At 54.4% G+C, this 115,343-nt stretch carries 97 protein-coding genes, 1 tRNA gene, 3 rRNA genes, 1 pseudogene and 1 other annotated feature (2 of these 103 only partly in view); of the genes and pseudogenes, 34 read left to right on the forward strand and 68 right to left on the reverse strand.

Annotated features, from left to right (window positions below):
- On the reverse strand, positions 1 to 260 hold the beginning of the coding sequence (locus tag KI228_RS16165; protein ID WP_212807504.1) for a bifunctional diguanylate cyclase/phosphodiesterase. Its footprint begins 1,981 nt before the window's first position; the window shows 260 of its 2,241 coding nt (coding positions 1-260); the start codon lies at positions 258 to 260; its stop codon lies off the left edge, out of view.
- 348 nt (positions 261 to 608) lie between these two features.
- On the opposite strand from KI228_RS16165, the gene KI228_RS16170 reads away from it, so the two are divergent.
- Entirely contained in the window at positions 609 to 800 is a 192-nt protein-coding gene (locus KI228_RS16170) for a YfgG family protein (RefSeq protein WP_042999844.1), read from the forward strand.
- Between the two features lie 112 nt (positions 801 to 912).
- Here the strand turns inward: KI228_RS16170 and guaA are convergent, their stop codons facing one another.
- Both guaA and guaB read right to left on the reverse strand, forming a co-directional pair.
- A complete protein-coding gene (gene guaA / locus KI228_RS16175; protein ID WP_044264876.1) occupies positions 913 to 2,490 on the reverse strand; it encodes a glutamine-hydrolyzing GMP synthase in 1,578 nt (525 codons plus the stop codon).
- 67 nt (positions 2,491 to 2,557) lie between these two features.
- Positions 2,558 to 4,024, reverse strand: a complete 1,467-nt coding sequence (gene guaB / locus KI228_RS16180) for an IMP dehydrogenase (protein WP_042999842.1) — start codon at positions 4,022 to 4,024, stop codon at positions 2,558 to 2,560.
- Positions 4,025 to 4,185: 161 nt separating this feature from the next.
- Here guaB and xseA point away from each other — a divergent pair, with 161 nt between their 5' ends.
- Positions 4,186 to 5,556 (forward strand): exodeoxyribonuclease VII large subunit, encoded by a 1,371-nt coding sequence (gene xseA, locus KI228_RS16185; protein WP_061069782.1) that lies wholly within the window; start codon positions 4,186 to 4,188, stop codon positions 5,554 to 5,556.
- Between the two features lie 7 nt (positions 5,557 to 5,563).
- On the opposite strand, the gene KI228_RS16190 is transcribed toward xseA, so the two are convergent.
- Positions 5,564 to 6,697: an MFS transporter gene (locus KI228_RS16190; protein WP_141227623.1), complete on the reverse strand. Its 1,134-nt coding sequence runs from the start codon at positions 6,695 to 6,697 to the stop codon at positions 5,564 to 5,566.
- 159 nt (positions 6,698 to 6,856) lie between these two features.
- Between KI228_RS16190 and KI228_RS16195 the strand changes: the two genes are divergently transcribed.
- Together KI228_RS16195 and KI228_RS16200 are read left to right on the forward strand one after the other, a co-directional pair.
- On the forward strand, positions 6,857 to 7,876 hold the full coding sequence (locus KI228_RS16195; protein WP_044253068.1) for a M4 family metallopeptidase: 1,020 nt from the start codon (positions 6,857 to 6,859) through the stop codon (positions 7,874 to 7,876).
- Positions 7,877 to 8,227, forward strand: coding sequence for a protealysin inhibitor emfourin (locus tag KI228_RS16200; RefSeq protein ID WP_042999838.1), 351 nt, complete (start codon positions 7,877 to 7,879; stop codon positions 8,225 to 8,227).
- On the opposite strand, the gene KI228_RS16205 is transcribed toward KI228_RS16200, so the two are convergent.
- The 11 genes from KI228_RS16205 to KI228_RS16255 all read right to left on the reverse strand — a co-directional run bounded on the left by KI228_RS16205 (position 8,224) and on the right by KI228_RS16255 (position 24,877).
- On the reverse strand, positions 8,224 to 8,445 hold the full coding sequence (locus KI228_RS16205; protein ID WP_042999837.1) for a zinc ribbon domain-containing protein: 222 nt from the start codon (positions 8,443 to 8,445) through the stop codon (positions 8,224 to 8,226). The two genes, KI228_RS16200 and KI228_RS16205, sit on opposite strands and share 4 nt — an antisense overlap.
- 58 nt (positions 8,446 to 8,503) lie before the next feature.
- Positions 8,504 to 9,976, reverse strand: a complete 1,473-nt coding sequence (gene der, locus KI228_RS16210) for a ribosome biogenesis GTPase Der (protein WP_042999836.1) — start codon at positions 9,974 to 9,976, stop codon at positions 8,504 to 8,506.
- A 118-nt stretch (positions 9,977 to 10,094) separates the two neighbouring features.
- On the reverse strand, positions 10,095 to 11,273 hold the full coding sequence (gene bamB / locus KI228_RS16215; protein ID WP_061069780.1) for an outer membrane protein assembly factor BamB: 1,179 nt from the start codon (positions 11,271 to 11,273) through the stop codon (positions 10,095 to 10,097).
- Between the two features lie 10 nt (positions 11,274 to 11,283).
- Positions 11,284 to 11,904, reverse strand: a complete 621-nt coding sequence (locus KI228_RS16220) for a YfgM family protein (protein ID WP_042999834.1) — start codon at positions 11,902 to 11,904, stop codon at positions 11,284 to 11,286.
- A 13-nt stretch (positions 11,905 to 11,917) separates the two neighbouring features.
- Entirely contained in the window at positions 11,918 to 13,192 is a 1,275-nt protein-coding gene (gene hisS / locus KI228_RS16225) for a histidine--tRNA ligase (RefSeq protein ID WP_042999833.1), read from the reverse strand.
- Between the two features lie 110 nt (positions 13,193 to 13,302).
- Positions 13,303 to 14,421 carry a flavodoxin-dependent (E)-4-hydroxy-3-methylbut-2-enyl-diphosphate synthase gene (ispG, locus tag KI228_RS16230; protein ID WP_042999832.1) on the reverse strand — a complete coding sequence of 373 codons (1,119 nt, stop codon included), beginning with the start codon at positions 14,419 to 14,421 and terminating at the stop codon, positions 13,303 to 13,305.
- Between the two features lie 26 nt (positions 14,422 to 14,447).
- On the reverse strand, positions 14,448 to 15,440 hold the full coding sequence (gene rodZ / locus KI228_RS16235; RefSeq protein ID WP_044327914.1) for a cytoskeleton protein RodZ: 993 nt from the start codon (positions 15,438 to 15,440) through the stop codon (positions 14,448 to 14,450).
- 287 nt (positions 15,441 to 15,727) lie between these two features.
- Positions 15,728 to 16,894 (reverse strand): dual-specificity RNA methyltransferase RlmN, encoded by a 1,167-nt coding sequence (gene rlmN, locus KI228_RS16240; RefSeq protein ID WP_042999830.1) that lies wholly within the window; start codon positions 16,892 to 16,894, stop codon positions 15,728 to 15,730.
- A 159-nt stretch (positions 16,895 to 17,053) separates the two neighbouring features.
- Positions 17,054 to 17,485 (reverse strand): nucleoside-diphosphate kinase, encoded by a 432-nt coding sequence (ndk, locus tag KI228_RS16245; protein WP_042999829.1) that lies wholly within the window; start codon positions 17,483 to 17,485, stop codon positions 17,054 to 17,056.
- Between the two features lie 135 nt (positions 17,486 to 17,620).
- A complete protein-coding gene (gene pbpC, locus KI228_RS16250; RefSeq protein ID WP_061069779.1) occupies positions 17,621 to 19,933 on the reverse strand; it encodes a peptidoglycan glycosyltransferase PbpC in 2,313 nt (770 codons plus the stop codon).
- Positions 19,934 to 24,877 carry an alpha-2-macroglobulin family protein gene (locus KI228_RS16255; protein WP_141227624.1) on the reverse strand — a complete coding sequence of 1,648 codons (4,944 nt, stop codon included), beginning with the start codon at positions 24,875 to 24,877 and terminating at the stop codon, positions 19,934 to 19,936. It lies immediately after the preceding gene.
- 208 nt (positions 24,878 to 25,085) lie between these two features.
- On the opposite strand from KI228_RS16255, the gene sseA reads away from it, so the two are divergent.
- Together sseA and timP are read left to right on the forward strand one after the other, a co-directional pair.
- A complete protein-coding gene (sseA, locus tag KI228_RS16260; protein WP_044264898.1) occupies positions 25,086 to 25,937 on the forward strand; it encodes a 3-mercaptopyruvate sulfurtransferase in 852 nt (283 codons plus the stop codon).
- A 355-nt stretch (positions 25,938 to 26,292) separates the two neighbouring features.
- Complete coding sequence (gene timP, locus KI228_RS24630) at positions 26,293 to 26,409, forward strand: small toxic inner membrane protein TimP (protein ID WP_371320518.1); 117 nt, start codon at positions 26,293 to 26,295, stop codon at positions 26,407 to 26,409.
- Positions 26,410 to 26,445: 36 nt separating this feature from the next.
- Here the strand turns inward: timP and sseB are convergent, their stop codons facing one another.
- From sseB to trmJ, 11 genes are all read right to left on the reverse strand, one after another.
- The gene (sseB, locus tag KI228_RS16265) at positions 26,446 to 27,222 is read right to left on the reverse strand and encodes an enhanced serine sensitivity protein SseB (protein WP_141227625.1); all 777 of its coding nucleotides are present in this window, start codon (positions 27,220 to 27,222) and stop codon (positions 26,446 to 26,448) included.
- Between the two features lie 107 nt (positions 27,223 to 27,329).
- Positions 27,330 to 28,613 (reverse strand): aminopeptidase PepB, encoded by a 1,284-nt coding sequence (gene pepB / locus KI228_RS16270; protein WP_044253083.1) that lies wholly within the window; start codon positions 28,611 to 28,613, stop codon positions 27,330 to 27,332.
- A gap of 53 nt (positions 28,614 to 28,666) precedes the next feature.
- Positions 28,667 to 28,867: a Fe-S cluster assembly protein IscX gene (gene iscX / locus KI228_RS16275; protein WP_042999823.1), complete on the reverse strand. Its 201-nt coding sequence runs from the start codon at positions 28,865 to 28,867 to the stop codon at positions 28,667 to 28,669.
- Positions 28,868 to 28,878: 11 nt separating this feature from the next.
- Positions 28,879 to 29,214 carry an ISC system 2Fe-2S type ferredoxin gene (gene fdx / locus KI228_RS16280; protein ID WP_042999822.1) on the reverse strand — a complete coding sequence of 112 codons (336 nt, stop codon included), beginning with the start codon at positions 29,212 to 29,214 and terminating at the stop codon, positions 28,879 to 28,881.
- A 1-nt stretch (position 29,215) separates the two neighbouring features.
- Positions 29,216 to 31,066: a Fe-S protein assembly chaperone HscA gene (gene hscA, locus KI228_RS16285; protein ID WP_044253086.1), complete on the reverse strand. Its 1,851-nt coding sequence runs from the start codon at positions 31,064 to 31,066 to the stop codon at positions 29,216 to 29,218.
- A gap of 15 nt (positions 31,067 to 31,081) precedes the next feature.
- The gene (hscB, locus tag KI228_RS16290; RefSeq protein ID WP_042999820.1) at positions 31,082 to 31,597 is read right to left on the reverse strand and encodes a co-chaperone HscB; all 516 of its coding nucleotides are present in this window, start codon (positions 31,595 to 31,597) and stop codon (positions 31,082 to 31,084) included.
- A 76-nt stretch (positions 31,598 to 31,673) separates the two neighbouring features.
- Entirely contained in the window at positions 31,674 to 31,997 is a 324-nt protein-coding gene (gene iscA, locus KI228_RS16295) for an iron-sulfur cluster assembly protein IscA (protein WP_003037681.1), read from the reverse strand.
- Between the two features lie 19 nt (positions 31,998 to 32,016).
- A complete protein-coding gene (gene iscU, locus KI228_RS16300; RefSeq protein WP_002913991.1) occupies positions 32,017 to 32,403 on the reverse strand; it encodes a Fe-S cluster assembly scaffold IscU in 387 nt (128 codons plus the stop codon).
- Positions 32,404 to 32,428: 25 nt separating this feature from the next.
- Positions 32,429 to 33,643, reverse strand: a complete 1,215-nt coding sequence (gene iscS / locus KI228_RS16305) for a cysteine desulfurase (RefSeq protein WP_042999818.1) — start codon at positions 33,641 to 33,643, stop codon at positions 32,429 to 32,431.
- A gap of 236 nt (positions 33,644 to 33,879) precedes the next feature.
- The gene (gene iscR, locus KI228_RS16310) at positions 33,880 to 34,371 is read right to left on the reverse strand and encodes a Fe-S cluster assembly transcriptional regulator IscR (protein WP_042317591.1); all 492 of its coding nucleotides are present in this window, start codon (positions 34,369 to 34,371) and stop codon (positions 33,880 to 33,882) included.
- 173 nt (positions 34,372 to 34,544) lie between these two features.
- Entirely contained in the window at positions 34,545 to 35,276 is a 732-nt protein-coding gene (trmJ, locus tag KI228_RS16315) for a tRNA (cytosine(32)/uridine(32)-2'-O)-methyltransferase TrmJ (RefSeq protein WP_042999817.1), read from the reverse strand.
- Between the two features lie 118 nt (positions 35,277 to 35,394).
- Between trmJ and suhB the strand changes: the two genes are divergently transcribed.
- The gene (suhB, locus tag KI228_RS16320; RefSeq protein ID WP_042999816.1) at positions 35,395 to 36,198 is read left to right on the forward strand and encodes an inositol-1-monophosphatase; all 804 of its coding nucleotides are present in this window, start codon (positions 35,395 to 35,397) and stop codon (positions 36,196 to 36,198) included.
- An 83-nt stretch (positions 36,199 to 36,281) separates the two neighbouring features.
- Here the strand turns inward: suhB and KI228_RS16325 are convergent, their stop codons facing one another.
- Together KI228_RS16325 and KI228_RS16330 are read right to left on the reverse strand one after the other, a co-directional pair.
- Positions 36,282 to 37,262 carry a nickel/cobalt transporter gene (locus KI228_RS16325; protein ID WP_061069776.1) on the reverse strand — a complete coding sequence of 327 codons (981 nt, stop codon included), beginning with the start codon at positions 37,260 to 37,262 and terminating at the stop codon, positions 36,282 to 36,284.
- Positions 37,253 to 37,882, reverse strand: a complete 630-nt coding sequence (locus KI228_RS16330; protein ID WP_054176540.1) for a DUF1007 family protein — start codon at positions 37,880 to 37,882, stop codon at positions 37,253 to 37,255. The genes KI228_RS16325 and KI228_RS16330 overlap by 10 nt, the downstream gene beginning before the upstream one ends.
- A 428-nt stretch (positions 37,883 to 38,310) precedes the next feature.
- On the opposite strand from KI228_RS16330, the gene KI228_RS16335 reads away from it, so the two are divergent.
- The 7 genes from KI228_RS16335 (at position 38,311) to csiE (ending at position 46,608) form a co-directional block, all read left to right on the forward strand.
- On the forward strand, positions 38,311 to 39,294 hold the full coding sequence (locus KI228_RS16335) for an autoinducer 2 ABC transporter substrate-binding protein (protein WP_042999813.1): 984 nt from the start codon (positions 38,311 to 38,313) through the stop codon (positions 39,292 to 39,294).
- A gap of 103 nt (positions 39,295 to 39,397) precedes the next feature.
- Entirely contained in the window at positions 39,398 to 40,906 is a 1,509-nt protein-coding gene (locus KI228_RS16340) for a sugar ABC transporter ATP-binding protein (protein WP_044264914.1), read from the forward strand.
- Positions 40,899 to 41,888 (forward strand): ABC transporter permease, encoded by a 990-nt coding sequence (locus KI228_RS16345; protein ID WP_044253103.1) that lies wholly within the window; start codon positions 40,899 to 40,901, stop codon positions 41,886 to 41,888. Before KI228_RS16340 ends, KI228_RS16345 begins: the two co-directional genes overlap by 8 nt.
- Position 41,889: 1 nt before the next feature.
- Positions 41,890 to 42,843, forward strand: coding sequence for an ABC transporter permease (locus KI228_RS16350; RefSeq protein WP_042999810.1), 954 nt, complete (start codon positions 41,890 to 41,892; stop codon positions 42,841 to 42,843).
- A 16-nt stretch (positions 42,844 to 42,859) separates the two neighbouring features.
- Positions 42,860 to 44,497: an FGGY-family carbohydrate kinase gene (locus KI228_RS16355; protein WP_042999809.1), complete on the forward strand. Its 1,638-nt coding sequence runs from the start codon at positions 42,860 to 42,862 to the stop codon at positions 44,495 to 44,497.
- A complete protein-coding gene (locus KI228_RS16360; RefSeq protein WP_044264916.1) occupies positions 44,494 to 45,093 on the forward strand; it encodes a KpsF/GutQ family sugar-phosphate isomerase in 600 nt (199 codons plus the stop codon). The genes KI228_RS16355 and KI228_RS16360 overlap by 4 nt, the downstream gene beginning before the upstream one ends.
- A gap of 234 nt (positions 45,094 to 45,327) precedes the next feature.
- Positions 45,328 to 46,608, forward strand: coding sequence for a stationary phase inducible protein CsiE (gene csiE / locus KI228_RS16365; RefSeq protein WP_042999807.1), 1,281 nt, complete (start codon positions 45,328 to 45,330; stop codon positions 46,606 to 46,608).
- On the opposite strand, the gene KI228_RS16370 is transcribed toward csiE, so the two are convergent.
- The 4 genes from KI228_RS16370 to KI228_RS16385 all read right to left on the reverse strand — a co-directional run bounded on the left by KI228_RS16370 (position 46,600) and on the right by KI228_RS16385 (position 53,446).
- Positions 46,600 to 47,739 (reverse strand): 3-phenylpropionate MFS transporter, encoded by a 1,140-nt coding sequence (locus KI228_RS16370; RefSeq protein WP_061069774.1) that lies wholly within the window; start codon positions 47,737 to 47,739, stop codon positions 46,600 to 46,602. The two genes, csiE and KI228_RS16370, sit on opposite strands and share 9 nt — an antisense overlap.
- 88 nt (positions 47,740 to 47,827) lie before the next feature.
- Positions 47,828 to 48,670 (reverse strand): aldose 1-epimerase, encoded by an 843-nt coding sequence (locus tag KI228_RS16375; RefSeq protein ID WP_042999805.1) that lies wholly within the window; start codon positions 48,668 to 48,670, stop codon positions 47,828 to 47,830.
- Positions 48,670 to 50,109 (reverse strand): sugar porter family MFS transporter, encoded by a 1,440-nt coding sequence (locus tag KI228_RS16380; protein WP_061069773.1) that lies wholly within the window; start codon positions 50,107 to 50,109, stop codon positions 48,670 to 48,672. Before KI228_RS16380 ends, KI228_RS16375 begins: the two co-directional genes overlap by 1 nt.
- Before the next feature lie 70 nt (positions 50,110 to 50,179).
- Positions 50,180 to 53,446 carry a DUF5107 domain-containing protein gene (locus tag KI228_RS16385; RefSeq protein ID WP_061069772.1) on the reverse strand — a complete coding sequence of 1,089 codons (3,267 nt, stop codon included), beginning with the start codon at positions 53,444 to 53,446 and terminating at the stop codon, positions 50,180 to 50,182.
- 113 nt (positions 53,447 to 53,559) lie between these two features.
- Here KI228_RS16385 and KI228_RS16390 point away from each other — a divergent pair, with 113 nt between their 5' ends.
- Both KI228_RS16390 and KI228_RS16395 read left to right on the forward strand, forming a co-directional pair.
- Positions 53,560 to 54,753, forward strand: a complete 1,194-nt coding sequence (locus KI228_RS16390) for an ROK family transcriptional regulator (RefSeq protein ID WP_044253121.1) — start codon at positions 53,560 to 53,562, stop codon at positions 54,751 to 54,753.
- Between the two features lie 75 nt (positions 54,754 to 54,828).
- Entirely contained in the window at positions 54,829 to 55,251 is a 423-nt protein-coding gene (locus tag KI228_RS16395; protein ID WP_042999801.1) for a DoxX family protein, read from the forward strand.
- A gap of 48 nt (positions 55,252 to 55,299) precedes the next feature.
- On the opposite strand, the gene glyA is transcribed toward KI228_RS16395, so the two are convergent.
- Positions 55,300 to 56,553 (reverse strand): serine hydroxymethyltransferase, encoded by a 1,254-nt coding sequence (glyA, locus tag KI228_RS16400; protein ID WP_042999800.1) that lies wholly within the window; start codon positions 56,551 to 56,553, stop codon positions 55,300 to 55,302.
- A 327-nt stretch (positions 56,554 to 56,880) separates the two neighbouring features.
- Here glyA and hmpA point away from each other — a divergent pair, with 327 nt between their 5' ends.
- Complete coding sequence (gene hmpA / locus KI228_RS16405) at positions 56,881 to 58,071, forward strand: NO-inducible flavohemoprotein (RefSeq protein WP_061069771.1); 1,191 nt, start codon at positions 56,881 to 56,883, stop codon at positions 58,069 to 58,071.
- A 96-nt stretch (positions 58,072 to 58,167) separates the two neighbouring features.
- Here hmpA and glnB read toward each other — a convergent pair whose 3' ends face one another.
- From glnB to KI228_RS16430, 5 genes are all read right to left on the reverse strand, one after another.
- The gene (glnB, locus tag KI228_RS16410) at positions 58,168 to 58,506 is read right to left on the reverse strand and encodes a nitrogen regulatory protein P-II (protein ID WP_012906673.1); all 339 of its coding nucleotides are present in this window, start codon (positions 58,504 to 58,506) and stop codon (positions 58,168 to 58,170) included.
- Between the two features lie 60 nt (positions 58,507 to 58,566).
- Entirely contained in the window at positions 58,567 to 59,901 is a 1,335-nt protein-coding gene (gene glrR, locus KI228_RS16415; RefSeq protein ID WP_086512879.1) for a two-component system response regulator GlrR, read from the reverse strand.
- On the reverse strand, positions 59,901 to 60,632 hold the full coding sequence (gene qseG / locus KI228_RS16420) for a two-component system QseEF-associated lipoprotein QseG (protein ID WP_044264932.1): 732 nt from the start codon (positions 60,630 to 60,632) through the stop codon (positions 59,901 to 59,903). The genes glrR and qseG overlap by 1 nt, the downstream gene beginning before the upstream one ends.
- A gap of 21 nt (positions 60,633 to 60,653) precedes the next feature.
- Positions 60,654 to 62,084 (reverse strand): two component system sensor histidine kinase QseE/GlrK, encoded by a 1,431-nt coding sequence (gene qseE / locus KI228_RS16425; protein ID WP_042999796.1) that lies wholly within the window; start codon positions 62,082 to 62,084, stop codon positions 60,654 to 60,656.
- Between the two features lie 479 nt (positions 62,085 to 62,563).
- The gene (locus KI228_RS16430; protein WP_061069770.1) at positions 62,564 to 63,811 is read right to left on the reverse strand and encodes an IS1 family transposase; all 1,248 of its coding nucleotides are present in this window, start codon (positions 63,809 to 63,811) and stop codon (positions 62,564 to 62,566) included.
- Between the two features lie 133 nt (positions 63,812 to 63,944).
- Between KI228_RS16430 and KI228_RS16435 the strand changes: the two genes are divergently transcribed.
- Both KI228_RS16435 and KI228_RS16440 read left to right on the forward strand, forming a co-directional pair.
- The gene (locus tag KI228_RS16435) at positions 63,945 to 65,498 is read left to right on the forward strand and encodes a bifunctional metallophosphatase/5'-nucleotidase (RefSeq protein ID WP_054176534.1); all 1,554 of its coding nucleotides are present in this window, start codon (positions 63,945 to 63,947) and stop codon (positions 65,496 to 65,498) included.
- A gap of 23 nt (positions 65,499 to 65,521) precedes the next feature.
- Positions 65,522 to 67,057, forward strand: a complete 1,536-nt coding sequence (locus KI228_RS16440; RefSeq protein ID WP_061069769.1) for an aryl-sulfate sulfotransferase N-terminal domain-containing protein — start codon at positions 65,522 to 65,524, stop codon at positions 67,055 to 67,057.
- Between the two features lie 59 nt (positions 67,058 to 67,116).
- Here KI228_RS16440 and purL read toward each other — a convergent pair whose 3' ends face one another.
- Positions 67,117 to 71,004 (reverse strand): phosphoribosylformylglycinamidine synthase, encoded by a 3,888-nt coding sequence (purL, locus tag KI228_RS16445; protein ID WP_044253138.1) that lies wholly within the window; start codon positions 71,002 to 71,004, stop codon positions 67,117 to 67,119.
- Positions 71,005 to 71,265: 261 nt separating this feature from the next.
- Here purL and mltF point away from each other — a divergent pair, with 261 nt between their 5' ends.
- The gene (gene mltF / locus KI228_RS16450) at positions 71,266 to 72,816 is read left to right on the forward strand and encodes a membrane-bound lytic murein transglycosylase MltF (RefSeq protein WP_061069768.1); all 1,551 of its coding nucleotides are present in this window, start codon (positions 71,266 to 71,268) and stop codon (positions 72,814 to 72,816) included.
- Positions 72,817 to 72,831: 15 nt separating this feature from the next.
- On the opposite strand, the gene tadA is transcribed toward mltF, so the two are convergent.
- The 4 genes from tadA to murQ are packed head-to-tail and all read right to left on the reverse strand — an operon-like array spanning position 72,832 to position 76,302.
- Positions 72,832 to 73,350, reverse strand: a complete 519-nt coding sequence (tadA, locus tag KI228_RS16455) for a tRNA adenosine(34) deaminase TadA (protein WP_071888373.1) — start codon at positions 73,348 to 73,350, stop codon at positions 72,832 to 72,834.
- 43 nt (positions 73,351 to 73,393) lie between these two features.
- Positions 73,394 to 74,029, reverse strand: coding sequence for a phosphatidylglycerophosphatase C (yfhb, locus tag KI228_RS16460; protein WP_044326601.1), 636 nt, complete (start codon positions 74,027 to 74,029; stop codon positions 73,394 to 73,396).
- 3 nt (positions 74,030 to 74,032) lie between these two features.
- Positions 74,033 to 75,397, reverse strand: a complete 1,365-nt coding sequence (locus KI228_RS16465; RefSeq protein WP_061069766.1) for a PTS transporter subunit EIIC — start codon at positions 75,395 to 75,397, stop codon at positions 74,033 to 74,035.
- 2 nt (positions 75,398 to 75,399) lie between these two features.
- A complete protein-coding gene (murQ, locus tag KI228_RS16470) occupies positions 75,400 to 76,302 on the reverse strand; it encodes an N-acetylmuramic acid 6-phosphate etherase (RefSeq protein WP_042999787.1) in 903 nt (300 codons plus the stop codon).
- 116 nt (positions 76,303 to 76,418) lie between these two features.
- Between murQ and KI228_RS16475 the strand changes: the two genes are divergently transcribed.
- Together KI228_RS16475 and KI228_RS16480 are read left to right on the forward strand one after the other, a co-directional pair.
- Positions 76,419 to 77,267 (forward strand): MurR/RpiR family transcriptional regulator, encoded by an 849-nt coding sequence (locus KI228_RS16475; RefSeq protein ID WP_042999786.1) that lies wholly within the window; start codon positions 76,419 to 76,421, stop codon positions 77,265 to 77,267.
- Positions 77,268 to 77,322: 55 nt separating this feature from the next.
- Positions 77,323 to 77,583: a YfhL family 4Fe-4S dicluster ferredoxin gene (locus KI228_RS16480; protein ID WP_141227629.1), complete on the forward strand. Its 261-nt coding sequence runs from the start codon at positions 77,323 to 77,325 to the stop codon at positions 77,581 to 77,583.
- On the opposite strand, the gene acpS is transcribed toward KI228_RS16480, so the two are convergent.
- The 12 genes and pseudogenes from acpS to rseD all read right to left on the reverse strand — a co-directional run bounded on the left by acpS (position 77,580) and on the right by rseD (position 87,227).
- Complete coding sequence (gene acpS / locus KI228_RS16485) at positions 77,580 to 77,960, reverse strand: holo-ACP synthase (RefSeq protein WP_042999784.1); 381 nt, start codon at positions 77,958 to 77,960, stop codon at positions 77,580 to 77,582. The two genes, KI228_RS16480 and acpS, sit on opposite strands and share 4 nt — an antisense overlap.
- Positions 77,960 to 78,691 (reverse strand): pyridoxine 5'-phosphate synthase, encoded by a 732-nt coding sequence (gene pdxJ / locus KI228_RS16490; RefSeq protein WP_042999783.1) that lies wholly within the window; start codon positions 78,689 to 78,691, stop codon positions 77,960 to 77,962. Before pdxJ ends, acpS begins: the two co-directional genes overlap by 1 nt.
- Positions 78,692 to 78,707: 16 nt before the next feature.
- On the reverse strand, positions 78,708 to 79,418 hold the full coding sequence (recO, locus tag KI228_RS16495) for a DNA repair protein RecO (protein ID WP_043001853.1): 711 nt from the start codon (positions 79,416 to 79,418) through the stop codon (positions 78,708 to 78,710).
- 29 nt (positions 79,419 to 79,447) lie between these two features.
- Positions 79,448 to 80,353, reverse strand: a complete 906-nt coding sequence (gene era / locus KI228_RS16500) for a GTPase Era (protein WP_042999782.1) — start codon at positions 80,351 to 80,353, stop codon at positions 79,448 to 79,450.
- Entirely contained in the window at positions 80,350 to 81,030 is a 681-nt protein-coding gene (gene rnc / locus KI228_RS16505; protein ID WP_042291512.1) for a ribonuclease III, read from the reverse strand. Before rnc ends, era begins: the two co-directional genes overlap by 4 nt.
- A 273-nt stretch (positions 81,031 to 81,303) precedes the next feature.
- Positions 81,304 to 82,278 carry a signal peptidase I gene (lepB, locus tag KI228_RS16510; protein ID WP_044253147.1) on the reverse strand — a complete coding sequence of 325 codons (975 nt, stop codon included), beginning with the start codon at positions 82,276 to 82,278 and terminating at the stop codon, positions 81,304 to 81,306.
- Positions 82,279 to 82,294: 16 nt separating this feature from the next.
- Complete coding sequence (lepA, locus tag KI228_RS16515; RefSeq protein ID WP_042999780.1) at positions 82,295 to 84,094, reverse strand: translation elongation factor 4; 1,800 nt, start codon at positions 84,092 to 84,094, stop codon at positions 82,295 to 82,297.
- Between the two features lie 282 nt (positions 84,095 to 84,376).
- Positions 84,377 to 84,856 (reverse strand): SoxR-reducing system protein RseC, encoded by a 480-nt coding sequence (gene rseC, locus KI228_RS16520; RefSeq protein WP_042999716.1) that lies wholly within the window; start codon positions 84,854 to 84,856, stop codon positions 84,377 to 84,379.
- Entirely contained in the window at positions 84,853 to 85,809 is a 957-nt protein-coding gene (rseB, locus tag KI228_RS16525; RefSeq protein ID WP_044326603.1) for a sigma-E factor regulatory protein RseB, read from the reverse strand. Before rseB ends, rseC begins: the two co-directional genes overlap by 4 nt.
- Positions 85,809 to 86,459 carry an anti-sigma-E factor RseA gene (gene rseA / locus KI228_RS16530; RefSeq protein ID WP_042999714.1) on the reverse strand — a complete coding sequence of 217 codons (651 nt, stop codon included), beginning with the start codon at positions 86,457 to 86,459 and terminating at the stop codon, positions 85,809 to 85,811. Before rseA ends, rseB begins: the two co-directional genes overlap by 1 nt.
- Positions 86,460 to 86,489: 30 nt before the next feature.
- Positions 86,490 to 87,065, reverse strand: a complete 576-nt coding sequence (rpoE, locus tag KI228_RS16535) for an RNA polymerase sigma factor RpoE (RefSeq protein WP_061069715.1) — start codon at positions 87,063 to 87,065, stop codon at positions 86,490 to 86,492.
- Positions 87,062 to 87,227: pseudogene (gene rseD / locus KI228_RS16540) on the reverse strand (rpoE leader peptide RseD). The gene rpoE and the pseudogene rseD overlap by 4 nt, the downstream one beginning before the upstream one ends.
- Before the next feature lie 261 nt (positions 87,228 to 87,488).
- Here rseD and nadB point away from each other — a divergent pair.
- Positions 87,489 to 89,111, forward strand: a complete 1,623-nt coding sequence (gene nadB / locus KI228_RS16545; RefSeq protein ID WP_141227630.1) for an L-aspartate oxidase — start codon at positions 87,489 to 87,491, stop codon at positions 89,109 to 89,111.
- Here nadB and trmN read toward each other — a convergent pair.
- Positions 89,096 to 89,833 (reverse strand): tRNA(1)(Val) (adenine(37)-N(6))-methyltransferase TrmN, encoded by a 738-nt coding sequence (gene trmN, locus KI228_RS16550; RefSeq protein ID WP_044253159.1) that lies wholly within the window; start codon positions 89,831 to 89,833, stop codon positions 89,096 to 89,098. The two genes, nadB and trmN, sit on opposite strands and share 16 nt — an antisense overlap.
- Positions 89,834 to 89,964: 131 nt before the next feature.
- Here trmN and srmB point away from each other — a divergent pair, with 131 nt between their 5' ends.
- A complete protein-coding gene (srmB, locus tag KI228_RS16555) occupies positions 89,965 to 91,299 on the forward strand; it encodes an ATP-dependent RNA helicase SrmB (protein ID WP_042999711.1) in 1,335 nt (444 codons plus the stop codon).
- 44 nt (positions 91,300 to 91,343) lie between these two features.
- On the opposite strand, the gene grcA is transcribed toward srmB, so the two are convergent.
- Positions 91,344 to 91,727 carry an autonomous glycyl radical cofactor GrcA gene (gene grcA / locus KI228_RS16560; RefSeq protein WP_044253162.1) on the reverse strand — a complete coding sequence of 128 codons (384 nt, stop codon included), beginning with the start codon at positions 91,725 to 91,727 and terminating at the stop codon, positions 91,344 to 91,346.
- 317 nt (positions 91,728 to 92,044) lie between these two features.
- Between grcA and ung the strand changes: the two genes are divergently transcribed.
- On the forward strand, positions 92,045 to 92,734 hold the full coding sequence (ung, locus tag KI228_RS16565) for a uracil-DNA glycosylase (RefSeq protein ID WP_042999709.1): 690 nt from the start codon (positions 92,045 to 92,047) through the stop codon (positions 92,732 to 92,734).
- 32 nt (positions 92,735 to 92,766) lie between these two features.
- Here the strand turns inward: ung and KI228_RS16570 are convergent, their stop codons facing one another.
- On the reverse strand, positions 92,767 to 93,804 hold the full coding sequence (locus KI228_RS16570; protein ID WP_044268999.1) for a tRNA/rRNA methyltransferase: 1,038 nt from the start codon (positions 93,802 to 93,804) through the stop codon (positions 92,767 to 92,769).
- 206 nt (positions 93,805 to 94,010) lie between these two features.
- Between KI228_RS16570 and trxC the strand changes: the two genes are divergently transcribed.
- From trxC to KI228_RS16600, 5 genes are all read left to right on the forward strand, one after another.
- On the forward strand, positions 94,011 to 94,430 hold the full coding sequence (gene trxC, locus KI228_RS16575; protein ID WP_042999707.1) for a thioredoxin TrxC: 420 nt from the start codon (positions 94,011 to 94,013) through the stop codon (positions 94,428 to 94,430).
- 68 nt (positions 94,431 to 94,498) lie between these two features.
- Positions 94,499 to 95,197 (forward strand): tRNA-uridine aminocarboxypropyltransferase, encoded by a 699-nt coding sequence (gene tapT, locus KI228_RS16580; RefSeq protein ID WP_042999706.1) that lies wholly within the window; start codon positions 94,499 to 94,501, stop codon positions 95,195 to 95,197.
- Positions 95,198 to 95,232: 35 nt separating this feature from the next.
- Complete coding sequence (locus KI228_RS16585) at positions 95,233 to 97,893, forward strand: bifunctional acetate--CoA ligase family protein/GNAT family N-acetyltransferase (protein ID WP_044253168.1); 2,661 nt, start codon at positions 95,233 to 95,235, stop codon at positions 97,891 to 97,893.
- 113 nt (positions 97,894 to 98,006) lie between these two features.
- Positions 98,007 to 99,362: a CDP-diacylglycerol--serine O-phosphatidyltransferase gene (gene pssA, locus KI228_RS16595; RefSeq protein WP_044253171.1), complete on the forward strand. Its 1,356-nt coding sequence runs from the start codon at positions 98,007 to 98,009 to the stop codon at positions 99,360 to 99,362.
- 41 nt (positions 99,363 to 99,403) lie between these two features.
- Entirely contained in the window at positions 99,404 to 99,730 is a 327-nt protein-coding gene (locus KI228_RS16600) for a YfiM family lipoprotein (RefSeq protein ID WP_061069714.1), read from the forward strand.
- Here the strand turns inward: KI228_RS16600 and KI228_RS16605 are convergent.
- From KI228_RS16605 to rluD, 9 genes are all read right to left on the reverse strand, one after another.
- Positions 99,727 to 101,025 carry an MFS transporter gene (locus tag KI228_RS16605; protein WP_061069713.1) on the reverse strand — a complete coding sequence of 433 codons (1,299 nt, stop codon included), beginning with the start codon at positions 101,023 to 101,025 and terminating at the stop codon, positions 99,727 to 99,729. The genes KI228_RS16600 and KI228_RS16605 overlap by 4 nt on opposite strands.
- 324 nt (positions 101,026 to 101,349) lie before the next feature.
- Positions 101,350 to 101,465 (reverse strand): 5S ribosomal RNA (rrf, locus tag KI228_RS16610).
- Between the two features lie 96 nt (positions 101,466 to 101,561).
- Positions 101,562 to 104,468: ribosomal RNA gene (locus KI228_RS16615) — 23S ribosomal RNA — on the reverse strand.
- Between the two features lie 186 nt (positions 104,469 to 104,654).
- Positions 104,655 to 104,730 (reverse strand) — tRNA-Glu (locus tag KI228_RS16620).
- A gap of 171 nt (positions 104,731 to 104,901) precedes the next feature.
- Positions 104,902 to 106,443, reverse strand: a 16S ribosomal RNA gene (locus tag KI228_RS16625).
- Together the 16S, 23S and 5S rRNA genes with 1 tRNA gene alongside form the textbook arrangement of a ribosomal RNA operon.
- A 498-nt stretch (positions 106,444 to 106,941) precedes the next feature.
- Positions 106,942 to 107,376, reverse strand: a complete 435-nt coding sequence (gene tnpA, locus KI228_RS16630; RefSeq protein WP_061069712.1) for an IS200/IS605 family transposase — start codon at positions 107,374 to 107,376, stop codon at positions 106,942 to 106,944.
- A gap of 164 nt (positions 107,377 to 107,540) precedes the next feature.
- Positions 107,541 to 110,114: an ATP-dependent chaperone ClpB gene (clpB, locus tag KI228_RS16635; RefSeq protein ID WP_044255236.1), complete on the reverse strand. Its 2,574-nt coding sequence runs from the start codon at positions 110,112 to 110,114 to the stop codon at positions 107,541 to 107,543.
- Positions 110,115 to 110,243: 129 nt separating this feature from the next.
- Positions 110,244 to 110,975 (reverse strand): purine nucleoside phosphorylase YfiH, encoded by a 732-nt coding sequence (yfiH, locus tag KI228_RS16640; RefSeq protein ID WP_141227631.1) that lies wholly within the window; start codon positions 110,973 to 110,975, stop codon positions 110,244 to 110,246.
- On the reverse strand, positions 110,972 to 111,952 hold the full coding sequence (gene rluD, locus KI228_RS16645; RefSeq protein ID WP_061069710.1) for a 23S rRNA pseudouridine(1911/1915/1917) synthase RluD: 981 nt from the start codon (positions 111,950 to 111,952) through the stop codon (positions 110,972 to 110,974). Before rluD ends, yfiH begins: the two co-directional genes overlap by 4 nt.
- Positions 111,953 to 112,083: 131 nt before the next feature.
- Here rluD and bamD point away from each other — a divergent pair, with 131 nt between their 5' ends.
- From bamD to pheA, 4 genes are all read left to right on the forward strand, one after another.
- The gene (bamD, locus tag KI228_RS16650) at positions 112,084 to 112,821 is read left to right on the forward strand and encodes an outer membrane protein assembly factor BamD (RefSeq protein ID WP_044255229.1); all 738 of its coding nucleotides are present in this window, start codon (positions 112,084 to 112,086) and stop codon (positions 112,819 to 112,821) included.
- 269 nt (positions 112,822 to 113,090) lie between these two features.
- The gene (gene raiA, locus KI228_RS16655) at positions 113,091 to 113,429 is read left to right on the forward strand and encodes a ribosome-associated translation inhibitor RaiA (protein ID WP_003031244.1); all 339 of its coding nucleotides are present in this window, start codon (positions 113,091 to 113,093) and stop codon (positions 113,427 to 113,429) included.
- A 102-nt stretch (positions 113,430 to 113,531) separates the two neighbouring features.
- Positions 113,532 to 113,656, forward strand: a sequence feature (Phe leader region).
- Positions 113,533 to 113,580, forward strand: a complete 48-nt coding sequence (gene pheL / locus KI228_RS16660) for a pheA operon leader peptide PheL (RefSeq protein WP_001386991.1) — start codon at positions 113,533 to 113,535, stop codon at positions 113,578 to 113,580. Its footprint overlaps the feature before it by 48 nt.
- Before the next feature lie 22 nt (positions 113,657 to 113,678).
- Complete coding sequence (pheA, locus tag KI228_RS16665) at positions 113,679 to 114,839, forward strand: bifunctional chorismate mutase/prephenate dehydratase (protein WP_042999698.1); 1,161 nt, start codon at positions 113,679 to 113,681, stop codon at positions 114,837 to 114,839.
- Between the two features lie 101 nt (positions 114,840 to 114,940).
- On the opposite strand, the gene tyrA is transcribed toward pheA, so the two are convergent.
- On the reverse strand, positions 114,941 to 115,343 hold the 3' end of the coding sequence (gene tyrA / locus KI228_RS16670; protein ID WP_061069709.1) for a bifunctional chorismate mutase/prephenate dehydrogenase. The gene runs 719 nt beyond the window's last position; 403 of the gene's 1,122 nt are visible here — the last part of the coding sequence; its start codon lies beyond the right edge, outside the window — the gene reads right to left on this strand; it ends in the stop codon at positions 114,941 to 114,943.

Consider the following 115,343-nt stretch of genomic DNA (forward strand, 5'->3'; position numbering starts at 1 on the left):
GGCAATGTTTCCGCCAGACCTACCTGCGGATATTTGCGAATAAAAACCGCCAGAACAATACCGGGTAAGGCCGCCCAACCGAAAAAAATCATCAGGCTCATCATGAGTGATAACGGTAAGTAGAAAAGGATGACATCCCCGGTGGCCACATGCGCATAGGTATTCGTATGGCTCACGAGCGGTAAAAACAGGGAAGGCAAAATCAGAGGCAGTCCCCACCACTTATCTCTGATTGCAATATAAGTTTTATTCAGTCGCATAGACGCTCAGCGGAACCCCTGGATCCTTAAGGGGTGAATCAGACAGGCATCCCACCTGACGTCAAAATTAAGATGAAAAACTCACCATACATGTCGCACAGATTTTAGTTATCAACGGGAAGTTATTTTTGACGTATATCAAATAATTCCGTCCCCATTAACCAATTATTACCTTTATTTCACGGTGTTATCATTCTCATATTATTAATGTAAATAATATCATTATTCTTCATAACAACGAGATATGATTCAACTGACGCAATTTTACATAATCAAGAATTGACCCGCCTGACACAGTGTGCCTTAATGTATCTATCGCCCGTATGGGCATCCCTTAAGGAACCTTTTGTGAGTCAGGCAACCAGTATGCGAAAACGACATCGATTTAACAGTCGCATGACCCGTATCGTATTGCTTATCAGCTTTATCTTCTTTTTTGGACGTTTTGTCTACTCTTCTATCGGCGCCTGGCATCATCATCAGGACAAAAAAGACGCGCAACAGTCTACTCTTTCTGTCGAAACGCCTGCTCAACGTTAATCCTGTTATTTCAGACAGACGCCATTTGGTCTTTTATACGCCCAAATAAAGCAAAAACCCCCTGTCTAAACAGAGGGTTTTGTCGATTATACGTCAGTGACGTGTGGGGATATTATTCCCACTCGATCGTAGCTGGCGGCTTACCGCTGATGTCATACACGACGCGGGAAATGCCGTTCACTTCGTTGATGATGCGGTTAGACACACGGCCCAGGAAGTCATACGGCAGGTGTGCCCAATGCGCGGTCATGAAGTCGATGGTTTCAACCGCACGCAGAGAAACCACCCAGTCGTATTTACGGCCATCGCCCATCACGCCAACAGAGCGAACCGGCAGGAACACGGTGAACGCCTGACTCACTTTGTTGTACAGGTCGGCTTTGTGCAGTTCTTCAATGAAGATAGCGTCCGCACGACGCAGCAGGTCGCAATATTCTTTCTTCACTTCACCCAGCACGCGCACGCCCAGACCTGGTCCCGGGAACGGGTGACGGTAGAGCATATCGTACGGCAGGCCCAGTTCCAGACCAATTTTACGCACTTCGTCTTTGAACAGCTCTTTCAGCGGCTCAACCAGGCCCATCTTCATCTCTTTAGGCAGACCACCTACGTTATGGTGAGATTTGATGACATGCGCTTTACCGGTCGCAGAAGCGGCAGATTCGATAACGTCAGGATAGATGGTGCCCTGCGCCAGCCATTTCACATCTTCCAGCTTCAGCGCTTCTTCGTCGAAGACTTCAACAAAAACGCGGCCAATGATCTTACGTTTCGCTTCCGGATCGTTCTCGCCTTTCAGCGCGGTCAGGAAACGATCTTCAGCCGGAACATGAACAATGTTCAGACCAAAGTGATCACCGAACATATCCATCACCTGCCCGGCTTCATTCAGACGCAGCAGACCATTATCGACGAAGACACAGGTCAGGTTTTTACCAATCGCACGGTGCAGCAGCATCGCCGTGACGGAAGAGTCCACGCCACCGGAAAGGCCGAGGATCACTTTGTCATCGCCAACCTGCTGGCGGATACGCTCAACGGCGTCGTCGATGATTTTTGCCGGCGTCCACAACGCTTCACACTGGCAGATATCGCGGACAAAACGCTCCAGCATACGCATCCCCTGACGGGTATGGGTCACTTCCGGGTGGAACTGAACGCCGTAGAAGCGTTTTTCTTCGTTCGCCATAATGGCAAACGGGCAGCTTTCGGTGCTGGCAACGGTGACGAAGTCGGACGGGATTGCCGTCACTTTATCGCCGTGGCTCATCCACACATCCAACAGCGGTTTGCCGTCAGCGGTCAGGGAGTCTTCGATACCGCGAACCAGCGCGCTATCGGTTACAACTTCAACCTGCGCGTAGCCGAATTCACGCTCAGTCGACCCTTCAACATGACCGCCCAACTGCATCGCCATCGTCTGCATGCCGTAGCACACGCCGAAGACCGGAACGCCGGCTTCGAAAACGTATTGCGGTGCACGTGGGCTGTTGTCTTCCGTGGTGCTTTCCGGGCCACCGGAAAGAATGATGCCGCTAGGATTAAACTCGCGAATCTGTGCTTCAGTTACATCCCACGCCCACAGTTCACAGTAAACGCCCAGTTCACGTACGCGACGTGCAACCAGTTGTGTGTACTGCGATCCGAAATCAAGGATGAGAATGCGATGCTTGTGAATATTGTCTGTCATTGACGCTAATTCCGAGGCAAGTGAAACAATAACAAAACGCCCGGTTAAAACCGGGCGCGGAAACTTATCAGGAGCCCATACGGTAATTCGGGGACTCTTTGGTGATGGTCACGTCGTGAACGTGGCTTTCCTGAATACCCGCACCACTGATACGTACGAATTCCGCTTTAGTACGCAATTCGTCGATAGTACCACAGCCGGTCAGCCCCATACAGGAGCGCAGGCCGCCCATCTGCTGGTGAATAATCTCTTTCAGGCGGCCTTTATAGGCAACGCGGCCTTCGATACCTTCCGGCACCAGTTTGTCTGCGGCGTTATCGCTCTGGAAGTAACGGTCAGAAGAACCTTTGGACATTGCGCCCAGAGAGCCCATACCGCGGTAGGATTTGTAGGAACGGCCCTGGTAAAGTTCGATTTCACCCGGGGATTCTTCCGTGCCCGCCAGCATGGAACCCACCATCACCGCGCTTGCACCAGCCGCGATAGCTTTGGCGATATCGCCAGAGAAACGGATACCGCCGTCAGCGATAACGGGAATCCCCATCCCTTCCAGCGCTTCAACAGCATCAGACACTGCGGTGATCTGCGGAACACCCACGCCAGTCACGATACGAGTGGTACAGATGGAACCAGGGCCAATACCCACTTTCACCGCGCTCACGCCCGCTTCCGCCAGGGCACGAGCCCCCGCGCCGGTCGCCACGTTACCGCCAATGATTTGCAGATCCGGGTATTTCGCACGGGTTTCACGAATGCGCTGTAAAACACCTTCAGAATGGCCGTGAGAAGAATCAATCAGCAGCACGTCAACACCTGCCGCGACCAGCGCATCAACACGCTCTTCGTTGCCAGCGCCTGCGCCAACCGCAGCGCCAACGCGCAGACGGCCATGCTCATCTTTACAGGAGTTCGGCTTACGTTCCGCTTTCTGGAAATCTTTTACGGTGATCATGCCGAGCAGATGGAAGCTGTCATCAACAACCAGCGCTTTCTCGACGCGTTTCTCGTGCATTTTTGCCAGCACGACGTCACGCGCTTCGCCTTCGCGAACGGTGACCAGACGCTCTTTCGGCGTCATGTAAACGCTGACCGGTTGGCTCAAATCGGTGACAAAACGCACGTCACGACCGGTGATGATCCCAACCAGCTCATTGTCTTCGGTCACGACAGGATAACCTGCAAAGCCATTGCGTTCAGTCAGTTCTTTCACTTCACGCAGGGTAGTCGTCGGCAGAACGGTTTGCGGGTCAGTTACTACGCCAGATTCATGTTTTTTCACGCGGCGGACTTCTTCTGCCTGACGCTCAATCGACATGTTTTTGTGGATAAAACCAATGCCACCTTCCTGTGCCAGTGCAATCGCGAGGCGCGCTTCAGTCACGGTATCCATCGCTGCGGAGAGCATAGGAATGTTCAGACGAATCGTTTTCGTCAACTGCGTGCTGAGGTCAGCAGTATTCGGCAGAACGGTGGAATGAGCGGGAACGAGGAGGACGTCGTCAAACGTCAAAGCTTCTTTAGCAATACGTAGCATGGGCAATATCTCTAACCTGGGGGTGGATAAATATTGCCGTGGCATTATACAGAGCGTAATCGGTTGCATCCACACTTTTTTGCAAATAATGCTTGCGCTCCTGCTCAGGCGGGTTACTATCGATTGAATAACCTGCTGATTTAGAATTTGATCCCGCTCACATGTTATCCTCTCAGACCTCCGCAATTTTTACTGTTAGCCGCCTTAATCAGACGGTTCGTCTGCTGTTAGAACAGGAAATGGGACAGGTCTGGATCAGCGGCGAGATTTCCAATTTCTCACAGCCGTCATCGGGGCACTGGTACTTCACGCTAAAAGATGACACGGCACAGGTTCGCTGTGCCATGTTCCGCAACAGCAATCGTCGGGTGACCTTTCGCCCCCAGCACGGCCAGCAGGTTTTGGTTCGCGCCAATATCACCCTGTACGAGCCGCGCGGCGACTATCAGATTATCGTCGAAAGCATGCAGCCTGCCGGTGAAGGTCTGCTCCAGCAAAAGTATGAACAGTTAAAAGCTAAACTGCAGGCTGAAGGGCTTTTTGATCAGCAGCATAAGCAGTCACTTCCCTCTCCCGCCCACTGCGTGGGGGTGATTACCTCGAAAACCGGGGCCGCACTGCACGATATTCTCCATGTTCTGAAACGTCGCGATCCCTCTTTACCGGTTATCATCTATCCGACCGCCGTCCAGGGTGACGACGCACCGGGGCAGATTGTCCGTGCAATCGAACTGGCGAATGCGCGCCAGGAGTGTGATGTCCTGATCGTCGGTCGCGGCGGCGGTTCGCTGGAAGATTTATGGAGTTTTAACGACGAGCGTGTCGCACGGGCTATTTTTGCCAGCGCGATTCCGGTAGTCAGCGCCGTCGGCCATGAAACGGACGTCACCATTGCCGATTTTATTGCCGACCTGCGTGCGCCGACGCCTTCGGCCGCCGCTGAAATGGTCAGCCGCAATCAGCAGGAGTTGCTGCGTCAGATCCTGTCTGCACAGCAGCGTCTCGGCATGGCGATGGATTACTTTCTGGCGAACCGCAGTCGTCGATTCACTCAGATTTATCATCGCCTGCAACAGCAACATCCGCAGTTGCGTCTCGCTCGTCAGCAGACGGCACTGGAGAGGTTGCATCAGCGTATGAACGTGGCCATCGACGGCCAGTTGAAGCGCACCAGCCAGCGGCAATCCCGTCTGCTGCAACGCCTGAACCAGCAAAGTCCGCAGCCACGCATTCATCGTGCGCAAACCCGCATTCAGCAACTGGAATATCGTCTGGTGGAGAATGTGCGTTCCCGTCTGAGCGCCACGCGGGAACGCTTTGGCAACGCAGTTACCCACCTGGAAGCGGTCAGCCCACTCTCGACCCTGGCGCGTGGTTACAGCGTCTCTACGGCCACCGACGGCAAAGTGCTGAAAAAAGTGACACAAGTGAAAGCCGGTGATGTGATGACGACCCGGCTGGAAGACGGCTGGGTAGAAAGTGAAGTCAAAAGCATAACGCCGGTGAAAAAACGCGCGCGAAAAAAAGCCTGACATCAGGCTAGCGTTCGCCTTCAGGTGAAATGAACAGCAATGCCCCCGACAGCCCAGAAAAAACAACCAGTGCCTCCGCCGCGCCAATCGCGCCATAAAGCTGACCAAATGTCACAGAGCCAACAATTTGCCCAACGGCCAGCATCAGGAAAGCCAGACTGACACCCGCCGCCGGTGAAGGCTCCGCCAGCGCGGCGCCCCGCACCAACAGCACACCGGATAAAATGACATATCCCGCCCCGTTTAGCGCCGCGACCGGAAACAACCACCAGGCGAAACCGTGGCTTAGCGCCAGGGACACTAGCGAAACCGCCATAAACACCAGCGAGCAACAGTAAACCCCGCGCATACCGATACGCTTTGCCGCACTTCCGGTAAATACAGCGGCAATTCCTGCACCACCGCTGACCAGCCACAGCATATGGGTGATGGCACTGTCCAGCCCGGTATGGCGCTGCAGCAATTCGGGGCCAAAACTCCACCATGCCGCGCTGGCGACACCGCTAACAAAGGCTATCACCAGCAGGCGAAACATCCCCGATTTCGCAAGGACAACGCGCCAGCGCGGCGGCGCTCGGAGTTGTTCCGCGTGTTCCCCAGGCAACGTACGCAGAGCGGCAAACAGACAGAGTAGCGCCATGACTGCAAAGACGATGCATGCCATGCGCCAGTTACCCGACATAACCCGTAACACCAGAACCGACAGGATGATCCCCCCACTCGTTCCGGCGTTGATAAGGGTATTTACCTGGGTTTGCCGTTCCGCAGAGATTCGCTTACTCACCGCTGCGGCAAGGGACGGTGAGGCCAGCCCGGAGCTGAGCCCGGCGATAAAAAGACCTGTCGCCAGAATAAGAGGGGAATACGCCAACGCCAGGATAACTAATCCAATTGCTGCGGAGATTCCCGCCAGAACGGCCGGGAGTCGTGGACCAAAGCGATCCGTCAGAAAGGAGGCCAAAAAAACGGATAAACAGTAGGCAACATAGCTGCAGGCCGCAATAATCCCGGCAACTTCTGGCGTGAAGGGAATCGCCTGACGGATATCAGGCAGCATGATTCCCCATGAAAATCGCGCCATTCCGTAAGTCACAGCAATCAGTGAGAAACCCGTCATCCCCAACGCGACATGTTTATTCATTGTTCCCCTCACCTTATGCGTCGTTAAAAACGTAAACCCTGATAGTCAGTTGCGCCACTTTCAGCAGCGCTGATTTGTCCGACTTTCCTGCAGGTTTGCTTCTATGATTTACACTTAACATGCTTACTTTTTCGGCATTGCCAGACTCAGGAGAGCCTTATGTCCCATGCTTACAGTGTGATCCCGCCCTATATCCTGCGACGCATTATTGAAAGCGGTTCGGCGATGCAGCAACAGTGCGCACGCCAGACGCTGACTCATGTACAAACCCTGATGGCGCACATGCCCGGAAAACCAGCGGCGCCGCATGTGAATCAACCCGGTCAACTTGAACGTGATATCTACGATGCGAAAAACAGGCAGGAATTACCCGGCACGCAGGTGCGCTATGAAGGCCATCCCTCAAACGGGGATGTTGCAGTGGACGAAGCCTATGATTACCTCGGTGTCACGCATGACTTTTTCTGGAAAAACTGGCGCCGCGACTCGCTGGATAACAAAGGCTTAATTCTCACCGGGACCGTGCATTACGGGCATGAATACCAGAATGCGTTCTGGAACGGTCAGCAGATGGTCTTTGGCGACGGCGATGGTGAGATATTTAATCGATTTACGATTGCCATTGATGTCGTGGCTCATGAGCTGGCACACGGGATTACCGAATCAGAAGCAGGGTTGATTTACTTTGAACAGGCCGGGGCGCTCAACGAATCGGTTTCCGATGTATTTGGTGCGTTGGTTAAACAGTATCATCTCAAACAAACCGCCGATCAGGCTGACTGGCTTATCGGGCAAGGATTGCTGGCGGACAGCATTAATGGCAAGGGATTGCGCTCCATGTCAGCACCGGGCACAGCCTATGACGACCCGTTGCTTGGGAAAGACCCACAACCTGCGCATATGCGGGACTTTATTAAGACACGCGAAGACAATGGCGGTGTTCATCTTAACTCTGGCATCCCGAACCGGGCGTTTTATCTGGCAGCCACCGCGCTCGGCGGCTACGCATGGGAAAAAGCAGGTTATGCCTGGTATGATACGGTTTGCGATCGACAACTGGCGCAGGATGCAGACTTCATTGATTTTGCCCGCTTAACCGTTTATCACGGCGACAAGCGCAGCGGCGCGGAAACGGCGAAGGCGATAGAAGCGGCCTGGAAAGCCACAGGAGTGATGTGAATGGAGATCCCAGAATTAACTGATGACGCCGTGGTAGAACTGGCCCGGGAAGGTGGCGTCGCGTTTATGCCCAAACTGGCACGGCAGCGCAAAATTGCGCTGTCGACCTTATCGACTGTTCAGCGTCAGCGCGTGGCCGACATTCTCCGGCAGAGCCTGACCGTCGGTATGCCTCCGGGACAGACGGGATCGCCGGGTCGCGGCGACCAGCGCTACTTTCGCATACAGATCATCTGGACACAGCATAATCAGGCAGGCGTTACCGACATCATCGTACTGGTACCGGAAAACGATGCGCCAGCCTCACTGGTCGATCTTTGGCAAAAGGGCGAAGCCTGTATCTGCGATTAATCCTGCGACAGCACAAACTCAACGCGTTTTTTCGAAATCAGTCCGTGACCGTTGTGACAGAAATAATCGACTGCGCCGCAGGCTTTTAAAACCTGGAGCGGCTGATGACAGTCCGGGCAACGCGCTTCTACGCTAAAGTCTGTCTGACAGGTTTCACAATGTGCGTTATCGCCATGACGATCGAGCGGATGCTGACAAACGGGACAAATGAGTTCCACACTTTCTCCTCATATTCCTGTTGATGGCGCCCTCCCCGCCGGGAGAGGGCGTAATGAATTATTTGCTTTTTTTGATGTGCTTAATCAGACGTTTACGCTTGCGCATCTGAGTCGGGGTCAGCGTATTGCGCTTGTTGGCATACGGGTTCTCGCCCTCTTTAAACTGAATACGGATCGGCGTCCCCATCACTTCCAGCGATTTACGGAAGTAGTTCATCAGGTAGCGCTTATAGGAATCCGGCAGGTCTTTGACCTGGTTACCGTGAATCACCACAATCGGCGGGTTATAGCCCCCCGCATGAGCATATTTCAGTTTCACGCGACGACCACGGACCAGCGGTGGCTGATGATCTTCAACCGCCATCGTCATGATTCGGGTCAACATCGCCGTGCTAACGCGACGGGTGGAGCTGTCATAGGCTTCGCGGACGGATTCAAACAGGTTGCCGACACCGCTGCCATGCAACGCAGAGATAAAATGCACACGCGCAAAATCGATAAAGCCCAGACGGAAGTCCAGCGTCTCTTTCACCTGCTCTTTCACTTCCTGAGTCAGGCCATCCCACTTGTTCACTACGATGACAAGTGAGCGCCCACTATTGAGGATAAAGCCCAGCAGCGACAAATCCTGGTCAGAGATACCTTCGCGGGCATCAATCACCAGCAACACCACGTTAGCGTCCTCTATCGCCTGCAACGTCTTGATAACGGAGAATTTTTCTACCGCATCGGTGATTTTCCCGCGTTTACGTACCCCGGCGGTATCGATCAGCACGTATTCGCGCTCATCACGTTCCATCGGGATATAAATACTGTCACGCGTGGTGCCCGGCATATCATAAACGACCACGCGGTCTTCACCCAGAATACGGTTAGTCAGTGTGGACTTACCGACGTTCGGACGACCGACAATCGCCAGCTTAATCGGCAGATCCTGCGGATTGAAGTCATCTTCAGGCTCTTCTTCACCGTTCTCGTCAGCTTCAAACTGTGCCCAGTATTCGGCGTCTTCGTCCACCTCTTCCTGCGGCGCGGCATCGTCCATCCACGGCAGCAGAACGTGTTCCAGCAGACTGAGCACGCCACGGCCATGAGACGCGGCGATCGGATGGATTTCACCCAGGCCCAGCGAGTAGAAATCAACGATAGCCTGATCCGGATCGAGTCCGTCCGTTTTGTTGGCGACCAGGAACGTCGGTTTTTCACGAGAGCGTAAATGCTGGGCGATCGCTTCATCGGCAGGCATCAGGCCAGCGCGCGCATCCACCATGAACAGCACCACATCCGCCTCTTCAATTGCCAGTAGCGACTGTTCCGCCATACGGGTTTCTACGCCATCTTCGGTGCCATCAATCCCGCCGGTATCGATGCAGATAAACTCACGGCCTTCAATCTCCGCACGACCGTACTTACGGTCACGAGTCAGACCCGGGAAATCCGCCACCAGCGCATCTCGGGTGCGAGTTAGACGGTTAAATAACGTGGATTTTCCGACGTTAGGGCGCCCGACAAGCGCGACCACAGGTACCATGTTTAAAGCCTCATTTTAAAAATCATCAGACAACAGACGCGATTTTTGCGCCGTTGTTAAAAACAGGAAAACGGCCCCTGCACCAGGAGCCGTTTTTTAAAGCGTACGACCAGGACGATTAACGTGTAATAGAATACACGGTACCGTCTTTGGCCTGGATCAGCAGCTTGCCATCGGCTGAGACCGGTTCAGTCAGGAAGCCGGAGCTGTCTACTTTCTGCTGAGCCACAAAACGGCCATCTTCGACGTTAAGCCAGTGCAGATACCCTTCGCTGTCACCCACCACCAGGTTGCCATTATACAACGCCGGGGAAGTCAGCAGACGGTGCAGCAGATCGCTTTGCGTCCACAGCGTAACGCCGCCATCGGTCGTCAACGCCAGTACGCGGTCATTCTGATCCACCAGATAGATACGGTTGCCGTCGACGATAAAGTCATTCACCGAGCCCAGTTCACGTTTCCACATGATCTGGCCACTGCGCAGATCCAGCGCGGTCAGGTTACCATTATAAGCCAGGGCGTAAACGACGCCATTGACGATGACCGGAGTGGTGTCCACATCGCTCAGACGGTCAATCTCTGTAGAACCGGTCGCCTGAGAAATACGCTGCTGCCAAATCATCTGGCCTTGCTGCATCAGTACGGCGCTCACGCGGCCGTTATCGCCACCGACAATGGCCGCACCAAAGGCGGTTGCCGGCGCAGATTCGCCACGCAGTGACAGCGAAGGCATATCCAGGTTCACGGTCCACTTAATGGCGCCATCGGCTTCGTTCAGTGCCTGCAACTGACCGTTGCTGGTATGAATCAGCACCATGCCGTCACTGACTACCGGACGGGAAAGCGCTTCGCCAGCCACTTTGGTTTGCCACGTAACCGTACCGTCCGCTGCGTTCAGCGCATAAACCTGCGCTTTTTCGCTGCCGATATAGACGTGACCGCCTGCAACCGTTACGCCGCCAGACAACTGGGCTGACGAACGCGAGAACCAGCCATCTTTCTCACCCAGGTTCACCGACCAGATTTCTTTGCCGTCATCAGCATTTAACGCTTTCACCACGCCAGCGCGATCGGCTGCGTAGACCACGTTATCGGCATACGCCGGGTGGAGGTTGGAATAGAAATCGCCGATACCATTACCTACAGACGTGCTCCAGGCCGTAGACGGGGTAAACTGATTTTCAACCACCGGTAATGGGGACATTTTAACAACGTCTTCTTCGCCACTAAACAGTGAACAGCCGCTCAACAGGGTAACGGAAAGCAGCCCTGGCAGAAGTAATTTACGCAATTGCATCGGGTCCCTCTCAGATGGACAAATTATTGATTTTCATCTGCATCATTTCGCTCAGTGCCGGGGAGGCGTTACTTTTCACGCCCGCTTCCCACGCACTACGCGCACCTTGTTTATCACCTTTGCTCAGCAGCGCTTCGCCGCGCAGATCGGCAACAATCGCCGCCCATCCTTCACCCTTCACACTCTCCAGGGTTTTCAGCGCCGTATCCGCCTGCTTGAGTTGAATCTGAACGCGAGCAAGACGCAGCGTGATCACTGCGTTAAGATTCTCATCACTCGTGGCGGCCAGTCCCTGCTGAAGCTGGGCTGCGGCCTTCTCAAGTTGATTCTGATCGACAAACTGCTGCGCCAGTTCCATCGACGCTAACGCGCCGTAGGTGTTCTTATTGTCGGCAGCAAATTTCTCTGCGGCTGACAGGTCTTCCGCTTTACCCGCGCTGAGCGAACTCACCACGGTTTGATATGACAGAGAAGCAGAGCGTGCGGACTCAATCTGATGATTGTTCCAGTAGCGCCAGCCTACCAGCGCACCAACACCTAAAATAACCCCAACAGCCAGGGCTTTGCCGTTCTCGGCAAAGAAGCGTTTAATCGCCTCAACCTGATCGTTTTCGTTCTCGTAAATTTCCACGCAGTCCTTCTCCTTAAGCCATTAACGTGCGCAAATGCGTTGCAACGCTATCCTGTGCAACTTCAGTTTGCTCACCGGAGCGCAAATCCTTCACTACAACAGTACCGGCGGCCACTTCGGACTCGCCAAGCACCAGTGCAACGCGGGCACCCCATTTATCAGCTCGGGCAAACTGTTTCTTAAAGTTGCCGCCGCCGTGGTTTGTCATTAGCTTCACGCCCGGGATTTCATCACGCACGCGCTCAGCCAGTGTCATTGCCGCAGACTGCGTATCCGCACCTGAAGCGACCAGGTATATATCGACAACAGAATCGGCTTTAAATTCCGGATTAACTGCCTGAACCAGTAAAACAAGGCGTTCCAGGCCCATTGCAAAGCCCACTCCCGGCGTCGCGCGACCGCCGAGTTGCTCAACCAGTCCGTCATAACGACCGCCCGCACAGACGGTGCCCTGTGAGCCCAGGCTGCTGGTGACCCACTCAAACACGGTGCGGTTGTAGTAGTCGAGGCCACGAACCAGACGCTGGTTAACAGTGTAGGCAATCCCTGCGGCTTCCAGCAGTTTGCACAGGCCAGCAAAGTGTTCGCGGGAATCGTCATCCAGATAGTCGCCAAGCTGAGGAGCATCGTTGAGCAGCGCCTGTACGTCCGGATTTTTTGAATCCAGCACGCGCAGCGGGTTGGAGTACATGCGACGTTTGCAGTCTTCGTCCAGTTTCTCAACGTGCTGCTCCAGGAATGCCACCAGCGCATCGCGGTAGTTTGCACGCGCGTCCAGCGATCCGATGGAGTTCAGCTCAAGATTGACATGTTCAGCGATACCCAGCGCACGCCACCAGCGCGCGGTAAGCATAATCAGTTCGGCATCAATATCCGGCCCTTGCAGACCAAAGGCTTCGACACCCAACTGATGAAACTGACGATAGCGCCCTTTCTGCGGACGTTCGTGGCGGAACATCGGCCCGATGTACCACAGGCGCTGTTCCTGATTGTACAGGAGACCATGCTCGATGCCGGCGCGTACACAGCCCGCCGTGCCTTCCGGACGCAGCGTCAGGCTATCGCCATTGCGGTCCTCAAAGGTGTACATCTCTTTTTCAACCACGTCGGTCACTTCGCCGATCGCGCGTTTGAATAACGGGGTCTGCTCTACAATCGGCAAGCGGATTTCACTGTAACCGTAGCTGCCGAGCACGTTTTTGAGTGTGCCTTCAATGCGCTGCCAGATGGCGGTCTCGCCAGGCAGATAATCGTTCATGCCGCGAATGGCTTGAATGTTTTTTGCCACGTTTATTCTCTTTCTGAATATAAAAATGAACCCTCAGCGCTTCCCCGAGCGATACGGGAGCCATGCGGGTTCAATCATACACGGGAAGCACGCCGCTTCCCATCACGTTATTATTTTTCAACCTGCTGCACGTTAATCCGCTGCGCTTCGTCGAGCATCGTCGCTTTGGCGCGGATACGGGCTTCAAGCTGGTCAATCATATCGCTGTTATCCAGACGATCTTTTCGCACGCCGTCTTCATAGAGGCCGCTTTTTTTGTTACCACCCGTCACGCCCAGCGTCGAAACTAGTGCTTCACCCGGTCCGTTAACGACACAGCCAATGATGGAAACGTCCATCGGCGTAATGATGTCTTCCAGACGCTGCTCCAGGGCGTTGACCGTGCCGATCACGTCAAACTCCTGACGCGAGCAGGTCGGACAGGCGATGAAGTTTATCCCGCGAGCACGAATGCGCAGAGACTTCAGGATATCGAAGCCAACCTTAATCTCTTCCACCGGATCGGCAGCCAGCGAAACGCGCAGCGTATCGCCAATCCCTTCGGACAGCAGCAGGCCAAGACCGATTGCCGATTTCACCGCACCACTGCGCGCACCACCGGCTTCGGTGATCCCTAAATGCAGTGGTTGATCGATTTGCTTCGCCAGCAGGCGATAGGATTCAACGGCGAGGAAAACATCAGACGCTTTTACGCTGACCTTGAACTGATCAAAGTTCAGACGATCGAGATGATCCACATGGCGCATTGCCGATTCCAGCAAAGCCTGCGGCGTGGGTTCGCCGTACTTTTCCTGTAGATCTTTTTCCAGCGATCCGGCGTTAACACCGATACGAATCGGGATATTCTTGTCGCGCGCGCAATCCACCACCATGCGGATACGCTCTTCATTGCCGATGTTGCCTGGATTAATCCGCAGGCAGTCAACGCCGTATTCCGCCACTTTGAGCGCAATACGGTAGTCGAAGTGAATGTCGGCGACCAGCGGAACAGAAACCTGTTGCTTGATCAGTTTGAAGGCTTCTGCGGCATCCATCGTGGGTACGGAGACACGAACAATGTCAGCGCCAACACGTTCCAGCGCTTTGATCTGATTAACCGTCGCTTCCACGTCCGTGGTCCGCGTGTTGGTCATCGACTGGACGGCGATGGGAGCCCCATCGCCAATCGGCACATTCCCAACGTAAATTCGCGTTGATTTTCTACGTTGAATTGGAGCCTGGTTATGCATGAAAAATCTCCCGCGTTACCCGTCTATTACTGCGCCGGTGATTGTTCGGCATTTAGGGTCAGACGCGCAACCTGGTTAGTTCTGATAAAACGGCTCAGATCGACAGGTTTTCCTTGATACTGGATCTGCACCGCAGCCGGCGCGCCAATTTTAAGCTTGTAAGGTGCCTGACCGGTCAGGTTTAAATTACCATCTTTACGCTGCATTCCGCTGAACAGCTTTTTACCTGTCGCATCGCTGACTTCCAGCCAGCAATCGGCGGTAAAGTTCATCACCAGCGCGTTTGGATCCGCAGCGGCTTCCACACCCGCCTGATTGGTCGGCAACGGTGCCGCGCCATCCGGCGTTGCCGGTGTCGCAGGAGAGGTTGTAGCGGTATCAACGTTGGCCTGAGAAGGCGCGACTACGGCGTTCTGCTGCGGGTCAACCGCAGGTGCCGTCGTCGGCGCAGGCGTTTGCACCGTCTCCGCCGGACCGGTTGCCGCTGGCGTGTTGTCCTGAGTTGCCGTCGCGCTGGTGTCCAGCGGCACGCTTTGTGTGTTTTCGCTGTTGGCGTTCAGCTCAGCAGAGGATTGATCGGCCATCGTGGAGATCTCTTCCTGTTGCGCTTTGTGGTTTTGCCACCACCATGCGCCCGTCAGGCCGACCACCACAAACAGCACCAGCCAGGTAAACGTCATCAACCAGCCATCACGCTTTCTACGACGCTTGCCTAATGAGAAGCTCTGCATCGGTGCCACTTTCGCCGCACGAACCGGAGCCTGTTTCTCCAGAGCCGGTAACAGTTCTTCTTCAGGAATATGGACCAGGCGTGCATAAGAGCGAATGTATCCGCGCAGGAACGTTGAAGCCAGGTCGGCAGGCGCCTTATCGTCTTCAATGTCGCGTACGGTGGATACCTTCAGGCAAAGTCGCTCAGCGACAGCCTGCTGGCTGAGTCCGAGTTGTTCACGGGCATTACGTAGGCGAACGCCGGTGGATTGTGCTTCATGTTGGTCGTGAGTGGCTTCAGTATTCATTCGCTACAGCTGCTGGTGAAAATTAGGGTTCAGGCGCCGGTGAGTCACAATGCCCACCCACACCGCGAAAATCGGTTCAGTCAACCTGAGTCAAACAGTATAAACCTCTCTGCTGACTCTTAACAAAAACAGCTTAAGCCTGAGGGCTAAACTATTGTCGCGCCGTACATACTGCCTTAAAGTCGACAAAAACGCACCGTTATTATTGACCGGACAAGTACAACCCTGGCCCTCATGCAAATTACATTGCGCCACAGCACAAAAATCCGGCTGTAGCGCAATGTGCATCAGACGGTTTTAACGTCGATAGCCTCACCCTGCATACGCTTACGTAGAGTACGTTTAGTCCGGTCAATCACATCCCCCGCCAGTTGTCCGCAGGCAGCGTCAATATCATCACCGCGCGTTTTACGCACAATGGTGGTAAAGCCGTAGCTCATCAGCACCTTAGAGAAACGGTCAATACGGCTATTAGAACTACGTCCATAAGGTGCCCCCGGGAACGGGTTCCATGGGATCAGGTTAATTTTACAAGGCGTGTCTTTCAGCAACTCTGCCAGTTGATGCGCATGCTCTGTGCCATCGTTAACGTGATCCAGCATGACGTATTCAATAGTGACGCGTCCCTGGTTGGCATTGGATTTCTCCAGATAGCGGCGAACCGCGCCCAGGAAGGTTTCGATATTGTACTTTTTGTTGATTGGTACAATTTCGTCACGAATGTCGTCATTCGGCGCGTGCAGCGAAATCGCCAGCGCGACGTCAATCATGTCACCTAATTTGTCGAGCGCAGGCACGACGCCGGAAGTCGACAGCGTGACGCGACGCTTGGACAGACCGAAGCCGAAATCATCAAGCATGATTTCCATGGCTGGCACAACGTTAGTCAGGTTGAGCAGCGGTTCCCCCATCCCCATCATCACCACGTTGGTGATTGGACGCTGACCGGTGATTTTCGCCGCGCCAACAATTTTCGCCGCACGCCAGACCTGACCAATAATTTCAGAAACGCGCAGGTTACGGTTAAAACCCTGCTGTGCGGTTGAACAGAATTTACATTCCAGCGCACAACCCACCTGCGAAGAGACGCACAGCGTAGCGCGATCATCTTCCGGGATATACACCGTTTCGACGCGCTGATCGCCCACGGCAATTGCCCATTTGATGGTGCCATCGGAGGAGCGCTGTTCTTCAACCACTTCCGGTGCGCGGATTTCCGCCACCTCTTTGAGCTTGTTGCGCAGCACTTTGTTGATGTCAGTCATCTCATCAAAGTTGTCGCTGCAATAGTGGTACATCCATTTCATCACCTGGTCAGCGCGAAACGGCTTCTCACCCATCTCTTTAAAGAATTCGCGCATCTGCTGACGGTTCAGATCCAGCAGGTTGATTTTGCCATTTTTCGCAGGAACCGCGGGGGTGATGATTTCGGAAGTGTTAACTAATTCAGACATAATTTTTTCCGGCCTCGTTGTTACACGTTATGGCCCATGGGAGGTTGAAAAGAAACGCCCCGGTAAGCAGTGCTCATCCGGGGCGTTGCATTGTACAAAGTCTGGCGCAAGGATGCCACGTTTGCACGCGGCATTTACCGAAAATTATTCCCGAAGGGATCAGCGAGTGCGAGCGCACACTTCGCCTTCACCGAAGAAATAGGCGATTTCGCGCTGGGCGGATTCCACGGAATCCGAACCGTGAGTCCCGTTTTCAGTGAAGCTGTCGGCGTAGTCGGCACGCAGCGTACCCGCCAGGGCGTTAGCCGGGTTGGTTGCACCCAGCAGATCGCGGTGACGCTGTACCGCGTTTTCGCCTTCCAGCACGGACACCACGATAGGACCAGAGGTCATGAACTCGACCAGACCGTCAAAGAACGGTTTGCCATCATGCTCAGCATAGAAACCGCGCGCCTGTTCAACGGTCAGGTGCAGCATTTTGGTACCGACGATTTTGAACCCTGCTGCTTCAAAGCGCGCAAAGATATTACCAATAACGTTTTTTGCCACCGCGTTTGGCTTGATGATGGAAAAAGTACGTTCAATAGCCATGATTACCTCTGAAAGATGTTCTGTTGTGTTTTACCTGGCGCGGATTATAAAGAGCATCCCGGCTATTGCATATGGATGAAGGTAACATTTTTTTAAAATAAGATGAGCATTAGCAACAAAAAGTGTCAACCTGGTCTACTGCAACGTAAACCTCACCGTCGCAACCTGCCCGCTCTCATCCATCGCCAGTAGCTGATAGTCACCTTTTTCGCGCAGACGTAACGTGACACCGCGCCCACGTTCTTGTAGCGGTTCGCCATTAAGGAACCACCAGCGCTCTCCTGTGCCGCCGCTGCTCTGAAGCGTTACGCTCGCCTCTGTGGCCCCCGGTAAACGTCTGACGATTGCGCCATCACGCACGCCAGACAGCAACAGTGGTAATGCGGGATCCTGCCCGTGCGGCGGACACACCGTTGAGGATAACGGCAAGCGCGCACGGCGACGCTCAGCGGCGGGCAACCACGGTTCAAGCGGCAACGGCCAGACAATCAGCATTTGTTCTTGCGCCTGCGGACAATCAGCGGCAACGCGTCGGCCTGCCTTATCCAGCCAGATCGGGAAACGAATACCGCTCACCCCTTCCTGCTCCGGCAGCAACAGCGTGGGCGGCTGCACGTCTTCCAGCAGCCAGGTGGCCAGACGACGCCGACAATTGCTGTCACCAGGGGGAAGAGACTGCCCGCCAGGCCAGCACACAACGCTACGGGTGACCGACTGCGGGCGCGGATCTTCCGGCAGCGAGGCGCCACGGGCTAAGAGCAGGTTGTTTACCTGATTGAGCAGCGGGATTGCACTGGCATAACCGAACTGTCCGGCAACGGGCGTACCGTCCGGTCTGCCCGTCCAGATACCGATGACATAGCGAGCATTGAGACCAATCGCCCACGCATCGCGATAACCATAGCTGGTGCCCGTTTTCCACGCCAGCGGGGCCACCCGGGGAAGCGCGCTATCCGGCAGCGGCTGCGCTTCATCGGCCAAAATACGCCGGATGATCCACGCCGCGCCGGGCGACATCAGTCTGCGTTCGACAAGGGGATCGCCCGGCTGCAAACGCAGTTTTCCCGCTTTGCCGTGGCGAGCAAAAGCGCTGTACCCCGCGACCATATCCTCAAGCCGCGAGCCTGCGCCCCCCAAAATAAGCGACAAATTAGGAGCCGCGCCCGCAGGCAAGTACAGCGGCAGTCCACTATTACGTAATTGTGCGGCAAAACGCTTCGGACCGTAGGCCTCAAGCACCTGTACCGCAGGTAAATTCAGCGAGCGCACCAGCGCTTCGCTCATACTGACAGGGCCATGAAAACCGCTGTCAAAATTACCAGGACGATAATCCCCACTACGGCGCGGTACATCCTGCAATAAAGACGCCGGGTGGATTAATCCATCATCCAGCGCCAGCCCATAGACAAAAGGCTTAAGCACGGAACCGGGCGATCGAATCGCCTTGACCATATCCACATGACCGAAACGCGTGGCATCATTCAGATCGACCGAACCGACCCAGCCACGGACGCTCATGTCAGTGTGATCGACGACGATCATCGCCAGCGAACTTCGCGCTGGCAGCCTGCCCTTCCAGTTTTGTGCCAGTTCTTCCAGCTGTCGTTGCAGCCCGGCATCCAGGGTGGTGACAATTTTGTCGCCTTGATTTTTACCCAACATCATCCGCGAGAACAGCGGTGCCAGTTGCGGCATCTGGCGAGGCGTCAGCCAGACCGGCTCTTCACGTGATTCCTCCACCTGGTGCGGCGACCAAATCCCCTGCATTGCCATCCGCTCAAGCACTTTGTTGCGCGCAGCTTCTGCCCGTTCTGGCCAGCGATCAGGGCGCAGTCGACTCGGCGCCTGTGGTAATACCGCCAGTAACGCGGCTTCAGAGTAACTGAGCTGTGACGGAGGTTTTCCGAGATAGGCCCAACTGGCCGCGCCAATTCCCTGCAACGTGCCGCCAAACGGCGCACGATTGAGGTACAGCGTCAGGATGTCGCGTTTTGAGAGATGCCATTCGAGCTGCAGAGCGCGCCAGAGCTGGCGAAACTTACCGCCAAAAGTACGGGGATGTGGATCGAGTAATCGCGCTACCTGCATGGTCAGCGTACTGCCGCCAGAAATCACCCGTCCGGAGGAGAGATCCTGCCAGGCGGCACGAAGAATGGAGAGAGGGTTTACCCCCGGATGTTTCCAGAACCAGCGGTCTTCGTAGTTAATGAGCGCCTCAAGATAACGCGGAGAGACCTCTTCAGGCGTTACCGGATAGCGCCAGATGCCATCCGCGTCAGCAAACCGCCACAGTGGCGTTCCGTCATGGGCCACGACCACTCGCGCCGGATTGACCTCACGTAAAGGCAGCGGCCAGATTTTATCTGCCACCCAGACGGCGCAAACGAGTAAAACAGACGCGGCGGTCAGCCAAAGCCAACCGCCGCGTTTGCCGGTTAATCGCCCCATTTACGGCTTAACAATCAGAATGTCCCCGGCTACACCGGTCGCCCGCCATTGTGGAACATACATCGATTCTACCATGGGCATCGGCACCTGATAGGTTCCCGGCGTCACCGCTCGCGCCAGATAGACCAGCGTCACCGGCTGTCCACTATTCACGGCCACGGCGGCAACAAAGCGGTCATCCCGAAACTCAACGTGCTGAATATCTGCCTGCTGCATTTGATTGAGCAGGTTTTGCACCTCGCTGCCGCTGTCCTGCAAGCTGGCGCTACCGTTTGCCAGATTCTGGTTTTCCAGTTCCAGCCCGGCTGGCAGCAGATCCACCACCAACGCATCCGGTACATCCTGACTGGCTTTCACTTCCAGCCAGACCAGAACAAGTTCACCACTACGCAGGGAATCCAGCGATTTGCTCTGCCCGTCACTGCCCAGAATATGACGCTCAATCTGCAGCACATTGCTGGCAGGTGCCGGAGCCGATTGTGGATAGCCGCTCACGTCCAGGCGCAACCACATCGGTTGAGCACCGTTATTCGTCACCTGCAACGCCGCAAGTTGATCGGCATCCAGATTACGGGTTTGTGCTTTATCGCCCGTCAGCGGTTGCTCCGCAAGAGAAGTCTTCGCCTGCCAGGTACCGGGTAGATCCTGCAGCGAACGGGCTGCCAGGAACAGCGCATTATTCTCCTGCGTTGACAGCCAGCGCTGACTAAACGCTTGTTCAGAGAGCGTGTTCAGCAGCGAGTTCTGGACATCCGGCTTAAGGTTATTTTCTTCCAGCAGCGCCAGCATCAGGGCGTTATCGCGAAGCGGACTACCGTAATCAGCCAGCCACTGACGTTCATCGTGACGCGGGGTGGAGAGCGCCAGCGCAACCGCATCGTCACTCCGTTTCGCGTCCCCCATCGTTTTCAACGCTATACCTAATTGCAGCAGCGGTAAGCCGGATGCCGCCTGACTGCGCCGTTCCCAGATCTCGCGTAGCGCGCCAAGTGGGGCTTTTTGCTGCCGCGCCAGGACCAGCGCGGCATAAGCCTGCACGGCAAATTTGCTTGCCTGCGTATCGCTGGAGTAGCGAATCGACATCATTCCCGGATCCTGCAGGTATCGCAGAAGGCGCGCATTGCCCTGATTGATCCCCACCGCTGGAACGCTATAGCCCTGCTCACCCGCCCGAACCAGGAAATCCATCGCATAGGCGGTCAGCCAGTACTCTTCCGGACCATTTTTGTCCCACAGCGCGAAACCACCGTTATCACGCTGCATTTGTAACAGGCGGGCAATCCCGGTTTCGATTGCCGCACGACGCTTCTCGTCGGTATCACCCGCGATGCCCAGCGCTTGTAGCTGCGCGGCATTGGTATAAAGCGACGGGAACAGGCCACTGGTGGTTTGTTCCAGACAGCCGTATGGATACGCCTTCAGTTCGCGAATATAGCGCGCCAGATTTAACGGCGGTTTACCACTGAACAACAGTTGGCCCTGTACCGTCACCGGCGAGAAGTTCATCACCCCTTCTTCAGGAAGGGTCCAGCTTTCCCCCGGTTGCAGCATCACGCCGTTATTGACCGTTTGCGCCGGGAATGCCGGACGTACGCCAATTTTCCACTGCTTTTGCTGCGGTCCGATGTCTTCTCCCGGCACGTTCAATCCACTTAACGTCGCCTGCAGCTCACCATCACCAAATCCTTCTTTTGCACGAACAGGAACAAACAAGGTCGTGCGCACGCCCGGCTCCAGATTGACCTGCGCAGGCTGGTCGCTGACCAGTTCGATCAGTCCGCTGGCGGCCAGCGTCACGTTCAGTGACTGTGGTCGATCGGTAAGGTTGGTCACGTCCAGCACCAGTCGCGAGGTATCGCCACCGGCCATAAAGCGCGGCATATTCAGCTCAGCAATGACCGGGGCGGCGACAATAGTTTTGCTTTCATTGCTGCCAAAGTCATCCGCCGTCCACGCCTGCGCCATCACGCGCAGCTCGCCGTTAAAATCGCCAATCGGTAGCGTCACACTGCCTTCACCCTGCTCATTGAGCGTGACCGGTTGCGCCTGCTGCGCCACGATATTTACATGGTTGACCGGCGGTTTACCGCCGCGCTTCAGTTCATCGCCATCACCGCCAAAGCGCAGTGCGGCCAGACGCCCCTGGCCCTCAATCACCTGACCATAAATGTCATAAATATCCGCGCCGTAGCGTTTTTGTCCAAAGAAGGCCTGCCACGGATCCGGCGTAACGTAATCGGTAATGTTCAACACGCCGCTATCCACTGCCGACACCAGGACGTTAACCTGTTTTGGCGTCTCGCCGTTTTTACTGCTGGCCTTGATCTTCACGGTCAATGGCTGGTTGGGACGCATTTTAGCCGGGCTTTCCAGCGCCAGCTCCAGACGTCGGTTTTCGTCTCCCAGCGGTAAATGCAGCAAGCCTACGGCACGTTTCGGCGTTGCAGAACGAGATTTATCTCCCGGACGCACCACCAGCGTGCTCAGGTATAGATCGTGGCGATTCCACGATTTATCGACCGGAATGGAGAGATCCAACCCCTGCGCCGGGACATCAATTTCCTGCCACCACAGCGGACCTTCACTGGATTCTACCATCGCATACCCTTTCCCCGCCGCCGGTGCTGCAATATGCAGCTTCATGGTGTCGCCCGGACGATAGGCCGGTTTGTCCAGCTTCAATGTCACGCGATCCGGCCGAGCCGCCCCGCTGCCATCACTGTTATCCTGCCAACTGTAACCTGCCCAGAAACGGACGCTACTGATCGCATCGTTTGGCGCTTTCACTTCCAGTCGGTAGGCACCCCATTCGACCGGGAATGTCACTTTGCCGGTTTCATCGGCTTTCAGATCCAGCGTCTGCTCACCTTCCACCAGATCTTTTTGATCAAAGCGCGACTGCCAGCCTTCGCTTTCCAGCCAGTCCCAGTAGTAGTCGCGACGCTCACGAATCAAACGCACCTGTAACCCGGAGACCGCTTTCTTCTCTCCCTGGGCATCGACATAGACAATGTCAAAAGCGGCGTTGCTGTCTTCATCAACAATCGGCTGATTCACCGTAGTATCGGTGCGGTAGTCATATACCGCTTTAACGGCAAATTGCGGGCGGATACCCGGTAATGTGTCTGCCGGCCAGATCGCCTGCTCAGCGCGACGCGTAACAGGACGACCACCGGACTCCAGCAGGCTGGCCTGCAATATCACCTGCAACGGTGAGTGGGTCTCACGCCACTCGCTATTGGTGCTGATGTCACCACGCCCGGTTTCATCCAGCGTCAGTTGGACTTCATCGAGACTGCGCGACAGGTTCTCCTCGGCAATATTGCCAAACTGGAAGCCGGGCAGTGACGGCACGGCATCACGCAGTGGGCGCAGGTACAGCTGCCCTTGCAGCGCATTGCCATTCGCCGGGGCGCCGTAGAGGTAGTAGCCCACTACCGAGAACGTCACCTTATCAGACGGCGACAAAGGCGTTTCCTGACTGGTGAGATTTAACGCCATTCGCTCTGGCATGAAATCTTCAACGTGGAAATCCCACATCTGGCTTTGGTTATCGCCCGTGTTGGCGCGAATGTGCCACATTCCGGTTGGCGCACCGCTGTCCAGCGGATAAGTAAAGTGATACAACCCGTTATCCGGTTGACTGACGACAGTACGAATCACCTGGCCGTCCGGTTTAACGACCTCCAGCTTCACTGGCTGATCGGGCAGCGTCTTGCCGTCGCTGTCACGCAGCAGACCGTTGAGGATCACCGTCTCGCCAGGACGGTAGAGATCGCGCGGGCCAAACATAAAGAACTGTTTGCTGTAGCCGGGATCCCCCGCGATGTCGAACTCTGCTAAATCCAGCGCCGGGAGTTTCAGATCCAGCAGCGTGGTTTGCCCCTCTTTACGCGCCAGCAACAGCGCGGCATTCTGGTGATTTTCAAGCTGTACATGGCCTTTCGCATCGCTGGTCGCTTTCGCCAGGGTCTGTCCTTTTTCATCCAGCAAAGCGACATCTACCCCCTGCTGCGCGGCACCATTCTCCAGACTTTGCGTAAACACATCGAGCCGGTTCTGATAGCGATGTGCCGATACGCCGACGTCGCTGAGCGTGAACAACGTTGCGGCGTTGCTGTACTCGTACTGCCCGGCTTTGGTCATCACCGCAACGTAGACACCGGCCTGCTGCAACGGCTTAATCTCGCTCAGCGGCAGAAGAAGTTTTTCGCGGGTGTTACGCGCAGGATTGAGATCAAAGCGACCGGTATAGACCAAATCCGCCATTTTCAGCAGATTGTCGGACTCCCAGTTGGACATCGAATTCCGGTACTCCCACTGACTGACAAAGGCCGCCAGCGATTCAGGTTTCACGCGGAAAAAGTTAACGTCTACGTTGTTCACGTTGAGCGCCATCACGGGCAGCCCTTCCACCACTTTCCCCGGCAGCAGTGAACCACGGCTGGCAAAACCCACGCTGGGTTGAATATCACGCGTGGTGAGGCTTTTCTCATAGTTGATTTCGAAGGTCGCGTTGTTCAGCGCCCTGAGATCGCGCTCAATGGTCACCAGCAGGTCACGATTCGGTTCCAGGTGGCGTAAACGCAGCTCTTTCAGATTCGGCGACAGTTCCCATGCGCCATCGACTTTGCCGCTTTTTTTATCCACCACGTGGACGAGACGGGCAAAATCCTGTTCAGGATCTAACGGGATGGAAAAGGTCAACACCAGCGTCGATGCACCGTCCAGTTGCACCTCTGAGACATCCAGCAGCGTCAGCGCTTTGCCCTCGCTTTCTCGGGCCAGTTTCTGCAACTGCGCGGTATCTTTTTCTGCTTTCTTTTCCGCCGCGGGTTGTGCGGCGGGAGCGTCGTTTTTTGCCGCTATCGGAGCTTTATCGTTGTTGTCGCACCCAGCCAGCGCCAGCATGAGCATGCAGGCGACTACGCGTATGTGTTTCATTTTTCATCCCTGGCCAGTATGGCCCGTTAGCAACGTAGAATCGTTATTATGCGTGAGATTTCACTTTGTGTAAGTCTCTTTCCCCTCCCATCTTGTCTGAATTTAATTAAGAAATGTGGGATCACCGGACAAATCAGCCTCTTTTACTTGTCCCCTGTCGGCAAAGGCCTGACAATTTACCGGACACCTGATAAACATGGAGATCCCCATGACTACCGCCTTTTTTGTCGCCGCCGACTGGCTTGCCGAGCATATTGACGATCCGCAGATTCAAATTATCGACGCCCGCATGGCGCCGCCAGGACAGGAAGACCGCGACGTTGCGCAAGAGTATCGCTCGGGACATATCCCGGGTGCGGTGTTTTTCGATATCGAAGCGCTCTCCGACCACACTTCACCTCTGCCGCATATGATGCCACGCCCGGAAAGCTTCGCCGTGGCGATGCGTGAACTGGGGGTACATCAGGATAAACATCTGATCGTGTATGACGAGGGTAGTCTGTTCTCCGCCCCGCGCGCGTGGTGGATGCTGCGCACCTTTGGCGTGGAGAACGTGTCCATTCTGGGTGGTGGTCTGGCGGGCTGGCAACGTGATGAGTTGCCGCTACAGGAAGGTAACGTCGAACTCCCGGAAGGTGAGTTTGATGCAGCATTTACCTCTGAAGCCGTCGTGCGCGTCACCGACGTCCTGCTCGCCAGCCATGAGAAAAGCGCACAGATTGTCGATGCCCGCCCGGCAGCACGTTTTAATGCTGAAGTCGACGAGCCGCGTCCAGGTCTCAGACGCGGTCATATACCCGGCGCCTTAAACGTGCCGTGGACAGAACTGGTTCAGGAAGGCGAATTGAAAACAACCGACGAACTGGATGCCATCTTCTTTCGCCACGGCGTCAGTTTTGATCGTCCGATTATCGCCAGTTGTGGTTCTGGCGTGACGGCAGCCGTCGTCGTGCTGGCGCTTGCGACGCTGGACGTGCCAGACGTCACGTTGTACGACGGCGCGTGGAGTGAATGGGGATCGCGTACCGATTTACCGGTAGAACCGGCTGACGCTAAATAAATTCTGATTTCTTAGTCAGCTTCGCCCACAAAAAAACCGCTCAAACATTTGAGCGGTTTTTTTGTGCTGGTCCGGTTCGCGGCCTTTCCAGCTGGCTGTGTTGCCATAGCAATGCAGGCATGCCGTAGTGGGGTAATACTCTCTTTTAAGGAAGATAATGTCAAGTTAGTTAGCCAGGAAACTATTAGGAAGTTGATGTATCATTCTTCTCGGCCCTTTTCGCCGCCTCGCAAGCGGGCACTGGCTTCAGAAAAGGATGTCCCTTGGCCGTTAGCGCAGGCATGTCGTAGTGCTTGCTGTCACGGCATTATCGCCAGTGTTGCTGTCGTGAAGCGGTCTTTGCATGGACCGCACAATGAAGATACGGAACGTCTGTATCGTGCTTCTTGTTTCTGGTGTGTTGTGCCTTCACGCAGACCAGAGTTACCCCAGTAATTCTGTTCTCGTAAAGACCAGCGACCAGGGCAGGTAAACGAGGATGCCGCCTTTCGGGGCGGCTTTCCTTCACTTAAATAATTCGGTTCTGTTTGAAATCACGCAGGAACCCGCCCCAGCGGCGTTCGTAGAACGGCGCGATGTGTTCGGTGATAAAGTGGCTGATCCCTTTCTCCCCTTTTTTCACCTGACAGATATCGATCGGTTCATCGCCCGGTAGCGTATCAGTTGCCACACTGCCCGCAGCCTGAATAATCGCCTCAATATCGCCATCGGCCTCAATACCAATCAGCAGATTTGCCTCAGCGTCCGCGCGCTCTTTAATTGAGCAGAGAAACGCACGCTTCACCGGCTTGATGGTCTTAAACAGCGTCGTGAGCGAATCGATCATCTGTGCTGGTGGTTCGGCCACTTCGGAGAGAATCAGCGATTCCCCACCTTCCAGCATTTCCTGCGTGCTCAGCGGATTGCCCTCTTCCCCCATCAGCAGGCTGATTTCGTGAGGCATAAACTCTTTACCAGTCGGCAATTTGGCGTTGAGGAACAGCGTTTCGCCGAGCGTCATTTCAAACAGCGTCCGTACTGGCATCACCACAAACGCCTGCTCATCTTCGACGGCCTGCTGCAACGCTTCCAGCGAGGTGAAAAAGGGGATAACGGTGGTGCCATCTTCTTTTTCCCAATGCTGAAGATCGAGCGCGCTGTCTTCGACAATCGCTTCGCCGTCTGCCGCAGTACCAGGTACCCAGACAGTGGATTCCAACAGGGTGCGGAAAAATGCCGGACGGTGTGCGGGTTCAGTCGCCGCCTGCTCCAGCAGGGTTTCTAATTCATTTTTTGTTTCAGACATAGAGATCACAAATAATATATGGATTGTAGGCCTGATAAGACGTATGACGTCGCCATCAGGCAAAATGCCGGGGAGCGCCTCGCTTACCCGGCCTACAAAAATACCCTTCAGGCAGTCAGTAGATTCGCGATTGTACGCACGCCCAAACCGGTCGCCCCGGCAGACCACTGCTCAACCGGCGCTTTGCGATAGGTTGCCGAACAGTCGATATGCAGCCAACCCTGCTGGTAGTTTTCCACAAAGTGCGACAGGAATCCTGCGGCTGTGCTCGCCCCTGCCGGATACGCCGCGCTGCCGGTATTGTTCAACTCGGCAAAATTAGACGGCAACTGGTTACGATGAAATTCCGCCAGCGGCAGACGCCAGAACGCCTCGTTTTCTTCGGCTGCGCTTGCCAGCAGGCGGTTCGCCAGTTGGTCATCGAAGCTGAACAGCGCGTGGTAGTCGTTACCCAGCGCGGTTTTCGCGGCTCCGGTCAGCGTCGCAGCATCAATGATCAGCTCTGGCTTCTGCGCGCTGGCGTCAATCAGGCCATCCGCCAGCACCAGACGCCCTTCCGCGTCGGTATTCATCACTTCGACGTTTTTACCGTTGCGATAGTGGATGATATCGCCCAGCTTGAACGCGTTACCGCTGATCAGGTTATCCGCACAGCACAGGTACAGTTTCACGCGTTTGTTCAGACCGCGCGTGATCGCAAACGCCAGCGCGCCGGTTACCGTTGCGGCACCGCCCATGTCGGACTTCATGGAGTCCATAAAGGCACTCTGCTTGATGCTGTAACCGCCGGAATCAAAGGTGATCCCTTTCCCGACCAGGCAAGCAAAAACCGGGGCTTCTTTATCTCCTGTCGGGTTGTAGTCGAGCGCCAGCAGGACCGGAGGACGTTCAGAGCCGCGCCCCACAGTATGCAGCCCCATATAGTTCTGCTCACGCAGATCTTCGCCTTTGGTAATACGGTAAGAGACGTGATCGCACGCCACGCTGCACAGCAGGTCAACGGCACGCTGCGCCAGTTGCTCTGGACCCAGCTCTTCCGCCGGTGCGTTAATGGTGTCACGCACCCAGTCAATGATGGTCAGACGGTTATCCAGCTCCTGACGCTGTACGTCGTCCAGCTCTGGCCATTCCACTTTTCGGCTGCCTTTCGGCCCTTTGTAGCCCTGCCAGAATGACCAGCAGCGGTCTGCATTCCAGCCCTCGCCTGCCAGTTGCACATGCTTGATGCCAAGGCCGTCGATTTTACGTGCCGCGCGCTGAATAAGACCCAGGTCATCTTTCCCATTAAGGTGCAGGGCAATACCATCGTTATTGATACTGTATGTGGCTTTTTCACCCCAGCGTGCGTCAGCAGGTTGTGTGGAAAGCGTAATTTTCATGGCTTCTGTCATGTTATTTATCCTTATTAGCAAACGGGCCGCCTCATGGCAGCCCGTTATGTGACTTACTCTGCTTCATCTAACCAGACTAGCAGAATCGCCTCCAGAATTTTTTCATTGGATGCGTCAGGGTCGTCATCAAATTCCTCAAGATCGCAGATCCACTGATGAAGATCGGTGAAACGAACGGTCTTTGGATCGAGATCGGGGAACGCATCGTACAGCGCTTCACCGATTTCGCGGCTATCGGTCCACTTCAGTCCCATACTACCCTCTGTTAATGCTCACGAGCATGATTGATTGTGTAACGTGGGATTTCGACTACCAAATCATCCCCGGTTACGCGAGCCTGACAGCTTAAACGGCTCTCCGGCTCCAGTCCCCAGGCTTTATCCAGCATGTCGTCTTCTTCTTCCGTGCTTTCCGGCAGGGAGTCAAAACCTTCACGCACAATGCAGTGGCAGGTCGTACAGGCACAGGATTTTTCGCAGGCGTGCTCAATCTCGATACCGTTGCGCAGCGCAACGTCAAGAATGGTTTCACCGGTCTTAGCTTCCAGAACTGCACCATCCGGACAGAGATCCTGATGAGGCAAAATAACAATCTTTGGCATATTAAACCTCGTCCACGGAATGGCCTTTCAGCGCGCTACGGACCGACTGATCCATACGGCGAGCGGCGAATTCCTGGGTTTGTTTGTCTACGTTTTTAATGGCTTGTTCGATAGCGTCAACATCATCGCCCAGCGCCACTTCGCTCAGGTGCGCGGCGGCATCGTCGATCAATTGACGTTCTGCGGCGCTTAGCAGCGCGGCATCAGCGGTCAGCGCGCCGGTTAAACTCTCCAGCACGCGCGCCGCTTCGACTTTCTGCTCTGCCAGCATACGGGCTTTTACGTCCTGCTCGGCAAAGCTCATCGAATCCTGAATCATTGAGGCAATTTCGCTGTCGGTCAGACCGTAGGACGGTTTCACCTGAATAGAAGCCTCAACGCCGGTGGATTTTTCCATCGCAGTGACGCTCAGCAGACCGTCAGCATCCACCTGGAAAGTCACGCGAATATGCGCGCCGCCTGCCGGGAGCGCCGGAATACCACGCAGGGCAAAGCGCGCCAGCGAACGGCAGTCCTGCACCAGTTCACGTTCACCCTGCATGACGTGGATAGACATCGCGGTCTGGCCGTCTTTGAAGGTAGTAAAGTCCTGCGCGCGCGCCACCGGAATCGTAGTGTTACGCGGGATCACCTTCTCCACCAGGCCGCCCATCGTTTCCAGTCCCAGCGACAGCGGGATCACGTCGAGCAGCAGCATTTCACTGTCGGGTTTATTACCAACCAGAATATCCGCCTGGATTGCCGCGCCAATCGCCACCACTTTATCCGGGTCGATTGACGTCAGCGGCGGGCGACCGAAGAATTCGCCCACACGTTCACGCACCAGCGGTACGCGCGTGGAACCGCCAACCATCACCACTTCCAGCACCTCTTGCGCCTCAACGCCAGCATCTTTCAGGGCACGACGACAGGCCAGCAGCGTACGCTTAACCAGCGCGGAAATGAGTTCATTAAACTGTTCGCGGGTAATCTCGCCCTGCCAGCCCGCTACGTTAATCGTGACTGACTCGGTATCGCTGAGCGCGATTTTCGCCGCGATGGCGGCATCCAGCAGTTCGCGCTGCACGCGGTTATCGCTGCGATCGGCAATTCCCGCCTGTTCACGGATGTAATCCGCCAGCAGGTGGTCGAAGTCATCGCCGCCAAGCGCGGAATCCCCGCCTGTCGCCAACACTTCGAACACCCCGCGACTCAGGCGCAGAATAGAAATATCAAACGTTCCGCCACCGAGGTCATACACTGCAATGACGCCCTCTTTGCCGGAATCCAGACCGTAGGCAATCGCCGCAGCGGTCGGTTCATTGAGCAGGCGCAGCACATGGAGGCCCGCCAGGCGTGCGGCATCTTTGGTCCCCTGACGCTGTGCATCGTCAAAGTACGCCGGTACGGTAATCACCACGCCATCCAAATCGCCGGAAAGCGACTCAGAGGCTCTCGCCGCCAACGCTTTCAGGATATCGGCTGAAACACGGACCGGATTTAGCAAACCCGCCGCCGTTTCAATCATCGGCAAGCCATTTTCACTTGCCTGGAAACGGTATGGCAGATGCGGGTAGCGAGTCTGAATATCCGCCAGTGAACGTCCCATCATGCGTTTCACTGAACTGATAGTATTGGCGGTATCCAGCGCGGCATTAGCGCGCGCATCATAGCCGACCGTGTGGCCCTGCGGCTGATAGTGAACGACGGACGGCAGCAGATGACGACCGTCGTGATCGGCCAGCGTTTCCGCCTGACCGCTACGCACGGTTGCGACCAGAGAGTTGGTGGTCCCGAGATCGATACCCGCAGCCAGACGACGCTGGTGTGGCGCTGCGCTCAGACCAGGCTCACTAATTTGTAATAAGGCCATAATTGCTTCCGAAGTTTAAAAATCGAGCAGTTTTTCTTCGAGTTGTTCTGCACTGCTTCGCAGTTTATCGAGAAAACGCAGTTTACGCACGGTATCGGCCGCGGCGTCCCACGTCTCGCTATCCAGTTGTTCCACCATCAACTGATGGCGGCTATCAAACATCTTTTTCACGCGCTGAATAAACTGTTCCAGCCGCGCCTCGTCTTTCGTCTGTTCGATCTCATCGAGTTCTTCACGCAGTTCCAGTTGTTCCATCAGGAACGCGGTATCGCGCACCGTGTGCTGCTCGTTGCTGAGATCAAAACCGTGTAGCGACAGCAGATATTCTGCGCGCATCAGGGGATGGCGCAGCGTTTGCCAGGCCTGGTTGATAGTGGCGGATTGCTGGACGGCAGCAAGCTGTTCCGCCTGGGTACCGCTGGCAAATTTATCAGGGTGATACTGGCGTTGCAGATCCTGAAAACGAAGGCTCAGCGCCTGAATATCGAGCGGATAACGGGCCGGTAAGCCAAAGAGGGTGAAGTAGTCCATAACATTCTCAGGGGTAGCCTGTTAGAACAAACCCCACACGTAGCAAGGCCACGGCGGGGTTTTCGGATGACGCGCGTTACACGTGGAAGCTTTCGCCGCAACCACACTCGTCTTTCACGTTCGGGTTTGTGAACTTGAACCCTTCGTTCAGACCTTCTTTCACGAAGTCTAACTGCGTTCCGTCCAGAAATTGCAGGCTTTTTCCGTCGACCACAACCTTAACGCCTTTGTCTTCAAACACGGTGTCTTCTGCCGCCGGTTCATCAACAAATTCCAGTACATACGCCATACCTGAGCAGCCGGAGGTTCTCACGCCCAGACGCAGGCCAAACCCTTTACCACGGTTCGCCAGGAAGGTATTTACTCGCGCTGCTGCACTGTCGCTAAGTGTAATCGACATAATAAAACCTCAACTCTTCTTATTTTGCTTCACGTTTGCTTTTGTAGTCCGCAATGGCGGCTTTGATCGCGTCTTCTGCCAGAATAGAACAGTGAATTTTCACTGGCGGCAGCTCAAGCTCATCGGCAATATCGGTATTTTTGATCGCCTGTGCTTCGTCCAGTGATTTCCCTTTCACCCATTCGGTAACCAGGGAGCTGGAGGCGATAGCGGAACCGCAGCCGTAAGTCTTGAAACGCGCGTCTTCAATGATACCTTCATTGTTAACTTTGATCTGCAACTTCATCACGTCGCCACAGGCTGGTGCACCCACCATGCCGCTACCCACGTTCTCGTCGCTGTTGTCAAAAGAGCCCACGTTACGTGGATTCTCGTAATGATCGATTACTTTTTCGCTGTAAGCCATGATGAATTCTCCTTATCGATACCGATTAATGATGTGACCATTCGATGCTGTTCAGATCCACGCCCTGCTTGTGCATTTCCCACAGCGGAGAAAGGTCACGCAGACGGCCGATAGATTTACGAACCAGTTCGATGGTGTAATCAATCTCTTCTTCGGTAGTAAAACGACCTAAAGAGAAACGAATAGAGCTATGTGCCAGCTCGTCGGTCATTCCCAGTGCGCGCAGCACGTAGGAAGGCTCGAGGCTCGCAGAGGTACAGGCAGAACCGGAAGAGACCGCGAGGTCTTTCAGCGCCATGATCAGCGACTCGCCTTCAACGTAGTTAAAGCTGACGTTGAGGATGTTTGGTGCGCCCTGCTCAAGGTCACCGTTCAGGTAGACTTCTTCCATATCTTTCACGCCGTTCCACAGACGGTTACGCAGACCGCGCAGACGCGCCATCTCGGTTTCCATCTCTTCTTTCGCGATGCGATAGGCTTCGCCCATACCGACGATCTGGTGGACAGGCAGCGTACCGGAACGCATGCCACGCTCGTGACCGCCGCCGTGCATCTGTGCCTCAATGCGAATACGCGGTTTACGACGAACGTACAGCGCGCCGATCCCTTTCGGGCCATAAATTTTGTGACCGGAGAAGGACATCAGGTCAACTTTCAACTGGCTCAGATCGATAGGCAGTTTGCCCACGCTCTGGGTGGCGTCAACATGATAGATGATGCCGCGAGCACGGCACATTTCGCCGATAGTCGCGATATCCTGTACCACGCCGATTTCGTTATTCACGTGCATGATGGAAACCAGGATGGTGTCGTCACGCATCGCCGCTTCCAGTTCTTTGAGATCGATAATCCCGTTGCTCTGCGGCGCCAGGTAGGTCACTTCAAACCCTTCACGCTCCAACTGACGGCAGGTATCCAGTACCGCTTTGTGCTCGGTTTTACTGGTGATAATGTGCTTGCCTTTTTTCTGATAAAAGTTGGCTGCACCTTTGATCGCCAGGTTGTCGGATTCAGTCGCACCGGAAGTAAAGACGATTTCACGCGGATCGGCACCCACCAGATCGGCAATCTGATTACGGGCGATATCAACCGCCTCTTCAGCCTGCCAGCCGAAACGGTGTGAACGGGAGGCCGGGTTACCAAAGGTTCCGTCCAGTGTCAGGAACTGCATCATTTTCTCGGCAACACGCGGGTCCACCGGCGTGGTTGCGGAGTAGTCGAGATAAATCGGTAATTTCATTGCTCTATAAACTCCGTACATCGCTTCAATGCAAGGAGTCAGGCAACCGGCTGGATGTACGACCGTGTTAACGGAGCGCAAACGCTCCGGCCTGACTCGAAAATCTTCTTATCGTTAACCTAACTGTTTCGCGTTTCAGCAAGGCGGTAAACATGCGAATCCCCGAGAGCTTACAAAAGTAAGCGGGGTGAACATGTGCAGCCAACGCAGATGCAACCCGAAACAGGACGGTTAAATTAAGCGCGTAACTTAACGTCAATCGCGTCTTGTGCACGATTTGTGCGTGGAGCGTCGTGGCTGTGCTGGCGACCAGACACATCCAGGACTTCCTGGTTATTCACCAGTTCACCTAACGTAATGTTGTTGAGGAAACCGGTCAGACGGTCGCTCAGATCGCGCCACAGCGCGTGGGTCAGGCATTTATCGCCGCCCTGACAACCGCCTTTGCCCTGACAACGTGTCGCATCTACCGACTCGTCAACAGCGCTAATCACTTCACCGACTGCAATACTGCCGGCATCTTTACCCAGCAGATAACCACCGCCTGGCCCACGTACGCTGGACACCAGACCATTTTTACGCAAACGGGAGAACAGCTGTTCCAGATAAGAAAGGGAAATTCCCTGACGTTCAGAAATATCAGCCAACGGTACCGGGCCCGCTTCGGAGTTGAGCGCAACGTCCAACATTGCGGTCACGGCATAACGCCCTTTAGATGTCAGTCTCATGTCTTACTTAGCCTCAAACTCGCCCCTGCCCGGGGTTTTTTATTGTAAAATGGGGGTATTGCATAGCAGGGCCAAGTCTGACATTCCCGACTAAATCAGTCAACTATTTACTTGACTGTTTTAGTCAGGTATTTAACCTTCAGTGCCATTTTGCTTTGCCAGCTGGTTTGCACTTACTTGTCTTTATTCTGCTGCTCAATAGAAGCAAGCATTCCACGCAGAATATTCAGCTCCTGGCTCTCCGGACGCGCACGCGTAAACAGACGGCGCAACTTGTTCATCACTTGTCCCGGATGGTTTTCACGGATAAACCCCGTCGACAGCAACGTCTGCTCAAGGTGACCGTAAAACCGCTCCAGATCGTCTACCAGCGGGTACGGTGCTTCTTCATGCACGACCGCGTCAGGATTTTGCTGCGTCGCCAGCCAGGCCATGCGCACTTCATACGCGATGACCTGTACCGCCATTGCCAGGTTCAGCGAACTGTATTCCGGGTTCGCCGCAATCGCGACATGGTAATGGCATTTTTGCAGCTCGTCATTGGTCAGCCCAACGCGTTCACGACCAAACACCAGCGCCACGGGGGTATTTGCCGCTTCCGCTACGCTTTTTAAACCGCATTCGCGCGGGTCAAGCATCGGCCACGGCAGCGTACGCGAACGTGCGCTGGTCCCGACCACCAGGCTACATCCGGCCAGCGCTTCATCGAGGGTATCGACGATCTGCGCGTTGCCGATCACATCACTGGCCCCTGCCGCCAGGGCGATGGCCTGGGAATCAGGTTTCACGAGCGGGTTCACCAGCCACAGGTTGGTTAACCCCATTGTTTTCATGGCGCGGGCAACAGAGCCCATATTGCCGGTGTGAGAGGTTTCCACCAGCACGATTCGAATATTTTGCAGCATTGTCTTTCTTCAGCTAAAGATTATTCAGCCATATTATCATAAATCGAAGACATATTCCGATCTCGCTGCTATACTCTGCGCCGTTTTCCCGTTCTTTAACATCCAGTGAGAGAGACCGATGCATCCGATGCTGACCATCGCCGTGCGCGCAGCGCGCAAGGCGGGTAATGTAATTGCCAAACACTACGAAACGCCTGACTCAGTAGAAACCAGCCAGAAAGGCAGCAATGATTTCGTGACCAACGTCGATAAAGCCGCTGAAGCGATTATTATCGAAACGATCCGCAAATCTTACCCGCAGCACACCATCATCACCGAAGAAAGCGGTGAACATGAAGGTACCGATCAGGATGTTCAATGGGTTATCGATCCACTGGATGGCACCACCAACTTCGTAAAACGTCTGCCGCACTTCGCGGTTTCCATCGCCGTACGTATTAAAGGCCGCACTGAAGTCGCCGTGGTTTACGATCCGATGCGTAATGAACTGTTCACCGCAACTCGCGGTCAGGGCGCACAGCTGAATGGTTACCGTCTGCGCGGCAGCAATGCGCGTGACCTGGACGGCACTATTATCGCGACCGGCTTCCCGTTCAAAGCCAAACAGCACGCCACCTCTTACATGAATATCCTCGGCAAAATGTTTACCGAATGCGCTGACTTCCGTCGCACCGGTTCTGCTGCGCTGGATCTGGCCTATGTTGCCGCTGCGCGCGTTGACGGTTATTTCGAAATTGGTCTGCGTCCGTGGGATTTCGCCGCGGGTGAACTGATCGCCCGTGAAGCTGGCGCTCTGGTCTGCGACTTTACCGGTGGTCACAACTACATGACGACCGGCAACATCGTGGCGGGCAACCCGCGCGTGGTAAAAGCGATGCTGGCGAATATGCGTGACGAACTGAGCGACGCGCTGAAGCGTTAATCTCAGTACTGCCCGGTGGCGCTAACGCCTACCGGGCCTACGCGAACAGTAGGCCAAATAAGCGCTAACGCCATCCGGCAAAATCAAAACGGTCTTAATCCCCTTCCCACTGGCACCGCACTCACCCACATCACTCCTGCTGCCACCACTAATATCGCGCCACCGGCTAACGCCAGCGTTAACCAACCGACCTGCCGCCATAGTACCGGTGCATGATTGCTGCTCAACCTGACTGCCAGCGTACGAAAACTGTGCACCAGCAGCGCCAGAGAGGTAATCGTCAGCGACGTTCCCGCCGCCATTGCCAGCGCCGAGACTATTCCCCAGCCAAAGACGCCGATGACTTTGCTGAACAGCAGTACCATGATCGCCCCGGAACAGGGACGCATCCCCATCGACAGAATAATCATTAGCCGCGCGCGCCAGTCATCATCGTGGTGGATCTGCTCCGGATTCGGCATGTGCTGATGCCCGCAGCCACAGTTTTCATGGTGCACATGGTGTGGCGTGAAGGCGACAAACCTGGGTTTGCGCAGCAGCGCATGCAGTTTCTTCAGCGCCCGCCAGCAGAGCAAAACGCCCAGAATCCCCACCAGCGCATAGCTCCCCTTCTCCAGCCAGAAACCGCTCAGATGTAACTGTCTCGCCGGCAGTTGCAGGATGCTGAGCACGACCACGACCAGCCCGATTGCCACCAGCCCCTGCAATAACGAAGAAGCCAGCGTCAGCCCGATGCTCGACTTAAGCTTTGAAGGATGGGTCGCCAGCCAGGTGGTGATCACGACCTTTCCATGCCCCGGTCCCAGTGCGTGCAGCACACCATATAAAAAGCTAAACAGCAGCAATGACCCACCCGCCTGGGCTGGACTGGCGGCAACGGCCTTCAGCAATACGCTCATCTGCTGATTCACCTCCCGTTGCCAGACAATACTTTTGATCATCACCTGCGGCCAGGCGTACCACAGCCAGACACCACCGATCGCTGCAATCAGCAAAAACAGCGCCAGCGGCCACAGCGACAGCCAACGCCGTGCGCGAATGCGGGTTGTGGATATTACTGACATGAGACCGTCACCGTCTGTGCAAATTGTTTCCCCAGTTCCATATCCTCCGGAGGCGCGTCTTCTTTATCCAGCGACTGGGCAAAGCTGAGCGATTCTTCGCTCGGGGTCGGTGTGTTCACGGCGATTTTACATTGCTCACGCAACGCCGACGATAGCGTTGCATCGTTATCTTCTTCGTAGCTCATATCGACATAATAAGAGGGATCAAAGGTCGAGAAGGTGTAACGCTGCCCGCTCAATGGTTGCGGTTCGGCAAGCGGCAGCACAAAGGTGAGCACGGCCTGATGCTCAACACGCTCCATGCTATATTCCGTGGGGCGGTTCTTAAATTTAACGCGCTGCCCGTTATGCCACATTTCGGTAAAGTAATGTTGTCCCAGCACATTCGCCATCACTTCCGCCGCCAGCTTCTTCCAGATTTCAGAACCCGGTTGAGCGTCGCCCGCATCATAAAGCAGATCGGCAGAGGTCAGTTCATCCATTGTCCAGCGCATCTTCAGCGCCACAAAAGTCCCGTTATCGCCGATCACTTCCGTTTTCAGACGAATAAAACTGTGAGGATGTGCACTCACCGTAGACGTCAAAAATGCGAGTAATACCAGCAAAGCGCCGCGTATCATGAATGGTATCAACTCCCCACAAAAACAGGACGGGCCACGCGAGTCACGATCGTCGTGGCAGGATTGTCCGTGAGAATAACATTGAAATGAGGAATGTTGGGCGCTGATTTCTGGACTCGATTCAGTTCTCAGATTTGCGATTTCGTCGCTGAGGGCGGTGCGCCTGCTGCGGTTATTTTCTGTGTGCAATAGCCAATTTGATAATTAATTGTAAAAATAAATAAGCATTTTTCGATAATTATTAACAATTAAATTAACCAAAAAAGCATTTCAGTCGCTCAAATTAACTATAATTTAACCATAAAACACCCATAAATTAACAAAAATGGGCATTTATCACATTTATGAAACTTGAGATTCATTACCTCTTCCCTTCGTTGATAACCTCCTGTTCGTGACATGCCCCGGTCCCTACAAAAGGTACAACTATGAAATTCAAACTCGCATTACTCAGTGCAACCCTGGTTTCTGCATGCATGTTGTCCGGCCCGTCCTTTGCGGCAGAAAAATATGAAATCGCTGTGGTTGCTAAAGTCACCGGTATTCCGTGGTTTAACCGCATGGAAACCGGCGTGAATGAAGCCGCGAAGAAACTGGATGTGAATGCTTACCAGACTGGCCCTTCCACACCGGATCCGGCTCAGCAGGTAAAAGTGATTGAAGATCTCATTGCCAAGAACGTTAACGCGATCATTGTGGTACCTAATGACGCCAAGGTGCTTGAGCCCGTGCTTAAAAAAGCGCGCGATAAGGGTATTGTCGTCCTGACTCACGAATCGCCAGATCAGCAAATCGGCCAGTGGGATATCGAAACGATCGACAGCGAGAAGTACGCGCAGGCTAACGTTGACGAGCTGGCGAAGGATATGGGCGGTAAAGGCGGCTATGCCATTTACGTCGGCTCGCTGACCGTGCCGTTGCACAACGCCTGGGCCGATTACGCCATCAAGTACCAGAAAGAAAAATACCCGGAGATGTTTGAAGTCACCACTCGTCTGCCGGTGGCTGAGAGCATCGACAAATCCTACTCCACGACGCTGGACCTGATGAAAACCTATCCGCAGATGAAGGGCATCATTGGCTTCGGTTCGCTGGGTCCGATTGGTGCCGGTCAGGCAGTACAGAAAAAACGCGCGAAAGATAAAATTGCCGTGGTGGGGATTGCAATGCCCGCACAGGCAGCGCCTTATCTGATGCGTGGCGACATCAAAAAAGCGATGCTGTGGGATCCAAAAGATGCCGGCTACGCGCTGGTGACCGTGGCAGATCAGTTGCTGCAGGGCAAAGAGGTCACGCCAGATCTGACCATTGAAGGATTAGGGAAAGCCGATGTCGACATGGAGAAGAAAGTGATCCGCTTTAACAAGATCCTCGAAGTCACCAAAGACAACGCGCAATCACTCGGTTTCTAAGGCTCCAGCCACCACCAGGGAAACCTAACGCCGACCGTCTGGTCGGCGCTATCAACAGGCTTAACACTCTGCGCCCGTCAGGGCGCTCGCAGGGGTATTGTCCATGACAGACACCACCGCATTTATCACTCTTGAGAATATCAGCAAGCAATTCCCGGGCGTGCTGGCGCTGGATAATGTGAATCTGACGCTGAAAAAAGGCGAAGTTCACTGTCTGGCAGGACAGAACGGTTGCGGTAAAAGCACCATTATTAAAGTGATTTCCGGAGTCTATCAGCCGGAAAAAGGAGCGCAGATCCTGCTGGATGGCAAACTGTTTCACCAGTTGTCACCACAGCTCTCTTCGCATTACGGCATCCAGGTTATCTATCAGGATTTATCCCTCTTTCCTAACTTCAGCGTGGCGGAGAATATTGCCGTCAACCGCTACCTGCCCGGCGGCGACATTTGGGTGCGGCGCGGTACGATGAAGCAACAGGCGCTGGCGGCAATGAAGCGGATTGGCGTCAGCATCGATCCCGATAAAAAAGTGGAAAAACTCTCCATTGCCGACCGTCAGCTCGTCGCGATTTGTCGCGCCATTGCCGCCGACGCGCGTCTGGTGATTATGGACGAACCCACCGCTTCCCTGACGCGCCAGGAGGTCAACGGCCTCCTGCGCGTGGTCAACGAACTGAAAGCCGACGGGATTTGCGTGGTGTTCGTCAGCCACCGTCTCGATGAGGTGATGGAAGTGGCGGACCGCATCAGCGTAATGCGCGACGGCAAACTGGTGGGGACGTATCCCGCCAGCGAACTCGACAGCCATGAACTGGCATTCCTGATGACCGGTCAACGCTTCCACTACAGTCCGCTGCCGGAAAAACCGCCGGTTGAGCAGGAGCCAATGCTGGAACTGCGCAACCTGAGCCGCAAAGGAAAATATCAGGACATCAACCTGTCGCTGCGCAGCGGTGAGATCGTGTCAATTGTCGGCCTGCTTGGCGCGGGCCGCACCGAGCTCTGTCTGAGTCTGTTTGGCATGACGCATCCGGACAGCGGGGAAATTCGCATTAACGGGAAACCGGTTCAACTGCGCAACAACCATGACGCAATCAGACACGGGATCGGCTATGTCTCAGAAGATCGCCTGACCCAGGGGCTGATCATGGAACAGTCGATCTACGACAACACGATTGTCACGGTCTTTGACAAACTGCATACCCGCAGCGGCCTGCTCGATCACGGTAAAGCCAAAACGCTGGTCGCCGATCTGATCCGTGAACTGAACATTAAAGTTTCCGATCCGCAGTTGCCGGTCAAAACGCTCTCCGGCGGCAACGCCCAGCGTATCGCCATCGCCAAATGGGTGGCGACCCAACCGCATATCCTGATCCTGGACTCCCCAACGGTGGGGGTTGATATCGCCAACAAAGAGGGGATCTACCAGATCGCCCGCAATCTAGCGGAACAAGGCATGGCGGTGCTGATGATTTGCGATGAGATCCCGGAAGCGTATTACAACAGCCACCGCGTACTGGTCATGCGTCGCGGAAAGCTGGTTGCCGAGTTTAATCCGCATCGCTGTCGTGAAGAAGACATTGCAGAGGTGGTCGAGGTCATCCATGAATAACTTTCATCTCTCCCGTTTAATCGGGCACCATGAATTCTGGCTGGGCCTGCTGGTGATTGCGCTTGCCGTTGGGCTGAGCGTCAGCACTGACGAGTTCCTGTCACTCGGTAATCTGACGGACGTCGCCACCAGCTACGCCATTCTCGGTATTCTCGCCTGCGGGCTGTTTGTCGTGCTGATCTCCGGCGGAATCGATATTTCGTTCCCGGCGATGACGGCGATAGCGCAGTACGCGATGGCAAGCTGGGTGATCGCCCACGGCGGCAACTTTCTGCTGGCGCTGACCATCGCCATCGCCGTCGGGTTATTGCTCGGGCTGATTAACGGCTTCCTGGTCTACTGGCTGCGCGTGCCCGCTATCATCATCACCATCGCCACGCTTAACGTCTATTACGGTCTGCTGGTTTACGCCACCAAAGGCACCTGGTTGTACGGCTTCCCGGACTGGTTCATGAACGGTATCAACTGGTTCTCGTTCACCGCGGCAGATGGCTATGACTACGGTATTACCCTGCCGTTACTGTGTCTGGCGGCAGTGATCGTCTTCACCGCTATCCTGATGAACTACACCCGTCTCGGTCGCCAGATTTACGCGATGGGCGGTAACCGTGACGCCGCCTCCCGCCTCGGGCTGAATCTGTTGAAACTGCATTTCTATGTCTACGGCTACATGGGTATTCTGGCCGGCGTCGCCGCCGTCGTGCAGGCGCAGATCACCCAGTCCGTAGCGCCAAACTCGCTGCTCGGCTTTGAGCTGACGGTGCTGGCGGCGGTGGTGCTTGGCGGCACCAGCATGAGCGGCGGTCGGGGCACATTGACCGGAACGCTGCTGGGGGTGATTCTGCTGGCCTTTTTGCAAAACGGTCTGACGCTACTCAGCGTCTCCTCGTACTGGCACACCGTTTTCAGCGGCATCATTATCCTGGTCAGCATCAGCGCCACCGCGTGGAACGAAAAACGCAAACTGGCAAGGGAGCTTTGAGATGAAAGCGTTCGCAAGAGTATTACCCGGTGATGCCATCATCCGCCTACAGTGCGTGATTATTATCGTCGTCGCCGTGGTCTTCTCGGCGCTGTTGGGCACTCGCTTTTTCAGCGTCGCAAACTTCCAGTCCATCGGCTCACAGTTACCGATCCTCGGCATGCTGGCGCTAGGAATGGGGATGACCATGCTGACGGGCGGCATTAACCTGTCGATTATTGCCGGTGCCAACGCCTGTTCGCTGGTGATGGCGGCGGTCATCGTCAGCCATCCGGACAACCCGTTGTTCCTCGCACTGGCGCTGCTGGCCGGTGCAGCGGTCGCCGTGGCGATAGGGACACTGAACGGCGCGCTGATCGCCTGGGTTGGCGTGTCACCGATCCTCGCCACGCTCGGCACCATGACGCTGATCTCCGGGCTGAACATTTTGCTCTCTAACGGCACGGTGATTTCTGGCTTTCCGGCGGCAATTCAGTACCTCGGCAACGCCACCCTCGCAGGTATTCCCGTGGCTCTGCTGCTGTTCATCGTGGTTGCGGTACTGCTGTGGGTATTGCTGGAACACACCACGCTCGGGCGTAGTCTTTATCTGATGGGGTCCAACGAACAGGCGACCCGCTACAGCGGCGTGAATACCGTTCGGGTGCAGATTTCCGTCTACGTCATTTCCGCCCTGCTCGGCTGGGTGGCCGCAATCTTAATGATGGCGAAATTCAACTCGGCGAAGGCCGGATACGGTGAGTCTTATCTGCTGGTCACTATTCTCGCCTCGGTGCTGGGCGGCATCAATCCGGACGGCGGATTTGGCCGTATCATCGGCCTGGTGCTGGCGCTGATTGTGCTGCAAATGCTGGAAAGCGGCTTTAACTTGCTGGGGATCAGTAGCTATCTGACGATGGCGCTTTGGGGCGCGGTACTCATCCTCTTTATCGCATTACAGAATCGTAGAGCCTGATTTCAGGAGAAAAATTATGGCGAGTTACTTTATTGGTGTGGATGTAGGAACCGGCAGCGCTCGCGCAGGGGTGTTTGATCTCAACGGCAGAATGGTCGGCCAGGCCACTCGCGCGATTGAAATTTACCGCCCGCAGGCCGATTTCGTCGAGCAGTCGTCCGATAACATCTGGCAGGCTGTCTGCAACGCGGTTCGTGATGCCATTAATCAGTCCGATATCAACCCCATTCAGGTGAAAGGGTTGGGATTTGACGCCACCTGTTCGCTGGTGGTGCTGGATAAGGAGGGCAAACCGCTGACCATCAGCCCTTCCGGGCGCAGCGAGCAAAACATCATCGTGTGGATGGATCACCGCGCCATCACCCAGGCCGAGCGCATCAACGCGATGCACCATCGGGTGCTGGACTACGTAGGCGGGATCATCTCCCCGGAAATGCAAACGCCGAAACTGCTGTGGCTGAAACAACATATGCCTAACACCTGGGCCAACGCGGGCTACTATTTTGATTTACCCGACTTCCTGACCTGGCGCGCCACCGGCGACGACACGCGTTCACTGTGTTCCACGGTGTGCAAATGGACCTACATGGGCCATGAAGACAAGTGGGATGCCAGCTACTTCCGCGAGATCGGACTGGAAGATCTGCTGGAACACGATGCGGCAAAAATTGGTCGCTATGTGAAAACGATGGGCGAACCGCTTGGTCACGGGCTGACTCAGCGCGCCGCCAGTGAAATGGGGTTGATTCCAGGCACTGCCGTCAGCGTGTCAATCATTGATGCCCATGCGGGTACCCTCGGCACGCTTGGCGCCTGCGGTGTCTCTGGCGAAGTCGCTGACTTTGACCGTCGCGTTGCCCTGATTGGTGGAACCTCTACCGGGCACATGGCGATCTCAAAAGAGCCTCGCTTTATTGGCGGCGTCTGGGGTCCTTACTATTCCGCCGTGTTGCCGGAATACTGGCTCAATGAAGGCGGACAGTCCGCGACCGGCGCGCTGATCGACCACATTATTCAGTCGCACCCTTGTTACGATACGCTGCTGGCGCAAGCCAAAGCGCAGGGGCAAACCATTTATGAAGTGCTGAACGCGCTGCTGCGTAAAATGGCAGGCGAGCCGGAGAATATCGCCTTTCTGACCCGTGATATTCATATTCTGCCCTACTTCCACGGCAACCGTTCGCCGCGCGCCAATCCGACGCTGACCGGGGCGATCAGTGGGCTGAAGCTTTCCCGCACGCCGGAAGACATGGCGCTGCACTATCTGGCAACCATTCAGGCCATCGCGTTGGGTACGCGTCACATCATTGAAACCATGAACCAAAGTGGGTACAGCATCGACACCATCATGGCCAGCGGCGGCGGCACCAAGAACCCTATCTTTGTGCAGGAACATGCCAATGCCACTGGTTGCGCCATGCTGCTGCCGGAAGAGAGCGAAGCGATGCTGCTCGGTGGCGCAATGATGGGCACCATCGCCGCCGGCGTGTTCGAGACCTTCCCGGAAGCAATGTCGGCCATGAGCCGGATAGGTAAAACGGTCACCCCGCAGACCAATCGCATTAAGCAGTATTACGACCGTAAATATCAGGTGTTCCACGAGATGTATCAGGATCACATGAAGTACCGTCAGTTGATGCAGGGGGATGCATGAGTAGCCCATGGCAACAGGCCACCGATACCTGGACCCTCTACAGTGAGGCGCTGGCCGGTCTGGGTCAGCATTTGAGCGAACCGGTCTGGAATGCATTAATGACGGAATTGCGCGAATGTCGGGGGAAAATCGTGGTCACCGGCGTCGGCACCTCTGGCATTGCGGCGCGTAAAATCGCCCACATGCTCTCCTGCGTTGAGCGCCCGGCGATCTACCTCAACGCCACCGATGCCGCGCACGGCGATCTCGGTTTTTTACGCGCTGACGATCGGATGATTTTACTCTCGCGCGGCGGTAACTCTGACGAGCTCACGCGCTTATTGCCAGGCCTTGCGGCGCGCAACGTGCCGATTATCAGCGTTACGGAAAACGCGAATTCCGCCATTGCAAAGGCCGCCCGGCTGGTGATTTCCACCGGCGTCCAGCGCGAGGCGGATCCGCTGAACATGCTGGCGACCACCTCCATCATGCTGGTGATTGCGATCTTTGATGCTGCCTGCGCCTGCCTGATGAGTGAAAGCGGCTATACCAGAGAAACGCTGCTGGCCGTGCATCCGGGTGGGGATGTCGGGTTAACCCTGCGACAGGATCGTTAATCCATTAATAACCTTTCAGCCTCGTCTCCCCTGGCGAGGCTTTTTACTGCACAATCTGAAGATAAAAACGCGGAAAATCCTAATAAAGCGCTGCGTTAAACTCTCTTACGCGGTTGCACACGTGAAAAATTCTGTGACCTCTCCCTGCATTCCTGACGCAAAACATTTCATTCGTAATGGCTATGGAAAAACTTTAGCTATTCTTATCTAACATACCTAAGGGAGATCCGACAGATGATGACAACGCTTGCTCCGCCATCTGTACTTTCTGCTCCCCAGCGCCGTTGCCAGGTTTTGCTGACGCTTTTCCAGCCGGGGCAGATTGCCACCGCGGAAATGTTCAGTGCGCTAAATGGTGTCGATGATACTGTTGCCCGTGAGGATATTGTCGAAACGGGACTGGAGATCCAACGCTATCATCGACTTAGCATTAGCACTGGTCCGAATGGGTGCTACCGGATCGAAGGTACCGCGCTTAACCAACGCCTCTGCCTCTTACACTGGCTCAGACGCGGCCTGCGTTTGTGTCCGGCGTTCATTAATCAACACTTTGCCCCCGCCCTCAAAATTGAGCTAAAACAGCGGGGGATCCTGCGCACGCTGTATGACGATACCAATCTGCATGCGCTGATTAACCTTTGTGCGCGTCGTCTGCAAAAGCCGTTCGAGTGCCGGGACATCCAGTTCCTGCGCCTCTATCTGCAATATTGTCTGTTGCAACATCATGCGGGGATCTCGCCGGAATTCAATCCCGTCCAGCAGCGCTGGGCGCAGTCCTGCGCCGAATACGCGTTAGCGCAGGAGATTGGCCGTCACTGGCAGCGTCGTGTCCGGCAGGATGCGCCATTAACGGAATCGCTGTTTATGGCGCTGCTGTTTTCGATGGTCCGCATCCCGGACCCGATTCGCGATAACCATCAGCAGAACCGGCGGTTGCGTCTGGCGATCGCCCGCTTGATCCTGCGTTTTCGCGAAATGGGCGCGGTGCGTTTTAACGACGAGCAGGGGCTAAACGATCAGCTCTATATCCATCTATCCCAGGCGCTGAACCGCTGCCTGTTTTCGATTGGCATCGATAACACCTTGCCGGAAGAGTTCGCCCGCCTCTATCCGCGTCTGATGCGTACCACCCGCGATGCGTTACGCGGGTTTGAAGAAGAGTATGCCGTTGAGTTTTCTGAAGAAGAGACGGGACTGGTGGCGGTGATTTTTGGCGCATGGCTGATGCAGGATAATGACCTGCATGAGAAACAGGTCGTCTTACTGACCGGTGATAATCCGCAACTGGAGCAGCAGATAGAACAACAACTGCGTGAACTGACGCTACTGCCGCTGAACATCAAGCCATTGCCGATGCGAACTTTCCAGCAGGAAGGCTCACCGCGCGGCGTGGCGCTGATTGTTACCCCTTACGCCACGCTGCTGCCGCTCTTTTCACCCCCGTTGATTCATGCGGATCAGGCGCTAACGCCACATCAGCAGCAGCAGATCCGCAAGATGCTGGAATCAGGATGAAGCGGCCACTTTTGGCCGCAGTACCATAGCCGGCAACGCCACCAGCGCCATCACCCAGAAGACGCCGTTGCCCAGATTCTGGTACAGGAAGCCAGCAAACACGGTCATGATGGCAATGCTGCCGCCCATCGCCACAGCAGAATAGACCGCCTGCAGACGAATGACTTCGCTTCCCTGACGCGCCGCAATATAACGCATCGCCGCCAGGTGGCAGACGGTAAAGGTGCCACAATGGAGGATCTGCACCACAATCAGCCACGGCAGCGCCGTCGTCCAGCCCATCAGTCCCCAGCGAATCACACCACATATGGCGGAAAGCAGTAACAGATCGCGGGCGCTAAAGCGGCGGAACAGCTTATTGCTCAGGGCGAAGATAATCACTTCTGCCACCACGCCGAGCGACCAGAGATAGCCGACCGCCGACGCGGAATACCCCGACCCCTGCCAGTAAATGGCGCTAAAACCATAGTAGGCGGCATGCGCCCCCTGCAACAGACAGACGCAGGCCAGAAAGCGCCAGCTTTGTGTGACCAGCGAACGCCAGGCGGGCCAGCCAGCGCTCTCCTGGTGACGGTTTTCCCCTTTGGGCAACACGCTGGGGCGAATCAGCATTCCCAGCAACATTGAGGCGACACCCAGCGTCAGCAGCGCCAGAATCGCCCGGTAATCAAACAGGCTGACCAGTTTGCCGGTTAGCGCCGAACCAATCACAAACGCGACCGATCCCCACAGACGCACCCGTCCATAATCCATGGTGATCTGCTTTTGCCAGGTATTCGCCAGCGCGTCCGTGAGCGGCACCAGCGGCGAGAAGAAGAGGTTAAAGCCGACCATCACCACCATCAGCCAGGCGACATGGGTTCCGGCCCAGAAGGCCAGCGCAAAGATCAGCGTCAGTAGCGCCAGAATGCGTAACGCGGAGATCAGCCGTGATGGATCGCTGACCCGCGGGGCAATGATCAAACTGCCAAGAAAACGGGCGACCAGACCAGCGCCCAATAAGAGGCCGATCGTCTCCGGCGTGAGGCCAAGCCCTTTAAGCCAGACGCTCCAGAAGGGAAGAAAAATCCCGTAGCTAAAAAAATAGGTGAAGTAACCGAGCGCCAGCCAGCGCGTGGAGTGCAAAGACATGATCCCCTCCCGTGTGGAGGCGATAGTCTGGCGATAAACGCAGGCTGGCGCAAGTGAACATTAACAGCAACATAACAACGTTTTGCCGCTAATCAACGCGAATCTCCATCGCGAAACGGCACTGTTCTCCAGAGCCTAACATCCGTAATCCCGGCTGCCCCGGCATGTGGTGGGCATTCACCGGATGCGTCTGCGGTTCCAGACAAAGAAATGACTCACCCGGCATTCTGAAAAGCATAAGCCAGGGAGTTTGCGCAGAAATCGTGACGCGCATCACATTACGTTGAACGATCGCCTGCCCACTCCAGCCGGAATACCCCACATTTAACCAGCGATCCGCGCCATACTGCGCCCTGGTAAAATCAGCCTCCGTCGGCAGTTCACTCTGCCAGGCCAGCGGCAAATGGTGCTCGCCTTCCGGCCAGTAACCGCTGGCAGAAAACTGCACGGTGCTTCGCGCATCAAAGACAAAAAACGGGTGGAAACCGCAGCCGTACAGCATGGGGCGCTTGCCCAGATGAGCGATCGTCAGCGACGCCCTGAATACTGACGCGTCAAGCACATACTGCAGTTCCGCCTGATAATCATAGCCACATGCCAGTTGACTGCGCAGACGCAGCGAACAGCTATCATCGGTCGCCGCCGTCACTTCCCAGCGTTTAAGCCAGCCGTCACCGTGCAGGAAAAACGCGTCGTCGACCTCATATAACGGCAATTGCACCTCGGTTCCGCGCTGGCTGAAGCGGTTACCGGCCACGCGATTGGCAACCGGCAGCATCGGAAACAGCCCGCCATCACCGGCGGTTTTTCCCTCGCTTTCGCGTAGAACCGGTTGTTGATGTTGTAACGAAAACAGCGACAACAGCGCGCCGCCCTGAGGATCCACGCGCATCCTCAGATGCGCGTTATGCAGCGTCAGCGGCGTGGTCATCAGCGCACGCTTTTTGGCTGTGCCGACGGACTGGCTTTCAAATGTCTCGCCGCCAGTTGTTCTTCCAGCGCTTCCAGCGTTACGCCTTTGGTTTCCGGTACATTACGCAGCACATACACATATCCCATTGCGCAAATCACGCCGTAGAGCAGGAAACTCCCGGCGGCACCCAGCCCGGCATTGAGCAGCGGGAAGGTATAGGTCAACAGGAAACAGGCAATCCACAGCGCCAGCGTACCCAGCGACATCGCCAGCCCGCGCACGCGGTTAGGAAAGATTTCAGACAGCAGCACCCAGGTGACCGGTGCCAGCGTCAGGGCATAAATGGCAATGGCCGCCAGCACCAGAACCAGCACCGGCCAGCCCATAATCCCCATCCCGTAGGCACCGGCAATCAACACATAAATCACCGTCAGGCCGGATGCGCCGAACAGCATCAGCTTGCGCCGGCCAATTTTGTCCACCAGCGGCAGTGCGGCGAGGGTAAAGACCAGGTTGATAATGCCGGTCGCAACGATCGATTTCAGCGTACCGTTGATGTCGAAACCGGCAGAGGCGAAAATTTCCTGCGCGTAGTTAAAGATCACGTTGATCCCGCACCACTGCTGGAAGACCGCCAGCACCATGCCGATGATCACGATCGGTTTGATCTGCGGTTGCAGCAGCGTGGACCATGCGACTCTGTGATTATCTTTGAGCAGCGTGTGTTCGATCTCTTTTAGCGTCTGTCCGGCGTAGTCCGCAGAGCCAATGCGTAGCAGCATGGCACGCGCACGCTCCGGTTTACCCGCCTTCACCAGCCAGCGTGGGGATTCCGGGACGAAAAACATCAGCACCAGAAACGCCAACGCGGGAACCAGTTCTGCGCCAAACATCCAGCGCCAGCCCATCTGCCCGTTCCAGCTCTCAACAATCGCCTGCTGTGTCGCCCCTGTGGCAACGGGTTCAGCGATCATCAGATTGATCAGTTGCGCCGCCAGAACGCCAATGACAATGGTCAACTGGTTCACTGCCACAAAACGTCCGCGTTTTTCCGCCGGACTGACTTCAGCGATGTACAGCGGACTGAGCGCTGACGCCAGACCAATCCCGACGCCGCCAACGATGCGGTAAATCACGAACATGTCGAAGTTGCTGGCAACGGCGGTTCCCCATGCCGAGGCGCTGAACAGAATAGCAGAGAGGATGAGCGGCATTTTTCGACCAAATTTATCCGCGCACCAGCCCGAAATCAACGCGCCAAAAATACAGCCCACCAGCGCGGAGCTCATCGCCCAGCCGGACTGCGCCGGATCGGTTATCGAGAAGTACGCTTCATAAAAAGGCTTTGCCCCACCAATCACCACCCAGTCGTAGCCAAACAGCAAACCACCACAGGCTGCGACCAGACAGATGGTCCAGACGTAGCCGATTTTCAAATGTGTCTGCGCGTTATTCATTATGATTCCTCTTTCAGGGAAACGCAGGGAACAGTAGGTTTCCGGTGGCGTTACCGCCACCGGTTCAGGGTTAGTGCAATAACTCCAGTCTGATGACATGGCGCACAAGCAGAGCTTTGTCATGCGCCGGGTTCTGTTTCAGAAGTGCGTCAAGCGCCTGCTGGCAGGCGGATAAATCCCCAAGCCCCAGATGCCCCAACGCGGTAATAAACAGGCAGTGCTGCTGGTGCTTTGCCTCCGCCGGCGTATCGAGCACCACCAGATCCGGTAATGAGACGGCGAAGAAATCCACCTCCGGCACGTGGTCGCGTTGTGATGTCACCCATTGAAGGAAGCTGTGGAAAAGCTGCTCTGCATCGTCACGTTCACCCAACTGTTTCAGCGCCATGCCCTGCCAGAAGAGATAGTCCACGGGCTGATCGTTGTAGTAGCGTCCGGCATCCAGCGTGCTTCCACCACGGGTGGCGCGGGCAAAGTAACGATGCGCTTCGTCATGATATCCCTGACGCTGAGCGCAATAGCCCAACAGATACCAGATATCGTTATCGGTTTGTCCGGGTAAGCGCCCTTCCCCCAGGTTATGCGGATAGATCAGCGCCTGTTGTAGCAGACTGACCGCGTCGGAGAATTCCTCTTTGCCAATCGCCGCCAGCGCCCGGTGCATCTGGTTCAGCAGGTACTGCCCGGTCGCTTTCCCTTCGCCCCCTTCCCAGGGGTGGAATACGCGCTCGCCAAGCACCTTCGCGGCATCATCGTAGTGGCCCAGTCCGTTCCACAGGCTGAGCAACTCCACGGTTAAATCGTCACGCTGGAACACCACCGCCTTACGCGATTCCAGCTGTTGCAGACGCTGTTCAGCAGGCGTCGCCAGGAGTTTATTGAGGTAATCCAGTTCAAACAGGAAACGGGCGTTATCAGGTTCCAGCGCCACGGCCTGCGACAAATACTGGTGTGCCTTGACGCCATCGTGCTGTTTGTTCCACGCATAAATCCCCAGCAGACGGTGCACAGGCGCAAATTCAGGCTCCTGTTGCAGGGTAAATTGCCAGCAGGTAAGCGCCTCTTCGTAGCGGCGTTTGCTGTACCAGAAGCAGCCCAACAGATAGCGGGCGTAAGCACTATGCTCCAGCGTTTGCAGCATCTGTACTTCGTCGAGGGTATTCGGGAAACGTACCCGGTTAGGCAGGCAAGCACGCGCCTGGGCGATGAACGGCTGCGGATGGTCGCTCAGCGACGCCCGCCACAGCAACGGCAGCGTTTCCTGACTGTCCAGCAGTTCCAGCAGTTCGCGGGCTGCAGCTTTTTGACCGAAAGAGAGTAGCCATCCTGCCAGTTCGCAGGCGTTAGTACCTCGGCGACCGGTAATGGTGATAAGCGCCGTTTTCGACGGTTCATCCCGGCATATCGCCCAGCGGGCATAGTGCAGCACGTAGCTAAGCGGATAGTCATTACGCTGCTGCTCGATGTACTTCAGCGCCTCAGACGTGCGCCCCAGTTCTGCCAGTACCAGCGCTTTCAGTCCCATCGCCAGATTGTTGCTGCCGTTAAAGCGCAAACTCTGCGTTACTTTTGCCAGTGCATCTGCATGATCGCCACGCGCCATCGCAAGCCGGGCCAGTGCCCAGAAGGCCGCGTCGCGACAGTTTCCGCTCCAGCTCGCCTTGTAGTAATGATCCCAGGCCTGCTGGCAATCGCCCTGGCGCTCCCGCGCAGCGGCTAACAGCATACTGGCTTCGCCATCGCGCGGGTTTTTGTTCAGGTGATGCGCCCGCGCTAATGCCGCTTTCGCGCAGCGTTCAGCTTGCGCCCAGTCAGCCTGGTTCAATGCCAGCGTCCCCAGCGCAACGTTGTTGCGGTAATCCAGCGGATCTATTTCCAGCGCCCGGCGATAGTAATCCCCGGCGTAACGACTGGCGTGGTTGTACTGCTCCAGATGCTGACCGATAAAGTAAAGTTCATCAGTGTTAGATAATGCCTCCGGCTGTGCCGGGGCCGTTGCCGCCGAGGGCAGCGGCAAATCGTCAGCAATATGCTCTTCGTATTGCAGCAATGTCTGACCGTCGTGACGGGTGACCGTCATGGTGATCCGCGCATAGCCCGAATCGACAAGCGTCGTTAGCCAGCTTTTCCCCGGTGCCAGCGTCAGCGTGGTTTCGAAGAAAGGCGCGCCGTCTGCACTGAGCGTCACTTGCACATCCTGCAATGGCGCAACCGCATAGACACCAACGGACAGCTGGCTTTCATCACGCACCAGTCGCAACGCCAGGTCGATACTGGCGTTTTGCACCATTCCTAATTCACTGTATGGCAGGAAGTTCTGGACGAATACCTTCTCTTCATAAGGTGCAAGCCAGGTGAAATCCGGCTGGTTGTCGGTAAACACCCCGGTCATTAATTCGATGTACGGGCCATTCTCATCGGTCAGGTTACGATCCCAGGCCACGCCAAAATCCCCGTAACCCCAGCTCCACTGCTTTTTCCCCGGCGAGATGTGATGATCGGCAACATGGAGCAACCCGCCGCGCTCACCGTGATGCCAGGCACCGACAAAATCATAGTCCGATTTTTCCGCCATGTACGAAGTCGGCACCGGCACATTCTTATAGCGGGAGATATCCACCCCTGCCGAGTAGTCAACTTTGTAATAGGTGCCCGTAGCGATCGGAAAAGCGGAGACATCGCGCTTGCCGTGATCGAACACCGCCGTGACATCAGGCGGGAACACGCTTTGATGATCGTCGCCGCCCTTCACCGCCGGGTTCGCCCACCATAAAAAATGACGTGGCGTGGCGTTGCCGTTGAAGACTTTACCGGTGATTTCTATCAACGCGCGATCCGGGTAGAGGGTGAATCCAGTCATCACCTGCAGACCGCGCATCGGCTCCACTTCACCCATCCAGACGGTTTGTTCGCCGTGTTCCCCTGCCCGCTGTGTAAAATCTACCGGCATAAAAGTGGTGGGGCGATGGTGCTGCGGCCAGTTAAATTCGATCCCGCCGGAGATCCACGGCCCCAACAGGCCAACCAGCGCAGGCTTCACCACTTCGTTGTAATAGACAAAATCGCGCTGCTGCACTTTGTCATACGCACGGTGAATACGCCCCCCCAGTTCGGGCAGCAGCATGACGCGGATAAAATCGTTTTCCATCCACACGGCCTGGTAATCGCGCATTTCGCGCTTGCCGGTCAGGGTGTCGATCACGCCGTAGGGGTAAACCGCACCTGAAGAGCCCTGATAAACCCGTTTTTCCAGAAACATCGGGTTCGGATCTTCCTCACCCACCGTCCAGGTCGGTAGTGAGAGGGTTTCCTGCCAGACCTTAACTGAACCGTACATGCTGCCTCCACTCAATAAACAAAAGTAAAATGTCATCATGTGGCTATTGTGTGGCAGTTAACTGGCGGTAAAATGCGCAATGCTCACGCAATATAGTTAAGGGAGTTAAGTGTATGCAGCGTTCGGGATTCAATAACGCCCGTGTCAGACAGGCGAATAAACAGATCTTCCTGTCGCATTTGTGGCGCGAAAAGCAGCTCAGTAAATCGCAGCTGGCGCAGCTCACCGGCCTGTCGATTCCGGCGGTGAGTAACATTCTTGAAGAATTGCTGGACGAAGGGCGGCTGTGCCACTCCCGTGAAACGCTGAGCCAGCGCGGACTCAGCAGCGGGAGTTTTCATCTGCCGGTACAGGGCACGTGGACGCTGTGCATGAACGTCACCCCGACCAGTCTGACCAGCCAGCTGGCCGATGCGCGTCTGGTGGCGGTTGGCGACTGGCAGCATGAGGTGATTAATGCCGCGACGCCTGACGCGCTGCTTGCCGCAATAGCCAACCACTGGCGGCGCTGGCGTCAGCGCTATCCCGACACCACGATCAACCTCGCGCTGGGCGTCCACGGTCAGGTGGATCCGATCACCGGTGCGTCGAAAACGATGCCGCAGGCACCGTGGAAAACGCCGGTGGAAATCAAGTATCTGCTGGAGGAACGACTCGGTATACAGGTCCGCCTCGACAACGACTGCGTGATGCTGGCGCTGGCGGAAAAGTGGCAAAACCCGGCGGCCAACGAGGACTTCTGCGTGATTAACGTCGATTACGGCATTGGCTCATCGTTCGTCATTCACGACAATATCTGGCGCGGCAGCCTGTACGGCAGCGGTCAGATTGGGCATACCATTGTTAACCCCGACGGGATCGCCTGCGACTGCGGTCGTTATGGTTGTCTGGAAACCGTCGCCTCCCTGAGCGCGCTGAAAAAGCAGGCCAGAGTCTGGATGAAGGCGCAGCCAGTGCCGGGAAGGGATCCGGAAACGCTGACCACGGATTTACTGATCGACGCCTGGCGCAAGGGTGATGTACGCATTCAGGCATGGGTGGAACATGCCGCCAGCGCGATTGGTTTAAGCCTGTATAACTTTCTTAATATCCTGAATATCAATCAGATCTGGCTGTACGGACGCAGTTGCGCCTTCGGTGAATCCTGGCTCAATACGCTACGGCAACAGACGGGATTTAACCCTTTCGATCACGGCGATAACCCGCGGGCGAAAGCGACGCAAATTAGCGTTGGCACGCTGACCCGCGCCCAGCAACTGATGGGCATTGGCTATCTGTACGTGGAGTCGCAACTGAACGAAATATAAGCTTATGGCGCGAATGGCGAGGCTCGGGGTTGTGTAGTAGTTTTAAAGTACATTACTCATGCTAATGAGCCTGCTATGAACACGTTACGTTATTTTGATTTTGGAGAATCACGCCATCTGTTTTTATTGATTGCCCGTATTGCGCTGGCAATTCTGTTTATTATTTTTGGCTTTCCTAAACTGACAGGGTTCGACGGTACCGTACAATATATGACGTCTCTCGGTACCCCTGCGCCGATGCTTGCTGCGATCATTGCCGTTGTTATGGAGGTTCCGGCAGCGATACTGATTGTGCTGGGCTTTTTCACGCGTCCACTGGCGGTTATTTTCGTTTTCTATACGCTGGGTACCGCCGTGATCGGTCATCACTTCTGGAATATGACCGGTGATGCGGTGGGACCGAATATGATTAACTTCTATAAGAATGTCAGTATCGCAGGCGGTTTTCTGCTGCTGGCGCTGACGGGGCCGGGCGCGATTTCCATTGACCGGCGCTAAAAAGGAAAAAGGCCGCATCGGCGGCCTTTTGCTTGCAGCAAAACGGAATTATGCGTAAACCGGGAAGCGTGCGCAGATATCCAGAACTTTCCCTTTGATGCGCTCAATCACCGCTTCATCATTGATGTTGTCAAGCACATCACACATCCAGCCCGCCAGCTCTTTCGCTTCCGCTTCTTTAAAGCCGCGACGCGTAATGGCCGGAGAACCGATACGGATACCGGAAGTGACGAACGGGCTCTTCGGATCGTTCGGCACGCTGTTTTTGTTCACGGTGATATTGGCACGACCCAGCGCGGCGTCAGCTTCTTTACCGGTCAGGTTTTTGTCCACCAGATCCAGCAAGAACAGGTGGTTTTCAGTACCGCCGGACACCACTTTGTAGCCACGGTTCAGGAACACTTCCACCATCGCTTTGGCGTTTTTCGCAACCTGCTGCTGGTAGACTTTGAACTCTGGCTCCATCGCTTCTTTCAGTGCAACCGCTTTACCGGCAATCACGTGCATCAACGGGCCGCCCTGCGCGCTTGGGAAAACGGCAGAGTTCAGTTTTTTGTACAGCTCTTCATCACCGCCTTTCGCCAGGATCAGGCCGCCGCGCGGACCCGCCAGGGTTTTGTGGGTGGTGGTAGTCACAACGTGTGCATGCGGAACCGGGTTCGGGTAAACACCTGCGGCAATCAGACCCGCAACGTGGGCCATATCAACGAACAGGTACGCACCGATGCTGTCAGCGATTTCACGCATTTTTGCCCAGTCAACCACGCCTGAATAAGCAGAGAAGCCACCGATGATCATTTTCGGTTTGTGCGTCTGCGCCAGTTGCGCCATCTCTTCGTAGTCAATTTTACCGGACTCATCGATACCGTAAGGTACGATGTTGTACAGTTTGCCAGAGAAGTTCACCGGAGAGCCGTGAGTCAGGTGGCCGCCTTGCGCCAGGTTCATACCCAGAACGGTATCACCGGGTTGCAGCAGCGCGGTGTAGACCGCGAAGTTAGCCTGAGAGCCGGAGTGCGGCTGTACGTTAGCGTAGTCTGCGCCAAACAGTTCTTTGGCGCGATCAATCGCCAGTTGCTCAACGATATCGACGTATTCGCAGCCGCCGTAGTAGCGCTTGCCCGGATATCCTTCAGCGTATTTGTTAGTCAGCTGAGAGCCCTGCGCCTGCATGACACGCGGACTGGTGTAGTTTTCGGAGGCGATCAGTTCGATGTGCTCTTCCTGACGTACTTTTTCCTGCTCCATAGCCTGCCACAGTTCGGCATCATAATCGGCAATGTTCATTTCACGCTTTAACATCCGCATCTCCTGACTCAGCTAACGATAGAATTTTTGGCCTTAAAAGGCGGTCCTGTTGGACAACGGGCAACAGTATAACTGAATCATTCTGTGATAACAGGTCTTGACAAAGGAATTTACGCAAACGATTACCTTCACAGGACACAAGGCTTTGCGGAATGAAGACCTTACGAATTTCAACGGATTTCTTTTCAGGTTTGTGATGCAGATTTTTCACGTTGTAACGTTTAACACGTCAAGCGTCAAAGAACCATTTACAAAGCAGGGATATTTTTTATAAGATGTATTTGACATACATCATTAAAGATTCACATAAAGGAAGACCGTATGCTTGACGCCCAAACCATCGCCACTGTAAAAGCCACCATTCCCCTGCTGGTAGAAACCGGCCCCAAACTGACCGCCCATTTTTACGATCGCATGTTCGCTCATAACCCTGAACTCAAAGAAATTTTTAACATGAGCAACCAGCGTAATGGCGATCAGCGTGAAGCCCTGTTTAATGCCATTGCCGCTTATGCCAGCAATATTGAGAATCTGCCTGCCCTGCTGCCTGCGGTTGAGAAAATCGCCCAAAAGCACACCAGCTTTCAGATAAAACCTGAGCAGTACAACATTGTCGGTACGCACCTGCTGGCAACCCTCGACGAAATGTTCAGTCCAGGCCAGGACGTGCTGGATGCGTGGGGCAAAGCCTACGGCGTGTTGGCGAATGTCTTTATCAACCGCGAAGCACAAATCTACAGTGAAAACGCCCGTAAAACCGGCGGCTGGGAAGGCACGCGTCCGTTCCGGATCGTAGCGAAAACCCCGCGCAGCGCACTGATTACCAGCTTTGAACTTGAACCGGTAGACGGCGGCACCGTGGCCGAATACCAGCCTGGCCAGTATCTTGGTGTCTGGCTGAAACCGGAAGGCTTCCCGCATCAGGAGATTCGTCAGTATTCTCTGACCCGTAAAGCGGATGGTAAAAGCTACCGTATTGCCGTGAAACGTGAAGAAGGCGGTCAGGTATCAAACTGGCTGCATAACCATGCGAACATCGGCGATGTCGTGCATTTGGCCGCACCGGCTGGCGATTTCTTTATGGCGGTCACCCCGAATACGCCGGTTTCCCTGATCTCTGCTGGCGTCGGTCAAACGCCCATGCTGGCAATGCTGGATACGCTGGCAAAAGCAAACCACACCGCGCAGGTCAACTGGTTCCACGCCGCAGAAAACGGCGACGTCCATGCGTTTGCCGATGAAGTGAGTGAACTGGGTAAAATGCTGCCACGCTTTAGCGCCCACACCTGGTATCGTGAGCCAACCGAAGCCGATCGCGCGAAAGGCGCGTTTGATAGCGTTGGGCTGATGGATTTGAACAAACTGGAAGGCGCAATCAGCGATCCGGCGATGCAGTTTTATCTGTGCGGTCCGGTGGGCTTTATGCAGTTTGCCGCGAAGCAGCTTGTTGAGCTGGGTGTGAAAAACGAAAACATTCATTACGAATGCTTCGGCCCGCATAAGGTCTTGTAATGACGTCATGCCTGATGGCGCTGTGCTTATCCGGCCTATAGGATGCAGGGCCGGATAAGGCGTTTACGCCACCATCCGGCATGCGCACGCCGCGGCTTAAATTGCCGCGTCGTCTTCTTCACCGGTACGGATACGCACCACGCGCGCCACATCAAAGACGAAGATCTTACCATCGCCGATTTTGCCCGTCTGCGCTGTGCGAATAATGGTATCCACGCAGGTTTCAACGATATCGTCTGGTACGACGATTTCAATTTTCACCTTCGGCAGAAAATCCACCATGTATTCCGCGCCGCGGTACAGCTCGGTATGCCCTTTCTGACGCCCAAAGCCTTTCACTTCGGTGACGGTCATCCCGGTAATACCGACTTCAGCCAGCGCTTCACGCACATCATCGAGCTTGAAGGGTTTAATAATCGCATCAATCTTTTTCATGCTAGTCCTTGAAAAGGTCGCCTGTCTTTTAATCGGGTAAACGTAACATATTACGCAACGTTATTCTTTGAAATCGTTTGCATCCAGCTCATGGCGTGACAGGAGTTTGTAGAACTCCGTCCGGTTACGGCCCGCCATTCTTGCCGCATGCGTCACATTGCCTTTGGTGATTTGCAGCAACTTGCGCAGATAGTTCAGTTCAAACTGGTTACGCGCTTCAACAAAAGTCGGCAGCGCGGTATTTTCCCCTTCCAGCGCCTGTTCCACCAGCGCATCGCTGATAACCGGCGAAGAGGTCAGCGCCACGCACTGTTCAATCACGTTCACCAGTTGACGCACGTTGCCCGGCCAACTGGCGGTCATTAGCCGCTTCATTGCATCCGTCGAAAACGCCCGCACAAACGGCTTATGCCGCTCCGCCGACTGGCGCAGCAGATGATTTGCCAGCAGCGGAATATCTTCGGTCCGCTCCGCCAGCGCCGGGATCTTCAGACTTACCACGTTGAGGCGGTAGTATAAATCTTCACGAAACTCGCCGCGCGCCATGGCTTTCGGCAAGTCACGGTGGGTTGCCGAGATAATACGCACATCAATATCGATGTCGCGGTTGCTGCCAAGCGGTCTGACTTTGCGTTCCTGCAAAACGCGCAGCAGTTTGACCTGTAGCGGCGCGGGCATGTCGCCAATCTCGTCCAGGAACAGCGTCCCGCCTTCCGCCGCCTGAAACAGCCCCTCACGGTTACTCACCGCGCCGGTAAACGCGCCGCGCGAGTGGCCGAATAACTCCGACTCCAGCAATTGTTCCGGTAGCGCCCCACAGTTGATGGCAATAAACGGTTTACTGCTGCGCGGGCTGGCATTGTGAATAGCCTGGGCGAAGATCTCTTTCCCGGTACCGCTCTGACCATTGATCAATACGCTGACGTCGGACTGTGCCACCATCCGCGCCTGCTCCAGCAGACGCAGCATCAGCGGGCTACGGGTAACAATCGATTCACGCCAGCTATCATCCGTGGCGGGTGCCGACTGCTCAAGCGCCTCGTCAATCGCCTGATACAGCGCATCTTTATCCACGGGTTTAGTCAGGAAGCTGAACACGCCCTTTTGCGTTGCAGCGACCGCATCCGGAATCGAACCGTGGGCGGTAAGAATGATGACCGGCATTCCCGGCTGCACCTTCTGGATCTCGCTGAACAGCTGCATGCCGTCCATCTCATCCATCCGCAGATCGCTTATCACCAGATCCACTTTTTCACGGTTCAAAACACGCAGCCCTTCTGCCCCGCTCTCTGCGGTCACCACGCTATAGCCTTCACTGGTCAGACGCATGCCCAGTAGTTTTAACAGGCCTGGATCATCATCCACGAGCAGTAAATGCGCCGGTTTACGACTCATTATGGGGTCACCTCATCTTGTGATGATTCCGGGGCTTGTCCTTCAGACTTGTCGCCGCCATGCGTCGCATCCGGATTGTAATTTCCCGCCGGTTTACGGGTGGAAAGCTGGCGCTCAATATCGGTCAGGTTCTCCAGTTTACGCGTGGTGAGATCGAGCTGTGCCTGAAGGTGCTGATGCTGCTGACGCAGCGTATCCAGATCGCCATCGGTCGTTTGCTGCAGTTTGCTGTAACGCTGGCGTTCTTCGGCGAGCTGGAGCTGTAACGACTGTCCGTCGCGCCAGACCTGATAAAGCGGGCGCACCTGCGCCGGGATCTGCGGGCTGAACGCATCCAGTCGCGAGACGTTTTCGCGACGCTCCAGCGGCGTAATTTTGGCATTCGCCAGCAAGATGCCGCGCTTAAAAGCGTTTTGCCAGCTGTCGTCACTCAGCGAGCGGGCCTCGCTGCGCGACTGCACCGGTAACAGGCGATCTGCGCAGTCAATGGCGCGCAGCCAGTAAAGAGGGTTGGTATCCGTCGATTGCCCCTGCAATGCCCAGATATCAGTACACTCAACAGACAGATAATCCGCCAGTTGATACGTCGGGAGGGCATCCTGCGGCGCATCCCCGGTGATGTGCTTCACCGCATGCGGCGTACACCCCATCAGCGCAAGGCACGGCATTCCCGCCAGGATGAACTGGCGGGAGAATAGACGTTGGAAAATGTGAGAAAAAACGTGTGGCATATTCACCAGGCTTAGCATTATTTAGTCGTTTTTCGTTGCAGATAACGGCAGTTCTATGCGGAAGCAAACCTCTTGCGCCTGTTCATCGACAAGATAGAGCTCACCCTGCATACGGCGGATACAATCTCTGGCGATACTTAGCCCCAGTCCGCTCCCTTTCACTGCCCCTTTCCGTTGATGACTTCCCTGGAAAAAAGGTTCGAAAATCATAGTTCTTTCCGCTTCAGGAATAGGAGTTCCGGTGTTGATAACATCGATATACACGGTTGATCCCTGTAAGCGGCTGCGAATACGGATGTTACCGGATTCAGCCCCATAGTGCACCGCATTGGAATAAAGATTATCCAGTACGCTCATCAGTAACATCGGCTCGGCCAGGCAGCGATCGGCCGCCAGCGCAATGTCGGTATGCATCATTTTAGCGCGAGCCGGTAGACTATGAGCGGAAACCACCATATCTACCAGCGGTTCAATCTCCACGCTTTCCATTTCAATGGCGCTATCCGCCAGTTTGCGGTTGTAATCAAGCAGTTGTTCAATCAATTTTTGTAGGTTACGGCTACTGTCATCGAGAATGCCAACCACCTCTTTTTGTTCCGGCGTCAGTGGCCCCACCACCTGGTCCGCCAGCAATTCGGTGCCTTCACGCATGCTGGCCAGCGGGGTTTTCAGCTCATGGGAGAGATGGCGCAAAAATTGATGGCGTTGAGACTCCAGCCAGGAGAGGCGCTCGCTCAACCAGATGATCCGCTGCCCAACGGAACGCAGTTCGCGCGGTCCGGTAAAGGTGACGGTATTGCCCAGCGATCGCCCTTCCCCCAGACGATTGATCATCCGCTCAATGCCCTTTACCGGCCCGATAATCATCCGCGTGAACAACAGCACCATCGCCAGACTCACCAGAAACAATACCAGCGCCTGCCAGCCGAAGAACTGTCCACGCTCGGCAATCTCTTGTTGTAGCTGCTGCCCGCGTGAAAAAACCACGGTACGCGTCGCTTGCACCATTTCGGTATTGGCGTTGGCAAATGCTTCCAGTCGCGCGGCCGCGGCGGTTTCAGGCCCACTGTTCCGGCATTGCAGTTGCGCCAGGTCGTTCAGATCCTGACGTAACGCCTGATACAGCTTATCGTCAGGCAGAACACCCGCATGGGCGTCCAGCATTTCACTGTAGCGTTTGCGCTGGCTCTGATACACCTTTGCCAGCGTCGGATCGTCAAGCACGCAATACTGACGATAGCTGCGCTCCATCTCCAGGGCGGCATTAGTCATCGCCTCACTGCGACGCGCATCGATAAGGGTAGTACGGTTAGTCTGCGCCGCCTGGGCGCTAAGCGCGTTCAGGCTTTGCCACGCCTGCCAGGCGAGGACCAGCAGCGGTAACAGGATCAGCAGGAATGCCAGCGTCACCAGTTGGCGTAGTGACCGGGGAAAAACAGACCAGCGCTTCAAGGCATTACTCTCACAGGAGATGAATAGAACGATGCTAACTGAGGGAAACGCCAGATACAACAAAGCCGGGCTGAACCCGGCTTTGTTATGGAATAAGGCGGTGCCTAACTCGACGTTTCGCCCGATGGTTGATAAAGCAGCGCTATTATCAGAAGTTGGACGGCAGGCACCTTGTTGTGCGTCATTCGAAGTTTATGTAGCACGTCCCGAAGGGGCTGACATAAGAAGGTGAATGAGCCACTGGTTACTATTATGCAGTAACTATGCCAACATTCAAAACAAATTATTAACACCCTGAATTTAATTGGTTTTTATTGATAATTAATCGATTAATGCAGTGAATAACTTTCATACAAACTGTCGTCAATTAGCAACACCTTAAACGCAATGGATTTAGCCCCATAAAAATCAACAAGTTATATGTCTCTTTTTGGAGACATCCCTTGCGCGCATTTGTCGTGAATTCCCGACAGACCAAATTAACGATAGTGATTATAAAGATACGCAAGGCACACGACATGCCGGCTCAACACCTTCGGCCCTAATCCTGACTGACCCGAGGACCACGGGTGCGTATACAGCCAGCGAACAAAGACATCGCTGGCGCGCAGAGAAACCGGAGCAATGTTCCCGGCCTGCTTTTGCCCGGTTAATGAGCAGACGATCTTATCCGCTCCGCCGCAACTCCACCGCTGCCAGACATTGTTCCACCACCCAATGTTCCACCTGCCTGTCAGCCTGTACTCCGCCTCTGTCCCGGATGGCGGGTTGGCATCTTCCAGCACAAACCACAGATTCGTGGTACCACGCTGTACTTCCGCTGACCAGGCCGTAATCGCTGCGCCACGCAGCACACACTCGTGCGCCAGGTAGTGATCGGTGATAGCAGGAAACCGCCGTTTCAACCGCTGGAAATGACCGTGAATCGCGATCGCAGGGCGAAGGATACACCCGCGATCGTTGCCTTTCAGTCGCGCACTGCCATAGTGAATTTCATCAAACTGACATCTTTGCATGAACTGCATTTCCTGCCAGCGAAGGGACTCCACCGAGCACTCATACGCCATTTGCGGCACAGGACTCGCCGAACCGGTATAAAGCAAAGAGTCACCTACCGCCTCATCACAGTAGTTAGTTGTGACCTGGAGAATATGACCAGAACAGGCATCAGCGCTGATCACCACATACAGCCGCTGTTCTGCCGCCTGTCCCTGGAAAGGCAACGCCAGAACCTTTGTCGCAACGCGTTTCACATCACGGTTAGCATGATGCGCTTGCTGCTCACACCAGTTAACCGCTTTCGCCAGCAGTCGATATTGCGTGGTTTCTGCCGCGTAATCACCCTGCTGAAGTCGCAAGAGAAACGGCTCGATGGTGCGTTCGAAACAGCGCTTCGTCTGTCGGGGAGTAAAAACCGTCCGACAAAGACGACACTGGAATCGACTATGACCTGCCTGCGTTCGCCCATAGCGAATCACGTCGCTGGCAGAGCAGCGCGGGCATTCTGTTCCGGTTGCGTCCGGTTTATTTTTTATTAACCGTGCAAACCAGTGGTTAAATTCACGCTCATTAAATAAGGGGGGCAGACTGCCACATTTCTGGCATTCCAGCGCCGCATACCCCAGACGATAAACGGGATAAAGATAGTCAGCCGCTTCCGCCACGCCGAGATTGGGGCACGACCAACTTTTACAAACATTGAGATGTATTTTGTCCTGGATTTCCATTTCACTCGACCAACTGATTTTGTCAGTCGAATAACTCTGGCGGTTATTCAGATTTACTGTCGTGAGGAGCCTCACAAAATCCAGGCAAGCGGAAACGACAATAGCACTCTCATTTATACGTTAAGGATAAACAATGAAAAAACGCTTGATTGCCTCGTTACTCATCGCTGGATATGCGGGATATGCCTGTGCGCAGGATGTTACCGTCATCTATACCAATGATCTCCACGCCCACGTTGAACCGTATAAACTGCCGTATATTGCTGAAGGTAAACGGGAGATTGGCGGTTTTGCTAATATTTCCACACTGGTTAAACAGGAAAAAGCTAAAAATAAGGCGACGTTTTATTTTGATGCCGGTGATTATTTTACCGGTCCATATATAAGCAGCTTGACTAAAGGAAAAGCAATTATCGATATAATGAATACAATGTCGGTGGATGCGGCCTCTGTCGGGAATCATGAATTTGACCATGGCTGGGATAATACCCTTTTGCAGTTCAGCCAGGCGACGTTCCCTATTTTATTGGGTAACGTCTTTTTTAAGAACAGCACTCTGCCCTTCTGGAATAAACCGTACACTATTGTGGAAAAAGACGGCGTCAAAATCGGTGTCATCGGTTTGCACGGTGTGTTTGCCTTCGACGATACGGTGTCGTCAGCCATGCGCCAGGGAATTGAAGCGCGTGATGAAGTCAAGTATCTACAGCGCTATCTGGATGAGCTGCGTGGAAAAGTGGATATCACCGTCGCGTTAATGCACGAAGGCACACCGGCGCGCCAGTCCAGCATCGGCAATGCGGACGTCAGACGTGCGCTGGATAAGGATATTCAGACCGCAAAACAGGTCAAAGGCCTCGATCTTCTCATTACTGGCCATGCGCATGTTGGCACGCCAGAACCAATTAAAGTGGGGAATACCCTCATCCTCTCGACCGACAGCGGTGGCATTGATATCGGTAAACTGGTGCTGGATGTCAACACAAAAAACCATCGTCACACGGTTAAAAGCTTTGAACTGAAAACAATTTATGCGGATGAATGGAAACCCGATCCGGTCACGCAGAAGGTGATTGATGGCTGGAACAAAAAGCTCGCGGAAACCGTGAGCCAAAAAGTGGGTGAAACGCCGATTGCGTTGACCCGGGCCTATGGGGAGTCCTCATCGCTGGGTAACCTGTTTACCGATGCCATGCTGTTCGCCGCGCCTGATGCGCAACTTGCGCTGACCAATTCGGGCGGTTTACGCGCCGATCTCAATCCTGGCCCCCTCACGCTTGGCGATATTATTAGCGCCTTCCCGTTCCCTAATGAACTGACCGTGATGGATTTAACGGGTAAATCATTACGCAATCTGATGGAGCATGGGGCGTCGCTGAGCAACGGCGTATTACAGATGTCGAAAGGCGCTGAAATGCGCTACGACCCGCGTAAACCGGTCGGCCAGCGCGTGACGGCATTTACACTTAACGGCAAAAACATTGTCGATACGCAAACCTATCGCGTGGCAACCAACAGTTTCCTCGCGCCGGGCGGTGATGGTTTTATGGCTTTTACCGACGGTAAAAATAAGCAGGTCCGCGGTGGATATAACCTCTCCGATGCGGTGATTGATTACCTGAAAAAAGGCAACGTCATCGACCCTCAGCAAGTCAATGAAATGCGCGTAAGTGAAGTCAAACACTAATCTTATTTAATCAGGTGGATACTATGGCAATTATTTATACTGGAACAGTGCTCGCTCCGGCAAACAATCAGCTTGCTGCCTGGCTCAAGTTTCAACTGGACGTACCAGCCACATTTTCATATACCGTGTTAAAAAGGACGACAAGTCAGACAAGCGTAGACTTTTCTTTCACGTCAAGCGAGTTGATTGACGATACCACGACAGAAATTAAAATCCCGGTGATTGGCCTTTACGCTAATTATAACAACCAGGTTCAGGTCATTTTCAAAAATCAGGCGGGGAATGAAATTTTCAACAGTACGATCCAGGTTAGCACACGCGATCAAATTTATCGTGAAGCGACCATTTTTCATCTTAACATTGAGCAAAACGATCCCGCAAAATTTGCCAGTGTGTGGGGAAACAGTTGGTTAATGACAACCAATTGCGATGGTTATGACCAAAACGGTGACCTCCGCTGTTATTTCGCGCAACCTTATCGCAACCAAATGTTAAGAACGCACGATGGGTATTTTTACATAGGTAGCGACGAGGACGAACATTGGTATGGCCGTCGCTTCTTTAAAATTGATATTCTTGGCAATGAAATCCTTGAATATGATTTACGCGATAGTGATGGCAATCTTTACGCAAATACGCACGATCTAGCCTGGGATTCGGCAAATAACCTTTATATGATCGGTAACGATATACCGGATCGTTCGACATCTACAATGAGACAGGATGCCTGGATCTTAAAATTCAATGAACAGTCGGGGAAAATGATCTGGGCCAAAAATTACACTCGCGCCTTCGATAACGCCTCGATTCTGAATAATAGCCCAACCAATGATGCGCATCTTAACTCACTCTCCTGGATCCCAGCAGGCTCTGAAAACAGTGAGGCTATTATTGTCCACACCCGTTCAGCCGGGGTTACTTTTGGCGTATCGCCAGAAGATGGCCGGATTCTCTGGACAATCGATACTGGCGGTTTCAACCCACAATTCCCTGCAGATCAATCGGTTATAAATGTCAGTACAACCGGAATTGGCGATAATGAAAACGGCGGCCATACCGTTTTAGTCACCAGTAATAGCGCATTTTCCAGTCTCACAGATTACAACGCAGGGAAGTTTGTCCTTTCTGTCTTTGATAACCGCTCTTGCATAACGTCTGATGGTCAGCCTGTTATCCGCCCTATCGACGCGGATGCAGACGCTGCAAAGCAGTATCAAACCCTGGAAGCTCGTGTTTTGTTTTACGCCGTTGATTTAACGGCCAGAACCATCACGAAAGCAGCAGAACCTATTTCATTGGCATCAGCCCGTGTCCCACAAGTAACGGACTTCATGGGGGCGGTTTTTGATCACAATGACAACTACACTATCTATACCAACCACGCGCGTTCTTTCTTTATCAGCGACGCCAGCGGGAATTTCATTGCAACGATTTACGATCTTATCTGTTCGCTGGATGGCTATCCGGAGTTTCCTGGAGAATGCTACCGGGCAAGGCTATTTGCCAGCAATGAACTCACCGCTCTGATCAACGTTGGGTTTGATACCGCGAACAACTGATACCGTTCAGTAAAAAAAACCCGGTGTTTATTTCACCGGGTTTTTCTGTTTCAGAAGGTTTATCCCAACTGCTTGCGGGCGTTACGGAAGATACGCATCCACGGACCGTCCTCACCCCAGTTTTCCGGGTGCCATGAGTTGCTGACGGTACGGTACACACGTTCCGGATGCGGCATCATCACCGTCACACGACCACTTTCCGTGGTGACAGCGGTAATCCCATTCGGCGAGCCGTTCGGGTTAGCCGGGTAGGTTTCCGTTACGTTGCCAAAGTTATCGACAAAGCGCAGTGCGACCAGACCTTTGCTTTCCAGCGCCGCCAGATGGGCTGCGTCGCGAACTTCAACGCGCCCTTCTCCGTGCGAGACGGCGATAGGCATCATTGACCCGACCATGCCCTGCAGCAACAGAGACGGGCTCTGGGTCACCTCAACCAGGCTGAAGCGGGCTTCAAAGCGATCCGAATGGTTACGCACAAAGCGCGGCCACAGGTCACTGCCCGGGATCAGTTCACGCAGATTCGACATCATCTGACAGCCGTTACACACACCCAGCGCCAGCGTTTGTGGACGATGGAAGAAGGTTTCGAACTCATCGCGCACGCGGTTGTTGAACAGAATTGATTTCGCCCAGCCCTCACCCGCGCCCAGTACGTCGCCGTAAGAGAAGCCGCCGCAGGCCACCAGCGCCTGGAAGTTACCCAGACCCGTGCGGCCACCGAGCAGATCGCTCATGTGCACGTCAATCGCGTCAAAGCCTGCACGCTGGAACGCCGCAGCCATTTCGACGTGAGAGTTCACCCCTTGCTCACGCAGTACCGCCACTTTCGGACGCGCACCGGTCGCAATATACGGTGCGGCGATATCGTCATTAATATCAAAGGTCAGCTTCGCGCTAAGGCCCGGATCGGCATCGTTGGTTTTCGCATCGTGCTCCTGATCGGCACACTCCGGGTTATCACGCAGACGCTGCATTTGCCAGGTGGTTTCGGCCCACCAGATGCGAAGCGTCGTGCGACTTTCGCTGAAGACGGTCTGACCGTTGGCTTCGATAACAAAACGATCGCCCGTGACGGCCTGACCCAGGTAATGAACGCAATCGCCCAGACCGTGTTGCGCCAGCAGTGCTTCCACCGCCTCGCGATCCGCTGCGCGAACCTGAATCACCGCGCCAAGTTCTTCGTTGAACAACGCCGCCAGACGATCGTCGCCCAGTGCGGCGATATCCGCCTGCACCCCACAGTGACCGGTAAAGGCCATTTCCGCCAGCGTCACCAGCAGGCCGCCATCGGAACGGTCGTGATAAGCGAGCAGTTTACGTTGCACCACCAGCGCCTGCATCGCGTCGTAGAAGCCCTTCAGTTGCGCGACGTCACGCACATCTGCCGGCGTATCGCCAAGCTGGCGGTATACCTGCGCCAGCGCCGTCGCGCCCAGCGCGTTGTGGCCACGGCCCAGGTCGATCAGCAGCAGCGCGTTGTCTTCAGTAGAAAGCTGCGGGGTGATGGTATGACGCACATCTTCCACGCGAGCAAAAGCGGAAATCACCAGCGACAGCGGCGAGGTCATTTCGCGCTGTTCGTTGCCTTCCTGCCAGCGGGTTTTCATCGACATCGAGTCTTTACCCACCGGAATCGTCAGACCCAGCGCCGGACAGAGTTCTTCACCGACCGCTTTCACCGCTTCGTATAAACCGGCATCTTCGCCCGGGTGACCGGCTGCGGCCATCCAGTTAGCGGAAAGCTTAATGCGTTTGATATCGCCAATCTGCGTTGCCGCGATATTGGTCAATGCTTCCCCGACCGCCAGACGGGCAGAAGCGGAGAAGTCGAGCAGCGCCACTGGCGCACGTTCGCCGATCGACATCGCTTCACCGTAGTAGCTGTCGAGGCTGGCGGTGGTCACCGCGCAGTTCGCCACCGGCACCTGCCACGGACCGACCATCTGATCGCGAGACACCATCCCGGTCACAGTACGGTCGCCAATGGTGACCAGGAAGGTTTTTTCCGCCACCGTCGGCAGATGCAGAACGCGTTTAACTGCATCCGCAATGGTGATGTCAGCACGATCCAGTGCCTCACCTTTCGCCTTCAGCGTCTGAACGTCGCGGGTCATCTTCGGCGTTTTGCCGAGCAGTACATCAAGCGGCAGATCGATAGGCTGGTTGTTGAAGTGACGATCGTTTAGCGACAGATGCTGTTCTTCGGTCGCCTCACCAATTACCGCATACGGCGCGCGCTCGCGCTTACACAGCTCGTCGAACAGCGGCAGTTGGTCCGCCGCCACCGCCAGCACGTAACGTTCCTGGGACTCGTTACACCAGATCTCCAGCGGGCTCATACCCGGCTCATCGCTGAGGATGTCACGCAGTTCGAATTTACCGCCGCGTCCACCGTCACTAACCAGTTCAGGCATCGCGTTCGACAGACCGCCGGCGCCAACGTCGTGGATAAACAGGATCGGGTTGGCGTCACCCAACTGCCAGCAGCGGTCGATCACTTCCTGGCAGCGGCGTTCCATCTCCGGGTTATCACGCTGTACCGAGGCAAAATCAAGATCCGCGTCAGACTGGCCGGAGGCCATCGAGGAAGCCGCGCCGCCGCCCAGGCCGATATTCATCGCCGGACCGCCGAGAACGATCAGCTTCGCCCCGACGACGATCTCGCCTTTCTGTACGTGATCGGCACGGATGTTACCAATCCCGCCCGCCAGCATGATCGGCTTGTGATAACCGCGCAGCTCTTCGCCATTGTGGCTGTTCACTTTTTCTTCGTAAGTACGGAAATAGCCGTTCAGCGCAGGACGACCAAATTCATTGTTAAACGCCGCGCCGCCCAGCGGGCCTTCAGTCATGATATCCAGCGCGGTCACAATACGCTCTGGCTTGCCGAAGTCTTCTTCCCACGGCTGCTCAAAGCCCGGAATGCGCAGGTTAGAAACGGAGAAGCCTACCAGACCCGCTTTTGGCTTCGCGCCGCGTCCGGTTGCCCCTTCATCACGGATTTCACCGCCGGAACCAGTCGCCGCCCCCGGCCACGGAGAGATCGCCGTCGGGTGGTTATGGGTTTCCACCTTCATCAGGATATGCGCCGGCTCCTGGTGGAAGTCATAGCGACCGGTCGCGTGGTCGGCAAAGTAACGCCCCACTTCAGACCCTTCCATCACCGCCGCGTTATCTTTATACGCGGAAAGCACGTGGTCCGGTGTGGTTTCAAAGGTGTTTTTGATCATCTTGAACAGCGACTTCGGTTGTTGCTTGCCATCGATGATCCAGTCGGCGTTGAAAATCTTGTGACGGCAGTGCTCAGAGTTCGCCTGCGCAAACATGTAGAGTTCGATGTCGTTCGGGTTGCGCCCCAGTCGGGTAAACGCGTCCTGCAGGTAATCAATTTCGTCATCCGCCAGCGCCAGACCGAGACGCAGGTTAGCATCAATCAGCGCCTGACGGCCTTCACCCAGCAGATCAACACTTGCAACCGGCGCCGGCTGATGGTGAGCAAACAGTTTTTCCGCATCGGTTAACGAAGAGAACACCGTCTCCATCATTCGATCGTGCAGTTCAGCGGCAACCCACTGCCACTGCTCAGCGCTTAGCGTGGAGGCCTCAACGTAATAAGCGACGCCGCGTTCCAGACGGTCAATTTGTTGCAGACCGCAGTTATGGGCGATATCTGTCGCTTTGGAAGACCAGGGGGAGATGGTGCCAGGGCGCGGCGTCACCAGCAGCAGTTTCCCTTCCGGGGTGTGGCTGCTCAGGCTGGGACCGTATTTCAGCAGACGGGCAAGCTGCGCGTGCTCATCCTCGTTCAACGGAGCGTTCAGGTCAGCGAAATGGACGTACTCGGCGTAAATATTGCTTACCTGGAGGTTGGCAGCCTGAAAACGTGCCAGCAGTTTGTTAATACGGAATGCGGACAGTGCAGGCGAACCACGCAGAATTTCCATCATAAGTCTCTCGTCTTCTAAGCTAAGCTTTCGGTGTGCCCAAGTGGGGAAACGGGCGTCATTATAAAGAATCTGAGCCGCCGACGAAACCGTTTGCGTCGAAATAAAATCCACCGCCGTTATTGTCATACGATGCTGCCAATGGCTGTAATTAGTTGCCAACTGGCGCAAGTTTAAGCAAAATGCCGCTCATTGATGAATACTCCTGGCCTTTCTATTCTTTTTCCCATCCTGAGGCAACGCACGGTTCAGAGAATTAACTAATTGAAAAAATTAAAGATTAATTATCTGTTCATCGGCATACTGACGCTGCTGCTGGCGGCGGCCCTCTGGCCCTCTATCCCCTGGTTCGGTAAAGCCGATAATCGTATCGCCGCGATCCAGTCGCGGGGAGAGTTGCGCGTGAGCACAATTGAGTCGCCGCTCACCTGGGCGAAACTCGACGGTAAGCCGTACGGGCTCGATTACGAGCTGGCGCAGCAGTTCGCCAGCTATCTGGGGGTAAAACTGAAGATTACCGTCCGCCAGAACATCAGCCAGCTGTTTGACGATTTGGATAATGGTGACGCCGACCTGCTGGCGGCCGGGCTGGTCTACAACAGTGAACGAGTGAAAAACTATCAGCCGGGGCCGACTTACTATTCGGTATCCCAGCAACTGGTCTACAAAGTGGGTCAGTATCGTCCCCGAACGTTGGGCAGCGTGACGGAAAGTCAACTCACTATCACGCCGGGACACGTGGTAGCAAACGATCTGCAAACGCTGAAACAGACAAAATACCCTGAGCTGAGCTGGCGGATCGATGAGAAAAAAGGCTCAACGGAACTGCTGGATGCGGTGATTGCCGGACAGCTGGATTACACCATTGCCGACTCTGTCGCCATCAGCCTCTACCAACGCGTTCATCCCGAACTTGCTGTTGCGCTGGATATCACCGACGAACAGCCGGTGACCTGGTTTAGTCAGCTGGATGATGACAACACGCTGTCTGCCGCCCTGCTCGATTTCTTCAACAGCATGAATGAGGACGGCTCCCTGGCGCGTCTCGAAGAAAAATATCTGGGGCACGGCGATGATTTTGACTATGTCGATACCCGCACCTTTCTGCGCGCGGTTGATGCCATGCTCCCCGACCTGAAACCGCTGTTTGAAAAACACGCCCAGGAGATTGGCTGGCAGCTGCTTGCGGCGATCTCCTGGCAGGAATCGCATTGGGATCCGCAGGCCACATCACCAACCGGCGTGCGCGGCATGATGATGCTCACCAAAAACACCGCACAAAGTCTCGGTCTGACCGACAGAACCGATCCTGAGCAGAGCATCAGCGGTGGAGCACGCTACTTACAGGACATGATGAGTAAAGTGCCGGACACCGTACCCGAGAACGAGCGTATCTGGTTTGCGCTGGCGGCCTATAACATGGGTTATGCGCATATGCTTGATGCGCGTGCGCTGACAGCCAAAACGAAGGGAAACCCGGACAGTTGGGCAGACGTCAAACAGCGTCTGCCGTTGCTCAGTCAAAAACAGTATTACAGCAAGCTGACCTACGGCTATGCGCGCGGACATGAGGCCTACGCCTACGTTGAAAACATCCGTAAATATCAGATAAGCCTGCAGGGCTATTTGCAGGAGAAAGAAAAGCAACTGGCTGAAGAGATGAAACTGGCACAAGAGTATCCGGTCGTCTCACCAACGGAATTTGGCAAACAGCGGCGACCACTCGCCGCCTTCCTGTCGCAATCGTCATCCAGTTATCTGACGCACTCGCCGTCGCTGCTGCGTTTACCGCAGAAGAAAGAGGACAAAGAGTAAACAGAACCGCAATGCCTACTGGCTTGCGGCTTTCTTCAACGCTTTGCTCTCCTGACGGCGCATGCGGAAGAAATCGCTGAGCAGCGTCGCACACTCCTCACGCAATATTCCTTCAGTGACCTCAACGCGATGGTTCATTCCCGGATGATGCAGAACATCCATCAGCGAACCGGCAGCGCCGGTTTTTGCATCGCGCGCGCCGAACACCACATGGCGGATACGGCTGTGTACCATCGCACCAGCGCACATGACGCACGGCTCAAGGGTCACATACAGCGTCGCGTCAATCAGACGATAATTTTGCAGGACGAGGCCGCCCTGACGTAGCGCCATGATCTCTGCGTGCGCGGTGGGATCGTGATGGCCAATCGGGCGGTTCCAGCCTTCACCGATCACGCGATTGTTGTGCACTAATACGGCACCGACCGGGACTTCACGTTCATCCCAGGCGCGCTTCGCCAGCGTTAACGCATGACGCATCCAGTATTCGTGACTAAATTCAACATCTGACAAAGGGGTTACTCCGGTAATCATTGCGGGCGCATTATACAGGGTCGCGATACCCTTCGTCTTTCAACTATTCCAGTTGCTGGAGTTCTCCACGAGGCGTGACGCGCCAGCGGTGCTGGCAAAAATAGAGCAGCGGGTTGTCCTGATTGCTGTCGCTGTAGCCGCTGTAAAGGCGCAGTGGCGTGCCGATTTTACGCTCCAGCTGTGCGACTTTTTCATGCCCCAGACAGCGCAGGGTCAGTACCCAACCGCCGTACCCCCGCTTCATCTGGCTGGCGATCAAATTCACGCGCGGCAGCCACGGCGTATCAACATAGACCTGTTCCACCAGCGACTGCGGCGAACCGGTGATGAGCCAGATATCAGCATCGGAGCTGAGCAGATAGGTGGTCAGACGCTCCTGGACCTGAGGAAACGCCGTAACGTTCTGTCGGAACCATCGAACAAAATCGGCCTGCCTGGCCTGTAGACTGGTCTCGCTGTGGCCGAAGGTACATCCCCACAGCAGCAGACTCATCGGCCAGCGCGCAGCGCGTCCTTTAATCAATAACGCACCGACAATCACGGGCAACAACGGCAGCACAAGCAGCGCATTCAGCGGCTGGCGACGCAACAGATAGCGCAGGAAACTGCCAAACATATCCTGCTGATGTAGCGTACCATCCAAATCAAAAAAAACGACACGACGCGCGTGATTGGTCAAACCTTACTCCTCGGGATCGTTGAATCCTAACAGCCAGGTAAACAGGAACCCGGCTATCACTGCTACTAAATAGCCTAACAGATAGAACATCACTTTTCCGGCAACAATCGTTAACGCCAGCGGTAGTCCGGAAATACCGAAGGTGATGACGGTGGCGACCTTCCAGTAGCTGATCAGCGCTCCGCCTACTGCGCCACCAAGACAGGCACCAATAAACGGTTTGCCCAGAGGAAGCGTGACGCCAAAAATCAGCGGTTCGCCAATACCGAGTAATCCCACCGGTAACGCCCCCTTAATCACTTTTTTCAACCGCGCGTTACGGGTTTTCATTAGCACGGCAATTGCCGCGCCCACCTGCCCGACGCCCGCCATCGCCAGAATGGGAAAGAGCGCGTTATAGCCATGCGCCTGCACCAGCTCAACGTGAATCGGCACCAGCCCCTGATGCAGCCCCGTCAGCACCAGTGGCAGGAAGGTTCCCGCCAGAACCGCGCCGACCAGAAAGCCGCCGCGATCGATAGCCCAGGACGCGCCGTGAGCAATAGACTCCGAAATCCAGCCGCCCAGCGGTTGCAGCGCCACAATCGCAATCGAGCCGGTGATGATGGTCGTCAGTAGCGGATTGAGGATAAGCTCCAGCGAGCCGGGTAACACGTCGCGGAATTTACGCTCGATCCAGCACATCAGCGCCACCACCAGCAGCACGGCAATCACCCCGCCACGGCCTGGCTGGAGCGCTTCACCAAACAGCGTAATTTGCGCCAGTTGCGGACTCGACAGAATGCCCGCCATCACGCCGCCCATCGCCAGCGAACCACCGAAGACTTTGGCGGTATTCACCCCCACCAGAATGTTCATGATGGCGAAAACTGCACTGCCGAAGATCCCCATCAGCCCTAGCATGTTGGGGTAATGGGTGGCGAAATCGCCGACGATATCCGGGCGTTTGAGAATGTTAATGATGCCGGTGATTAAACCGGAGGCGATAAACGCCGGGATCAGGGGAATAAAAACGTTCGCCAGCTTGCGTAGCGCATCGCTCATCGGCGCTTTATACTTTGCTTTGGCCTGCGATTTCGTGCGCTCAATGTCATCGACTGCCGGGCGCGCGCTCCCCTGCGCCAACAGCGCTCGCATGGCATCAACGACCTTTGCCGCCTTTCCGGGCCAGACGATGATCTGATGCTGCGCCCCCTGCTTCACGTAGCCACTGACGCCCGGTAGTTGTTTCAGATGCGGGATATCCAACAGCGTATCGTCTTTCACTTCCACCCGGACGCGCGTCATACAATTTTCCAGACGCAGAATATTTTGTTCTCCGCCTATTCCCAGCAGAATGTCGCTGGCAAGGGTCGCCATCTTATCCATAGTTACCTCGATGAATCAGCTAACGCAGCGCGTAAGAATCCCTGATGGGCGGCCAGTTTTTCGCGCGCCGCATCAGCATTGAGACCGCTCAGCGCCATAAGAATGGCCGGTTTCACGTCAAAATCGGTCTGTCTGAGCAGCGTTTCCGCCTCAGCGCGGGCAATGCCTGTGGCTTCAACCACCATTCGACACGCGCGGTCCATCAGTTTGATATTGGTGGCTTTCATATCCACCATCAGGTTCTGGTACACCTTGCCAAACTTCACCATCGCTCCGGTGGAGATCATATTGAGCACCAGCTTTTGCGCGGTACCGGATTTCAGACGCGTTGAGCCTGTCAGCGCCTCAGGCCCTACTACGGGTGAAATCGCAATATCCGCTTCCTGCGCAATCGGCGAGTCCGGATTACAGGAGATAGCAACCGTGGTACAACCCGTTTTGCGGGCATATTTCAGTCCACCGATGACATACGGCGTACGCCCTGATGCCGCCAGCCCAACCACCAGATCCTGCGGCACGAGGTTCAGGGCAATAAGATCGTCTTCACCGAGCTGCGCGTTGTCTTCTGCCCCTTCAACGGCTTTCAGCAACGCTCCCGGACCACCGGCGATTAGCCCCACCACCAGACCATGAGGAACGCCAAACGTCGGTGGGCATTCAGACGCATCCAGCACGCCGAGTCGCCCGCTGGTCCCTGCGCCCATATAGATAATCCGACCACCGGATTTTAACGCTTCAGCCGCGGCATCGACGGCGCTCGCAACATCGGGCAATGTTGCTTTTACTGCTTCCGCTACCAGCGTATCCTGTTGATTAAAACGGTGAACCAGATCCAGCGTTGATAACGCGTCGAGGTCCATTGTTTGCGGATTACGGGTTTCTGATACTAAAGCGCCGAGATTCATGTTTGCTCCTCAGGAATTTTTAATTCATATTAACGACCAATAATGGAATATAATATTCGTGCAGGCGAGTGAAATTTCATTTTGTCGCCGCCATCACGTTTTCGTCAGGAGAGACCATGAACTGTTTAATTCGCATCCGCCAGCGCTACCCGGGATTTGCGCAGAGCGATAAAAAACTCGCGGACTATCTTCTGATACAACCCGACACTGCCCGCCACCTTAGCTCTCAGCAACTGGCCGCCGAAGCGGGCGTCAGTCAGTCGAGCGTGGTGAAGTTCGCACAAAAGCTCGGCTATAAGGGATTCCCGGCGTTGAAACTGGCGATCAGCGAAGCGCTGGTCAGCAATCCGAACCCGCATTCGGTGCCAGTGCATAACCAGATCCGTGGCGACGATCCCCTGCGTCTGGTCGGCGAGAAACTGATCAAAGAGAATGTGGCGGCGATGCATGCCACGCTGGATGTCAACACGGAAGAGAAGCTGAGTGAAAGCGTGACGATGCTGCGTAACGCCCGTCGGATCGTGTTAACCGGGATTGGTGCCTCCGGCCTGGTAGCGCAGAATTTTGCCTGGAAGCTGATGAAAATCGGCCTGAACGCTATTGTTGAGCGCGATATGCATGCGCTGTTGGCCACGGTTCAGGCGCTGACGCCGGACGATCTGCTGTTAGCGATTTCCTACAGCGGCGAACGTCGGGAACTGAACCTGGCGGCAGAAGAGACTTTACGCGTCGGCGGGCAGATCCTGGCGATCACGGGTTTCACCCCTAATGGGCTTCAGCAGCGCGCCAGCCACTGCCTGTATACCATCGCGGAAGAACAGGCCACCCGCAGTGCGGCGATCTCTTCAACCCACGCGCAAATGATGCTCACCGATCTGCTTTTTATGGCGCTGGTACAGCAGGATCTGGAGCACGCACCTGAACGTATTCGCCACAGCGAGGCGCTGGTAAAAAAACTGGTCTGAGCAAGGAATGCGCGTATAATGCCCGCCCGGTTTGTGTTGTTTTGAGAGTTTCCTGATGGCCCTGTTAATCACGAAAAAATGCATCAATTGCGATATGTGCGAACCCGAATGTCCAAATGAGGCCATTTCGATGGGTGACAGCATCTATGAGATTAACAGCGACAAATGCACCGAGTGCGTCGGGCATTACGACACGCCCACCTGCCAGAAGGTGTGCCCGCTCCCCAATACGATCCTCAAAGACCCGGCACATGTCGAAACGGAAGAACAACTGTGGGACAAATTTGTCCAGATGCACCACGCCGATAAAATCTAACTTTCGATAATGACCGTGGCGCAGGCATAGTGACGTTCATCGGCCAGCGTTACGTGCATATGCGCAACGCCTAGTTTTTCCGCCAGCGCTAACGCCTCTCCCCACAACCGCAAGCGCGGTTTACCAAGTTCGTCGTTAAACACTTCAAACTGATTAAATGCCAGCCCATTGCGAATACCGGTACCAAAAGCTTTCGCCGCCGCCTCTTTGACGGCAAAGCGTTTTGCCAGAAAACGCACCGGCTGCTGGTGCGTTTCCCAGATAGCCCACTCGTTAGCGCTGAGCACTCGTCGGGCAAGCCGGTCACCGGAACGGGAGATCACCGCTTCAATGCGCGCAATCTCCACGATATCAGTGCCTAATCCAAGAATGGCCATTAGCCGCGCGCTTCCAGCATCAAACGTTTCATTTCCGCGACGGCGTCTTTCAGCCCGCTCATCACCGCACGACCGATAATCGCATGACCGATATTCAGCTCGTGCATTTCCGGCAGCGCGGCAATGGCTTTGACGTTGTGATAGGTCAGGCCGTGTCCCGCATTGACTTTCAGCCCCAGGCTGGCGGCGAAGGTGGCGGCTTTCGCGATGCGCGCCAGTTCCTGCGCCTGTTCCGCATCGGTTTTTGCATCCGCATAGCAGCCGGTATGAATTTCAATGTACGGTGCGCCGACGTCAGCAGCCGCTTTGATTTGCGCGTCATCGGCGTCAATAAACAGCGACACAAGGATCCCGGCGTCAGCCAGACGTTTACAGGCATCACGCATTTTGTCGCGCTGCCCGGCCACATCCAGACCGCCTTCGGTGGTCACTTCCTGGCGCTTTTCCGGCACCAGGCAACAAAAATGCGGTTTGGTTTCCACGGCAATCGCCAGCATCTCTTCCGTCACCGCCATTTCCAGGTTCATACGCGTGTCCAGCGTCTGGCGCAGAATGCGGACATCGCGGTCGGTAATGTGACGGCGATCTTCACGTAAATGGACGGTAATGCCATCAGCACCCGCCTGCTCGGCAATGAATGCCGCCTGAACCGGATCCGGATATGCAGTACCGCGTGCATTACGTAACGTGGCAATGTGGTCAATGTTGACGCCTAACAGTAATTCAGCCATGACAATCCTCGTGATTTTATGTTCGCTTCGGCATGAACTGCCGGAATAATTCGCGGCTCTTTAAGGGTTTACCACCAAGATACGGCTTCAGCGCTATGCGGGTAAAGCGTTTCGCCGCGCGTAGCGTATCAACATCCGGAAATTCACGTTCTGCCAGCGCCCGCAGATGGCGTCCGGTAAAGGTGCTGTTGTCAATCACAACGCTGGCGATAAAGCCTTTTTCTTCGCGATAGCGGTAGGTCATGGTGTCATCCACCGGCTCACCGCTGCCCGCACAGTGCAGGAAATCGACTCCATACCCGAGGTGGCCGAGCAGCGCCAGTTCAAAACGACGCAGCACGGGTTCCGGCGTTCCCGTAGCCCCCGCCAGTGCCTGAATGCAATGCAGATAATCGAAAAAGAGTTCAGAAAAGCGGGTTTCGTGCTCCAGCACGCGGGCGAGCAGTTCGTTGACGTACAGGCCGCTGTACAGCGTGATACCGCTCAGAGGGAGCGCCAGAGAAACCGCTTCCGCGCTACGCAGCGTTTTGACGTCGCCACGTCCGCCAAAGCGGACTAACAGGGGGGTAAAAGGTTGAAGGGCACCTTTCAGATTAGAGCGTTTAGAACGTGCGCCTTTAGCAACAAGACGCACGCGACCCGACTCTTCCGTGAAGACGTCCAGCATCAGGCTGGTTTCGCTCCAGGGGCGACTATGCAGGACAAATGCGCGCTGCCAGCCCTCCATCATACTCGTCGCCTGTTCGGAGCGCAGGTTTAGAGATCGTCGACGTAACCGAGACTGCGCAGCGCGCGTTCGTCATCGGCCCAGCCGGATTTCACTTTCACCCACAGTTCAAGATGAACCGGGGCTTCGAACATTTCCTGCATGTCTTTACGCGCTTCAATACCGATGGTCTTGATTTTGGCCCCTTTGTTGCCAATAACCATCTTCTTTTGCCCTTCGCGCTCAACGAGGATCAGCCCGTTGATGTCATAACCGCCGCGCTCGTTTGACACGAAGCGTTCGATTTCCACAGTCACGGAGTACGGCAGTTCAGCGCCAAGGAAACGCATCAGCTTTTCACGGATGATTTCAGAAGCCATAAAACGCTGTGAGCGATCGGTGATGTAATCTTCCGGGAAGTGATGCTCCGCTTCCGGCAGATGCTTGCGCACGATGCCCGCGACGGTGTCGACATTCATCCCGGTTTCCGCAGAGATCGGTACGATGTCGAGGAAGTCCATCTGACTTGCCAGGAACTGCAAATGCGGCAGCAGATCGGCTTTTTCCTGCACGTTATCTACTTTATTGACGGCCAGAATCACCGGCGCTTTACCGTCACGCAGTTTATTGAGCACCATCTCGTCATCCGGCGTCCAGCGGGTGCCTTCCACCACAAAGATCACCAGTTCAACATCACCAATGGAACTGCTGGCCGCTTTGTTCATCAGACGGTTAATCGCGCGTTTTTCTTCCATGTGCAGACCGGGGGTATCGACGTAAATCGCCTGCCAGGGCCCTTCGGTATGGATCCCGACAATACGGTGACGCGTGGTCTGCGCTTTACGGGAGGTGATCGAAATCTTCTGCCCGAGCAGGTTGTTCAACAGCGTGGATTTGCCAACATTCGGACGACCGACGATGGCAATAAATCCGCAATAGGTTTTTTCGTCGCTCATTCCAGCTCCAGTTTTTTCAACGCCTGTTCGGCGGCAGCCTGTTCCGCCTTGCGACGGCTAGAACCTGTGCCAACCACCGGTTCACTCAGGCCGCTGACCTGGCAGTGGATAGTAAATTCCTGATCGTGCGCTTCACCACGCACCTGTACCACCAGATAAGACGGCAGCGGCAGATGGCGACCCTGCAAATACTCCTGCAAACGCGTTTTCGGATCTTTTTGCTTATCGCCAGGACTGATTTCGTCCAGACGAGTCTGATACCAGTTGAGGATCAGCTTTTCGACGGTCTGAATGTCACTGTCAAGGAAAACCCCGCCAATCAACGCTTCGACGGTATCGGCCAGAATCGATTCGCGACGGAAGCCACCGCTTTTCAGTTCGCCAGGCCCTAAGCGCAGACATTCGCCCAGATCAAACTCGCGGGCTAATTCAGCCAGCGTATTCCCGCGCACCAGCGTCGCGCGCATACGGCTCATATCACCCTCGTCCACCCGCGGGAAACGATGATACAGCGCATTCGCAATCACAAAACTTAAAATTGAGTCGCCAAGAAATTCTAAACGCTCGTTATGTTTGCTGCTGGCACTGCGATGGGTTAATGCCTGCTGCAACAACTCCTGATGAGTAAAAGTGTAGCCCAGCTTCCGTTGAAGCCGATTAATTACGATGGGGTTCATGCGATACCAATAAATAAATGCGTCAACAATTCAGCACACGAAACAGACCTGATATATGTAGCATCCTTCCGGCCGCGTTAAGCAGCTTATGTACGCTCATATAGGGGGACCAACGCTGTTTCGTGTGCCGTGGCGACCTGGAGGCGCCAACCTGAAACTTCGGGGGAATATTCTATACACAACGACGAGGGATGTCGTTAGCCTGGGCAGATTTATCGAAGAAATAATTCACGTTGCCGTCATAACGACGACAACGTGAACGATTCGCGGCAATTAGTGGATACCACCAATGCGGCTTAAACGAACGCCAGTCGGCCATTCGCCTTCTTGTTTGTCGAAACTCATCCAGATGGCAGTGGCTTTACCGACCAGATTCGCTTCCGGGACAAAGCCCCAGTAACGGCTGTCCGCGCTGTTATCGCGGTTGTCGCCCATCATGAAATACTGGCCCGGCGGCACAATCCAGGTCGCCAGCGGCTGCCCGGACTGCTGGTAATACATCCCCACCTGATCCTGAGCAATCGGCACGGTCAGAATACGGTGCGTCACGTCGCCCAGCGTCTCTTTACGCTCGGACAGACGAATACCGTTCTCTTTCGTTTCACTCAGCGGGATCTCAAAGAAACCACTGGTGGCTTCACCACCGTTACGACGTGCAAACGTCTGCACAAAATCGCTCGGCTGAACATCGCTATAGGTGACCGGCAGGGCGTTCTCACATGCCTGACCCGAACGGCAACCCGGCTGAATAGTCACTTCTTTCGCGACCGGATCATAGGTCACTTTATCACCAGGCAAACCGACCGCTCGCTTGATGTAATCCAGCCGCGGATCTTCCGGGTATTTAAAGACCACGATATCACCGCGTTTGGGATGACCCGTTTCGATCAGGGTTTTCTGGTAAATCGGATCTTTAATACCGTAGGCAAATTTCTCCACCAGAATAAAGTCACCGATCAACAGCGTCGGCATCATCGAACCTGATGGGATCTGGAAAGGTTCATAGATGAACGAACGCACAACCAGCACGATAGCCAGCACCGGGAAAACCGAAGCGCCAGTTTCCAGCCAGCCAGGCTTCGGTGAGACTTTTTTCAGCGTTGCCTTATCCAGTGAATCTCCGGCTGCAGCCTGTGCCGCCGCCTGACGCTCCCGACGTTTTGGTGCGAAGATAAATTTATCCACGCACCATAAAATGCCCGTGACCAATGTGGCAATCACCAGAATCAGGGCAAACATATTCGCCATGCCAACTCCTTAAGGATTATTTGCTGTCTTTGCCGACATGCAGAATGGCGAGGAACGCTTCTTGAGGCAGCTCAACGTTACCGATCTGCTTCATCCGCTTCTTACCTTCTTTCTGCTTCTGCAACAGCTTTTTCTTACGGCTGATATCGCCGCCATAGCATTTTGCCAGAACGTTTTTACGCAACTGTTTCACAGTAGAACGCGCAATGATATGCGTCCCGATCGCCGCCTGGATCGCAATATCGAACTGTTGACGTGGGATCAGATCTTTCATCTTCTCCACCAGCTCACGACCACGGCTCTGCGAGTTATCACGGTGAGTGATCAGCGCCAGCGCATCGACACGTTCGTTGTTGATCAAGACATCAACACGCACCATGTCGGAGGCCTGGAAGCGTTTAAAGTTGTAATCCAGCGACGCATAACCGCGCGAGGTGGACTTCAGGCGGTCAAAGAAGTCGAGTACCACTTCAGCCATCGGGATTTCATAAGTCAGCGCCACCTGGTTACCGTGGTAAACCATGTTGGTCTGCACGCCACGCTTCTCAATACACAGGGTAATCACGTTACCGAGGTATGCCTGAGGCAACAGCATGTGACATTCCGCGATCGGCTCGCGCAACTCATAGATGTTATTCAGCGGTGGCAGCTTGGACGGGCTGTCGACGTAAATCGTCTCTTTCGCGGTGGTTTCGACTTCATACACAACCGTCGGCGCGGTGGTGATCAGGTCGAGATCGTATTCACGTTCCAGACGCTCCTGAATGATCTCCATGTGTAACAGACCAAGGAAGCCACAGCGGAAGCCGAAACCCAGCGCAGTAGAACTTTCCGGCTCATAGAACAGAGAGGCGTCGTTGAGACTAAGCTTGCCCAGCGCGTCGCGGAAGTTCTCGTAATCATCAGAGCTGACCGGGAACAGGCCCGCATAAACCTGCGGTTTTACCTTTTTGAAGCCTGGCAGCGCTTTTTCTGCCGGGTTACGTGCCTGAGTCAGGGTATCGCCAACCGGTGCGCCGAGGATGTCTTTAATCGCACACACCAGCCAACCTACCTCGCCGCACTTCAGCTCGGTACGATCAACCTGTTTAGGCGTGAAGATCCCCAGACGGTCAGCGTTATAGGTCTGACCGGTACTCATCACTTTGATTTTGTCGCCTTTACGCAGGGTACCGTTTTTAATACGCACCAGCGAGACAACGCCGAGATAGTTATCGAACCAGGAGTCGATGATCAGCGCCTGTAACGGTCCATCCGGATCGCCCTGCGGCGGCGGAATATCACGCACCAGACGTTCCAGAACGTCGGTCACGCCCACACCAGTTTTCGCCGAGCAGCGCACGGCATCAGTCGCATCAATACCAACGATGTCTTCAATCTCTTCGGCGACACGCTCGGGATCGGCGGCTGGCAGGTCAATTTTATTGAGGACCGGCACCACTTCGAGATCCATTTCCATCGCGGTGTAGCAGTTTGCCAGGGTTTGCGCTTCGACACCCTGCCCGGCATCCACCACCAGCAGTGCGCCTTCACAAGCGGCAAGCGAACGAGAAACTTCATACGAGAAGTCAACGTGGCCTGGGGTGTCGATGAAGTTAAGCTGGTATGTTTCACCATCAGCGGATTTGAAATCGAGCGTTACGCTCTGCGCTTTGATAGTAATACCGCGCTCACGCTCAAGATCCATCGAGTCGAGAACCTGCGCTTCCATTTCACGGTCAGACAGGCCACCGCAGATCTGAATAATACGGTCAGACAGCGTCGATTTACCGTGGTCGATGTGAGCAATGATCGAAAAGTTACGTATGTTCTTCATATAGTGTAATTATTGTGCCTTACGCCTGGTTGGACAGGCTTTGAGAAGTCGCTGTTCTGAGCTTAACGTCTGTTTAACTGAAACGCCGCATTCTACACTACAACGCTGAGGCGAGGAAATGTTCATAAAGTCAGGATAGCGGGAACTGGAAACGGCATCGCTTTTCTGATGTAAAACATCGTAAGAGAAGCATGATGCCCGATGGCGCAAGCTTATCGGGTCTACTGGACTTGCTGATCGTTTGAAAGTCGGATAAGGCGAAACCGCCATCCGGCAAGAATATCATGGTGCCGTTTCGGTGGAGGGCGTTTCAACGCGAATCATACTGGACGGGAGAGCAACATTAAGAATAACGGGTTGCCAGGCTTCGCGTTCAGCCAGCTTGCGGGAATAGCCACGGGCAATCAGGAATCCGCCGACGCCGCCCAGTATCGCGCCGCTTAACGCCGCGAGATCTGAGCCAAACAGCACCTGAAACAGGGAGGCGATGAGGAATAACCCCACCAGCGGCGACAGATAAACCAGCATGGCGGAACCTAACAGACTGCCTTCGGCAATCCCCAGCTCCACTTTCTGCCCAGGTTCTAACGGCACATCGCTCGCCACCACAATGGTATGCGTGGTCTGCGGCCCGAGTTTATTCAGCACGCGGGTGCCACATCCTGAACGTGAAGCGCAGCTGCTGCAGGACGCTTTCACATCACAGCTCACCAATGCCTCACCGTTTTGCCATGACACCACGGTAGCCCACTCTTTGATCATTGCGCGGCTCCGAACTTAATGGTGTCGGCAATGCGCTTCGCTGTCTGCGGCGGCAATTCACCCACGATGGTAATTTCCGCGTTGTCGCGTACGCTGGTGCTGACCGTTCTGCGCCCGGTGCGCAGCATCTGGTCGGTGCTGGCCTGAGTTGCCCGATTGACGTTAATAGAGAAGCTAAACAGACCGTCGGAGTAGAGACGCGATTCAATCGGCATGTTGTCCATCGTTGGCAACGGTCTGCGCCCGCTGGACACTTCGCTAAACCCTTTCGGAAGCCAGGTCGGATTCCAGCTGAATTTGGCTTTTTCACCCGCCGGAACAGAGAGCAGCGGCGGCAAACTGGCTTTCGCCAGCGTCTGCATGCCGCTACCGACATCCTGATTCACGGTGAAGGCAATCACCCGGAATTGCTCTAACGTTTCGCCATCGCGATCGAGGAGATCGACCCGCATCGGCAGCTTCGTTTCCGTATCCATCCAGACAATATAGCTGTAACGCGTACCATCACGCGCGACCACGCGAATCACTTCGCACAGGCGATCGGCAATTCGGGTACGACCCACAGCAATAAAATCATAGTAGGGAGCAAGACGTTTGAAATCGGTATAGATAAGCGACGGCAGGGAGTCGACGATGTAGTCACCGTTCAGAGTGAACGGTTCGAGTCCAGGCTCGAAGTAGCTAATTTCATTTCCGCGCTGGACCACTTCACGACGCGGACCATCCATTTGCAGCAGCTGCGCAAGCGGACGATTTTCCAGGCGAGCATGGCGATAACGCAGAGACTCAACGCCTTGTTTCGTGATGCTGACGAATGACAGCTCGTAATTGAGTGACTGGCTCGCCACATTCATCTGCTGCAACAACGCCCCGGACGCAGTGTTGGCCGAGGCGTTGACAGAGAAGAACAGGCTACCCGTCACAAGTGACATGGCAAACCAAAGTTGCTTCATTACTGCGATTGCGTTCCTAAAGTTTGAATTCCTGGCACCTGAACAGCGGCTTGCTGTGTCTGTGCCTGCTCAAACTGAAGCTGTTCGGAGTGCAGTCGGCGTTGCAGTTCGTAATCCTGCAACATGGCGTTGATCCGACGACGCTGCTCCTGTACCTGCTGCTGTTGCCCACCATTCGCGGTCGCATCAGAAGGTACTCCCAGGCTTACCGGGCTGGCTTTACCCATCATCGGCAAAGTATTGAAGACCGGCGTTTCAGGCTGCTGGGACGTTTCAGATTGTCCATTATAGTGCTGGACACCAACGATAACTGCAAGCGATACGCACGCGGCAACGCCCATTTGGGTAAGTTGCGCGGCCCACGGACGCATTTTTTTCCAGAATGGCATTTTCTGCCATTGCTGCGGCGCAGGCTGGGCCTCTGGAATGAATGGCACCGTATTGCGTACCGGCTCATCTTCAATAGCGGCCATTACGCGAGCGGAAATATCGAAATGAAGCACCTCAGGTGTATCACCCCGCATTGAATCACGGATCAGGTGATAGCTTTCCCAGGTTTTTTGCATATCCGAATCGTGAGCCAGTTCGTTAAGTAACTCACTATCCAGCGTCTCGCCATCCATTAAAGCGGAAAGTTTTTCTTTCTGCATGCCTAATACCTTTTCCAGTATCCGCTATCGTCAACGCCTGATAAGCGGTTGAACTTTATTATCAATAGCTTCCCGCGCTCGGAAGATACGTGAACGCACCGTACCCACCGGACAATCCATGATAGCGGCTATCTCTTCATAGCTCAGGCCATCCAACTCCCGCAAGGTTATTGCCATACGTAAATCTTCCGGGAGGGACTCAATAGTTCGGAAAACTATCTGTCTCAGTTCTTCTGACAACATTAAGTTCTCAGGGTTCGAAATTTCTTTCAGCGCACCGCCACTTTCGAAGTTTTCTGCTTCAATCGCATCAACATCGCTTGATGGCGGACGACGCCCCTGAGCCACCAGGTAATTCTTCGCTGTATTCACCGCAATGCGATACAGCCAGGTATAAAAAGCACTATCTCCCCGGAACGAGTCCAGCGCACGGTAGGCTTTAATAAATGATTCTTGCACCACATCGGGAACATCGCCCGACGGGACATAACGGGAAACCAGACTCGCCACTTTATGCTGGTAGCGTACTACCAGTAAATTGAAGGCTTTCTGATCTCCCTTCTGGACCCGTTCAACCAGGATCTGGTCCGTTAACTGCTCGCTCATCCGAGGTAAAGTCTCCCCAAACCAAATTTCCACGCGTTCGCGAAACGCCACTCCATTAGCTGCACTATGAGCAAGCAACAGGTTAGAGTGTCTCGTTTTTGTAAAGTTCCGTTACGCATCTGTTTTTTGTTTGTCATGTTGTAGACGGTCATTATCTCTCATTATAAGTCTACCGAGTCTGAACAACGCACTATCTTTAAAAATGCCCATAAACCGGTTGCAGAGTAACCCAACGGCCACTTTATTTCATCCTCTAATCTGATGCTTACGGCCCGCCGCGCAAAATGGTTTACCCACCTGACATCCTTTTACATCGCACCGTTTTGTTTAGTCATTACAACAACACTGAAAATAAAACGTGCTGAATCGCAGATTCTGGTGCTATGCTGGCCAAACACTGTTTAGTACATTAAACAAAATATCATGAAAACTACGCCTGAACTTTCTTGTGACGTGTTAATTATTGGTAGCGGCGCTGCCGGACTCTCGCTGGCGCTGCGCCTGGCTGAAAAGCACCAGGTTATCGTGCTGAGTAAAGGTCCCGTCAGCGAAGGCTCCACTTTCTATGCGCAGGGCGGGATTGCCGCCGTTTTCGATGAAACCGACAGCATTGATTCACATGTCGAAGATACGCTCATTGCCGGCGCTGGTATTTGCGATCGCCATGCGGTGGAGTTTGTCGCCAGCAACGCCCGCCCCTGCGTACAGTGGTTGATTGATCAGGGGGTGCTATTTGATACCCAGGTGCAGCCTAACGGTGAAGAGAGTTACCATCTGACGCGTGAAGGTGGCCATAGCCATCGACGCATTTTGCATGCCGCTGATGCCACCGGTAAAGAGGTGGAAACCACGCTGGTCAGCAAGGCGCAAAGCCATCCGAACATCCGGGTACTGGGACGCAGTAATGCCGTCGATTTAATCATCTCCGACAAAATTGGCCTGCCCGGCACACGACGCGTCGTGGGGGCATGGGTCTGGAACCGGAATAAAGAGGCGGTGGAAACCTGTCACGCGAAGTCTGTCGTGCTGGCGACCGGCGGCGCATCAAAGGTGTATCAATATACAACCAATCCGGACATTTCCTCCGGCGACGGTATTGCGATGGCCTGGCGTGCCGGATGCCGGGTTGCGAATCTCGAATTTAATCAGTTCCACCCTACCGCGCTGTATCATCCCCAGGCACGTAATTTCCTGCTTACCGAAGCGCTGCGCGGAGAAGGTGCTCATCTAAAACGCCCGGACGGCACGCGGTTTATGCCAGACTTTGACGCGCGAGGGGAACTGGCGCCGCGCGATATTGTCGCCCGCGCTATCGACCATGAAATGAAGCGTCTCGGTGCGGACTGTATGTTCCTTGATATCAGCCATAAGCCAGAAGCCTTTGTGCGTCAGCATTTCCCGATGATTTACGAAAAGCTGCTGGGGCTGGGTATCGACCTGACCAAAGAACCAGTGCCCATCGTGCCAGCAGCACACTACACCTGCGGTGGCGTGATGGTTGACGACTTTGGTCGTACCGATGTGGACGGCCTGTATGCGATCGGGGAAGTGAGCTACACCGGCCTGCACGGCGCGAACCGGATGGCTTCAAACTCGCTGCTGGAGTGTCTGGTGTACGGCTGGTCCGCAGCGGAAGATATCGACAGACGAATGCCTTACGCCCGTGGCGTAAGCGCCCTGCCCGCCTGGGATGAAAGTCGCGTGGACAACCCTGACGAACTGGTGGTGATTCAGCATAACTGGCATGAGCTGCGGCTGTTTATGTGGGACTACGTGGGGATTGTGCGCACCACCAAACGTCTGGAGCGGGCCCTGCGTCGTATCACTATGTTACAACAGGAGATCGACGAGTATTACGCCCATTTCCGCGTCTCGAATAATTTGCTGGAGTTACGCAACCTGGTTCAGGTCGCCGAGCTGATTGTGCGCTGTGCGATGATGCGCAAAGAGAGCCGCGGCCTGCACTACACGCTCGATTATCCGGCACTGCTGGAGGAATCTGGCCCGTCTGTGCTCTCGCCGTTAACGGCTCACATGAACAGATAAAATGCCTGGGTCAGCGCCGTATAACCTTCGGAGTAACGCTGATCCGGCCCGCGAATCACCAGCCTGTCGCTAAAGCATTCCCCCTTCTTAGGGGAGAATGCCAGCAGCACCCGATGCGGCAACCGCGCCTCCGTTTCAGCAACGTCGGTGCGTAGCCGTAAATGCCAGCCCATATTTAACGCCTGCTGCGTGAAGGTATTGCCGATATTTTCCGGCAACACAACACACAAGAATCCCTCTTCCGTGATCAGCCCCGTCGCCGTCGCTAACAGCGCAGAATGATCCAGCATCGTGGTATAACGCGCCTGTTCCCGCTGCGGTGTAGCACACTCGACGCCCTGCTCGTAATACGGCGGGTTACTGATGATAAGGTCATATTTAACGGTCTGCCGTGCCGCCCAATGTTGGACATCTTCCGCCTGCACCGTTACCCGATCCGCCCACGGCGACTGGGTAACGTTTTCTTGCGCCTGCGCGGCGGCATCGCTATCCAGTTCAACGGCATCAACGGTGACGCTTTCATCAGTACGCTGCGCCAGCATCAGCGCCAACAGTCCGCTGCCGGTACCGATATCGAGGATCCGCTTTACGCCCGCCACCGGTGCCCATGCCCCTAACAGAATCCCATCTGTTCCGACTTTCATCGCACAACGATCGTGCGCGACAAAAAACTGTTTAAAAGTAAATCCATTACGACGAAGGACGGATGTAGACTGAGGCATGAATTAAAAACCTTGCAGGAAAAACGGCAACAGCACCTGGTGAAAACAATACCTGAGAAGCGATATCCATACAAACAGATGAAGATTGCAGCCGTAACGTCTATAATCAGCGCCCCACACAGAGGTAGAACATGACTGTAACGACTTTTTCCGAACTTGAACTCGATGAAAGCCTGCTGGATGCCCTCCAGGAAAAAGGTTTCACTCGCCCGACCGCCATTCAGGCTGCCGCCATTCCGCCTGCACTCGAAGGCCGTGACGTACTCGGTTCTGCGCCGACAGGCACCGGTAAAACGGCGGCGTATTTGCTGCCAGCGTTGCAGCACCTGCTCGACTTCCCGCGTAAAAAATCCGGTCCGCCACGTATTTTGATCCTGACTCCGACTCGCGAACTGGCGATGCAGGTCGCCGATCATGCCCGTGAACTGGCCAAAAACACCCATCTGGATATCGCGACAATTACCGGCGGCGTAGCCTACATGAACCACGCCGAAGTGTTCAGCGAAAACCAGGATATCGTGGTCGCCACCACCGGGCGTCTGCTGCAGTATATTAAAGAAGAGAATTTTGACTGCCGCGCCGTGGAAACGCTGATCCTCGACGAAGCCGACCGAATGCTGGATATGGGCTTTGCCCAGGACATCGAGCACATCGCCGGGGAAACGCGCTGGCGCAAACAGACGATGCTGTTCTCCGCCACGCTGGAAGGCGATGCGATTAAAGATTTTGCCGAACGTCTGCTGGAAGAGCCAGTCGAAGTCTCCGCTACGCCATCCACCCGCGAACGTAAGAAGATCCACCAGTGGTATTACCGCGCGGATAACGTCGAACATAAATTCGAACTGCTGAAGCACCTGCTGAAGCAAGACGACGCCACCCGTACCATTGTGTTTGTCCGCAAGCGCGAGCGCGTGCACGAACTGGCTGAAAAGCTGCGTCTGGCGGGGATCAACAACTGCTATCTCGAAGGTGAGATGGCGCAGATCAAGCGTAACGAAGGCATTAAGCGTCTTACTGACGGTCGCGTTAACGTGCTGGTCGCCACCGATGTTGCCGCACGCGGGATCGATATTCCTGACGTCAGCCACGTGATTAACTTCGACATGCCGCGTAGCGGAGACACCTATCTGCACCGCATTGGCCGTACCGGCCGCGCCGGTCGCAAGGGCACCGCAATCTCGCTGGTCGAAGCGCACGATCACCTGCTGCTGCTGAAAATTGGTCGCTACATTGAAGAACCGCTGAAATCCAGGGTGATTGATGAATTGCGCCCAACCTCACGCGCTCCGAGCGAAAAGATGACGGGCAAACCGTCGAAAAAAGCACTCGCGAAACGTGAAGAGAAGAAAAAAGAGAAAGACAAAGATAAACCGCGCGTGAAGAAACGCCATCGCGATACCAGGAACATTGGTAAACGTCGCAAGCCGAGTACGGCAACGACGCCGCAGGAGTCAAACGAAGAATAAAAAAACGCCGGGATTTCCCGGCGTTTTTATTTAAACGTTAAGCCTTACAGGCTTTCAGTAAAGGTACGAGCGATAACGTCGCGCTGTTGTTCCGGCGTCAGTGAGTTAAAGCGCACGGCATAACCCGAAACACGGATAGTCAGCTGCGGGTATTTTTCCGGATGCTTAACCGCATCTTCCAGCGTTTCACGACGCAAAACGTTAACGTTCAGGTGCTGGCCACCTTCCACACGAACTTCCGGTTTCACTTCCATCGGAATTTCGCGGTACTCAATTTCACCCAGTTTGCTGACCGCTACCACTTCATCTTCGGCAAAACCGGCTTTCGCTGCGATGCAACGCGCTTCGCCTTTTTCGCTGTCCAGCAGCCAGAAGGAATTCAGCAGATCGTCATTAGCGGCTTTAGTAATCTGGATACCTGTAATCATTGTGATGCCTCCCCGGCAAAGTATTTGATTAGGGTTGGCCGGCTCGCGGCCAATTGGTAAAACCATTGTTGCTTGAGTGTATATATACCCCCCTAACACCCTCGATTCATTGATTTAAATCAATAAAATCCACATGCCAAATAAGGGAATGAGATGATTTTATTGTTTTACATCAACTTACGCCATGTGAAGACATAAACTTTTTACACAAATTTTCAACTTTATTAAGTGCATAGCGCACATCATCGCGGAGAGAATTTTGCTCCGTTGAAAGAAGCAGTTAAGCTATGACGATCGAGAATTCGCAGGAGAGCGAGATGGCCACTGAATTAACCTGGCACGATGTGCTGGCTGAAGAGAAACAGCAGCCCTACTTTATCAATACGCTGCATACCGTCGCCGGAGAGCGTCAGTCCGGGATCACGGTTTATCCGCCGCAAAAAGATGTGTTCAATGCGTTTCGTTTCACCGAGCTGGGTGATGTCAAGGTCGTGATCCTTGGACAGGATCCCTACCACGGTCCCGGACAGGCGCATGGTCTGGCGTTTTCTGTCCGCCCCGGTATTGCTACTCCTCCTTCGCTGCTGAATATGTATAAGGAACTGGAGGGGTCGATCCCCGGTTTCACTCGTCCTGCCCACGGTTATCTGGAAAGCTGGGCGCATCAGGGCGTTCTGCTGCTTAATACGGTATTAACCGTGCGGGCGGGTCAGGCGCACTCTCATGCCAGTCTGGGATGGGAAACGTTCACCGATAAAGTGATCGGCCTGATTAATCAACATCGTGAAGGGGTGGTTTTTCTGCTCTGGGGCTCTCATGCGCAGAAGAAAGGCGCAATCATTGATCAAAAACGTCATCATGTCCTGAAAGCGCCTCATCCTTCACCGCTCTCGGCGCATCGTGGATTTTTTGGCTGTAACCATTTTGTGTTGGCGAATCAGTGGTTGGAACAACGCGGCGAGAAGCCGATTGACTGGATGCCCGTTTTACCGGCGGAGAGCGAATAAAAAAATGCCAGCGAATCGCTGGCATTTTTCCATCAGGCTTTGTTCTGACGCCACCATTCGGCAAGCAGCACACCGGTTGCCACCGAGACGTTCAGGCTTTCAACATTCCCCGTACCGTCGATTTTAACGCACAGATCGCTGGCATCGCGCGCCGCATCCGGCAAACCGTCAACGTCCTGACCTAACACCAGGACGATTTTCTCTGGCAGTTCAGTTTTAAACAGCGGCTTACCGCGTTCGCTGGACGTTGTCACCACGGTGTAACCCGCCTGACGGAAATCATCCAACACATCAACGATGCTGTCGCCGGTAATCGGCTGAACGTGTTCGGCACCACCTTCTGCAGTACGAATCGCCGCACCGGACTCCAGCAGCGCCGCATCCTGCACCACTACGCCTTTCACACCGAAGTGCGCGCAGCTACGCATCATGCCACCGAGGTTGTGCGGGTTAGAAATAGCTTCCAGCGCTAACACACAGTCCTGCGCGCCCGCCTGGCTTACCCACTGTTTCACCGTCGTGCCGTTACGTTTTTTAATCAGGAAGCAGACACCGCCGTGATGTTCGGTACCTGAAGCTTTCGCCAGTTCCGCTTCATCAACCACATGGTACGCTTTGCGGTTTGCCGCCATCCAGCGTAATGCTTCTTTGAAGCGCGGCGTGACGCTCTGAATGAACCAGGCGCGGACAATCGCGTCCGGACGACTCTGGAACAGGGCCTGACAGGCATTTTCACCGTAAACGCGGGTCTCTTCTGCACGTTGACGACGCAAGACTTCAGGATCGATAAAGCTTTTACCGCTGATACCACCGTGATCGGCTTTTTCAGGCGTTTCATCACCCGGCGCGCGGGACACGGTCCGCCACGGTGAGTCTTCACGCTTGCGATCGCGGTTCTGAGGGGTTCTTTCATCGCGGGCGGGGCGACGGCCACCGTCGGCACGAGATTTTCCTGGACGCCCGCCACCTTTCCCGGTACGCGGGTTATGGGTACGTTTATCAGAATCATCATCACTGCGGACATACATCACTTTGACCTTGCCGCTTTTGTTTTTCAATTCATCGTTCATGCTTTTCTCCACCAGCGCTGCGCGAAGCGCGCAGATTACCCGATGTGCGCCAGGTTAGCCATTATTTCATTTAAAAGCTTATGACTATTGTACTCATTGAATAAAACAGATTGTCGTTTAAAACAGTCTCATCGATAATATGTAACATATTAGAAACATACCGGCGTCTCTGCCGTTCAATACCCCGACGCATCCAGAGGTTAGTTATGAATACCGTTTGTACCAGCTGCCAGGCCATCAACCGCATTCCCGACGATCGGGTTGAGGATGCGGCAAAATGCGGACGCTGTGGTCACGACCTGTTCGACGGGGAGGTGATCAATGCGACCGGTGAAACACTGGATAAACTGCTCAAAGACGATCTGCCCGTCGTAATCGATTTCTGGGCACCATGGTGCGGCCCATGCCGTAACTTCGCCCCGATCTTTGAAGATGTTGCCGAAGAACGCAGCGGCAAAGTTCGCTTCGTGAAGATCAACACGGAAGCGGAACGAGAGCTCAGTGCACGCTTTGGTATCCGTAGTATTCCCACCATTATGATCTTCAAAAACGGTCAGGTTGTCGACATGCTGAACGGCGCGGTTCCCAAAGCGCCATTTGATAGTTGGCTGAACGAGTCACTGTAAACTCTGCGGGGCGCATCTTGTGCCCCGTTTTCACCTCTGCGACAATAGCGTTTTTCAACGCATTCTCTATGACTGAAAACGCTGTTCTCACGCTTCGCGCTGAACGTCTGGCGCGCGCCACTCGCCCTTTTCTCGCCCGAGGCAATCGTATTCGTCGCTGCCAGCGCTGCTTGCTGCCGCTGAAACTTTGCCTGTGCGCGACGCTGTCGCCTTCTCAGGCAACGAGCCGTTTTTGTCTGGTGATGTTTGATACTGAACCGATGAAACCGAGCAATACCGGGCGTCTGATCGCCGATATTTTACCGGATACTGCCGCGTTTCAGTGGTCGCGGACAGAACCACCGCAGGCCTTGCTGGATCTGGTGAAAAACCCGACGTATCAGCCGATGGTAGTGTTCCCCGCCTCCTATGCCGATGCTGAACGTGTGGTGATTTCCACTCCACCGACAGGTAAGCCTCCGCTGTTTATTATGCTCGACGGCACCTGGCCGGAAGCGCGTAAGATGTTCCGTAAAAGCCCGTATCTCGACTCTCTCCCCGTGATCTCGGTGGATCTGTCGCGGTTGTCGGCCTATCACCTGCGTGAAGTCCATGCCGAAGGGCAGTACTGTACCGCTGAAGTCGCCATTGCGCTGTTGGATCTGGCCGGTGATACAGATGCAGCAAGCAGCCTCGGCGAGCACTTTACCCGTTTTAAAACGCGCTACCTCGCGGGAAAAACCCAACATCAGGGAAGCATCACAGCAGAATCAGCAGAAAGCGTTTAGAATCATTCGGTCACTTCTGTGTAAGGGAAACCGGTATGAGTCAGCGAGGACTGGAAGCACTTCTGCGACCAAAATCGATCGCGGTGATCGGGGCATCGATGAAGCCCAATCGGGCGGGATATCTGATGATGCGCAATCTGCTGGCAGGAGGATTTAACGGTCCCGTTTTGCCGGTAACCCCTGCCTGGAAAGCCGTTCTGGGCGTCCTGGCCTGGCCCGATATTGCCAGTCTGCCCTTCACCCCCGACCTTGCCGTGCTGTGTACCAATGCCAGCCGTAATCTGGCCTTGCTGGAAGCGCTTGGGGAAAAAGGCTGTAAAACCTGCATTATTCTCTCGGCCCCTGGCGCGCAACATGCGGAACTGCTAACCTGTGCGCAACGCTACAACATGCGTCTGCTCGGCCCTAACAGTCTTGGCCTGCTGGCACCCTGGCAGGGGTTGAATGCCAGCTTCTCGCCGGTCCCGATTAAGCGCGGCAAACTGGCCTTTATTTCTCAGTCCGCTGCGGTTTCCAATACCATTCTCGACTGGGCACAGCAGCGGGAAATGGGCTTTTCCTATTTCATTGCCCTCGGCGACAGCCTGGATATTGATGTCGATGAGCTGCTGGATTATCTGGCGCGTGACAGCAAAACCAGCGCTATTTTGCTTTATCTCGAACATCTCAGCGATGCCCGGCACTTTGTATCCGCCGCCCGTAGCGCCGCGCGCAACAAACCCATTCTGGTGATTAAGAGCGGTCGCAGCCCGGCAGCGCAGCGGTTATTGCATACCAGCGCCGGAATGGATCCGGCCTGGGATGCCGCCATCCAGCGCGCCGGTTTGCTGCGCGTGAAAGATACCCATGAGCTCTTTTCCGCAGTGGAAACGCTCAGCCATATGCGTCCTCTGCGCGGTGACAGGCTGATGATCATCAGTAACGGTGCCGCGCCTGCGGCGCTTGCGCTTGATCAACTTTGGTCCCGCAACGGCAAGCTCGCCATGCTGAGTGAAGAGACCAGCCAGAAACTGCGCGATGCTCTGCCTGCCCATGTCGAGATCGCCAACCCACTGGACCTGCGTGACGATGCCAGCATTGAACATTACACCCGAACGCTGGACATTCTGCTCGCCAGCCAGGACTTTGACGCACTGATGGTGATTCACTCCCCCAGTGCCGCCGCCCCCGCCACTGAGTGTGCACAAACGCTGATTGGAACCGTTAAGCACCACCCGCGTGGAAAATTTGTCTCGCTATTGACCAACTGGTGTGGCGAGTTTTCCTCTCAGGAAGCCCGTAGACTGTTCAGTGAAGCCGGACTCCCTACCTATCGTACTCCGGAAGGGACGATCACTGCATTTATGCATATGGTCGAATACCGGCGCAACCAGAAACAGCTGCGTGAAACGCCAGCCCTGCCCAGCAATCTGACCTCCAACACGGCCCAGGCGCATGATCTGCTTCAGCAGGCGATTGCCGATGGAGCAACCTCACTCGATACCCATGAGGTTCAGCCGATCCTGCAGGCTTATGGATTACATACGCTCCCGACCTGGATTGCCGGCGACAGCATCGAGGCCGTCCATATTGCAGAACAGATTGGCTACCCGGTCGCGCTGAAGCTGCGTTCACCGGACATCCCGCACAAATCTGAAGTTCAGGGCGTAATGCTCTACCTGCGTACGGCAAACGAAGTTCAACAGGCAGCCAATGCAATTATTGATCGTGTGAAAATGACCTGGCCACAGGCGCGGATCCACGGTCTGCTGGTGCAAAGTATGGCGAACCGTGCGGGAGCGCAGGAACTGCGCGTGGTGGTTGAGCACGATCCCGTATTTGGCCCATTGATCATGTTGGGTGAAGGCGGCGTTGAGTGGCGGCCTGAAGAGCAGGCCGTGGTGGCATTACCGCCGCTAAACATGAACCTGGCGCGTTATTTAGTGATTCAGGCGATCAAGAATAAAAAGATCCGTGGCCGCAGTGCGCTGCGCCCGTTGGATGTCGCGGGGTTAAGTCAGTTGCTGGTTCAGGTCTCAAACCTGATTGTCGACTGCCCGGAGATCCAGCGTCTGGATATTCACCCGCTGCTGGCCTCCGCCGGTGAGTTTACCGCCCTGGATGTCACGCTGGATATCGCCCCATTCGAGGGCGATAACGAAAGTCGTCTTGCCATTCGCCCCTATCCGCATCAACTGGAAGAGTGGGTGGAGATGAAAAATGGCGAGCAATGTCTGTTCCGTCCTATCCTGCCAGAAGATGAACCCCAGCTTCAGCAGTTTATTTCCCAGGTCACCAAAGAAGATCTTTATTACCGCTATTTCAGCGAGATCAATGAATTTACTCATGAAGATTTAGCCAACATGACGCAAATCGACTACGATCGGGAAATGGCGTTTGTTGCGGTGAGGCGCGTAGAACGAACGGAAGAGATCCTGGGAGTGACGCGAGCGATCTCCGATCCGGATAATATTGATGCGGAATTTGCCGTACTGGTTCGTTCCGATCTCAAAGGGTTAGGATTGGGTCGTCGATTGCTGGAAAAATTGATTACCTATACACGAGATCACGGACTGAGAAGGCTGAATGGTATTACGATGCCAAATAATCGTGGCATGGTCGCGCTGGCGCGTAAGCTTGGGTTTAGCGTGGATATCCAGCTCGAAGAGGGAATCGTCGGGCTGTCGCTGGATCTGGCTCCGCCCGAGGAATCGTGAGTAAGGTACTGGAAATGTTGACCACTTTAACGGGGACGGTGTTATCATTGCCCGCTTATGTCGTCTGCATAGCACAGAGGACCCTTCAATGAACAGAGAAGAAATGCACTGTGATGTTGTCAAAATTTAAGCGTAATAAACATCAACAACACCTTGCCCAACTACCTAAGATTTCTCAATCAGTTGATGATGTCGATTTCTTTTATGCTCCCGCCAGGTTCAGGGAGACCCTGCTGGAAAAGATAGCCAGCGCGAAGCAGCGCATTTGCATTATTGCCCTGTATCTGGAACAGGATGACGGTGGCAAAGGCATTCTTAGCGCGCTTTACGAGGCGAAACGGCAGCGTCCTGAGTTGGATGTTCGGGTACTCGTCGACTGGCATCGTGCGCAGCGTGGACGTATTGGCGCGGCAGCATCCAATACCAACGCCGACTGGTATTGCCGAATGGCGCATGAAAATCCGGGTGTCGATGTGCCGGTATACGGTGTGCCGATCAATACCCGCGAAGCCCTTGGCGTGCTGCACTTTAAAGGCTTTATCATTGATGATAGCGTCCTGTACAGCGGCGCCAGTCTTAACGATGTCTATCTGCATCAGCACGATAAATATCGCTATGACCGCTATCAGCTAATCCGCAACGCCAGAATGGCAGACATCATGTTCGAGTGGGTGACCCAGAACCTGATGAACGGTCGTGGCGTAAATCGTCTGGATAATACCCAGCGTCCGAAAAGCCCGGAGATTAAAAACGACATTCGTTTATACCGCCAGGAGCTTCGTGACGCGGCTTATCACTTCCAGGGCGATGCCGATAATGAACAGCTGTCCGTGACGCCATTGGTCGGTCTGGGGAAATCCAGCCTGCTGAACAAAACCATTTTCCACCTTATGCCCTGTGCGGAGCATAAGCTCACGATTTGCACCCCCTATTTCAACCTGCCAGCAATTCTTGTTCGCAACATCATTCAACTGCTGCGCGAAGGGAAGAAAGTTGAGATCATTGTGGGGGATAAAACCGCCAACGATTTTTATATCCCGGAAAATGAACCATTTAAGATAATTGGCGCATTGCCCTATCTCTATGAGATTAACCTGCGTCGTTTCCTGAGTCGTTTGCAGTATTACGTCAATACCGATCAACTGGTCGTTCGCTTGTGGAAAGATGACGACAATACCTACCATCTCAAAGGGATGTGGATCGATGACAAGTGGATGCTGCTGACCGGGAACAACCTCAACCCGCGCGCCTGGCGTCTGGATCTGGAAAATGCAATCCTGATCCACGATCCTAAGCAAGAGCTGGCTGCACAGCGCGAGAAAGAGCTGGCGCTAATTCGTACGCATACCACGGTCGTTAAACACTATCGTGACTTGCAGAGCATTGCCGATTACCCGGTAAAAGTTCGCAAACTGATCCGTCGATTACGTCGTATTCGAATCGACAGGCTGATAAGCCGTATTCTGTAAAAGTGAAACCCCGTCCTGAACGGGGTTTTTTCTATGGGGGCATGGTGCACGTTATTTTTCTTCTGAGCGCCTTTATTCTGTCAGGCTGTAGCCATATGGCGCAGGATAGCTGGAGTGGGCAGGACAAAGCACAGCACTTTATTGCTTCCGCGATGCTCTCAGCCGCAGGTAATGAGTACGCGCAACATCAGGGAATCAGCCGCGATCACAGTGCGATGATAGGGTTTATGTTCTCGGTCAGTCTGGGGGCGTCAAAGGAGCTTTGGGATAGCCGCCCCGCAGGGAGCGGCTGGAGCTGGAAAGACTTTGCCTGGGATGTCGCCGGTGCAACGACCGGCTATACACTCTGGCAAATGGCGCATCACTAGAGGCGCAGACCTTTCCCTTTACGATGCAACGTCAGCGAAACCAAAAATGCGACGATCGACATAACGGTAACATACCAGAAGAACGACGTTTCCATACCGACAGACTTCAGCGACAGCGCCACATATTCCGCCGAACCACCAAACAGAGCATTCGCCACGGCATAAGAAAGCCCCACTCCTAATGCACGAACCTGTGCCGGGAACATTTCAGCTTTCAATATACCGCTGATCGAGGTGTAGAAACTGACGATCAGCAGCGCGCACATTACCAGACCAAATGCTGCATACGGCGAAGTCACATTCTGAAGCGCGGTCAAAATGGGGACAGTAAACAGGGTTGCCAGCGCGCCGAAACACAGCATGGAGGTACGTCGGCCAATTTTATCTGACAACGCACCAAACAGCGGCTGCACAAGCATATAAACAAATAGCGCCGCCGTCATAATGCCGCTTGCCACATTGGCATGCATACCTGTGGTGTTTACCAGATACTTTTGCATATAGGTGGTGAAGGTATAGAAGCACAGCGATCCCGCCGCGGTGAACCCGAGCACCATGATGAACGCTCTACGGTTACGCCATAACCCTTTCAGCGAGCCCGCCTCTTTCAGCGCACGCGTTTCCTGCTTTGATGTTTCATCCAGTTGACGACGTAACCAGAGCGCCACAACCGCCAGTACTGCGCCTAATGCGAAAGGAATACGCCAGCCCCACTCTCTGAGGGCTGAATCTTCCATAGTCTGTTGTAAGACAACCACAACCAGCAGCGCCAACAGTTGACCACCGATAAGTGTGACGTACTGGAAAGAGGCGTAAAACCCCTTACGGCCCTCGACAGCAACTTCACTCATGTAGGTCGCGCTGGTGCCATACTCCCCACCAACAGATAATCCCTGGAACAAACGCGCCAGCAGTAACAGCGCCGGAGCCCAGGTTCCAATGGTTTCATAAGCTGGCAGGCAGGCGATCACCAGCGATCCCAGACACATCATACAAACGGACAATAGCATGGATTTTTTACGACCATGTTTATCGGCGATACGACCGAATAGCCAACCACCAATCGGACGCATTAAAAACCCGGCCGCAAAAACGCCTGCGGTTTGTAGTAGCTGCGTTGTCGTGTTTCCGGAAGGAAAGAAGATGTGGGCAAAATAGAGCGAGCAAAACGAGTAGACATAGAAATCAAACCATTCAACCAGATTTCCGGATGACGCGCCTACAATTGCCCATATGCGACGACGGGTATCACTATCAGTCAGTGACCCGTTCGCAGTTACACTGCTTTCAGTCATTAAAGTTGTACTCCTGCCAAAGATCCGGTTGTGTTTGCTGTCTTTTTTAGTAAATGAAATGTTATATAATTGTTATATGTTGTTGTGTGACAGCGATCGCGGTTTTAATTAGCAGGGAAAGAATTTAGGAGTAAGCGCAGGGATCAGTTGATGAGATTCATCGTGACGGCGCGCGCAGAGGTTCGACTATTCTGGACGGTCGTGTCCGTTAACCACGGAGCCTCGCCCTGACAGCAGGCCGGATAAGGCAAAGCCACACTCCAAATTTGCAGCGCAGAAACGCAAAAAGCCCATCCGTCAGGATGGGCTCTTCACTTAATTGATGCCTGGCAGTTCCCTACTCTCGCATGGGGAGACCCCACACTACCATCGGCGCTACGGCGTTTCACTTCTGAGTTCGGCATGGGGTCAGGTGGGACCACCGCGCTACAGCCGCCAGGCAAATTCTGTTTATTAACCCGCCTTTCGCCGGTTAATCTAATCTGTAATCACGCTGAAAATTTTCTCTCAATCCGCCAAAACAGCTTCGGCGTTGTAAGGTTAAGCCTCACGGTTCATTAGTACCGGTTAGCTCAACGCATCGCTGCGCTTACACACCCGGCCTATCAACGTCGTCGTCTTCAACGTTCCTTCAGGACCCTTAAAGGGTCAGGGAGAACTCATCTCGGGGCAAGTTTCGTGCTTAGATGCTTTCAGCACTTATCTCTTCCGCATTTAGCTACCGGGCAGTGCCATTGGCATGACAACCCGAACACCAGTGATGCGTCCACTCCGGTCCTCTCGTACTAGGAGCAGCCCCCCTCAATTCTCCAGCGCCCACGGCAGATAGGGACCGAACTGTCTCACGACGTTCTAAACCCAGCTCGCGTACCACTTTAAATGGCGAACAGCCATACCCTTGGGACCTACTTCAGCCCCAGGATGTGATGAGCCGACATCGAGGTGCCAAACACCGCCGTCGATATGAACTCTTGGGCGGTATCAGCCTGTTATCCCCGGAGTACCTTTTATCCGTTGAGCGATGGCCCTTCCATTCAGAACCACCGGATCACTAAGACCTGCTTTCGCACCTGCTCGCGCCGTCACGCTCGCAGTCAAGCTAGCTTATGCCTTTGCACTAACCTCCTGATGTCCGACCAGGATTAGCTAACCTTCGTGCTCCTCCGTTACTCTTTAGGAGGAGACCGCCCCAGTCAAACTACCCACCAGACACTGTCCGCAACCCGGATTACGGGCCCACGTTAGAACACCAGCCATTAAAGGGTGGTATTTCAAGGACGGCTCCACACGAACTGGCGTCCGCGCTTCAAAGCCTCCCACCTATCCTACACATCAAGGACCAGTGTTCAGTGTCAAGCTATAGTAAAGGTTCACGGGGTCTTTCCGTCTTGCCGCGGGTACACTGCATCTTCACAGCGAGTTCAATTTCACTGAGTCTCGGGTGGAGACAGCCTGGCCATCATTACGCCATTCGTGCAGGTCGGAACTTACCCGACAAGGAATTTCGCTACCTTAGGACCGTTATAGTTACGGCCGCCGTTTACCGGGGCTTCGATCAAGAGCTTCTCCTTACGGATAACCCCATCAATTAACCTTCCGGCACCGGGCAGGCGTCACACCGTATACGTCCACTTTCGTGTTTGCACAGTGCTGTGTTTTTAATAAACAGTTGCAGCCAGCTGGTATCTTCGACTGATTTCAGCTCCACGAGTAAATCGCTTCACCTACATATCAGCGTGCCTTCTCCCGAAGTTACGGCACCATTTTGCCTAGTTCCTTCACCCGAGTTCTCTCAAGCGCCTTGGTATTCTCTACCTGACCACCTGTGTCGGTTTGGGGTACGATCTGATGTTACCTGATGCTTAGAGGCTTTTCCTGGAAGCAGGGCATTTGTCACTTCAGCACCGTAGTGCCTCGTCATCACGCCTCAGTGTTAAAGTGAACCGGATTTACCTGGAACACACACCTACACGCTTAAACCGGGACAACCGTCGCCCGGCCAACATAGCCTTCTCCGTCCCCCCTTCGCAGTAACACCTGGTACAGGAATATTAACCTGTTTCCCATCGACTACGCCTTTCGGCCTCGCCTTAGGGGTCGACTCACCCTGCCCCGATTAACGTTGGACAGGAACCCTTGGTCTTCCGGCGAGCGGGCTTTTCACCCGCTTTATCGTTACTTATGTCAGCATTCGCACTTCTGATACCTCCAGCATGCCTCACAGCACACCTTCACAGGCTTACAGAACGCTCCCCTACCCAACAACACTTAGTGTCGCTGCCGCAGCTTCGGTGCATGGTTTAGCCCCGTTACATCTTCCGCGCAGGCCGACTCGACCAGTGAGCTATTACGCTTTCTTTAAATGATGGCTGCTTCTAAGCCAACATCCTGGCTGTCTGAGCCTTCCCACATCGTTTCCCACTTAACCATGACTTTGGGACCTTAGCTGGCGGTCTGGGTTGTTTCCCTCTTCACGACGGACGTTAGCACCCGCCGTGTGTCTCCCGTGATAACATTCTCCGGTATTCGCAGTTTGCATCGGGTTGGTAAGCCGGGATGGCCCCCTAGCCGAAACAGTGCTCTACCCCCGGAGATGAATTCACGAGGCGCTACCTAAATAGCTTTCGGGGAGAACCAGCTATCTCCCGGTTTGATTGGCCTTTCACCCCCAGCCACAAGTCATCCGCTAATTTTTCAACATTAGTCGGTTCGGTCCTCCAGTTAGTGTTACCCAACCTTCAACCTGCCCATGGCTAGATCACCGGGTTTCGGGTCTATACCCTGCAACTTAACGCCCAGTTAAGACTCGGTTTCCCTTCGGCTCCCCTATTCGGTTAACCTTGCTACAGAATATAAGTCGCTGACCCATTATACAAAAGGTACGCAGTCACCCCATTAAAGAGGCTCCCACTGCTTGTACGTACACGGTTTCAGGTTCTTTTTCACTCCCCTCGCCGGGGTTCTTTTCGCCTTTCCCTCACGGTACTGGTTCACTATCGGTCAGTCAGGAGTATTTAGCCTTGGAGGATGGTCCCCCCATATTCAGACAGGATACCACGTGTCCCGCCCTACTCATCGAGCTCACAACACATGCAATTTTGTGTACGGGGCTGTCACCCTGTATCGCCGGCCTTTCCAGACCGTTCCACTACCACACATGCTGATTCAGGCTCTGGGCTGCTCCCCGTTCGCTCGCCGCTACTGGGGGAATCTCGGTTGATTTCTTTTCCTCGGGGTACTTAGATGTTTCAGTTCCCCCGGTTCGCCTCGTTAACCTATGGATTCAGTTAACGATAGTGCAACGAATTGCACTGGGTTTCCCCATTCGGACATCGCCGGTTATAACGGTTCATATCACCTTACCGACGCTTTTCGCAGATTAGCACGTCCTTCATCGCCTCTGACTGCCAGGGCATCCACCGTGTACGCTTAGTCGCTTAACCTCACAACCCGAAGATGTTTCACCTCTGATTGCGAAAATTTGAGAGACTCGAACACACCATTAACAGTGTGTCGTTTCAATTTTCAGCTTGATCCAGATTTTTAAAGAGCAAATATCTCAAACATGACTCGCTGAGTCAGTTTTGAGATACAAAGGCCGGCGACTTTCACTCACACAAACCAGCAAGTGGCGTCCCCTAGGGGATTCGAACCCCTGTTACCGCCGTGAAAGGGCGGTGTCCTGGGCCTCTAGACGAAGGGGACACGAAAATTGCTTATCACGCGCTGCGTGATATTTTCGTATAGGGTGAGCTTTCATCAATAGAAAGCGAGCGGCCTTATTCTGTTCAGCCTCACTCCCAACGCGTAAACGCCTTGCTTTTTACTTTTCATCAGACAATCTGTGTGGGCACTACAAAGGCAGGTTCTTTAAGGTAAGGAGGTGATCCAACCGCAGGTTCCCCTACGGTTACCTTGTTACGACTTCACCCCAGTCATGAATCACAAAGTGGTAAGCGCCCTCCCGAAGGTTAAGCTACCTACTTCTTTTGCAACCCACTCCCATGGTGTGACGGGCGGTGTGTACAAGGCCCGGGAACGTATTCACCGTGGCATTCTGATCCACGATTACTAGCGATTCCGACTTCATGGAGTCGAGTTGCAGACTCCAATCCGGACTACGACATACTTTATGAGGTCCGCTTGCTCTCGCGAGGTCGCTTCTCTTTGTATATGCCATTGTAGCACGTGTGTAGCCCTGGTCGTAAGGGCCATGATGACTTGACGTCATCCCCACCTTCCTCCAGTTTATCACTGGCAGTCTCCTTTGAGTTCCCGGCCGGACCGCTGGCAACAAAGGATAAGGGTTGCGCTCGTTGCGGGACTTAACCCAACATTTCACAACACGAGCTGACGACAGCCATGCAGCACCTGTCTCACAGTTCCCGAAGGCACCAAGGCATCTCTGCCAAGTTCTGTGGATGTCAAGACCAGGTAAGGTTCTTCGCGTTGCATCGAATTAAACCACATGCTCCACCGCTTGTGCGGGCCCCCGTCAATTCATTTGAGTTTTAACCTTGCGGCCGTACTCCCCAGGCGGTCTATTTAACGCGTTAGCTCCGGAAGCCACGCCTCAAGGGCACAACCTCCAAATAGACATCGTTTACGGCGTGGACTACCAGGGTATCTAATCCTGTTTGCTCCCCACGCTTTCGCACCTGAGCGTCAGTCTTCGTCCAGGGGGCCGCCTTCGCCACCGGTATTCCTCCAGATCTCTACGCATTTCACCGCTACACCTGGAATTCTACCCCCCTCTACGAGACTCAAGCCTGCCAGTTTCGAATGCAGTTCCCAGGTTGAGCCCGGGGATTTCACATCCGACTTGACAGACCGCCTGCGTGCGCTTTACGCCCAGTAATTCCGATTAACGCTTGCACCCTCCGTATTACCGCGGCTGCTGGCACGGAGTTAGCCGGTGCTTCTTCTGCGGGTAACGTCAATGGCTAAGGTTATTAACCTTAACCCCTTCCTCCCCGCTGAAAGTACTTTACAACCCGAAGGCCTTCTTCATACACGCGGCATGGCTGCATCAGGCTTGCGCCCATTGTGCAATATTCCCCACTGCTGCCTCCCGTAGGAGTCTGGACCGTGTCTCAGTTCCAGTGTGGCTGGTCATCCTCTCAGACCAGCTAGGGATCGTCGCCTTGGTGAGCCGTTACCTCACCAACTAGCTAATCCCATCTGGGCACATCCGATGGCAAGAGGCCCGAAGGTCCCCCTCTTTGGTCTTGCGACATTATGCGGTATTAGCTACCGTTTCCAGTAGTTATCCCCCTCCATCGGGCAGTTTCCCAGACATTACTCACCCGTCCGCCACTCGTCAGCAAAGCAGCAAGCTGCTTCCTGTTACCGTTCGACTTGCATGTGTTAGGCCTGCCGCCAGCGTTCAATCTGAGCCATGATCAAACTCTTCAATTTAAGTTTGATGCTCTTAGAATTAAACGTCGTAATGAATTACGTGTTCACTCTTTGAGACTTGGTATTCATTTTTCGTCTTGCGACGTTAAGAATCCATGTCACTCTGAGTGCCCACACAGATTGTCTGATAAATTGTTAAAGAGCAGTGCCGCTTCGCTTTTTCTCAGCGGCGCGGGGTGTGCATAATACGCTTTCCCGCTTCAGAGTCAAGCATTTATTTCGCTTTTCTCTGTCGGTGTTCATCACTGGTTTTCACCGGAGAACCCTGCTGACCCGGCGGCTTGCGTGCCGTTGTTCCGTGTCAGTGGAGGCGCATTATAGGGAGTTATTTCGGGCTGACAAGTCAAAAATACAAAAAACTTATCGACTGCTCACTTTCCAGGCAAACCACTCTATAAACCATCATTTTAGCCTGTTTTTTAAGTAAAAGACCACCTTCTGAGAAGGTGGCTTTTGAGAATGCCCCCTGTAAGGGGGGCTACTGTCAACTTTCGATGACTACCCTAGCAATTCCATTTGCTGTTCATGCGTTTGTTCCGTTTTCTCCTGATGCCTCACATATCGTCTGATAATTTCTTCATTCACTCCCACCGTATCGACAAAGTAGCCTCGGGACCAAAAATGGTTTCCCCACAGCTTCTTCCTGATATGTGGAAAACGATTATAAAGCCTGATTGCACTGCGTCCTTTTAGATGGCCCATGAGAGTTGATATCGAGATCTTCGGTGGGATGATGACGACCAGATGCACATGATCGGGCTGAACATTTAGCTCCAGAACCTCACAATCCTTTATTCCATAGAGGATATAGATCGTCCTGTACAGCTCCTTACCCAACTTATCTTTCAGGATCCTGAATCGGTACTTGGGCGTCCAGACTATGTGGTATTTGCAACGCCAATATACATGTGATGAACTCCTGTAAAGTCCCATGTCGGTTTGTCTCCTTTTACTTGTGGTGAGTAAGCAAAGATATTCCGACATGGGCATTCTTCAGGCTATAGCCTTACAGGAGCAATCACCACCTCCCTAGGAGGTGGTTTAGGGATGACAACAAAAATGGGCTCCGAAGAGCCCATTAATTATTTCATCAAGAATTACTGTACTGCGACAATCCGATCGTCGTTTACCTCAAGACGAATCGTTTTGCCTGGAATTAACTCTCCAGACAGGATTTGCTGCGCCAGCGGGTTTTCGATCTGCTGCTGGATTGCACGTTTCAACGGACGCGCCCCATACACCGGATCATAACCATTTGCGCTCAGCAGTTTCAGCGCTTCATCAGAGATGTGGATTTCATAGCCACGCTCTTCCAGACGTTTGTACAGACGCTGCAGTTGGATCTGCGCAATAGACGCGATGTGTTGTTCACCCAACGGATGGAATACCACAACCTCATCTATACGGTTGATGAATTCCGGGCGGAAGTTGTGACTCACCACACCTAACACCAGATCTTTCATATGGCTGTAGTCGAGATCGCCAAAGCGTTCCTGAATCAAATCGGAACCCAGGTTAGAGGTCATAATGACCACCGTATTACGGAAGTCGACCGTTCTCCCCTGTCCATCGGTCAGACGACCATCATCCAGTACCTGCAGAAGAATGTTGAACACATCAGGATGCGCTTTCTCAACTTCATCAAGCAGAATAACGGAATAAGGACGACGACGAACCGCTTCTGTCAGGTAGCCACCCTCTTCATAACCGACATATCCCGGAGGCGCACCCACCAGACGTGATACGGAGTGTTTCTCCATAAACTCGGACATGTCGATCCGCACCATCGCATCATCACTGTCAAACATAAAGTTTGCCAGCGCCTTACACAGCTCGGTTTTACCGACCCCGGTTGGGCCGAGGAACAGGAACGAGCCAATCGGGCGGTTTGGATCGGCAAGACCGGCACGGCTACGACGAATCGCATTCGATACGGCTTCGACCGCTTCATTCTGACCGATCACACGGCTATGTAACTCTTGCTCCATACGCAACAGTTTTTCGCGCTCGCCTTCCAGCATTCTCGCGACCGGAATACCGGTCCAGCGCGCCAGCACTTCGGCAATTTCCGCATCCGTCACTTTATTACGCAACAGACGCATGGTTTTACCTTCCGACTGCGTCGCGGCTTCCAGCTGTTTTTCCAGCTCAGGAATTTTACCGTATTGCAGTTCTGACATCCGCGCCAGATCGCCAACACGACGCGCCTGTTCAATAGCAATCTTCGCCTGTTCCAGCTCGGCTTTGATCGTTTGTGTTCCGGAGAGCGACGCTTTTTCCGCTTTCCACTCTTCTTCTAATTCAGAGTACTGACGCTCTTTATCATCCAGCTCTTCGTTAAGCATATCGAGGCGTTTTTTACTCGCCTCATCAGACTCTTTCATTAATGCCTGCTGCTCCAGCTTGAGCTGGATAATGCGGCGGTCGAGTCTGTCCAGTTCTTCCGGCTTAGAGTCAATCTGCATACGGATGCTGGATGCCGCTTCATCGATCAGGTCGATGGCTTTATCCGGCAACTGGCGATCGGCAATGTAACGATGAGACAGCGTGGCGGCCGCGACGATTGCCGGGTCAGTAATCTGCACATGGTGATGCAGTTCATAACGTTCTTTCAGACCACGCAGTATCGCAATGGTATCTTCCACTGACGGCTCAGCCACGAACACTTTCTGGAAACGACGTTCCAGCGCCGCATCTTTTTCGATGTACTGCCGATACTCGTCGAGCGTAGTCGCCCCTACGCAGTGCAGTTCCCCACGCGCCAGCGCCGGTTTCAGCATGTTCCCGGCATCCATTGCGCCATCCGCTTTACCTGCGCCCACCATGGTGTGCAATTCGTCGATAAACAGGATGACATTCCCTTCCTGTTTGGCAAGATCGTTGAGTACGCCTTTTAAGCGTTCTTCAAATTCACCGCGGTATTTTGCCCCTGCCACCAGCGCGCCCATATCCAGCGCCAGTACGCGACGGCCTTTTAACCCTTCAGGGACTTCACCATTAATGATTCGCTGTGCCAGTCCTTCAACAATCGCCGTTTTACCGACGCCAGGCTCACCGATTAACACCGGGTTGTTTTTTGTACGACGCTGCAGAACCTGAATGGTCCGGCGGATCTCTTCATCACGGCCGATAACCGGGTCAAGTTTGCCCTGCTCGGCACGCTCAGTCAGATCGACAGTGTATTTTTTCAAGGCCTGACGTTGGTCTTCAGCCCCCTGGTCGTTCACGCTTTCACCTCCACGCATTTGTTCAATTGCCTGAGTAATATTCGCGGTCGTTGCGCCAGCCGATTTCAGTAAATCGGGCAGTGTGCCACGCGACTCAAGCGCCGCCAGAACGAACAGTTCTGACGAAATAAAGTTGTCCCCTCGCTTTTGCGCCAGCTTGTCGCAAAGATTCAGAACACGCATCAGATCCTGAGAGGGCTGGACGTCGCCGCCAGTGCCTTCCACCTGCGGTAAACGACTCAGCGCCTGATCGATGGCGGTGCGTAACTGTCCGGCATTAATACCGGCAGAGGTTAATAAAGGACGTACCGATCCCCCTTCCTGATTCAGCAAGGCGCTCATTAAATGAAGAGGTTCGATGAATTGGTTGTCGTGCCCCAGTGCGAGCGACTGGGCATCGGCAAGAGCAAGCTGGAATTTGTTAGTAAGACGATCCAGACGCATAACTCCTCCCATAACAGGTCAAATTTGCTACTGGAGATTAAATGAGGTCATCCCTCAATTATTCAAGGTTATTGACCTGAATTATGTGAAAAGAAAATTACACGTACCGGATCGTCTTGATTCTTTAGGTTATATCAGCCAAATAAAACTTGCCATACGCCCCGTGGTCTTGTCGCGACGATAAGAGAAGAAAGTCTCATTTTCACTAAAAGTACAGCGGTCGCCGCCATAAATTTGCTCAACGCCGACATTTGCCAGGCGCTGACGGGCAAGCTGATAAATATTCGCCAGATATTTTTCGCCGTGAGGCTCAAAGGCTTCATGCGCATTAGTCTCTTTGGCGATAAACGCCTCGCGCACCTCAGGTCCGACTTCAAACGCCGCAGGACCAATCGCCGGGCCTAACCAGGCAAGAATATTTTCAGGCTTATCAGCAAAGCAGGCCACCGTCTCTTCCAGTACGCCTTCACATAATCCACGCCAGCCCGCATGGGCTGCCGCTACCTCCGTTCCTGCCCAATTACAAAAGAGTACGGGCAGACAGTCTGCCGTCATTACCGCACAAACGGTACCCGGCGTATTACTGTATGACGCATCCGCCCGTTTAGAGGCGTAAGGCTCGCCGGTCAGCTTCAGGACGTCTTTTCCATGCACCTGTTCCAGCCAGACCGGTTTTGAAGGCAGATTGCCCGCAGCAAACAGGCGTTTGCGGTTCTCTTCGACATGCTCCGGGTTATCGCCACAGTGGGCGCCCAGGTTTAAGGCATCATACGGCGGCAAACTCACACCACCGGTACGGGTCGAACTGCAGGCCGCCACACCGTTCGGCAGAGGCCACTGCGGGACAATAAGCTCACTCATAGCCAGGCCACATCATCCTTATGCTCTTCGAAATCCGCACGCATCGCGTCAATCAGTTCTACCATATCCTGTGGGATCGGCGCATGCCATTCCATTTCGATACCGGAAATCGGGTGATACAGACGCAGCATGGTGGCATGTAGCGCTTGACGGTCGAATTTACGCAATGTCGAGATAAATGCCTCCGACGCGCCTTTCGGCGGACGCGGACGGCCACCGTATACCTGATCGCCCACCAGCGGATGGGTAATATGCGCCATATGCACGCGGATCTGGTGCGTACGTCCGGTCTCCAGACGCAAGCGCAGACGCGTGTGCACACGGAAGTGTTCCATGATGCGATAGTGCGTGACCGCTGGTTTACCCATCGGATGCACCGCCATATGAGTACGCTTCGTCGGGTGACGGCTGATAGGTTCTTCCACCGTGCCGCCAGCCGTCATATGACCGATCGCTACCGCTTCGTATTCACGGGTAATCTCACGCAGTTGCAGCGCTTCCACCAGCCGCGTTTGCGCCGGAACGGTTTTCGCAACCACCATCAGCCCGGTGGTGTCTTTATCCAGGCGATGGACAATACCTGCGCGTGGAACATCAGCAATTGGCGGATAATAATGCAGTAATGCATTCAGAACCGTGCCGTCCGGGTTGCCCGCGCCAGGATGAACAACCAGATCGCGTGGCTTGTTGATAACAATGATGTCATCATCTTCATAAACGATATCCAGTGGGATATCCTGAGGCTCGAAGCGGATTTCTTCATCGATTTCAGCATCGATGGCGATCCGTTCTCCGCCTAACACTTTTTCTTTTGGTTTGTCGCAAAGTTTACCGTTGACCAGCACGCGCCGATCAAGAATCCAATCTTTTATGCGCGATCGCGAATAATCAGGGAACATTTCGGCCAAAGCTTGATCTAAGCGTTGACCGAGTTGATTTTCGGATACCGTTGCGGTGAGTTGTACTCGTTGTGCCATATACAGCTTCTTCGTTTAACGTTGGGTTTTACGGCTTTGCCGTTTAATATAGTGTGCTATTGTAGCTGGTCTTAACCGGGAGCAGGAACAGAGAATCTCCCGTAAAACATTTTGAGGAAAGTCAAAACGTCATGACGCGCATGAAATATCTGGTGGCAGCAGCCACGTTGAGCCTGTTTTTGGCGGGTTGCTCTGGTTCAAAGGAAGAGGTGCCCGATAATCCGCCTAATGAAATCTACGCGACTGCTCAGCAAAAGCTGCAGGACGGTAACTGGAAACAGGCAATAACGCAATTGGAAGCGTTGGATAACCGCTATCCATTTGGTCCTTATTCTCAGCAGGTGCAGTTAGATCTCATCTACGCCTACTACAAAAACGCCGATCTGCCGCTTGCTCAGGCTGCCATCGATCGTTTTATCCGCCTGAATCCAACTCATCCTAACATTGATTATGTCATGTATATGCGTGGCCTGACCAATATGGCGTTAGATGACAGCGCATTACAAGGGTTCTTTGGTGTTGATCGTAGCGACCGTGACCCTCAGCATGCGCGAGCTGCGTTCAATGACTTTTCGAAACTGGTTCGCGGTTATCCGAACAGCCAGTACACCACCGACGCCACCAAACGTCTGGTGTTCCTGAAAGATCGTCTGGCGAAATATGAGTACTCCGTTGCGGATTATTACACTCAGCGCGGTGCATGGGTTGCCGTGGTTAACCGTGTAGAAGGTATGCTGCGCGACTTCCCGGATACGCAGGCAACGCGTGATGCCCTGCCATTGATGGAAAATGCCTATCGCGAAATGCAGATGACGGCGCAGGCTGACAAAGTGGCGAAGATTATCGCCGCTAACAGCAGCAACACCTGATCGATTTTCAGATGCAAAAACGGCAGCGCGAGCTGCCGTTTTTTTATCCGTTTCGCGTCGTGGCGCTGATGACTTTTGCGTGACGCAACTCATCAAATATGGCCTGCTTTCTGGCTTTCCTCAAGTTAAAAATCACCTCTTCCTGCGATAACTCACAAAAAGGTACCCTTGACAAAAAGTGACAAAATAATGTGATTTAAATCACACATTTTGACATTAGGAACGGTATGCTGGAATCACCAAGACGGGAAAGACAAGAGGTAAAATTTATGACAATGAACATTACCAGTAAACAAATGGAAATTACTCCGGCAATTCGCCAACATGTCGCAGACCGTCTCGCCAAACTTGAAAAATGGCAAACCCATCTCATTAATCCACATATCATTCTGTCCAAGGAGCCACAGGGTTTCATTGCTGATGCCACCATCAATACACCGAACGGACATCTGGTCGCCAGCGCAAAACACGAAGATATGTATACCGCTATTAACGATTTGATCAACAAGCTGGAACGGCAGCTCAATAAAGTGCAGCACAAAGGCGAAGCCCGTCGTGCAACAACTTCAGTAAAAGACGCCAACTTCGTCGAAGCAGAAGAAGAGTAGTCCCTTACATTGAGTGTATCGCCAACGCGCCTTCGGGCGCGTTTTTTGTTGACAGGGTGAAAACAGTACGGGTACTTTACTGACATCACTTAAGGAAACTGATATGAAACACACTCCGTTCTTCTTCGCATTCTTTTTTACCTTCCCCTGAATGGGAGGCTTTCGTCGTGTGAAAAAGAATGCGAAGACGAACAATAAGGCCTCCCACACCGGGGGGCCTTTTTTATTGATAACAATAAAGGCAACACTATGACATCGGAAAACCCATTACTGGCGCTGCGCGATAAAATCAGCGCGCTGGATGCAAAATTACTGGCGTTACTGGCCGAGCGACGTGGGCTGGCAGTTGAAGTCGGCAAAGCCAAGCTCGAATCCCATCGCCCGGTACGGGATATCGACCGCGAGCGCGATCTCCTGGACAGATTGATTACGCTTGGCAAAGCCCATCATCTGGATGCGCACTACATCACCCGCCTTTTTCAACTCATCATCGAAGACTCCGTTCTCACCCAGCAGGCGCTGCTCCAGCAACATCTTAATAAGATCAACCCGCATTCTGCGCGCGTGGCGTTCCTGGGACCAAAAGGCTCTTACTCGCATCTTGCGGCACGCCAGTACGCTGCCCGTCACTTTGAGCAGTTTATTGAGAGCGGTTGTACAAAGTTTGCCGATATCTTTAATCAGGTTGAAACCGGCCAGGCCGATTACGCAGTTGTACCGATTGAAAACACCAGCTCGGGTGGAATTAACGATGTCTACGATCTGCTCCAGCACACCAGTCTCTCCATTGTGGGTGAGATGACGGTGACTATCGATCACTGCGTGCTGGTTTCCGGTACCACGGACCTCGACACCATTGAGACGGTATACAGCCACCCGCAGCCGTTCCAGCAGTGCAGCAAGTTCCTCAGTCGTTATCCGCACTGGAAAATTGAGTACACCGAAAGCACATCCGCCGCAATGGAAAAGGTCGCTCAGGCGAACTCTCCGCACGTTGCTGCGCTCGGAAGCGAAGCCGGTGGCGTGCTGCATGGTTTACAGGTTCTTGAACGTATCGAGGCGAATCAGACGCAAAATATCACGCGTTTCATCGTGCTGGCGCGTAAAGCAATCAATGTTTCTGACCAGGTGCCAGCCAAAACAACGCTGCTGATGGCGACAGGACAACAGGCGGGCGCGCTGGTGGAAGCGCTACTGGTGATGCGTAACCACAATCTGATCATGACCAAACTGGAATCCCGCCCCATACACGGCAATCCGTGGGAAGAGATGTTTTATCTCGACATCCAGGCCAATCTGGAATCCCCACAGATGCAGAAGGCGCTCAAGGAGTTGGGCGAGATTACTCGCTCCATGAAGGTGTTGGGTTGCTATCCCAGTGAGAACGTGGTGCCAGTCGATCCGAGCTAACGTGCAACAAGGCCGGAGGGCGTATGCCTGTCCGGCCTGTTGTTTATGTTGCATAGGCTGGATAAGGCACTTTAGCGGCGCTATCCGGCATAATCCTGCCATTACTGTCGACTGTCATTCGCCTGGCGTAACAGCGTACGACTTTCGCTCTGGAAGCGCTTCGCGTAGTCACCGAACCAGTGCTCCACTTTGCGGAAGCTGTCGATAAACGCCTGTTTATCTCCCTGCTCCAGCAAACTGATCGCTTCGCCAAAACGTTTGTAATAGCGCTTAATCAGTGCCAGATTGCTCTCCGACGACATAATGATATCGGCGTAAAGCTGTGGGTCCTGAGCAAACAGCCGCCCCACCATCGCCAGTTCAAGGCGATAAATCGGAGAAGAGAGCGCCAGCAACTGTTCAAGCTGCACGTTTTCTTCTGCCAGATGTAGACCATAAGCAAAGGTCGCAAAGTGACGAAGCGCCTGAATGAACGCCATGTTCTGATCGTGCTCGACGGCGCTA

Source organism: Citrobacter amalonaticus, assembly GCF_018323885.1.
GTDB lineage: Bacteria > Pseudomonadota > Gammaproteobacteria > Enterobacterales > Enterobacteriaceae > Citrobacter_A > Citrobacter_A amalonaticus.

Excerpts from the sequence above, each read along its gene's own strand:
- hscA (WP_044253086.1), bottom strand. The coding sequence starts at position 31,066 with ATGGCCTTATTACAAATTAGTGAGCCTGGTCTGAGCGCAGCGCCACAC.
- KI228_RS16585 (WP_044253168.1), top strand. The coding sequence starts at position 95,233 with ATGAGTCAGCGAGGACTGGAAGCACTTCTGCGACCAAAATCGATCGCG.
- raiA (WP_003031244.1), top strand. The coding sequence starts at position 113,091 with ATGACAATGAACATTACCAGTAAACAAATGGAAATTACTCCGGCAATT.
- der (WP_042999836.1), bottom strand. The coding sequence starts at position 9,976 with ATGGTACCTGTGGTCGCGCTTGTCGGGCGCCCTAACGTCGGAAAATCC.
- KI228_RS16360 (WP_044264916.1), top strand. The coding sequence starts at position 44,494 with ATGAGTAGCCCATGGCAACAGGCCACCGATACCTGGACCCTCTACAGT.
- KI228_RS16355 (WP_042999809.1), top strand. The coding sequence starts at position 42,860 with ATGGCGAGTTACTTTATTGGTGTGGATGTAGGAACCGGCAGCGCTCGC.
- ndk (WP_042999829.1), bottom strand. The coding sequence starts at position 17,485 with ATGGCTATTGAACGTACTTTTTCCATCATCAAGCCAAACGCGGTGGCA.
- glrR (WP_086512879.1), bottom strand. The coding sequence starts at position 59,901 with ATGAGTCGTAAACCGGCGCATTTACTGCTCGTGGATGATGATCCAGGC.
- iscU (WP_002913991.1), bottom strand. The coding sequence starts at position 32,403 with ATGGCTTACAGCGAAAAAGTAATCGATCATTACGAGAATCCACGTAAC.
- KI228_RS16440 (WP_061069769.1), top strand. The coding sequence starts at position 65,522 with ATGGCAATTATTTATACTGGAACAGTGCTCGCTCCGGCAAACAATCAG.
- KI228_RS16465 (WP_061069766.1), bottom strand. The coding sequence starts at position 75,397 with ATGGATAAGATGGCGACCCTTGCCAGCGACATTCTGCTGGGAATAGGC.
- bamB (WP_061069780.1), bottom strand. The coding sequence starts at position 11,273 with ATGCAATTGCGTAAATTACTTCTGCCAGGGCTGCTTTCCGTTACCCTG.
- KI228_RS16600 (WP_061069714.1), top strand. The coding sequence starts at position 99,404 with ATGGTGCACGTTATTTTTCTTCTGAGCGCCTTTATTCTGTCAGGCTGT.
- glyA (WP_042999800.1), bottom strand. The coding sequence starts at position 56,553 with ATGTTAAAGCGTGAAATGAACATTGCCGATTATGATGCCGAACTGTGG.
- nadB (WP_141227630.1), top strand. The coding sequence starts at position 87,489 with ATGAAAACTACGCCTGAACTTTCTTGTGACGTGTTAATTATTGGTAGC.
- hmpA (WP_061069771.1), top strand. The coding sequence starts at position 56,881 with ATGCTTGACGCCCAAACCATCGCCACTGTAAAAGCCACCATTCCCCTG.
- lepB (WP_044253147.1), bottom strand. The coding sequence starts at position 82,278 with ATGGCGAATATGTTTGCCCTGATTCTGGTGATTGCCACATTGGTCACG.
- sseA (WP_044264898.1), top strand. The coding sequence starts at position 25,086 with ATGACTACCGCCTTTTTTGTCGCCGCCGACTGGCTTGCCGAGCATATT.
- trxC (WP_042999707.1), top strand. The coding sequence starts at position 94,011 with ATGAATACCGTTTGTACCAGCTGCCAGGCCATCAACCGCATTCCCGAC.
- KI228_RS16370 (WP_061069774.1), bottom strand. The coding sequence starts at position 47,739 with ATGTCTTTGCACTCCACGCGCTGGCTGGCGCTCGGTTACTTCACCTAT.
- KI228_RS16380 (WP_061069773.1), bottom strand. The coding sequence starts at position 50,109 with ATGAATAACGCGCAGACACATTTGAAAATCGGCTACGTCTGGACCATC.
- KI228_RS16340 (WP_044264914.1), top strand. The coding sequence starts at position 39,398 with ATGACAGACACCACCGCATTTATCACTCTTGAGAATATCAGCAAGCAA.
- KI228_RS16345 (WP_044253103.1), top strand. The coding sequence starts at position 40,899 with ATGAATAACTTTCATCTCTCCCGTTTAATCGGGCACCATGAATTCTGG.
- grcA (WP_044253162.1), bottom strand. The coding sequence starts at position 91,727 with ATGATTACAGGTATCCAGATTACTAAAGCCGCTAATGACGATCTGCTG.
- rpoE (WP_061069715.1), bottom strand. The coding sequence starts at position 87,065 with ATGAGCGAGCAGTTAACGGACCAGATCCTGGTTGAACGGGTCCAGAAG.
- trmN (WP_044253159.1), bottom strand. The coding sequence starts at position 89,833 with ATGCCTCAGTCTACATCCGTCCTTCGTCGTAATGGATTTACTTTTAAA.
- trmJ (WP_042999817.1), bottom strand. The coding sequence starts at position 35,276 with ATGCTGCAAAATATTCGAATCGTGCTGGTGGAAACCTCTCACACCGGC.
- KI228_RS16390 (WP_044253121.1), top strand. The coding sequence starts at position 53,560 with ATGCAGCGTTCGGGATTCAATAACGCCCGTGTCAGACAGGCGAATAAA.
- acpS (WP_042999784.1), bottom strand. The coding sequence starts at position 77,960 with ATGGCCATTCTTGGATTAGGCACTGATATCGTGGAGATTGCGCGCATT.
- rseC (WP_042999716.1), bottom strand. The coding sequence starts at position 84,856 with ATGATCAAAGAGTGGGCTACCGTGGTGTCATGGCAAAACGGTGAGGCA.
- pssA (WP_044253171.1), top strand. The coding sequence starts at position 98,007 with ATGTTGTCAAAATTTAAGCGTAATAAACATCAACAACACCTTGCCCAA.
- qseG (WP_044264932.1), bottom strand. The coding sequence starts at position 60,632 with ATGCCACACGTTTTTTCTCACATTTTCCAACGTCTATTCTCCCGCCAG.
- iscS (WP_042999818.1), bottom strand. The coding sequence starts at position 33,643 with ATGAAATTACCGATTTATCTCGACTACTCCGCAACCACGCCGGTGGAC.
- bamD (WP_044255229.1), top strand. The coding sequence starts at position 112,084 with ATGACGCGCATGAAATATCTGGTGGCAGCAGCCACGTTGAGCCTGTTT.
- purL (WP_044253138.1), bottom strand. The coding sequence starts at position 71,004 with ATGATGGAAATTCTGCGTGGTTCGCCTGCACTGTCCGCATTCCGTATT.
- ispG (WP_042999832.1), bottom strand. The coding sequence starts at position 14,421 with ATGCATAACCAGGCTCCAATTCAACGTAGAAAATCAACGCGAATTTAC.
- rluD (WP_061069710.1), bottom strand. The coding sequence starts at position 111,952 with ATGGCACAACGAGTACAACTCACCGCAACGGTATCCGAAAATCAACTC.
- KI228_RS16195 (WP_044253068.1), top strand. The coding sequence starts at position 6,857 with ATGTCCCATGCTTACAGTGTGATCCCGCCCTATATCCTGCGACGCATT.
- fdx (WP_042999822.1), bottom strand. The coding sequence starts at position 29,214 with ATGCCAAAGATTGTTATTTTGCCTCATCAGGATCTCTGTCCGGATGGT.
- rlmN (WP_042999830.1), bottom strand. The coding sequence starts at position 16,894 with ATGTCTGAATTAGTTAACACTTCCGAAATCATCACCCCCGCGGTTCCT.
- KI228_RS16190 (WP_141227623.1), bottom strand. The coding sequence starts at position 6,697 with ATGAATAAACATGTCGCGTTGGGGATGACGGGTTTCTCACTGATTGCT.
- guaA (WP_044264876.1), bottom strand. The coding sequence starts at position 2,490 with ATGACAGACAATATTCACAAGCATCGCATTCTCATCCTTGATTTCGGA.
- KI228_RS16200 (WP_042999838.1), top strand. The coding sequence starts at position 7,877 with ATGGAGATCCCAGAATTAACTGATGACGCCGTGGTAGAACTGGCCCGG.
- iscR (WP_042317591.1), bottom strand. The coding sequence starts at position 34,371 with ATGAGACTGACATCTAAAGGGCGTTATGCCGTGACCGCAATGTTGGAC.
- pepB (WP_044253083.1), bottom strand. The coding sequence starts at position 28,613 with ATGACAGAAGCCATGAAAATTACGCTTTCCACACAACCTGCTGACGCA.
- csiE (WP_042999807.1), top strand. The coding sequence starts at position 45,328 with ATGATGACAACGCTTGCTCCGCCATCTGTACTTTCTGCTCCCCAGCGC.
- rseA (WP_042999714.1), bottom strand. The coding sequence starts at position 86,459 with ATGCAGAAAGAAAAACTTTCCGCTTTAATGGATGGCGAGACGCTGGAT.
- guaB (WP_042999842.1), bottom strand. The coding sequence starts at position 4,024 with ATGCTACGTATTGCTAAAGAAGCTTTGACGTTTGACGACGTCCTCCTC.
- murQ (WP_042999787.1), bottom strand. The coding sequence starts at position 76,302 with ATGAATCTCGGCGCTTTAGTATCAGAAACCCGTAATCCGCAAACAATG.
- era (WP_042999782.1), bottom strand. The coding sequence starts at position 80,353 with ATGAGCGACGAAAAAACCTATTGCGGATTTATTGCCATCGTCGGTCGT.
- timP (WP_371320518.1), top strand. The coding sequence starts at position 26,293 with ATGAAGATACGGAACGTCTGTATCGTGCTTCTTGTTTCTGGTGTGTTG.
- rnc (WP_042291512.1), bottom strand. The coding sequence starts at position 81,030 with ATGAACCCCATCGTAATTAATCGGCTTCAACGGAAGCTGGGCTACACT.
- clpB (WP_044255236.1), bottom strand. The coding sequence starts at position 110,114 with ATGCGTCTGGATCGTCTTACTAACAAATTCCAGCTTGCTCTTGCCGAT.
- tadA (WP_071888373.1), bottom strand. The coding sequence starts at position 73,350 with ATGATTACCGGAGTAACCCCTTTGTCAGATGTTGAATTTAGTCACGAA.
- rseB (WP_044326603.1), bottom strand. The coding sequence starts at position 85,809 with ATGAAGCAACTTTGGTTTGCCATGTCACTTGTGACGGGTAGCCTGTTC.
- tnpA (WP_061069712.1), bottom strand. The coding sequence starts at position 107,376 with ATGGGACTTTACAGGAGTTCATCACATGTATATTGGCGTTGCAAATAC.
- suhB (WP_042999816.1), top strand. The coding sequence starts at position 35,395 with ATGCATCCGATGCTGACCATCGCCGTGCGCGCAGCGCGCAAGGCGGGT.
- pbpC (WP_061069779.1), bottom strand. The coding sequence starts at position 19,933 with ATGGGGCGATTAACCGGCAAACGCGGCGGTTGGCTTTGGCTGACCGCC.
- lepA (WP_042999780.1), bottom strand. The coding sequence starts at position 84,094 with ATGAAGAACATACGTAACTTTTCGATCATTGCTCACATCGACCACGGT.
- pheA (WP_042999698.1), top strand. The coding sequence starts at position 113,679 with ATGACATCGGAAAACCCATTACTGGCGCTGCGCGATAAAATCAGCGCG.
- KI228_RS16335 (WP_042999813.1), top strand. The coding sequence starts at position 38,311 with ATGAAATTCAAACTCGCATTACTCAGTGCAACCCTGGTTTCTGCATGC.
- KI228_RS16385 (WP_061069772.1), bottom strand. The coding sequence starts at position 53,446 with ATGTACGGTTCAGTTAAGGTCTGGCAGGAAACCCTCTCACTACCGACC.
- KI228_RS16475 (WP_042999786.1), top strand. The coding sequence starts at position 76,419 with ATGAACTGTTTAATTCGCATCCGCCAGCGCTACCCGGGATTTGCGCAG.
- rodZ (WP_044327914.1), bottom strand. The coding sequence starts at position 15,440 with ATGAATACTGAAGCCACTCACGACCAACATGAAGCACAATCCACCGGC.
- KI228_RS16480 (WP_141227629.1), top strand. The coding sequence starts at position 77,323 with ATGGCCCTGTTAATCACGAAAAAATGCATCAATTGCGATATGTGCGAA.
- ung (WP_042999709.1), top strand. The coding sequence starts at position 92,045 with ATGGCCACTGAATTAACCTGGCACGATGTGCTGGCTGAAGAGAAACAG.
- KI228_RS16395 (WP_042999801.1), top strand. The coding sequence starts at position 54,829 with ATGAACACGTTACGTTATTTTGATTTTGGAGAATCACGCCATCTGTTT.
- hscB (WP_042999820.1), bottom strand. The coding sequence starts at position 31,597 with ATGGACTACTTCACCCTCTTTGGCTTACCGGCCCGTTATCCGCTCGAT.
- tapT (WP_042999706.1), top strand. The coding sequence starts at position 94,499 with ATGACTGAAAACGCTGTTCTCACGCTTCGCGCTGAACGTCTGGCGCGC.
- KI228_RS16255 (WP_141227624.1), bottom strand. The coding sequence starts at position 24,877 with ATGAAACACATACGCGTAGTCGCCTGCATGCTCATGCTGGCGCTGGCT.
- KI228_RS16330 (WP_054176540.1), bottom strand. The coding sequence starts at position 37,882 with ATGATACGCGGCGCTTTGCTGGTATTACTCGCATTTTTGACGTCTACG.
- KI228_RS16350 (WP_042999810.1), top strand. The coding sequence starts at position 41,890 with ATGAAAGCGTTCGCAAGAGTATTACCCGGTGATGCCATCATCCGCCTA.
- KI228_RS16435 (WP_054176534.1), top strand. The coding sequence starts at position 63,945 with ATGAAAAAACGCTTGATTGCCTCGTTACTCATCGCTGGATATGCGGGA.
- KI228_RS16325 (WP_061069776.1), bottom strand. The coding sequence starts at position 37,262 with ATGTCAGTAATATCCACAACCCGCATTCGCGCACGGCGTTGGCTGTCG.
- sseB (WP_141227625.1), bottom strand. The coding sequence starts at position 27,222 with ATGTCTGAAACAAAAAATGAATTAGAAACCCTGCTGGAGCAGGCGGCG.
- recO (WP_043001853.1), bottom strand. The coding sequence starts at position 79,418 with ATGGAGGGCTGGCAGCGCGCATTTGTCCTGCATAGTCGCCCCTGGAGC.
- KI228_RS16430 (WP_061069770.1), bottom strand. The coding sequence starts at position 63,811 with ATGGAAATCCAGGACAAAATACATCTCAATGTTTGTAAAAGTTGGTCG.
- KI228_RS16375 (WP_042999805.1), bottom strand. The coding sequence starts at position 48,670 with ATGACCACGCCGCTGACGCTGCATAACGCGCATCTGAGGATGCGCGTG.
- KI228_RS16570 (WP_044268999.1), bottom strand. The coding sequence starts at position 93,804 with ATGAACGATGAATTGAAAAACAAAAGCGGCAAGGTCAAAGTGATGTAT.
- iscA (WP_003037681.1), bottom strand. The coding sequence starts at position 31,997 with ATGTCGATTACACTTAGCGACAGTGCAGCAGCGCGAGTAAATACCTTC.
- xseA (WP_061069782.1), top strand. The coding sequence starts at position 4,186 with ATGTTATCCTCTCAGACCTCCGCAATTTTTACTGTTAGCCGCCTTAAT.
- srmB (WP_042999711.1), top strand. The coding sequence starts at position 89,965 with ATGACTGTAACGACTTTTTCCGAACTTGAACTCGATGAAAGCCTGCTG.
- yfiH (WP_141227631.1), bottom strand. The coding sequence starts at position 110,975 with ATGAGTGAGCTTATTGTCCCGCAGTGGCCTCTGCCGAACGGTGTGGCG.
- pdxJ (WP_042999783.1), bottom strand. The coding sequence starts at position 78,691 with ATGGCTGAATTACTGTTAGGCGTCAACATTGACCACATTGCCACGTTA.
- iscX (WP_042999823.1), bottom strand. The coding sequence starts at position 28,867 with ATGGGACTGAAGTGGACCGATAGCCGCGAAATCGGTGAAGCGCTGTAC.
- KI228_RS16605 (WP_061069713.1), bottom strand. The coding sequence starts at position 101,025 with ATGACTGAAAGCAGTGTAACTGCGAACGGGTCACTGACTGATAGTGAT.
- glnB (WP_012906673.1), bottom strand. The coding sequence starts at position 58,506 with ATGAAAAAGATTGATGCGATTATTAAACCCTTCAAGCTCGATGATGTG.